The 111,627-nt window shown below is 73.3% G+C and carries 107 protein-coding genes, 3 pseudogenes and 1 riboswitch (1 of these 111 cut by a window edge); of the genes and pseudogenes, 61 read left to right on the top strand and 49 right to left on the bottom strand.

Going from position 1 to position 111,627, the window contains the following annotated elements; genetic code table 11:
* The 7 genes from AC07FY_RS27695 to AC07FY_RS27665 all read left to right on the top strand — a co-directional run.
* Positions 1-307: the 3' portion of a small basic family protein gene (locus tag AC07FY_RS27695; RefSeq protein ID WP_007262894.1), read on the top strand. 26 nt of this gene lie to the left of the window's left edge; only the last 307 of its 333 coding nucleotides appear in the window; the start codon falls outside the window, past its left edge; its stop codon occupies positions 305-307.
* Between the two features lie 5 nt (positions 308-312).
* Positions 313-1,131 (top strand): DUF881 domain-containing protein, encoded by an 819-nt coding sequence (locus AC07FY_RS27690; RefSeq protein WP_479011335.1) that lies wholly within the window; start codon positions 313-315, stop codon positions 1,129-1,131.
* An 85-nt stretch (positions 1,132-1,216) separates the two neighbouring features.
* Entirely contained in the window at positions 1,217-2,161 is a 945-nt protein-coding gene (locus tag AC07FY_RS27685) for an FHA domain-containing protein (RefSeq protein ID WP_479011371.1), read from the top strand.
* A gap of 45 nt (positions 2,162-2,206) precedes the next feature.
* Positions 2,207-2,968 (top strand): transcriptional regulator FtsR, encoded by a 762-nt coding sequence (ftsR, locus tag AC07FY_RS27680; RefSeq protein WP_479011332.1) that lies wholly within the window; start codon positions 2,207-2,209, stop codon positions 2,966-2,968.
* Positions 2,969-3,019: 51 nt separating this feature from the next.
* Entirely contained in the window at positions 3,020-3,493 is a 474-nt protein-coding gene (locus AC07FY_RS27675; RefSeq protein ID WP_007262890.1) for a bifunctional nuclease family protein, read from the top strand.
* A gap of 189 nt (positions 3,494-3,682) precedes the next feature.
* Complete coding sequence (locus AC07FY_RS27670; RefSeq protein ID WP_479011328.1) at positions 3,683-4,321, top strand: MerR family transcriptional regulator; 639 nt, start codon at positions 3,683-3,685, stop codon at positions 4,319-4,321.
* 44 nt (positions 4,322-4,365) lie between these two features.
* Positions 4,366-5,844 carry a DNA polymerase IV gene (locus AC07FY_RS27665; protein ID WP_479011325.1) on the top strand — a complete coding sequence of 493 codons (1,479 nt, stop codon included), beginning with the start codon at positions 4,366-4,368 and terminating at the stop codon, positions 5,842-5,844.
* A gap of 9 nt (positions 5,845-5,853) precedes the next feature.
* On the opposite strand, the gene AC07FY_RS27660 is transcribed toward AC07FY_RS27665, so the two are convergent.
* Positions 5,854-6,219, bottom strand: coding sequence for a PRC-barrel domain-containing protein (locus AC07FY_RS27660; RefSeq protein ID WP_479011322.1), 366 nt, complete (start codon positions 6,217-6,219; stop codon positions 5,854-5,856).
* A gap of 113 nt (positions 6,220-6,332) precedes the next feature.
* A riboswitch (glycine riboswitch) is annotated at positions 6,333-6,431 on the top strand.
* A gap of 196 nt (positions 6,432-6,627) precedes the next feature.
* On the opposite strand from AC07FY_RS27660, the gene gcvP reads away from it, so the two are divergent.
* Positions 6,628-9,513 (top strand): aminomethyl-transferring glycine dehydrogenase, encoded by a 2,886-nt coding sequence (gene gcvP / locus AC07FY_RS27655; RefSeq protein ID WP_479011319.1) that lies wholly within the window; start codon positions 6,628-6,630, stop codon positions 9,511-9,513.
* A gap of 81 nt (positions 9,514-9,594) precedes the next feature.
* Here gcvP and AC07FY_RS27650 read toward each other — a convergent pair whose 3' ends face one another.
* Positions 9,595-9,801 carry a DUF5999 family protein gene (locus AC07FY_RS27650; RefSeq protein ID WP_479011316.1) on the bottom strand — a complete coding sequence of 69 codons (207 nt, stop codon included), beginning with the start codon at positions 9,799-9,801 and terminating at the stop codon, positions 9,595-9,597.
* Positions 9,802-10,091: 290 nt separating this feature from the next.
* A complete protein-coding gene (locus tag AC07FY_RS27645; protein WP_479011313.1) occupies positions 10,092-10,712 on the bottom strand; it encodes a hypothetical protein in 621 nt (206 codons plus the stop codon).
* A 495-nt stretch (positions 10,713-11,207) separates the two neighbouring features.
* On the opposite strand from AC07FY_RS27645, the gene AC07FY_RS27640 reads away from it, so the two are divergent.
* Together AC07FY_RS27640 and AC07FY_RS27635 are read left to right on the top strand one after the other, a co-directional pair.
* Positions 11,208-12,728 carry a glutamate-cysteine ligase family protein gene (locus tag AC07FY_RS27640; RefSeq protein ID WP_479011310.1) on the top strand — a complete coding sequence of 507 codons (1,521 nt, stop codon included), beginning with the start codon at positions 11,208-11,210 and terminating at the stop codon, positions 12,726-12,728.
* Positions 12,729-12,845: 117 nt separating this feature from the next.
* The gene (locus AC07FY_RS27635) at positions 12,846-13,661 is read left to right on the top strand and encodes a CPBP family intramembrane glutamic endopeptidase (protein WP_479011307.1); all 816 of its coding nucleotides are present in this window, start codon (positions 12,846-12,848) and stop codon (positions 13,659-13,661) included.
* Between the two features lie 49 nt (positions 13,662-13,710).
* Here the strand turns inward: AC07FY_RS27635 and AC07FY_RS27630 are convergent, their stop codons facing one another.
* The gene (locus AC07FY_RS27630) at positions 13,711-14,532 is read right to left on the bottom strand and encodes a PhzF family phenazine biosynthesis protein (protein ID WP_479011304.1); all 822 of its coding nucleotides are present in this window, start codon (positions 14,530-14,532) and stop codon (positions 13,711-13,713) included.
* 187 nt (positions 14,533-14,719) lie between these two features.
* On the opposite strand from AC07FY_RS27630, the gene AC07FY_RS27625 reads away from it, so the two are divergent.
* On the top strand, positions 14,720-15,328 hold the full coding sequence (locus AC07FY_RS27625) for a PadR family transcriptional regulator (protein ID WP_479011301.1): 609 nt from the start codon (positions 14,720-14,722) through the stop codon (positions 15,326-15,328).
* A gap of 97 nt (positions 15,329-15,425) precedes the next feature.
* On the opposite strand, the gene AC07FY_RS27620 is transcribed toward AC07FY_RS27625, so the two are convergent.
* Positions 15,426-15,854 carry a type II toxin-antitoxin system Rv0910 family toxin gene (locus AC07FY_RS27620; RefSeq protein WP_479011298.1) on the bottom strand — a complete coding sequence of 143 codons (429 nt, stop codon included), beginning with the start codon at positions 15,852-15,854 and terminating at the stop codon, positions 15,426-15,428.
* Positions 15,855-16,025: 171 nt separating this feature from the next.
* Between AC07FY_RS27620 and AC07FY_RS27615 the strand changes: the two genes are divergently transcribed.
* Positions 16,026-17,000, top strand: a complete 975-nt coding sequence (locus AC07FY_RS27615; RefSeq protein ID WP_479011295.1) for an EamA family transporter — start codon at positions 16,026-16,028, stop codon at positions 16,998-17,000.
* Between the two features lie 166 nt (positions 17,001-17,166).
* Entirely contained in the window at positions 17,167-18,219 is a 1,053-nt protein-coding gene (locus AC07FY_RS27610) for a DMT family transporter (protein WP_479011293.1), read from the top strand.
* Here AC07FY_RS27610 and AC07FY_RS27605 read toward each other — a convergent pair.
* Positions 18,201-18,908: a pyridoxamine 5'-phosphate oxidase family protein gene (locus tag AC07FY_RS27605; protein WP_479011290.1), complete on the bottom strand. Its 708-nt coding sequence runs from the start codon at positions 18,906-18,908 to the stop codon at positions 18,201-18,203. The genes AC07FY_RS27610 and AC07FY_RS27605 overlap by 19 nt on opposite strands.
* Before the next feature lie 28 nt (positions 18,909-18,936).
* On the opposite strand from AC07FY_RS27605, the gene AC07FY_RS27600 reads away from it, so the two are divergent.
* Positions 18,937-20,280: an aminotransferase class I/II-fold pyridoxal phosphate-dependent enzyme gene (locus AC07FY_RS27600; RefSeq protein ID WP_479011287.1), complete on the top strand. Its 1,344-nt coding sequence runs from the start codon at positions 18,937-18,939 to the stop codon at positions 20,278-20,280.
* 109 nt (positions 20,281-20,389) lie between these two features.
* On the opposite strand, the gene AC07FY_RS27595 is transcribed toward AC07FY_RS27600, so the two are convergent.
* Entirely contained in the window at positions 20,390-21,385 is a 996-nt protein-coding gene (locus AC07FY_RS27595) for a DMT family transporter (RefSeq protein ID WP_479011284.1), read from the bottom strand.
* Between the two features lie 73 nt (positions 21,386-21,458).
* Here AC07FY_RS27595 and AC07FY_RS27590 point away from each other — a divergent pair, with 73 nt between their 5' ends.
* Positions 21,459-22,364 carry a LysR family transcriptional regulator gene (locus tag AC07FY_RS27590; protein WP_479011281.1) on the top strand — a complete coding sequence of 302 codons (906 nt, stop codon included), beginning with the start codon at positions 21,459-21,461 and terminating at the stop codon, positions 22,362-22,364.
* A 61-nt stretch (positions 22,365-22,425) separates the two neighbouring features.
* Here AC07FY_RS27590 and AC07FY_RS27585 read toward each other — a convergent pair whose 3' ends face one another.
* Positions 22,426-22,899: a pyridoxamine 5'-phosphate oxidase family protein gene (locus AC07FY_RS27585; RefSeq protein WP_479011278.1), complete on the bottom strand. Its 474-nt coding sequence runs from the start codon at positions 22,897-22,899 to the stop codon at positions 22,426-22,428.
* Positions 22,900-22,975: 76 nt separating this feature from the next.
* Here AC07FY_RS27585 and AC07FY_RS27580 point away from each other — a divergent pair, with 76 nt between their 5' ends.
* The 8 genes from AC07FY_RS27580 (at position 22,976) to AC07FY_RS27545 (ending at position 29,628) form a co-directional block, all read left to right on the top strand.
* Positions 22,976-23,590, top strand: coding sequence for a cysteine hydrolase family protein (locus tag AC07FY_RS27580; protein ID WP_479011275.1), 615 nt, complete (start codon positions 22,976-22,978; stop codon positions 23,588-23,590).
* 18 nt (positions 23,591-23,608) lie between these two features.
* Positions 23,609-24,454: a HipA family kinase gene (locus AC07FY_RS27575; protein WP_479011272.1), complete on the top strand. Its 846-nt coding sequence runs from the start codon at positions 23,609-23,611 to the stop codon at positions 24,452-24,454.
* Entirely contained in the window at positions 24,451-24,834 is a 384-nt protein-coding gene (locus tag AC07FY_RS27570) for a DUF3037 domain-containing protein (RefSeq protein WP_479011269.1), read from the top strand. The genes AC07FY_RS27575 and AC07FY_RS27570 overlap by 4 nt, the downstream gene beginning before the upstream one ends.
* Positions 24,835-24,957: 123 nt before the next feature.
* A complete protein-coding gene (gene fabG / locus AC07FY_RS27565; RefSeq protein WP_479011266.1) occupies positions 24,958-25,719 on the top strand; it encodes a 3-oxoacyl-ACP reductase FabG in 762 nt (253 codons plus the stop codon).
* A gap of 28 nt (positions 25,720-25,747) precedes the next feature.
* On the top strand, positions 25,748-26,509 hold the full coding sequence (locus AC07FY_RS27560) for an SDR family oxidoreductase (RefSeq protein WP_479011263.1): 762 nt from the start codon (positions 25,748-25,750) through the stop codon (positions 26,507-26,509).
* A 152-nt stretch (positions 26,510-26,661) separates the two neighbouring features.
* The gene (locus tag AC07FY_RS27555; RefSeq protein ID WP_479011260.1) at positions 26,662-28,245 is read left to right on the top strand and encodes an ABC transporter substrate-binding protein; all 1,584 of its coding nucleotides are present in this window, start codon (positions 26,662-26,664) and stop codon (positions 28,243-28,245) included.
* Between the two features lie 97 nt (positions 28,246-28,342).
* Positions 28,343-29,011, top strand: a complete 669-nt coding sequence (locus AC07FY_RS27550) for a uracil-DNA glycosylase (protein WP_479011368.1) — start codon at positions 28,343-28,345, stop codon at positions 29,009-29,011.
* Between the two features lie 95 nt (positions 29,012-29,106).
* Positions 29,107-29,628, top strand: a complete 522-nt coding sequence (locus AC07FY_RS27545; protein WP_479011257.1) for a hypothetical protein — start codon at positions 29,107-29,109, stop codon at positions 29,626-29,628.
* 27 nt (positions 29,629-29,655) lie between these two features.
* Here the strand turns inward: AC07FY_RS27545 and AC07FY_RS27540 are convergent, their stop codons facing one another.
* Both AC07FY_RS27540 and AC07FY_RS27535 read right to left on the bottom strand, forming a co-directional pair.
* On the bottom strand, positions 29,656-30,234 hold the full coding sequence (locus AC07FY_RS27540; RefSeq protein ID WP_479011255.1) for a hypothetical protein: 579 nt from the start codon (positions 30,232-30,234) through the stop codon (positions 29,656-29,658).
* Positions 30,235-30,306: 72 nt separating this feature from the next.
* Entirely contained in the window at positions 30,307-30,843 is a 537-nt protein-coding gene (locus tag AC07FY_RS27535) for a DinB family protein (protein ID WP_479011252.1), read from the bottom strand.
* A gap of 74 nt (positions 30,844-30,917) precedes the next feature.
* Here AC07FY_RS27535 and AC07FY_RS27530 point away from each other — a divergent pair, with 74 nt between their 5' ends.
* Positions 30,918-31,823 carry a Gfo/Idh/MocA family protein gene (locus tag AC07FY_RS27530; protein ID WP_479011249.1) on the top strand — a complete coding sequence of 302 codons (906 nt, stop codon included), beginning with the start codon at positions 30,918-30,920 and terminating at the stop codon, positions 31,821-31,823.
* On the opposite strand, the gene lnt is transcribed toward AC07FY_RS27530, so the two are convergent.
* The 5 genes from lnt to AC07FY_RS27505 form a co-directional block, all read right to left on the bottom strand.
* Positions 31,747-33,330, bottom strand: a complete 1,584-nt coding sequence (gene lnt, locus AC07FY_RS27525) for an apolipoprotein N-acyltransferase (RefSeq protein ID WP_479011247.1) — start codon at positions 33,328-33,330, stop codon at positions 31,747-31,749. The genes AC07FY_RS27530 and lnt overlap by 77 nt on opposite strands.
* A 53-nt stretch (positions 33,331-33,383) precedes the next feature.
* Entirely contained in the window at positions 33,384-33,851 is a 468-nt protein-coding gene (locus tag AC07FY_RS27520; RefSeq protein WP_479011245.1) for a nuclear transport factor 2 family protein, read from the bottom strand.
* Positions 33,852-33,920: 69 nt separating this feature from the next.
* On the bottom strand, positions 33,921-34,097 hold the full coding sequence (locus AC07FY_RS27515; RefSeq protein WP_361766639.1) for a hypothetical protein: 177 nt from the start codon (positions 34,095-34,097) through the stop codon (positions 33,921-33,923).
* A 114-nt stretch (positions 34,098-34,211) separates the two neighbouring features.
* On the bottom strand, positions 34,212-35,090 hold the full coding sequence (locus AC07FY_RS27510; protein WP_479011241.1) for an undecaprenyl-diphosphate phosphatase: 879 nt from the start codon (positions 35,088-35,090) through the stop codon (positions 34,212-34,214).
* Positions 35,087-35,866, bottom strand: a complete 780-nt coding sequence (locus AC07FY_RS27505) for a TVP38/TMEM64 family protein (protein WP_479011239.1) — start codon at positions 35,864-35,866, stop codon at positions 35,087-35,089. Before AC07FY_RS27505 ends, AC07FY_RS27510 begins: the two co-directional genes overlap by 4 nt.
* Before the next feature lie 48 nt (positions 35,867-35,914).
* Between AC07FY_RS27505 and AC07FY_RS27500 the strand changes: the two genes are divergently transcribed.
* From AC07FY_RS27500 to AC07FY_RS27485, 4 genes are all read left to right on the top strand, one after another.
* Positions 35,915-36,631, top strand: coding sequence for a DNA alkylation repair protein (locus AC07FY_RS27500; protein ID WP_479011236.1), 717 nt, complete (start codon positions 35,915-35,917; stop codon positions 36,629-36,631).
* 290 nt (positions 36,632-36,921) lie between these two features.
* Positions 36,922-38,103, top strand: a complete 1,182-nt coding sequence (gene tuf / locus AC07FY_RS27495) for an elongation factor Tu (RefSeq protein WP_479011233.1) — start codon at positions 36,922-36,924, stop codon at positions 38,101-38,103.
* Positions 38,104-38,200: 97 nt separating this feature from the next.
* Positions 38,201-39,049: a patatin-like phospholipase family protein gene (locus tag AC07FY_RS27490; RefSeq protein WP_479011231.1), complete on the top strand. Its 849-nt coding sequence runs from the start codon at positions 38,201-38,203 to the stop codon at positions 39,047-39,049.
* Positions 39,050-39,116: 67 nt separating this feature from the next.
* Positions 39,117-39,908, top strand: coding sequence for a spermidine synthase (locus AC07FY_RS27485; RefSeq protein ID WP_479011365.1), 792 nt, complete (start codon positions 39,117-39,119; stop codon positions 39,906-39,908).
* A gap of 36 nt (positions 39,909-39,944) precedes the next feature.
* On the opposite strand, the gene AC07FY_RS27480 is transcribed toward AC07FY_RS27485, so the two are convergent.
* The gene (locus tag AC07FY_RS27480; RefSeq protein WP_479011228.1) at positions 39,945-41,285 is read right to left on the bottom strand and encodes an MFS transporter; all 1,341 of its coding nucleotides are present in this window, start codon (positions 41,283-41,285) and stop codon (positions 39,945-39,947) included.
* A 91-nt stretch (positions 41,286-41,376) separates the two neighbouring features.
* Positions 41,377-42,399: a DUF8017 domain-containing protein gene (locus tag AC07FY_RS27475; RefSeq protein ID WP_479011225.1), complete on the bottom strand. Its 1,023-nt coding sequence runs from the start codon at positions 42,397-42,399 to the stop codon at positions 41,377-41,379.
* Between the two features lie 96 nt (positions 42,400-42,495).
* Here AC07FY_RS27475 and AC07FY_RS27470 point away from each other — a divergent pair, with 96 nt between their 5' ends.
* The 3 genes from AC07FY_RS27470 to AC07FY_RS27460 all read left to right on the top strand — a co-directional run bounded on the left by AC07FY_RS27470 (position 42,496) and on the right by AC07FY_RS27460 (position 46,467).
* Positions 42,496-42,948: a DUF4442 domain-containing protein gene (locus tag AC07FY_RS27470; protein WP_479011222.1), complete on the top strand. Its 453-nt coding sequence runs from the start codon at positions 42,496-42,498 to the stop codon at positions 42,946-42,948.
* A gap of 260 nt (positions 42,949-43,208) precedes the next feature.
* Positions 43,209-45,725 (top strand): beta-glucosidase, encoded by a 2,517-nt coding sequence (locus AC07FY_RS27465; RefSeq protein ID WP_479011219.1) that lies wholly within the window; start codon positions 43,209-43,211, stop codon positions 45,723-45,725.
* A gap of 58 nt (positions 45,726-45,783) precedes the next feature.
* Positions 45,784-46,467, top strand: a complete 684-nt coding sequence (locus AC07FY_RS27460; RefSeq protein WP_479011216.1) for a DedA family protein — start codon at positions 45,784-45,786, stop codon at positions 46,465-46,467.
* A gap of 54 nt (positions 46,468-46,521) precedes the next feature.
* On the opposite strand, the gene AC07FY_RS27455 is transcribed toward AC07FY_RS27460, so the two are convergent.
* Positions 46,522-47,073 carry a gamma carbonic anhydrase family protein gene (locus tag AC07FY_RS27455; protein ID WP_479011213.1) on the bottom strand — a complete coding sequence of 184 codons (552 nt, stop codon included), beginning with the start codon at positions 47,071-47,073 and terminating at the stop codon, positions 46,522-46,524.
* 132 nt (positions 47,074-47,205) lie between these two features.
* On the opposite strand from AC07FY_RS27455, the gene AC07FY_RS27450 reads away from it, so the two are divergent.
* Positions 47,206-48,051, top strand: coding sequence for an acyltransferase (locus AC07FY_RS27450; protein WP_479011210.1), 846 nt, complete (start codon positions 47,206-47,208; stop codon positions 48,049-48,051).
* Between the two features lies 1 nt (position 48,052).
* Here AC07FY_RS27450 and AC07FY_RS27445 read toward each other — a convergent pair whose 3' ends face one another.
* Positions 48,053-48,457 carry a CoA-binding protein gene (locus AC07FY_RS27445; protein ID WP_479011207.1) on the bottom strand — a complete coding sequence of 135 codons (405 nt, stop codon included), beginning with the start codon at positions 48,455-48,457 and terminating at the stop codon, positions 48,053-48,055.
* A 154-nt stretch (positions 48,458-48,611) separates the two neighbouring features.
* Between AC07FY_RS27445 and AC07FY_RS27440 the strand changes: the two genes are divergently transcribed.
* The 3 genes from AC07FY_RS27440 to AC07FY_RS27430 all read left to right on the top strand — a co-directional run bounded on the left by AC07FY_RS27440 (position 48,612) and on the right by AC07FY_RS27430 (position 53,497).
* The gene (locus tag AC07FY_RS27440) at positions 48,612-49,238 is read left to right on the top strand and encodes a YigZ family protein (protein WP_479011204.1); all 627 of its coding nucleotides are present in this window, start codon (positions 48,612-48,614) and stop codon (positions 49,236-49,238) included.
* 84 nt (positions 49,239-49,322) lie between these two features.
* A complete protein-coding gene (locus AC07FY_RS27435; RefSeq protein WP_479011201.1) occupies positions 49,323-50,489 on the top strand; it encodes an exonuclease SbcCD subunit D in 1,167 nt (388 codons plus the stop codon).
* Positions 50,486-53,497 carry an AAA family ATPase gene (locus AC07FY_RS27430; protein ID WP_479011198.1) on the top strand — a complete coding sequence of 1,004 codons (3,012 nt, stop codon included), beginning with the start codon at positions 50,486-50,488 and terminating at the stop codon, positions 53,495-53,497. The genes AC07FY_RS27435 and AC07FY_RS27430 overlap by 4 nt, the downstream gene beginning before the upstream one ends.
* Here the strand turns inward: AC07FY_RS27430 and AC07FY_RS27425 are convergent.
* Positions 53,487-53,933, bottom strand: a complete 447-nt coding sequence (locus tag AC07FY_RS27425) for an Lrp/AsnC family transcriptional regulator (protein WP_479011195.1) — start codon at positions 53,931-53,933, stop codon at positions 53,487-53,489. The genes AC07FY_RS27430 and AC07FY_RS27425 overlap by 11 nt on opposite strands.
* Before the next feature lie 94 nt (positions 53,934-54,027).
* Between AC07FY_RS27425 and AC07FY_RS27420 the strand changes: the two genes are divergently transcribed.
* Positions 54,028-54,540 (top strand): rhodanese-like domain-containing protein, encoded by a 513-nt coding sequence (locus AC07FY_RS27420; protein WP_479011192.1) that lies wholly within the window; start codon positions 54,028-54,030, stop codon positions 54,538-54,540.
* Between the two features lie 80 nt (positions 54,541-54,620).
* On the opposite strand, the gene AC07FY_RS27415 is transcribed toward AC07FY_RS27420, so the two are convergent.
* The 3 genes from AC07FY_RS27415 to AC07FY_RS27405 form a co-directional block, all read right to left on the bottom strand.
* Complete coding sequence (locus tag AC07FY_RS27415) at positions 54,621-56,324, bottom strand: DUF885 domain-containing protein (protein ID WP_479011189.1); 1,704 nt, start codon at positions 56,322-56,324, stop codon at positions 54,621-54,623.
* 256 nt (positions 56,325-56,580) lie between these two features.
* On the bottom strand, positions 56,581-58,011 hold the full coding sequence (locus AC07FY_RS27410; protein WP_479011186.1) for a GNAT family N-acetyltransferase: 1,431 nt from the start codon (positions 58,009-58,011) through the stop codon (positions 56,581-56,583).
* Between the two features lie 302 nt (positions 58,012-58,313).
* Positions 58,314-59,168 (bottom strand): alpha/beta fold hydrolase, encoded by an 855-nt coding sequence (locus tag AC07FY_RS27405; protein ID WP_479011183.1) that lies wholly within the window; start codon positions 59,166-59,168, stop codon positions 58,314-58,316.
* A gap of 295 nt (positions 59,169-59,463) precedes the next feature.
* On the opposite strand from AC07FY_RS27405, the gene AC07FY_RS27400 reads away from it, so the two are divergent.
* Positions 59,464-60,252, top strand: a complete 789-nt coding sequence (locus AC07FY_RS27400; protein WP_479011181.1) for a GntR family transcriptional regulator — start codon at positions 59,464-59,466, stop codon at positions 60,250-60,252.
* Positions 60,253-60,367: 115 nt separating this feature from the next.
* Here the strand turns inward: AC07FY_RS27400 and AC07FY_RS27395 are convergent, their stop codons facing one another.
* From AC07FY_RS27395 to AC07FY_RS27385, 3 genes are all read right to left on the bottom strand, one after another.
* Positions 60,368-61,525, bottom strand: a complete 1,158-nt coding sequence (locus AC07FY_RS27395) for an ROK family transcriptional regulator (RefSeq protein ID WP_479011178.1) — start codon at positions 61,523-61,525, stop codon at positions 60,368-60,370.
* Between the two features lie 101 nt (positions 61,526-61,626).
* Positions 61,627-62,277, bottom strand: coding sequence for a response regulator (locus tag AC07FY_RS27390; RefSeq protein WP_479011175.1), 651 nt, complete (start codon positions 62,275-62,277; stop codon positions 61,627-61,629).
* A gap of 4 nt (positions 62,278-62,281) precedes the next feature.
* Positions 62,282-63,460 carry a sensor histidine kinase gene (locus AC07FY_RS27385; protein WP_479011172.1) on the bottom strand — a complete coding sequence of 393 codons (1,179 nt, stop codon included), beginning with the start codon at positions 63,458-63,460 and terminating at the stop codon, positions 62,282-62,284.
* A gap of 108 nt (positions 63,461-63,568) precedes the next feature.
* Between AC07FY_RS27385 and AC07FY_RS27380 the strand changes: the two genes are divergently transcribed.
* Genes AC07FY_RS27380 through AC07FY_RS27370 form a run of 3 tightly spaced genes read left to right on the top strand, consistent with a single transcriptional unit; the run spans position 63,569 to position 65,743 of the window.
* The gene (locus tag AC07FY_RS27380) at positions 63,569-64,480 is read left to right on the top strand and encodes an ATP-binding cassette domain-containing protein (protein ID WP_479011169.1); all 912 of its coding nucleotides are present in this window, start codon (positions 63,569-63,571) and stop codon (positions 64,478-64,480) included.
* 35 nt (positions 64,481-64,515) lie between these two features.
* Positions 64,516-65,265: an ABC transporter permease gene (locus AC07FY_RS27375; protein ID WP_479011167.1), complete on the top strand. Its 750-nt coding sequence runs from the start codon at positions 64,516-64,518 to the stop codon at positions 65,263-65,265.
* Positions 65,266-65,305: 40 nt separating this feature from the next.
* Positions 65,306-65,743, top strand: a complete 438-nt coding sequence (locus AC07FY_RS27370) for a hypothetical protein (RefSeq protein ID WP_479011164.1) — start codon at positions 65,306-65,308, stop codon at positions 65,741-65,743.
* Here AC07FY_RS27370 and mug read toward each other — a convergent pair.
* The 9 genes and pseudogenes from mug to bioB form a co-directional block, all read right to left on the bottom strand.
* Positions 65,740-66,294 (bottom strand): G/U mismatch-specific DNA glycosylase, encoded by a 555-nt coding sequence (mug, locus tag AC07FY_RS27365; RefSeq protein WP_479011362.1) that lies wholly within the window; start codon positions 66,292-66,294, stop codon positions 65,740-65,742. The two genes, AC07FY_RS27370 and mug, sit on opposite strands and share 4 nt — an antisense overlap.
* Complete coding sequence (purB, locus tag AC07FY_RS27360; protein WP_479011161.1) at positions 66,291-67,724, bottom strand: adenylosuccinate lyase; 1,434 nt, start codon at positions 67,722-67,724, stop codon at positions 66,291-66,293. Before purB ends, mug begins: the two co-directional genes overlap by 4 nt.
* A gap of 71 nt (positions 67,725-67,795) precedes the next feature.
* Positions 67,796-68,587, bottom strand: coding sequence for an SGNH/GDSL hydrolase family protein (locus AC07FY_RS27355; protein WP_479011158.1), 792 nt, complete (start codon positions 68,585-68,587; stop codon positions 67,796-67,798).
* A 58-nt stretch (positions 68,588-68,645) separates the two neighbouring features.
* Positions 68,646-69,671 (bottom strand): hemolysin family protein, encoded by a 1,026-nt coding sequence (locus AC07FY_RS27350; protein ID WP_479011155.1) that lies wholly within the window; start codon positions 69,669-69,671, stop codon positions 68,646-68,648.
* Entirely contained in the window at positions 69,668-71,026 is a 1,359-nt protein-coding gene (locus tag AC07FY_RS27345; protein ID WP_479011153.1) for a hemolysin family protein, read from the bottom strand. The genes AC07FY_RS27350 and AC07FY_RS27345 overlap by 4 nt, the downstream gene beginning before the upstream one ends.
* A gap of 470 nt (positions 71,027-71,496) precedes the next feature.
* Positions 71,497-72,150: a class I SAM-dependent methyltransferase gene (locus AC07FY_RS27340; protein ID WP_479011150.1), complete on the bottom strand. Its 654-nt coding sequence runs from the start codon at positions 72,148-72,150 to the stop codon at positions 71,497-71,499.
* Between the two features lie 286 nt (positions 72,151-72,436).
* A pseudogene (gene bioD, locus AC07FY_RS27335) lies at positions 72,437-73,141 on the bottom strand (dethiobiotin synthase); the annotation flags it as partial.
* A 1-nt stretch (position 73,142) separates the two neighbouring features.
* The gene (locus AC07FY_RS27330) at positions 73,143-74,465 is read right to left on the bottom strand and encodes an adenosylmethionine--8-amino-7-oxononanoate transaminase (protein WP_479011147.1); all 1,323 of its coding nucleotides are present in this window, start codon (positions 74,463-74,465) and stop codon (positions 73,143-73,145) included.
* On the bottom strand, positions 74,458-75,711 hold the full coding sequence (gene bioB, locus AC07FY_RS27325) for a biotin synthase BioB (protein ID WP_479011145.1): 1,254 nt from the start codon (positions 75,709-75,711) through the stop codon (positions 74,458-74,460). Before bioB ends, AC07FY_RS27330 begins: the two co-directional genes overlap by 8 nt.
* A 157-nt stretch (positions 75,712-75,868) precedes the next feature.
* Here bioB and AC07FY_RS27320 point away from each other — a divergent pair, with 157 nt between their 5' ends.
* Positions 75,869-77,041, top strand: coding sequence for an 8-amino-7-oxononanoate synthase (locus tag AC07FY_RS27320; protein ID WP_479011142.1), 1,173 nt, complete (start codon positions 75,869-75,871; stop codon positions 77,039-77,041).
* A 16-nt stretch (positions 77,042-77,057) separates the two neighbouring features.
* Here the strand turns inward: AC07FY_RS27320 and AC07FY_RS27315 are convergent, their stop codons facing one another.
* Together AC07FY_RS27315 and AC07FY_RS27310 are read right to left on the bottom strand one after the other, a co-directional pair.
* The gene (locus AC07FY_RS27315; RefSeq protein ID WP_479011139.1) at positions 77,058-77,279 is read right to left on the bottom strand and encodes a DUF397 domain-containing protein; all 222 of its coding nucleotides are present in this window, start codon (positions 77,277-77,279) and stop codon (positions 77,058-77,060) included.
* A gap of 13 nt (positions 77,280-77,292) precedes the next feature.
* Positions 77,293-78,177, bottom strand: coding sequence for a helix-turn-helix domain-containing protein (locus AC07FY_RS27310; RefSeq protein WP_479011136.1), 885 nt, complete (start codon positions 78,175-78,177; stop codon positions 77,293-77,295).
* Positions 78,178-78,373: 196 nt separating this feature from the next.
* Between AC07FY_RS27310 and AC07FY_RS27305 the strand changes: the two genes are divergently transcribed.
* From AC07FY_RS27305 to AC07FY_RS27270, 8 genes and pseudogenes are all read left to right on the top strand, one after another.
* Positions 78,374-78,823, top strand: a complete 450-nt coding sequence (locus tag AC07FY_RS27305) for an ATP-binding protein (protein ID WP_479011133.1) — start codon at positions 78,374-78,376, stop codon at positions 78,821-78,823.
* A gap of 330 nt (positions 78,824-79,153) precedes the next feature.
* Entirely contained in the window at positions 79,154-79,456 is a 303-nt protein-coding gene (locus AC07FY_RS27300; RefSeq protein WP_479011130.1) for an urease subunit gamma, read from the top strand.
* A gap of 13 nt (positions 79,457-79,469) precedes the next feature.
* The gene (locus AC07FY_RS27295) at positions 79,470-79,781 is read left to right on the top strand and encodes an urease subunit beta (protein ID WP_479011128.1); all 312 of its coding nucleotides are present in this window, start codon (positions 79,470-79,472) and stop codon (positions 79,779-79,781) included.
* Positions 79,774-81,495 (top strand): urease subunit alpha, encoded by a 1,722-nt coding sequence (locus tag AC07FY_RS27290; protein WP_479011125.1) that lies wholly within the window; start codon positions 79,774-79,776, stop codon positions 81,493-81,495. The genes AC07FY_RS27295 and AC07FY_RS27290 overlap by 8 nt, the downstream gene beginning before the upstream one ends.
* Entirely contained in the window at positions 81,495-82,169 is a 675-nt protein-coding gene (locus tag AC07FY_RS27285; RefSeq protein ID WP_479011123.1) for an urease accessory protein UreF, read from the top strand. The genes AC07FY_RS27290 and AC07FY_RS27285 overlap by 1 nt, the downstream gene beginning before the upstream one ends.
* A gap of 19 nt (positions 82,170-82,188) precedes the next feature.
* Positions 82,189-82,884: an urease accessory protein UreG gene (gene ureG / locus AC07FY_RS27280; protein ID WP_479011120.1), complete on the top strand. Its 696-nt coding sequence runs from the start codon at positions 82,189-82,191 to the stop codon at positions 82,882-82,884.
* Positions 82,881-83,477, top strand: a pseudogene (locus AC07FY_RS27275) (urease accessory protein UreD); the annotation flags it as partial. The gene ureG and the pseudogene AC07FY_RS27275, both read left to right, overlap by 4 nt.
* 295 nt (positions 83,478-83,772) lie before the next feature.
* On the top strand, positions 83,773-85,371 hold the full coding sequence (locus AC07FY_RS27270) for an alpha/beta hydrolase (RefSeq protein WP_479011360.1): 1,599 nt from the start codon (positions 83,773-83,775) through the stop codon (positions 85,369-85,371).
* Positions 85,372-85,399: 28 nt separating this feature from the next.
* Here the strand turns inward: AC07FY_RS27270 and AC07FY_RS27265 are convergent, their stop codons facing one another.
* The 6 genes from AC07FY_RS27265 to AC07FY_RS27240 all read right to left on the bottom strand — a co-directional run bounded on the left by AC07FY_RS27265 (position 85,400) and on the right by AC07FY_RS27240 (position 90,765).
* Entirely contained in the window at positions 85,400-86,110 is a 711-nt protein-coding gene (locus AC07FY_RS27265; protein ID WP_479011118.1) for a lysophospholipid acyltransferase family protein, read from the bottom strand.
* A 180-nt stretch (positions 86,111-86,290) separates the two neighbouring features.
* Positions 86,291-86,449 carry a hypothetical protein gene (locus AC07FY_RS27260; protein WP_479011115.1) on the bottom strand — a complete coding sequence of 53 codons (159 nt, stop codon included), beginning with the start codon at positions 86,447-86,449 and terminating at the stop codon, positions 86,291-86,293.
* A 32-nt stretch (positions 86,450-86,481) separates the two neighbouring features.
* Positions 86,482-87,438, bottom strand: coding sequence for a cytochrome c oxidase assembly protein (locus AC07FY_RS27255; RefSeq protein WP_479011113.1), 957 nt, complete (start codon positions 87,436-87,438; stop codon positions 86,482-86,484).
* A gap of 89 nt (positions 87,439-87,527) precedes the next feature.
* Positions 87,528-88,553, bottom strand: coding sequence for a 6-phosphofructokinase (locus AC07FY_RS27250; RefSeq protein ID WP_479011111.1), 1,026 nt, complete (start codon positions 88,551-88,553; stop codon positions 87,528-87,530).
* Positions 88,554-88,768: 215 nt separating this feature from the next.
* On the bottom strand, positions 88,769-89,497 hold the full coding sequence (locus AC07FY_RS27245) for a type 1 glutamine amidotransferase (RefSeq protein WP_479011109.1): 729 nt from the start codon (positions 89,495-89,497) through the stop codon (positions 88,769-88,771).
* A 29-nt stretch (positions 89,498-89,526) separates the two neighbouring features.
* Entirely contained in the window at positions 89,527-90,765 is a 1,239-nt protein-coding gene (locus tag AC07FY_RS27240; RefSeq protein WP_326592547.1) for a MurT ligase domain-containing protein, read from the bottom strand.
* Between the two features lie 123 nt (positions 90,766-90,888).
* Here AC07FY_RS27240 and def point away from each other — a divergent pair, with 123 nt between their 5' ends.
* Positions 90,889-91,440, top strand: coding sequence for a peptide deformylase (gene def, locus AC07FY_RS27235; protein WP_479011106.1), 552 nt, complete (start codon positions 90,889-90,891; stop codon positions 91,438-91,440).
* A gap of 50 nt (positions 91,441-91,490) precedes the next feature.
* Here def and AC07FY_RS27230 read toward each other — a convergent pair whose 3' ends face one another.
* Positions 91,491-92,135: a TetR/AcrR family transcriptional regulator gene (locus tag AC07FY_RS27230; RefSeq protein ID WP_479011103.1), complete on the bottom strand. Its 645-nt coding sequence runs from the start codon at positions 92,133-92,135 to the stop codon at positions 91,491-91,493.
* Positions 92,136-92,341: 206 nt separating this feature from the next.
* Here AC07FY_RS27230 and AC07FY_RS27225 point away from each other — a divergent pair, with 206 nt between their 5' ends.
* Complete coding sequence (locus AC07FY_RS27225) at positions 92,342-93,571, top strand: acyl-CoA dehydrogenase family protein (protein WP_479011101.1); 1,230 nt, start codon at positions 92,342-92,344, stop codon at positions 93,569-93,571.
* A gap of 13 nt (positions 93,572-93,584) precedes the next feature.
* Here AC07FY_RS27225 and AC07FY_RS27220 read toward each other — a convergent pair whose 3' ends face one another.
* On the bottom strand, positions 93,585-94,301 hold the full coding sequence (locus AC07FY_RS27220; protein WP_479011098.1) for an LppU/SCO3897 family protein: 717 nt from the start codon (positions 94,299-94,301) through the stop codon (positions 93,585-93,587).
* 52 nt (positions 94,302-94,353) lie between these two features.
* Positions 94,354-94,791 carry an SRPBCC family protein gene (locus AC07FY_RS27215; protein ID WP_479011095.1) on the bottom strand — a complete coding sequence of 146 codons (438 nt, stop codon included), beginning with the start codon at positions 94,789-94,791 and terminating at the stop codon, positions 94,354-94,356.
* A gap of 155 nt (positions 94,792-94,946) precedes the next feature.
* On the opposite strand from AC07FY_RS27215, the gene AC07FY_RS27210 reads away from it, so the two are divergent.
* Positions 94,947-95,132 carry a DUF5999 family protein gene (locus tag AC07FY_RS27210; protein WP_479011093.1) on the top strand — a complete coding sequence of 62 codons (186 nt, stop codon included), beginning with the start codon at positions 94,947-94,949 and terminating at the stop codon, positions 95,130-95,132.
* A gap of 158 nt (positions 95,133-95,290) precedes the next feature.
* On the opposite strand, the gene AC07FY_RS27205 is transcribed toward AC07FY_RS27210, so the two are convergent.
* Together AC07FY_RS27205 and AC07FY_RS27200 are read right to left on the bottom strand one after the other, a co-directional pair.
* Positions 95,291-97,399 (bottom strand): ATP-binding protein, encoded by a 2,109-nt coding sequence (locus AC07FY_RS27205; protein WP_479011090.1) that lies wholly within the window; start codon positions 97,397-97,399, stop codon positions 95,291-95,293.
* Between the two features lie 63 nt (positions 97,400-97,462).
* Entirely contained in the window at positions 97,463-98,416 is a 954-nt protein-coding gene (locus tag AC07FY_RS27200) for a fibronectin type III domain-containing protein (RefSeq protein ID WP_479011088.1), read from the bottom strand.
* A gap of 183 nt (positions 98,417-98,599) precedes the next feature.
* On the opposite strand from AC07FY_RS27200, the gene AC07FY_RS27195 reads away from it, so the two are divergent.
* The 7 genes and pseudogenes from AC07FY_RS27195 to AC07FY_RS27165 all read left to right on the top strand — a co-directional run.
* Positions 98,600-100,198, top strand: coding sequence for an ABC transporter substrate-binding protein (locus AC07FY_RS27195; protein WP_479011358.1), 1,599 nt, complete (start codon positions 98,600-98,602; stop codon positions 100,196-100,198).
* Between the two features lie 46 nt (positions 100,199-100,244).
* Entirely contained in the window at positions 100,245-101,210 is a 966-nt protein-coding gene (locus AC07FY_RS27190) for an ABC transporter permease (protein WP_479011355.1), read from the top strand.
* Entirely contained in the window at positions 101,203-102,069 is an 867-nt protein-coding gene (locus AC07FY_RS27185) for an ABC transporter permease (RefSeq protein WP_479011085.1), read from the top strand. Before AC07FY_RS27190 ends, AC07FY_RS27185 begins: the two co-directional genes overlap by 8 nt.
* Positions 102,070-102,116: 47 nt before the next feature.
* Complete coding sequence (locus AC07FY_RS27180) at positions 102,117-103,007, top strand: ABC transporter ATP-binding protein (RefSeq protein WP_479011352.1); 891 nt, start codon at positions 102,117-102,119, stop codon at positions 103,005-103,007.
* Complete coding sequence (locus AC07FY_RS27175) at positions 103,000-103,659, top strand: ABC transporter ATP-binding protein (RefSeq protein WP_479011082.1); 660 nt, start codon at positions 103,000-103,002, stop codon at positions 103,657-103,659. The genes AC07FY_RS27180 and AC07FY_RS27175 overlap by 8 nt, the downstream gene beginning before the upstream one ends.
* 97 nt (positions 103,660-103,756) lie before the next feature.
* Positions 103,757-103,951 carry a hypothetical protein gene (locus AC07FY_RS27170; protein WP_479011080.1) on the top strand — a complete coding sequence of 65 codons (195 nt, stop codon included), beginning with the start codon at positions 103,757-103,759 and terminating at the stop codon, positions 103,949-103,951.
* A 130-nt stretch (positions 103,952-104,081) separates the two neighbouring features.
* Positions 104,082-105,075: pseudogene (locus tag AC07FY_RS27165) on the top strand (hypothetical protein); the annotation flags it as partial.
* Between the two features lie 50 nt (positions 105,076-105,125).
* On the opposite strand, the gene AC07FY_RS27160 reads toward AC07FY_RS27165, so the two are convergent.
* On the bottom strand, positions 105,126-108,944 hold the full coding sequence (locus tag AC07FY_RS27160; RefSeq protein ID WP_479011349.1) for an nSTAND1 domain-containing NTPase: 3,819 nt from the start codon (positions 108,942-108,944) through the stop codon (positions 105,126-105,128).
* Between the two features lie 360 nt (positions 108,945-109,304).
* Here AC07FY_RS27160 and AC07FY_RS27155 point away from each other — a divergent pair, with 360 nt between their 5' ends.
* Both AC07FY_RS27155 and AC07FY_RS27150 read left to right on the top strand, forming a co-directional pair.
* Positions 109,305-110,372 (top strand): right-handed parallel beta-helix repeat-containing protein, encoded by a 1,068-nt coding sequence (locus tag AC07FY_RS27155; RefSeq protein WP_479011078.1) that lies wholly within the window; start codon positions 109,305-109,307, stop codon positions 110,370-110,372.
* A gap of 35 nt (positions 110,373-110,407) precedes the next feature.
* Positions 110,408-111,517, top strand: coding sequence for a methyltransferase (locus AC07FY_RS27150; protein ID WP_479011076.1), 1,110 nt, complete (start codon positions 110,408-110,410; stop codon positions 111,515-111,517).
* Positions 111,518-111,627 lie beyond the last annotated feature (110 nt).

Below are 111,627 nucleotides of genomic sequence, written 5' to 3'. Positions count from 1 at the left end.
CGGAGTGGTGGTCGGGCTTCTGGTCCGGCCCGAAGTACCGGCCGTGGTGGAGCCTTATCTGCCGATCGCCGTGGTGGCGGCGCTGGACGCGGTGTTCGGGGGTCTGCGGGCGATGCTGGACGGCATCTTCGTGGACAAGGTCTTCGTGGTGTCGTTCCTCTCGAACGTGGTCGTGGCGGCGCTGATCGTCTTCCTCGGCGACAAGCTGGGTGTCGGCTCGCAGCTGTCCACGGGCGTGGTCGTGGTCCTCGGCATCCGCATCTTCTCCAACGCCGCGGCCATCCGCCGGCACGTGTTCCGGGCGTGAGGCCGATGAGTACGCATGGCACTCCGCCCGAGGAGCCGAACGGTCCGCAGCAGCCTCTGCAGCAGGGGACGGAAGCCGGGGCGGAAGCCGCGGAGGAGGCGCCCGAGCAGACGGGCCGGCAGCGGCTCGCGGCCGGGCTGTGGCCGCCGCGGGTGAGCCGGGCCCAATTGATCGTCGCCCTGCTGCTGTTCGTCCTGGGGCTCGGGCTGGCCATCCAGGTGCGCTCGACCAGCGACTCCAGTGCCCTGCGCGGGGCCCGCCAGGAGGACCTCGTACGGATCCTCGACGAGCTGGACGGGCGGACCAAGCGCCTGGAGGAGGAGAAGCAGCGGCTGGAGGACCAGCGCAAGGAACTGGAGAGCAGTTCCAACCAGGCGGAAGAGGCGCGCAAGCAGACCGTGGAGAAGGAGCGCCAACTCGGCATCCTGGCCGGTACGGTGGCAGCCCAGGGGCCCGGTATCACACTGAGGATCACCGATCCCAAGGGCCAGGTGCGGTCCGATCAGTTGCTGGACACGCTTCAGGAACTGCGGGCGGCCGGGGCCGAGGCGATCCAGATCAACGGGGTGCGTGTGGTGGCGGGCTCGTACTTCTCGGACGAGAACGGCGGCGTCGGCATCGACGGAACGAAGATCACACAACCGTACGAGTTCAAGGTGATCGGCAAGCCGCAGGATCTGGAGCCCGCGCTCAACATCCCCGGCGGTGTCGTCCAGACGTTGGAGAAGGAACAGGCCACGGTCCTCGTCACACGGCCGACGAAGATCATTGTGGATGCCTTGCGGGCTGTGAAGCAGCCTGACTACGCTCGGTCGTCATCGTGAGGACGCGGAGCGGGGAGTGGACCGGCTCACGCGGGCGGACGCCTGCGGGGGGTCGACGCACCGAAGTCGCGGTGCGTGGTGGAAACTGTCTGGTGGTTACGGACGTTGTGAGAATGTCCGGGTCGGCAGGTGTGTGCATGCGGAGTTCGTCCTGCCCCACGGGCGGGTCTGTTTCGGTCAAGGGGAATCGCCCGTGAAGTTGTTTGAGAAGTTGTTCGGCAAGAAGAACCGCGAGGAAAGCGGGCCGGCACGCCACCGTGCCGGTCAGGGTGATGCGGAAGGGCAGGGCGACCGGCCGCTCTTCCGTGACGAGGTCGCGGGCGGGGGTGACATTCCGGGCGGGCACGGCGCGTCGTCTGTTGACCCCGCTGGTACCGGACGCATAGGTTTCGGTGAACCATCAACCTCAAGTACGGGTGGAGGGTTTGCGCCCGACCCGTATGCCACCAACGCCTCCGCGGGGCAGCCGCGGCGCGAGGAGCCGTCCATGTCGGCCGAGCAGGTTTGCAGCAGGTGCGGACACCGCAGCGATGCGGCCAGCCGGTTCTGCTCCAACTGCGGCGCGCCGCTGCGGGCGGGTCTGACGCCGGAGCGCGCCTCGGAGACCACCTCCACCATCTCGATCTCGGGCCTGGAGGCCTACGAGGCCGAGGTGTCGGGACAACAGCACGTGTCGTCCTCGCTGTCCCCCGAGGCCCAGGCCGCGGTGGAAGCGCTGCCGCCCGGCTCCGCCCTGCTGATCGTGCGGCGCGGTCCCAACTCCGGCAGCCGCTTCCTGCTGGACGGCGAGCTGACCACGGCGGGCCGGCACCCGCAAAGCGACATCTTCCTGGACGACGTCACCGTGTCCCGGCGCCATGTCGAGTTCCGCAGGAGCCAGGACGGCGGTTTCACCGTCTCCGATGTCGGCAGCCTCAACGGCACGTATGTCAACCGGGAGCCGATCGACTCCGTCGCGCTGAACAACGGCGACGAAGTGCAGATCGGCAAGTACCGGCTGGTCTTCTACGCGAGCCTGCGGAGCGTCTGACCCCCTCCCCGGACCGCGTCCGGGGAGACCAAGAGGGAAGGTCCCATGCTGCGCACCCCGACGGGCGGCGCCGGAAACGGCGCCGCCGGCTCGGCCGGGCGGCTGGTGAGCATCGGCACGGTGCTCACCACGCTGCGTGACGAGTTCCCCGATGTCACCATCTCGAAGATCCGGTTCCTGGAGGCTGAGGGGCTCGTCGAGCCCAGACGCACCCCCTCCGGTTACCGCAAGTTCAGCACCGAGGACGTGGAGCGGCTCGCCCGCGTCCTGCGGTTGCAGCGCGACCACTATCTGCCGCTGAAGGTCATCCGCGAGCAGCTCGACGCGCTGGCCCGCGGTGAGCGGATCCGCATTCCGGCGCCCACGGCGCACGGGGAGTCCGTCGATCCGGCGGGATCTGCGGCCCTCTGCGCAGACGCCGGTCCGCAGGGGCCCACGGTGGCCCGGGTGGGCCGCGCGGAGCTGATCGCGGCCGCCGGGGTGGACGAGGTCCGGCTGGTCGAGTGGGAGTCCTACGGCCTGCTGGCGGAGGCGCCGGGAGGCGGCTTCGACGCCGAGGCGGTCACGGTCGCCCGGCTGGTGGCCGACCTGGGGCGGTTCGGGCTGGAGCCCCGGCACCTGCGGGCCGTGAAGGCCGCCGCGGACCGGGAGGCCGGTCTCGTGGAGCAGGTCGTGGCACCCTTGCGGCGGCACCGCAACCCTCAGACCCGGGCCCATGCGGAGACCACCACGAAGGAGCTCGCGGGGCTGTGCGTACGGCTCCACGAGGCCCTGGTACAGACCGCGCTCGGGGTCCGGCTGCCCTGAGGGAGGGGCCCCGACTACCCAAACCTGCCGGGCAGGTCCTAGGGTTGCTGTGTGAACGAGCTCGACGTTGTGGGTGTCCGGGTGGAAATGCCCTCCAACCAACCGATCGTGCTCCTGCGTGAAGTGGGAGGCGACCGGTACCTCCCCATCTGGATCGGTCCTGGGGAGGCTACCGCCATTGCCTTCGCGCAGCAGGGGATGGCCCCTGCCCGCCCGCTGACGCACGACCTGTTCAAGGACGTGCTGGAGGCGGTCGGCGAGGAGCTCACCGAGGTCCGGATCACGGATCTGCGGGAGGGCGTCTTCTACGCGGAGCTCGTCTTCGCCAGCGGGGTGGAGGTGAGCGCGCGGCCCTCCGATGCCATAGCGCTGGCCCTGCGCACGGGGACGCCGATCTACGGCAGTGACGGCGTGCTCGACGACGCCGGGATCGCGATTCCGGACGAGCAGGAGGACGAGGTGGAGAAGTTCCGCGAGTTCCTGGACCAGATCTCGCCCGAGGATTTCGGTACCGGCCCCCAGTGACGCGGCGCCCGCGTCCGCCGTGTCATCCACCGGGGACTGTCAGCCCATTCGAGTAGCCTTTCCCCGCAAAGGGATACGGGAAACCACTCTCAGGGTGATTATCACTCGGCGTGCCGAGTGTGGCGATCGTTGACGCACCCCGGGTGACTGCCTACCTTCGAGGTGGGCAGGCAAGGACGGAGGGTCGGCGTGAGGATCACGGGCGACGGTACGACCGGGGGCATCCCCGTACGGAGTGACGGTGGACCGTACCCCCTGCACGGCAACGCGGCCGGTTCCGCGCGCCGTCAGCCGGAGTCGACGCCGGTCGGACCGGTCGGCGGTGACCCGGCGCCCGAACAGGTCGGCTACCGCGGGCCGACGGCGTGCGCCGCGGCCGGCATCACCTACCGGCAGCTCGACTACTGGGCGCGGACGGGCCTGGTGGAGCCGAGCGTGCGCCCGGCCTACGGCTCGGGGACCCAGCGGCTGTACAGCTTCCGCGACGTCGTCGTCCTGAAGATCGTCAAGCGCTTCCTGGACACCGGGGTGGCCCTGCAGAACATCCGCACGGCCGTACAGCACCTGCGTGACCGGGGCTTCTGCGACCTCGAGCGGATGACGCTGATGAGTGACGGCGCCACCGTGTACGAGTGCACTTCGCCGGACCAGGTCGTGAGCCTGCTCCAGGGCGGGCAGGGCGTCTTCGGCATCGCCGTGGGGGTGGTGTGGCGCGACGTGGAGAACGCGCTGTCCCAGCTGCACGGGGAGCGGGTGGACACCGGGGAGACGCTCGTCCGGCACAACCCGACGGACGAGCTGGCCGCGCGGCGCAACCGGGCCGGGTGAACCGGGCCGCGGGATTGTCAGTCCCGTAGGGCAGCATCGGGCACGTGAGAGCCGCCCCGACCATCCTGCACCTGGACATGGACGCCTTCTACGCGTCCGTGGAGCAGGCGTCGAAGCCCAGCCTGCGCGGCAAGGCCGTCATCGTCGGCGGGCTCGGGCCGCGCGGGGTCGTCGCCACCGCTTCGTACGAGGCGCGGCGGTTCGGGGTGCATTCGGCGATGCCGATGGCCCAGGCGCGCCGGCTCTGCCCGAACGGCGCCTACCTGATCCCGCGTTTCACGCTCTACCGGCAGGTCAGCGATGTGGTGATGGCGTTGCTGCGGGAGCTGTCGCCGCTGGTCGAGCCGCTCTCGCTGGACGAGGCCTTCGTGGACCTGGAGGCGGGCGGCACCGCCTTCGACGCGCTCGCCGCCCGGGCCACCGGAGAGCGGCTGCGGGCGGACATCAGGGCCGCGACGGGGCTGAGCGGATCGGTCGGGCTGGCCGGCTCGAAGATGCTGGCCAAGGTGGCCTCGGAGGAGGCCAAGCCGGCGGGGCTGCTGCTGATCGAGCCGGGCACCGAGCGCGAGCTCCTCGCTCCGATGCCGGTGCGGACCCTGCCCGGGGTCGGGCCGGCCACCGGTGAACACCTGCGCCGGGCCGGCATCACCACGGTGGGGGACCTGGCGGAGGCCGGCGAGGACGAGCTGGTGCGGATGCTCGGGCGTTCCCACGGGGTGGGGCTGTACCGGATGGCCCAGGGGATCGACGACCGGCCGGTGGTGGCGGAGCGCGACGCCAAGTCGGTGTCGGTGGAGGACACCTTCGACATCGACCTGCATGACCGGGTGCGGATCAGGACCGAGGTGCAGCGGCTCGCGGACCGGTGCGTGCAGCGGCTGCGCGGATCCGGGCACTCCGGGCGCACGATCGTCCTGAAGGTGCGCCGCTACGACTTCTCGACGCTGACCCGGTCCGAGACGCTGCGCGGGCCCACGGACGACCCCGCGGTCGTGCGCGAGGCCGCGGCGCGGCTGCTGGAGGGCGTGGACACCACGGGCGGCGTCCGGCTGCTCGGCGTGGGCGTGACCGGGCTTGCCGACTACACGCAGGAGGACCTGTTCGCCCAGTCGCTGGCGGTCGGGCCGCAGGGCGAGTCGGGGGAGGCCGGCGGGGCCGGTGGGACCGGTGCGATCGACGGGGCCGGTGGGTCGGGCGCGGCAGCTGGGGCCGGAGGGTCGGGCGGGGCCGCTGCCGGGGGCCTGGAGGGCTCGGCGGGCGGGGCGGGCGCGGAGCCGCCCCCCGGCCCCGAGGCCGCTCCCGAGCGGCGCTGGGCGGCCGGGAGCGACGTGCGGCACGCGGTGCACGGGCCCGGGTGGGTGCAGGGCAGCGGAGTCGGGCGGGTGACCGTTCGGTTCGAGCGGCCCGGCTCGGAGCCGGGTCGGGTACGGACCTTCCGGGTGGACGACCCCGAGCTGGAGCCGTCCGATCCGCTTCCGCTGGTGGGGGAGGAGCCGCAGTCCGGGCCCCGCGCGCCGTCCTGACCGGACGCCTCAGCCCTCGTCGCCGGCCAGGTGCCCGAAATCGTGCCGGAAGTCACTCGGCAGCGTCACGTCCAGGCCGTAGTGGTGGTAGAGCTGCAGCTCCTGTTCGGGGGAGAGGTGGCGGCCGACCCCGAAGTCGGGGGCGTCCTTGATCAGGGAACGGTCGAAGGGCACCCGAAGGGTGTCACCGACCAGCTCGCTCGGCTCCAGGGGGACGAACGCGTCCCGGCTGAACAGGCCGGTCCGTACGGCCGCCCACTCGGGTACGCCCGTGGCGTCGTCGAGGTAGACCTCGTCGACGGTGCCGATCTTGGTGCCGTTGCGGTCGAACGCCTTGCGGCCGATCAGGCTGCGCGGATCGATGTCGGTCTGCACGGTCCCTCCACATCGTCGCAACTCCTCCGTAAGCACTACAGAAGTGCATAACGGGACGGGAGGCCACTCGGGGAGTGCCCCGGATCCTCGCTGGTAGGCTGGGTGGTGGCTGTCGACCCTGTGCGGGAGAGTCCTCCGAATGAACGAGACGGAGGCGCCGAAGGAGCAAATCCTCCCCGGAATCTCTCAGGCATACGTACCGCACGGACGAGGCCACTCTGGAAAGCAGGGGCGGGTACCGGGCGCGCAGTGCCGGTCCCTCTCCTCACCGACGGTGAAAACCGGACCCCTCGGGCGACCTCCGCGGATCCGGTGAAGCTCTCAGGTTGAGATGACAGAGGGGGAGGCCGTCCGGGTGCCCGCGCCGTGGTGCCCCTCGCAGGTCATACGACCAGGAGGCCTCCGTACATGACCGCCAACCGCATTCCGCTCTCCCAGCTGGAGCGAGGCATCCCCTTCGAGCAGCGCCACATCGGCCCGGATGCCGAGGCGCAGGCGAAGATGCTCGCCCATGTGGGCTACGGCTCCCTGGACGAACTGACCGCAGCCGCGGTACCGGATGTCATCAAGACCGCCGAAGCGCTCGACCTGCCCGAGGCGCGCACCGAGGCCGAGGTGCTCGCCGAGCTGCGCGCACTCGCCGACCGCAACCAGGTCCTGACCTCGATGATCGGCCTCGGCTACTACGGGACCTTCACGCCGCCGGTGATCCTGCGGAACGTGATGGAGAACCCGGCCTGGTACACCGCCTACACGCCGTATCAGCCCGAGATCTCGCAGGGCCGCCTCGAAGCGCTGCTGAACTTCCAGACGGTCGTCGCCGACCTGACCGGCCTGCCGACCTCCGGAGCCTCGCTGCTCGACGAGGGCACCGCGGCGGCCGAGGCCATGTCGCTCGCGCGCCGCGTGGGCAAGGTCAAGGACGGCGTCTTCCTGATCGACGCCGACGCGCTGCCGCAGACCATCGCCGTGATCGAGACCCGCGCCGAGCCCACGGGCGTCGAGGTCGTCGTCGCGGACCTGTCGGACGGAATCCCGGCCGAGATCGCCGAGCGCGGCGTCTTCGGCGTGCTGCTCCAGTACCCCGGCGCCTCCGGTGCCGTGCGCGAGATCAAGCCGCTGATCGACCAGGCGCACGAGCTCGGCGCCATCGTCACCGTCTCGGCGGACCTGCTCGCGCTGACCCTGCTGACCTCCCCGGGCGAGCTGGGCGCCGACATCGCCGTCGGCACCACCCAGCGCTTCGGCGTCCCGATGGGCTTCGGCGGACCGCACGCGGGCTACATGGCCGTCCAGGCCAAGCACGCGCGCTCGCTGCCGGGCCGCCTCGTCGGCGTCTCCGTCGACGCGGACGGGAACAAGGCCTACCGCCTGGCGCTGCAGACGCGCGAGCAGCACATCCGCCGCGAGAAGGCGACCAGCAACATCTGCACCGCCCAGGTGCTCCTGGCCGTCATGGCCGCCATGTACGCCGTCTACCACGGTCCGGACGGGCTGCGCACGATCGCCCGCCGCACCCACCGCTACGCCGCGCTGCTCGCCGCGGGCCTGCGGGCCGGCGGGGTCGAGATCGTGCACGGCGCGTACTTCGACACGATCACGGCCCGGATCCCGGGCCGCGCCGCCGAGGTCGTCGCCGCCGCCCGCGAGGGCGGGGTCAACCTCTACTCGGCCGACGCCGACCACGTCTCCGTCGCCTGCGACGAGACCACCCTGCGCGCCGACATCGAGGCCGTCTGGGCCGCCTTCGGGGTCACGGCCGACATCGAGGCGCTCGACGCGGCCACGGCCGACACCCTGCCCGAGGGCCTGCTGCGCTCGGACGCCTACCTGACCCACCCCGTCTTCCACCAGCACCGCTCCGAGACCGCGATGCTGCGCTACCTGCGCAAGCTGTCGGACAAGGACTACGCGCTGGACCGCGGCATGATCCCGCTGGGCTCCTGCACCATGAAGCTCAACGCGACCACCGAGATGGAGCCGGTCACCTGGCCCGAGTTCGGCCAGCTGCACCCCTTCGCCCCGGCGGAGCAGGCGGAGGGCTACCTCACGCTCATCAACGAGCTGGAGGAACGTCTCTGCGAGGTCACCGGCTACGACAAGGTCTCCATCCAGCCCAACGCCGGCTCCCAGGGTGAACTGGCCGGGCTGCTCGCCGTACGCGCCTACCACCGCGCGAACGGCGACGAGCAGCGCACCGTCTGCCTGATCCCCTCCTCCGCGCACGGCACGAACGCGGCCAGTGCCGTGATGGCGGGCATGAAGGTCGTCGTCGTCAAGACCGCCGACGACGGTGAGGTGGACGCGGACGACCTGCGCGCCAAGATCGAGCAGTACCGCGACGAGCTCGCCGTGCTGATGATCACCTACCCCTCCACGCACGGTGTGTTCGAGGAGCACGTCGCCGACATCTGCGCCCAGGTGCACGAGGCCGGCGGCCAGGTCTACGTGGACGGCGCCAACCTCAACGCCCTGGTGGGCCTGGCGAAGCCGGGTCACTTCGGTGGCGACGTCTCGCACCTGAACCTGCACAAGACCTTCTGCATCCCGCACGGCGGCGGCGGCCCCGGCGTCGGTCCGGTCGGTGTCCGGGCGCACCTCGCCCCCTACCTCCCCAACCACCCGCTGCAGCCGACGGCCGGCCCGGAGACGGGCGTCGGCCCGATCTCGGCCGCCCCGTGGGGCTCGGCCGGCATCCTGCCGATCTCCTGGTCGTACGTGCGCCTCATGGGCGGCGAGGGCCTCAAGCGCGCCACGCAGGTGGCGGTGCTCGGCGCCAACTACATCGCCAAGCGCCTGGAGCCGCACTACCCGGTGCTGTACACCGGCCCGGGCAACCTGGTCGCGCACGAGTGCATCATCGACCTGCGTCCGCTGTCGAAGACGACGGGCGTGAGCGTGGACGACATCGCCAAGCGCCTGATCGACTACGGCTTCCACGCGCCGACGATGTCCTTCCCCGTGGCCGGCACGCTGATGATCGAGCCGACCGAGTCCGAGGACCTCGCCGAGATCGACCGCTTCTGCGACGCGATGATCGCCATCCGCGGCGAGATCGACCGGGTCGCGGCCGGCGAATGGCCGGCGGACGACAACCCGCTGGCCAACTCCCCGCACACGGCGGCGGCGCTGGGCGGCGAGTGGAACCACCCGTACACCCGCGACGAGGCCGTCTTCCCCGGCGGAGTGACGGCCGCGGAGAAGTACTGGCCGCCGGTGCGCCGCATCGACGGCGCGTTCGGCGACCGGAACCTGGTGTGCTCCTGCCCGCCGCTGGACGAGTACGACAACTGACATGAGTGAGGGGCCGGTCCGGGAGAACTCCCGGATCGGCCCCTTCGTCGTTGCCGCCGCCGGTCCGCCGCGTTCGGCCCGCTAGGCGGCCCTCATCACCTGGGCCGCCGCGAGCGGGCGGTGCGGGGCGATGATCTGGCCGTCCGGCAGCAGCTCACCGGTGTCCTCGAAGAGCAGGACGCCGTTGCACAGCAGGCTCCAGCCCTGTTCCGGGTGGTTGGCCACCGGGAGCGCGGCCTCCCGGTCGGCGGATTCGGCTGTCGGGCAGGCTGGCTGGTGCTGGCACATGGATGCGTTCTTTCGCTGCGGTGTGGTCTGCGTGCTACGGCTCGATGCGTCGTTCATGGCCGTCCCCCTGGGTCATCCCCGCACCTGCGGGGAGCTTGTCCTCAGTCTTCCCCCACGACAGCCGCTTCGCAGGTATTTCGCGCCAGCTGTCCTCACAGATTGATGACGCATCACTCGTGCGGGCGGTTCACGCCAACTCCCCCGTCCTTTCGGATGGTTCGCCGGTGGTCCGAGCGGGCTAGGCCGAATGGGCCACTCGGGCCACCGGATCGCTCACGCCGCCCGGCCCCTCACGCCGCCGGCGCCGCCAACGTGGGCGGGACGGGCGCCGCCGCGGGGGTCAGCCGGTGGGTCAGGACGGGCAGCAGCTCGGAGACCGGGTGGGGCCGGTACGCGGCGATGCCGGGCGGGGCCGGAGCGAGGGGGATCAGCAGGTCCTCGCCCGCCGGCAGGCCCGCGGAGGCGTCCGCGCCCACCGCCCCGTGCAGCCACAGCGTCAGCATGTACAGCTCGGGAACGGACAGCAGCCGCGGCTGGTACGCCGTCCCGAGCGACTCCGCCTGACGCAGGGCGCGTTCGGTGGCCGCCACATAGGGGCCCTCGAAGAAGTGGGAGAAGGCCCAGCCGTCCGGTGTGAGCCGGGTGTCCGCGGCCGCGACGTAGCGGTCGCCGCCGCGGATCAGGAAGCGCCAGCCGATGAGGCGGGTGCGGGGCGGCCTGCCGCAGGACGTCCGGTCCGCGATGTTCAACCGGTCCAGCACGTGTACCGGAAGGGGGAGTTCGGCCGTCACCGGCCCCTGGAGGGCACGCAGGGCGGGAGTGTGTGCCTCGTGGACGGCGGTGGGGGAGCCCAGGGCCGCGAGGACGCTGCGCAGGGCGGGCGCGGGAGCCGGAGGGACATGCAGCGGCATGGTGGGTCGCCTCTCACTTGGGAGACCGGTGGAACGGGGGCAGGTGCGGACGGCGCTGTCGCATTCTGGGGCCAGAGGGGGGCTGAGGGGCAATGGCCGCGCGCCAACTCTCTGCCTCGTTTGCGGAGTTTATACGACATGTGTTCACGCGGTGTTTCGGCTAGCTGTCCTGCCTATTGCAGGCAAGGCGCTTACCGGTCCCGCTGGCATGGGATTCATGCCGGGTCGGCGCGAACGTGCCTCCCTGACCTCGGAGGTTACCGGAAAGGGGCTCGGCTGGAAAGCGCCGGTTAACGTGAACGGGCAAAGTCGACGCGGAATTTGCGCAAACCCGCTTGCCAGGTGAATGTGCCAAAACGCCCGTCGGCCAAACCGGCGCGCGCTCCTCGCCGCACACGCCCCCGCCGCATTATGGATCACGCTGCCGGGGCATCATCGACCGTACATGCGCGCTGGGTGCCACCGGGCCAGGCGCACTCGAGGAGGGAAGCTTCGATGGGGGAGAAGGTCGTGGCAGGCGGGTTCGACCTGTCCGATCGGCAGCGGTATCGAAGGAAGCTTCACGAGTGCTTGGAGGGGTTGGAGCGACTTCTGGCGGAGAAGAGGTTCGATCGTCCCAGGAACATGATGGGACTGGAGATAGAGCTGAATCTGGCGGGCGCCGACGGTTTGCCGCGCATGGTCAATGCCCAGGTGCTGGAGCGGATTGCCAGCTCCGATTTCCAGACCGAACTCGGAATGTTCAACCTGGAGGTGAACGTCCTTCCGCACCGCCTCGGCGGCCGGGTATTCGACCAGCTCGCGGAGGAACTCAGCACGGGCCTCGGCTACGCGCACCGGCAGGCCGCGGAGATGGACGCCGGGGTGGTGATGATCGGTATTCTGCCGACGATCACACGCGAGGACCTCGTCACCGCCAACCTCTCCGCGGTCGACCGGTACTCCCTGCTCAACGAGCAGATACTGATGATGCGCGGCGAGGACTTCGCCCTGGACATCGACGGGGTCGAGCGGGTGGTCTGGCACACCGGGTCGATCGTGCCGGAAGCCGCCTGCACCTCCGTGCAGCTGCATCTTCAGGTGACCCCGGGGCGGTTCGCGGACGTGTGGAACGCCGCCCAGGCGGTGGTCGCCGCGCAGATCGCCGTGGGCGCCAACTCGCCGTTCCTGTTCGGGCGCGAGCTGTGGCGGGAGTCCCGGCCGCCGCTGTTCACGCAGGCCACCGACACCCGGCCGCCCGAGCTCCAGGCGCAGGGGGTGCGGCCGCGCACCTGGTTCGGGCAGCGCTGGGTGGATTCGGCGTACGAGCTCTTCGCGGAGAACGTGCGCTACTTCCCGGCCCTGCTGCCGATCTGCGATGAGGAGGAGCCGCTGCGGGTGCTGGCCGAGGGCGGGGTGCCCGGGCTGCAGGAGCTGGTCCTGCACAACGGCACCGTCTACCGCTGGAACCGGCCCGTCTACGGCGTCGCCGACGGGGTGCCGCACCTGCGCGTGGAGAACCGGGTGTTGCCGGCCGGGCCCACCGTCGCCGACGTCGTCGCCAACGCCGCCTTCTACTACGGGCTCGTGCGCACCCTCGCCGACGAGCCGCGCCCGGTGTGGACCCGGCTGCCCTTCGCCGAGGCGGAGGCCAACTTCGACGCGGCGTGCCGGTACGGCATCGACGCCCGGTTGCGCTGGCCGCGCCGAGGCCGGGCCGGGGGACTGGCCAGCGTGTCCGCGGTCCGGCTGGTGCTGGACGAACTGCTGCCGATGGCGGCGGCCGGCCTGGACGCGTGGGGGATCGAGCCCGCGGACCGCGACCGCTACCTCGGGATCATCGAGGAGCGCTGCCGGCGCCGGGTGAACGGGGCGACCTGGCAGGTGGACACCTACCACCGGGCGCTCGCCTCCGGCCTGGACCGCGGGGCGGCACTGGCGGCGACGACGCGGCGCTACACCGAGCTGATGCACAAGGGCGACCCCGTGCACACCTGGCCGGTGGGCCCCGGGCGGGAGGCGCCCGCCGGAGGCTGACCCGCCCGGCTCCCGTCGGCGCCTGATCGTGCGTCCCGTGCGTCCCGTGCGGCCCGCACGGGGGTCCCCGGCCGCCCGCCGCTCCCCGAGGGGGCACTATGGGGTGGTCGTATCGGGATGGCGGGACGGGAGCAGGGCGTGCGCGCGGAGCCGGTGGTCCCAGAGCTGGGCGCGGACGGGACGCGGCGTGTCCTGCGGACCGAGACCCTGCTGGTCCTGGCGCTGTCGCTGGGTGCGAGCGGGGTCTCGGCGCTCATCAGCTTCACCGGCTCACTCACCAAGCCCGGTGGGCTCAAGGACCAGGCCGCCACGCTGAACGGTTCGTACGCACCCGGCCGGCCCTGGTTGGACCTGGCCTGGCAACTCTTCGGGATCGCCAGCGCACTGGTCCCGGTCCTGCTGGTCGCGCACCTGCTGACCCGGGAGGGCGCGCCCGGGTTGCGGGTGCTGGGCTTCGACCGCACCCGGCCGGTGTCGGACCTCGCACGGGGCGCCCTCGTCGCGGCCGGGATCGGGAGCGCCGGGCTGGTCTTCTACCTGGGGGCACGGGCCGCCGGGTTCAACCTCACGGTGGTGCCGGAGGCCCTGCCCGACGTGTGGTGGAAGTTCCCCGTGCTGATCCTCTCCGCGGTGCAGAACTCCGTGGTGGAGGAGGTCATCGTGCTCGCCTACCTGCTGCGGCGACTGGATCAGATCGGCTGGTCTCCCCTGGCCGCGCTGCTGGCCAGCTCACTGCTGCGCGGCTCCTACCACCTCTACCAGGGCATCGGCGGCTTCGTCGGCAACGTGGTGATGGGTGTGGTCTTCGTCCTGGCCTACCGCCGCTGGGGCCGGGTGGGCCCCCTCGTCGTCGCGCACGCGCTGCTCGATCTGGTCGCCTTCGGCGGGTACGCGCTGCTCGCCGGCAAGGTGGACTGGCTCCCGACGCCGTAGGCGCCGTGCCGGGCCCGCTCGGCGGGCGGGCACCCGGCCGTCCGCCCGGTCAGGGTGCGGTGAGGAGCTCCCCGTCCATGACGGTCACCGCGTGACCGGTCAGCAGGGTCCGCTCGCCCGCCAGAGTCACCCGTACCAGCCCCCGGCGCGCGCCGCCCTGGAGGCCGGTCAGCTCGGTGCGGCCCAGGCGCCGGGCCCAGAACGGGGCGAGGGCGGTGTGTGCGCTGCCGGTGACCGGGTCCTCGTCGATCCCGAAGGCCGGGAAGAAGCCGCGGGAGACGAAGTCGTACCCGCCGGCGGGGTCCTCGGCCTGGGCGGTGACGATCACCCCGCGCTTGGCGAAGGCCCGCAGGGCGGCGTGGTCCGGTGCCAGTTCGCGGACCGTCCGCTCGTCGGCGAGCTCGATCAGCAGGTCCCCGATGTGGGCGGCGGTGTCGTGCACGGAAAGGATCGGGGCGCCGCCGAGGGCGTGCTGCACGGCGGGCGGGGCCGGGGCCGGGGTGAGCGAGGACGTCGGGAAGTCCAAGGTGACCGCCCCGTCGGGGCCCGTCTCGGCCGTCAGGATGCCGCAGCGGGTGGTGAAGCGGACCAACCCGTCGGCGAGTCCGTTCGCGGCGAGGACGTGCGCCGTGGCGAGGGTGGCGTGCCCGCACATGTCCACTTCGGCGGCCGGGGTGAACCAGCGCAGGGCCCAGTCGGCGTCCGAGCCGGGCGGCAGGGGGTGGGCGAAAGCGGTCTCGGAGAGGTTCACCTCGGCGGCGACCTGCTGCAGCCAGGTGTCCGGCGGGAACGCGGTGTCGAGGAGCAGGACGCCCGCGGGGTTGCCGTGGAAGGGGCGGTCGGTGAAGGCGTCGACGATTCGGATGCGCATGCACCGACGGTAGGGCGGCTCTTCGGACGCCGCCACGGCGGGTGGGGCGTGTCAGGACGGCTCGGCAGCTGTTCATTGAAGAAGTTTCCGATATATCGTTGACGCATCGCGATGGCTCAACGATAGTGGAAGCATCGGATGACCGATACGACGTGAAAGCGACGGACAAGACGAAAGGAGCGCAGTCATGCGTTCACACGGACAGCACGGACACGAGCACGGCCGGGGCCACGGCCACTGCGGACCCGATCGTCGGGAGGAGTTCATGGGGCGGCGCGCCGCCTTCGGGCCGTTCGGCCCCCCCTTCGGCGGCGGACCCTTCGGCGGGCGCGGCGGACGGGGAGGGCCGCGTGGCCGGGCCCGGCGCGGTGACGTGCGCGCCTCGATCCTGGCGCTGCTCGCCGACCGGCCGATGCACGGCTACGAGATGATCCAGGAGATCGGCGAGCGCAGCGGCGGGGGCTGGAAGCCCAGCCCGGGCTCGGTCTACCCGACCCTGCAGCTCCTCGAGGACGAAGGGCTCATCACCAGCGAGAGCGAGGGCGGCAAGAAGCTGTTCACGCTCACCGAAGCCGGCCGCGCGGAGGCCGAGTCGGGCCCCGACGCCCCCTGGGCCGATGCCGGCCGCGGCCCCGATTTCGAGGCGATGCACGAGATCCGGGCGGCCGGCGTCGGCCTGTGGGAGGCGTTCGGCCAGGTCTTCAAGACCGGCACGCCCGAGCAGCGGGACAAGGCCCTCGCCGTCGTCAACGACGCGCGCAGGAAGCTCTACCTGATCCTGGCCGACGAGCACTGACCGGACCGGTGCGACGGCGCGCCCCGCGGATGGCCGCGGGGCGCGCCGTCGCGTGCGGGGGCGTACGAGGGGGTCGTCGGCCGGGTCGCGGGGCGGGTCAGGTCACCAGGCCGGCGAGCTTGCGCAGCGATTCGTTCAGGGCGGCGGTGGCCGAGTCCTTGAGCTTGCCCGCCATCAGGGAGACGGCCGCGCCGGTGAACTCGCCGTCGATGCGGACGGTGGTGGCGGCGCCGTCCGGGACGAGCGTGTAGCGGGTGAGGACGGCGACGCCCATCGGGCCCTTGCCGGTGATGGCGAGGACGCGCTCCTCCTCCAGCTCCGACACCGTCCACAGCACCTCGGCCGGAAAGCCCATCATCTTCATGTTCTCGGTGAAGGTGGCGCCGACGGCGAGGGTGTCCGGGCCGCCCTTCGGGAAGTCGGTGTGGGTCATGCTCCACCGGTCGTACGCGTCCCAGTCGGTCAGCTGGGACCAGAGCTTAGCGGCGGGCGCCTCGATGCGTGATTCCGCGGTGACTTCGGCCATGCGACCACCCCTTCTCGTCGGGTACGTGCGGCGGAACGTAACCCCGGGGGACGGAACATTCAATACTGACGGCATGTCAGAAAACCGAAGGGCCGCGAGCCCGGCTCCGGCTCCGTCTCAACAGGTGTCACACCTGTGACGCTCCTGACCGGCGCCTGCCATGATGGCCCGATGCAAGCGTCAGGGAAAAACGCCGGACTGGGCCTCGCCCTCGTCTCGGCGCTCGCGTTCGGTGGTTCCGGAGTGGCGGCGAAGCCGCTGATCGAGGCGGGTCTGGACCCCCTCCACATGGTCTGGCTCAGGGTGGCCGGGGCGGCGCTCGTGCTGTCCCCGCTGGCCTGGCGCCACCGCGACCTCCTGTGGCGCCGGCCCGCGCTGCTCGCGGGCTTCGGGCTGGTCGCCGTCGCGGGCGTGCAGGCCTTCTACTTCGCCTCGCTGTCCCGGATCCCCGTCGGCGTGGCCCTGCTGCTGGAGTACCTCGGCCCCGCCCTGCTGCTCGGCTACATCCGCTTCGTGCAGCGCAAGCCCGTGACGCGGGGCGCCGCCGCCGGCGCGGCCGTCGCCGTCGTGGGGCTGGCCTGTGTCGTCGAGATCTGGGCCGGGCTGAGCCTGGACCCGCTCGGCGTGCTCTTCGGCCTCGCCGCCGCCTGCTGCCAGGCCTGCTACTTCGTCTTCGCCGACCAGGGCGCCGACGCCGAGGACGCCCCCGATCCGTTCGGGGTGATCGCCTACGGCATGCTCGTCGGCACCCTGGTGATGACGGTGATCGCCCGGCCCTGGGAGATGGCCTGGAGCGTCCTGGGCGGGGAGGCCGCCGTGGGCGACACCATGGTTCCCGCGCCGGTGCTGCTCGGCTGGGTGGTGCTGGTCGCGACCGTCTTCGCCTACCTGACCGGGGTGGTCTCCGTGCGCAGGCTCTCGCCGCAGGTCGCGGGCGTGGTGGCCTTCCTGGAGGCGGTCGTCGCCACCGTGCTGGCCTGGATCCTGCTCGGCGAGCACCTGTCCACCTGGCAGATCGTCGGCGGCGGGCTGGTGCTGGGCGGTGCGTTCATCGCGCAGTCCTCCCGGCCCGCCCCGGCCACGGCCCCGGCGGCCGCCGCGGCGGCCGGTCCGGCCGCGGTGGACCGCGAGACGACCAGGGCCTAGGGTGGCGTCCATGCCTTCGACCGTGCTTCCCCCTCCCGCCCGCTCCTAGCGCGGGCGGCACCTCCTCGAACGAGTACCCCTGCCCGGGGAGTTCCCGGGCGGATGAGCGCTGCCCGCGAAGCGATGACCCGCACCTTTCATCCTTCACGCACGCGCGGAGAACCACGTGTCGAACCAGCTGCCCGCCACCGGGCGCAATCTTCTCTACCTCGTCGTCGCCGGAGCCGCCTGGGGCACCGCCGGGGCGGCCGCCTCCCTCCTCTTCCTCGCCAGTGACCTCGGTCCGCTCGCCCTGTCGTTCTGGCGGTGCGCGGGCGGGCTCGTGGTGCTGCTCGGGGTGCTCGCCCTGCGCCGGGCGCGCCCGCAGGCCCGTCCGGGGGCGGGGCGGGAGAGGCCCCCGGCCGGCTCGCTGATCGTGACCGGGCTGCTGTTCACCCTGTTCCAGGCCGCCTACTTCGCCGCCGTGCGCGAGACCGGGCTCGCGGTCGGCACCGTCGTCACACTCGGCGCCGGGCCCGTGCTGATCGCGCTCGGGGCCCGGTATTGGATGGGCGAGCGGCTCGGCCGGGGCGGCGCGGCCGCCGTCGCCGGCGCGCTGGCCGGGCTCGCCGTCCTGGTGCTGGGCAGCGGCGGCGGGGAGGTCCGCCCGCTCGGTGTCGGCTGGGCGCTGCTGTCGGCCTCCGGCTACGCGGCGATGACCCTGCGGGCCCGCTGGCTCGGGCGGCGCGGGGCGGGCGGGGACCCGCTGGTGACCACCGCGTGGTCGGTCGCGGTGGGCACCGTGTGCCTGCTGCCGCTCGCCGCGGCGGAGGGGCTGCTGCCCCACACCGCCGAGCCGGGGCGGGTGCTCTGGCTGCTCGTGTACGTCGCCACCGTGCCGACGGCCCTGGCGTATGCGCTCTACTTCACCGGAGCGGCCGCGGTACGGGCCGCCACGGTGTCCGTGATCATGCTGATCGAGCCGGTCGGCGCGGCGGCGATCGCCGTGACCCTGCTCGGGGAGCGGCTGACCGGGGCCGTGGTGCTGGGCGCCGTCCTGCTGCTGGCGGCCGTGGGCGCCCTGATCGCGGCGGAACGGCGCCGGCCGGCGGACGGGACGCCGGCCGGGGCCGTACGGGGCGGGGCGGCCGGTACCGGGATCGTCGGCGGGTCGGCGGACGGGCCGGTGGTCACGCCCGTCGTGCTTCCCGACGCCTCGGGTCAGAGCGCCGCGAGGTAGTCCGGAGTGGCGATCCCGGGGGCCAGACCGGCCGCCGGGATCGGCGCCCCGTAGCCCGGGGCGACCGGGACCACGCCCGCCCAGAAGGGCAGTCCCAGGTCTTCGGCGTCGTCGTTCGGCCCGCCGGTACGGATCTTCGCGGACACCTCGGTCAGGTCCAGGCGGATCACCGCGGTGGCGGCGAGTTCCTTGGCGTTGGCCGGCCGGGAGTCGGCGGAGCGGCCCGGGACCACCTGGTCGACCAGCGCGTCCAGGGCGGTCCGGCACTCCTCCTCGTCCGTCACCTGGTAGGCCGTGCCGTGCACCACCACCGAGCGGTAGTTCAGCGAATGGTGGAAGGCCGACCGGGCCAGGACCAGACCGTCGACGTGCGTCACGGTCACGCAGACCGGCAGGCCGGGGTCGGCCTTGCCGGCCGCCAGCAGCGGGCGCGAGCCCGTGGAGCCGTGGAGGTAGAGGGCCTCGCCCACCCGGCCGAAGAGGGTCGGCAGCACCACGGGGGCGCCGTCGCGGACGAAGCCGAGGTGGCAGACGTACGCCTGGTCGAGTATCGAGTGCACCGTCTCGCGGTCGTAGCGCGCGCGGTCGCGGGAGCGGCTGGGAACCGTGCGGTCCGTGGGCGCGTAGGCGGCGGGCGGGGTGGTCGGCCCGGACGACGCGGGCGATTCCGTGGCGGGCGTGGCGGTCATGATGCGGACTCCGTTGTACTAGTGCATAATGTCGTTTGTGCTAGAAGAGTATCGGATCACCGGGCGCCGCGCATCGGATATCGCGGCCAGTGTCGAAGCGGCCGTGGGAGCGGGCTCCCTCGCGCCGGGGGCGTTGCTGCCGCCGATGCGGGAGCTGGCGGCCGAGCTGGGGGTGAACCCCAACACCGTCGCGGCCGCGTACCGGACGCTGCGCGAGCGCGGGGTCATCGAGACCGACGGGCGGCGCGGCAGCCGGGTGCGGTCCCGTCCCTCCAGCACTCCGCGGGACGCCCTGCGGATGGCGGTGCCGGCGGGCGTACGGGACCTCACGACCGGCAACCCGGACGTGGCCCTGCTGCCGTCGCTGGACGGGGCGCTGGCGGCGGCCGCCCGGCGGTACGCGCAGGCGCCGCCGCTCTACGGCCAGGACCCGCTGGACCCGGTACTGGCGCGGCTGGCCCGGACCGACCTCGACGCGGACGGGGTGCCGGCCGGGCCGGTCGCGCTGACCTCGGGGGCCCTGGACGGGATCGAGCGGGTGCTGGCCGCGCACCTGCGTCCCGGGGACCCGGTCGCGGTCGAGGACCCCGGTTGGGGGAGTGTGCTGGACCTGGTCCCGGCGCTCGGGCTGCGGGTGCTGCCGGTGGCGGTGGACGACGAGGGGCCGCGGCCCGAGTCGGTGGCCCGGGCCCTGGACGCCGGGGCCCGGGCGCTGGTGGTGACGGCGCGGGCGCAGAACCCCACCGGGGCGGCGGTGAGCGCGGAGCGCGCCGGGGAGCTGCGGGCCCTGCTGGCGGCCCACCCCGGGGTGCTGGTGATCGACGACGACCACGGACACGCGATCGTGGACCTGCCGCTGCACCCGCTGGGCGGGGTCACCCGGCACTGGGTGCTGGTGCGGTCGACGGCGAAGGCGTATGGGCCGGACCTGCGGCTCGCGGTGCTGACGGGGGACGCGGTGACGCTGGACCGGGTCCGGGGCAGGCAGCGGCTGGGCCCCGGGTGGGTGAGCCGGCTGCTGCAGTACGCGGTGGTGGAACTGTGGGCCTCGGGCGCGGTGGACCGGGCGGCGGTCGCCCGGTCGTACGGGGAGCGGAGGGACGCGCTGGTCGCGGCGCTGCACGAGCGGGGCGTACGGGCGCACGGGCGGACGGGGATGAACGTGTGGGTGCCGGTCGCCGACGAGACCGGGGTGGTGACGGGGCTGCTGGCCGCCGGGTGGGCGGTGGCTCCCGGGGCGCGGTTCCGCGTCGAGTCGCCGGCGGGCGTGCGGCTGACGATCTCGCAGGTGGCCCTCGCCGAGGTGCCGGCACTGGCGGACGCCGTGGCCGCGGCCGTCCGGCCGGGGGCGGCGGGGGTCCGGTACGTCTGACCGCCGGCGCCGGGCGGGTGGCGTCGGCGGGGTGGCGGGGAAGCCGGCCCGGCTGGGGGCGGGTCCGGCCGGGGCGGGCCGGCCAGGGCGGTCAGGCCCGTCAGGCCCGTCAGGCCGGTTCGCGCCGGGTGGGCCGGGTCTGGGTGAGGGCGGCGCCCGCCAGGACGACCGCGGCGCCCACCGGGGTGTTCCAGTGGAGCTGCTCGCCGAGGACCAGGACGCCCGCGGTGGTCGCGATGACCGGGATGAAGTAGGTGACCATCTGGGCGGTGGTCGGGCCGATCTCCGACACCAGGCCGTACTGCATCTGCAGCGCCATGCCCGTGCCGAGGGCGCCCAGGGCGATCACCGACAGCGTCGGCCACAGCGGGAACGAGGCCGGGGCGGCGGTGAACAGGGCACTGATCCAGGCGAGTTGCACCGTGGAGAGGATCAGCTGGGCACCGGTCAGGGCGACCGGTGAGCCCGGGGTCCCGGCCAGCGTGCGGCGGACGTAGATCCAGCCGACGGGGTAGCAGAGCGAGGCCAGCAGGGCGAAGGCGGTGCCCTTGGCGTCGACCCCGGAGAAGCCCTGCCAGGCGCCGAGGACGGTCAGCACGCCGAGGAAGCCGAGGCCGAGGCCGGTCACGCGGCGGCGCGTCGGGCGGTCCTCGGACAGCGCGACCAGGGACAGGGCCATCCCCCACAGCGGGGAGGTGGCGTTGCAGATGCCCGCCAGGCTGGAGGGGATGCTCAGCTCCGCGTAGGCGAAGAGGGAGAACGGGGCGGTGTTGAGCAGCAGCGCCGCCACGCCGAGGTGGCCCCAGGTGCGCACGCCCCGGGGCAGCGGCTCCCGGCGGACCAGCAGCACGCCGAGGAGGGCGAGCGCACCGAACGCGACCCGGCCCAGGGCCACCTGGAAGGGCGCGTACCCCTCGGTGCCCACCTTGATCAGCAGGAAGCTGAAGCCCCACACGACCGACAGGATCGCGAAGCGGACGCGCCAGTCCGGCAGGAGGCGTCGGCGGGGGGTCGGGCCGCACGTGCCGGCCGTGCCCGCGACGACCGGCGGCGAGGCGGGGGAAGGGGCGGAGGGGGTGGTGCGAGGGGCCGAGGGTGCGCTCATGCCGCTACTGTGCTCGCCTCAACTTCGTAGGACAAGCGAGAGTTTCTCGGCAGGACGGCGTAGCATCGCTTACATGTTGAACCTGGAGCGCCTGCGCACCCTCGACGCCCTCGCCCGCCACGGATCGGTCAGCGGCGCGGCCGACGGGCTCCACGTCACCACCTCCGCCGTCTCCCAGCAGATGGCCAAGCTCGAACGCGAGGTGGGCCAACCCCTGCTGGCCAGGAACGGGCGCGGCATCCGGCTCACCGATGCCGGGCGGCTGCTCGCCGACCACGCCGCGCGGATCATCTCCCAGGTGGAGCTCGCCCAGGCCGACGTGGAGGCCCAGCGGGGGAGTGCGGTCGGCGAACTGCGCATCGGCGCCTTCCCGACCGCCATGCGCGGCCTGCTGCCACCTGCCGTGGCCGCCCTGCGCGAGGCGCATCCGGAGCTGCGGGTGCTGGTCCGCGAACAGGAGCCGGAGGAGAGCATGGCCGCCGTCGTGCGCGGGGACCTCGACCTGGCGCTGGCCATCGACTGGTACAACAAGCGCATGCCGGTGCCGGCCGAGCTCACCCGCACGCACCTGCTCGACGACTCCGTCGACATCGCGGTCCCGGCGGGACACCGGCTGGCCGGCCGGGCGGAGATCTCGCTCGCCGAGTTCGCCGACGACGACTGGATCTCCTGGAACGAGGGGCAGTTCTGCCACGAGTGGCTGGTCTTCACCCTCCGCGGCACGGGAACCGAGCCGCGCATCACCCACATCGCGGAGGAGCACCACACGCAGCTGGCCTTCGTGGAGGCCGGGCTGGGGGTGTGTGTGGCGCCGAGGCTGGGCCGCGGCCCGGTGCCGGAGGGGGTGCGGCTGCTGCCGGTCTGCGACTCGGTGCGCCGGCACGTGTACGCGGTCTGGCGCGCGGACGCCGACCGCCGCCCCTCCGTCCGCGCGGCGGTCGAGGCCCTGGAGCGGTCGGCCGCCCGGCTGCAACGCTGAGCCGTGCAACGCTGAGCCGTGCCGTGCCGTGCCGTGCCGGTCAGGCTCGGCAGGGCGCGGGTCAGAGCTTGCGGAAGTCCCAGGAGACGACCGACTCCGGGGTCAGGCGGATCCACGCGTGGCGTCCGTCGTGCGGCATCACCTCCAGGCCGAAGTTCTTGACGGGGAAGATGCGTTCGGGCTCCACCAGTTCCGGGCACGGCTCGCCGGTGCGCGGGGCCTCGCCCACGAAGACGGCGCTGCCGGACAGCTCGACGCCGCGCAGTTCGTCGTACGCCTCCCCGCAGTCCACCACCACCGAGATCCGCGGGTCCGCGCGCAGGTCGGACCAGCGCCGGCTGCGAACGATCGAGTACAGCCACAGGGAGCTGCCGTCCCAGGCGAACCACAGGGCCCCCACGTGCGGCCGGCCGTCCGGGGAGACCGTGGCCACACGGCAGGTGCGCTGCTCGCGCAGGAAGGCGTCCACCTCCTCGTCGGTCATCATGATCCGGCGGCCCCGCCGCTGTGTCCCTCCCGGGCGTGTGTCGTCCATCCGTCCCGCACCCCTTCACATCTGACTGTGTGTCAGGAATCATGCGGGCTCGTCGTCCGATACGCCAGGGGGAGCCATGCCGGATCTCGATGCCGCCACCACCGCGCTGCTCACCGTCGAGTGCCAGAACGGCGTCGTGGGCGAGGAGAGCGCCCTGCCCGAGCTCGCGAAGGAGGCCCGGGACTCCGGGATGCTGGGGCGGGTGGCCGCGCTGGCCGACGCCGCTCGCGGGGCCGGCGTCCAGGTGGTGCACGCCGTCGCGGAACGGCGGCCGGACGGGCGCGGCGCCAACACCAACGCCCGGCTGTTCCGCGCCGCCGGGAAACTGCCCGTGCGCCAGATCTCCGGGACCGCGGCGGTACGGCTCGCCGCCCCGCTCACCGTGGCCGAGCAGGACCTCGTGGTCCGCCGTCTGCACGGGCTCTCCCCGATGGCCGGAACCGACCTGGACGCCCTGCTGCGCAATCTGGGCGTACGCACCCTGGTGGTCACCGGGGTCTCCTCCAACATCGCGATCCCGAACACCGTCTTCGACGCGGTGAACCTCGGCTACCGGGTCGTGGTCCCGGCCGACGCCATCGCCGGGGTGCCCGCCACCTGCACGGCCGAGGTGATCCGCAACTCCCTCGCGCTGGTCGCGACCATCACCACCGCCGAAGCCCTCCTCGCGCAGTGGGCTCCCGCGTCCTGACCCCCGTAACCTGGGCGGATGCTGTCCGAAGTGATCGCGACCCGTTACGTCACGCCCCTGCGTGAGGGCGGCTCGCTCCCGGGGATCGTCGAGGCCGACGACCTCGGGACCTACGTCATGAAGTTCACCGGAGCCGGCCAGGGCCGCAAGACCCTGGTCGCCGAGGTCATCTGCGGCCGTCTGGCCCAGCGGCTGGGCCTGCGGGTCCCGCGGCTGGTGCAGATGCAGCTCGATCCCATCATCGGGCTGGGCGAGCCCGACCAGGAGGTGCAGGAGCTGCTCAAGGCCAGCGGCGGGCTGAACCTCGGCATGGACTACCTGCCCGGGTCGATCGGCTTCGACCCGCTCGCCTACCAGGTGGACCCGCTCGAGGCGGGACGCGTGGTCTGGTTCGACGCCCTGATCAACAACGTCGACCGGTCCTGGCGCAACCCCAACATGCTGGTCTGGCACGGGGACCTGTGGCTCATCGACCACGGCGCCACCATGATCTGGCACCACAACTGGCCCACCGCCGGGGCGGCCGCCGCCAAACCGTACAACGCCTCCGACCACGTGCTGGCCCCCGTGGGCCCGGACATCGGGGCGGCCGCGGCGGCCCTCGCGCCGCTGGTGACCGAGCAGCTGCTCACCGAGGTCGCGGCCGACGTGCCCGACGAGTGGCTGGTGGACGAGCCGGGCTTCGACTCCACCGACGCGCTGCGCCGCGCCTACGTGGAGGTGCTGCTGCCGCGCGCGGCCACGATCCACGAGAGGATCTCGATGCAGGCCGAGGTGAGGGCCCCGCAGAAGCCGCCGGGCTGGCTCACCGACCACCTGCCGGAATGGCCCCACAAGACCAAGAAGAAGAGCGACGGCAAGTGACCGAGCGGGACGTGTTCGAGTACGCACTGGTGCGTGTGGTGCCCCGGATGGAACGCGGCGAGTGCTTCAACGCCGGCGTGATCGTCTACTGCCGGGCGCACGGGTACGTCGCCGCGCGCACCCACCTCGACGAGGCGAAGCTCCTCGCGCTGGACCCGCGGGCGGACGTGGCCGGGGTGCGGGCCGCCCTGCGCGGGGTCGAAGGGGTGTGCAGCGGCGGCGAGGCGGCGGGGCAGGCGGCGGGTGACGACGCCGGACGTCGTTTCCGCTGGCTGATCGCGCCGCGGAGCACGGTCGTGCAGCCGGGGCCGGTGCACACCGGTCTGACGGCCGACCCCCGCGCGGAGGTGGAGCGGCTGCTGGACCTGCTGGTGCGCTGACGGCCCCGCCGGGCGGGCGGGCGTTGACACCGGGTGCCAGGGCTCCTAGCGTCTCCTCAGCTGAAGCTACTAAGCGGTTGCTCACCTCTGGGTGGCCGCTTCTCAAGGGCGAGGAGATCCAGCATGTCCACCACCGAGCAGCGCGTCGCGATCGTGACCGGAGCGGCCCGGGGCATCGGCGCCGCCACCGCCGTGCGCCTGGCCGCCGAGGGCCGGGCCGTCGCCGTACTCGACCTCGACGAGGCGGCCTGCAAGGACACCGTGGAGGCGATCACCGCGGCCGGCGGCCGGGCCCTCGCGGTCGGCTGCGACGTCTCCGACGGGGCGCAGGTGGAGGCCGCCGTCGCGCGCGTCGCGAGCGAGCTCGGCGCCCCCACCATCCTGGTCAACAACGCCGGCGTGCTGCGCGACAACCTGCTCTTCAAGATGAGCGAGACCGACTGGGACACGGTCATGAACGTGCACCTGCGCGGCGCCTTCCTGATGTCGAAGGCCTGTCAGAAGTACATGGTGGAGGTTTCCTTCGGCCGCATCGTGAACCTCTCCAGCAGCTCGGCGCTCGGCAACCGCGGCCAGGCCAACTACTCCGCCGCCAAGGCCGGTCTGCAGGGCTTCACCAAGACCCTGGCCATCGAGCTCGGCAAGTTCGGCGTCACCGCCAACGCCGTCGCCCCCGGCTTCATCGTCACCGAGATGACCGCCCAGACGGCCGCCCGTGTCGGCATGGGCTTCGAGGACTTCCAGGCCGCCGCCGCCACCCAGATCCCCGTGCAGCGCGTCGGCCGGCCCGAGGACATCGCCAACGCCATCGCCTTCTTCACCGGCGAGGCCGCCGGCTTCGTCTCCGGCCAGGTCATGTACGTGGCCGGCGGCCCGCTCAGCTGACGAGTCCACGAGAGGCAGGGCGTACGACATGACGTACAGCGGCAACGACAGCGGCAAGGTCGCACTGATCACCGGAGCGAGCCGGGGCATCGGCTACGGCGTCGCCGAGGCGCTGGTCGCCCGCGGCGATCGGCTGTGCATCACCGGGCGCAACGAGGAGGCGCTCAAGGAGGCCGTCGAGCGGCTGGGCGCCGACCGGGTGATCGGCGTGGCGGGCAAGGCGCACGACGAGGCCCACCAGGCCCTCGCCGTCGAGCGCACCATGGAGGCCTTCGGCCGCGTCGACTTCCTGGTCAACAACGCCGGCACCAATCCGGTCTTCGGCCCCATCGCGGATCTGGACCTCGGGGTCGCGCGCAAGGTCTTCGAGACGAACGTGATCTCGGCGCTCGGCTTCGCCCAGCGGACCTGGCACGCCTGGCAGAAGGAGAACGGCGGGGCGATCGTGAACATCGCCTCGATCGCCGGGCTCTCCGCCTCGCCGTTCATCGGCGCCTACGGGATGAGCAAGGCCGCCATGGTCAACCTCACCCTCCAGCTCGCCCACGAGATGGCGCCGGGGGTCCGGGTCAACGCGATCGCCCCCGCGGTGGTCAAGACCAAGTTCGCCCAGGCGCTCTACGAGGGCCGGGAGCAGGAGGCCGCGGCCGCCTACCCGCTCGGCCGGCTCGGGGTGCCGGAGGACATCGGCGGCGCGACCGCATTCCTCACATCTGCACAAGCGGAATGGATCACTGGACAAACTCTGGTCGTTGACGGAGGTATGTTCCTCAATGCCGGAGTCCACTGACCGATAATCGGACGCATTGCCTTCCGAAAGGGAGGTAAATGCATACCTAATGTGCACGGAACCGGTCAAGTGCCCCACGAAACCTGCCCATTGGATTCGTGGGGCACTGCGGTAGGGTCTGCCGCACCCCTGGCTGATCGAGGAGCGTGCACGTGTTCAACCGGACCAGATGCCTGCAGATCACTGCGGCCCTTGCGTCCATATCCCTGCTCGCCGGTTGCGGCCTGCTTTCGGACGACAGTGCCGCCGACACGAAGCCGATCGTCGTCGGCACCACGAGCGCGCCCAGCACCCTCGACCCCGCAGCGGCATGGGACGGCTCCTGGGAGCTGTACCGGAACGTCTACCAGACCCTGCTGGCCTTCCCCACGGGCTCCACCAAGCCCCAGCCGGACGCGGCCCAGAACTGCGAGTTCACGGACGCGCAGAACGAGTCCTACCGGTGCACCCTGCGCAAGAACCTCAAGTTCTCCAACGGTGAGCCGCTCGACGCCAAGGCCGTCAAGCACTCCCTGGACCGGATCCGCACCATCGGCTCCAAGGTCGGCCCCAAGGACCTCTTCGGCTCCCTCGACAAGATCGAGACCCCGGACGCGCTGACCGTCGTCTTCCACCTGAAGACCCCCGACGCCACCTTCCCCTTCGTCCTCGGCTCCCCCGCGGCCTCGCTGGTCGCCCCCAAGGAGTACCCGGCCGACAAGGTGCGCGAGGACGGCAAGGTCACCGGGTCCGGCCCGTACGTGCTCGACTCCTACAAGGAGGGCAGCGAGGCCGTCCTCGGCCGCAACGGGAGCTACTCGGGCTTCGCCAACCGCCGCAACAGCGCCGTGACCATCCGCTACTACACGGATTCGGCGAAGATGGTCTCCTCCCTCAAGTCCAAGGAGATCGACGCGATCTACCGCGGCCTCGCGGCTTCGGAGATCACGGCGCTGCAGGGCCCCGAGGGGAGCGCACAGGGCGTCCAGGTCGTCGGGAACGTCGGCGCCGAGATCCGCTACCTGGTCTTCAACCCCAAGGACTCGGCGGTCGCCAAGCTCCCGGTCCGCCAGGCCATCGCCCAGGTCATCGACCGCGGGACGCTCGTCTCCAAGGTCTACCAGGGCACCGCCGAGCCGCTGTACTCGATGGTCCCCAAGGGCGTCGTCGGCCACAAGACGCCGTTCTACGACAAGTACGGGCACGCGGACGTCGAAGAGGCCAGGAAGATCCTCAAGGCCGGCGGGATCAATCAGCCGGTCGAGCTGACCTTCTGGTACACCACCGACCGGTACGGCTCCTCCACCGCCGAGGAGTTCACCGAGATCAAGCGCCAGCTCGACGAGAGCGGCCTCTTCAAGATCACCCTGCGCAGCCAGCCCTGGAAGGCGTTCCAGGAGGGCTACAAGGGCCAGGAGTACCCCGTCTTCGGCCGAGGCTGGTTCCCCGACTTCCCGGACCCGGACAACTTCATCGCGCCGTTCATCGGCCAGGAGAACGCGGTCGGCACCCCGTACGTGCCGAACGAGATCCTGACCGACCTGCTGCCCAAGACCCGCCGCGAGGGCGACCGGTCGGCCGGCGTCCACGAGTTCGAGCGGGCCCAGCAGATCTTCGCCGAGGACGTCCGGCTGCTGCCCCTGTGGCAGGGCAAGCTCTACGTCGCCGCGCGGGACGACATCGCGGGCGCCGAGCGGGCGCTCGACCCGCAGACCGCCATGCAGATGTGGGAGTTCTACCGCAAGACCAGCTGGTAGCGGCGGCGGGACGGGCGGCCGAGGCGTTGTCAGTGGCCCCGGGTAGGTTCTGGAGCAGTCGCACGAACTTGTACCGGAGGTTGTCGCCGTGACCCAGATGCTGCCCGAGTCCTGGCTCCCCGTCCTCGGCGGGGAGCTGGACCAGCCCTACTTCAGGGAACTCACCGAGTTCGTCGAGAAGGAGCGGGCGAACGGGCCGGTCTACCCGCCCCGCGAGGAAGTCTTCGCGGCCCTGGAGGCCACCCCCTTCGAGCAGGTGAAGGTGATGGTCCTCGGCCAGGACCCGTACCACGGCGCCGGCCAGGGCCACGGCCTGTGCTTCTCCGTGCGGCCGGGGGTGAGGATCCCGCCTTCGCTGCGCAACATCTACAAGGAGATGAAGGAGGAGCTCGGCCTGCCCGTCCCGGACAACGGGTACCTGATGCCGTGGGCCCGCCAGGGCGTCCTGCTGCTCAACGCCGTGCTCACCGTCCGGGAGGCCGAGCCCAACTCGCACAAGGGCAAGGGCTGGGAGAAGTTCACCGACGCGGTGATCCGCGCGGTGTCCGACCGGCCCGATCCGGTCGTGTTCGTGCTCTGGGGCGCCTACGCCCAGAAGAAGATCCCGCTCATCGACCAGGAGCGGCACGTGATCGTCAAGGGCGCCCACCCCTCGCCGCTCTCGGCGAAGAAGTTCTTCGGCTCCCGCCCCTTCACCCAGATCAACGAGGCCGTGGCCGCGCAGGGCCATGAGCCGATCGACTGGCGGATCCCGGACCTGGGCTGACGGCACACCGCGCCTCGGCGCCATTGCCGGTGCCTGCGGCTAGCTTCGTGAGGACCGGATCCGAACAGGTCCGGCGGAACGATCCGGAGGCCGCGGTGAGGGAGCAGCAGGAGGCGTCGGAGGACGCCGTCATGACCAGGATCGGCCAGGCGGTCATCCTGCTGCACGCCGGGGACCGCGAGGAGGCCCGCAACCGGCTCGGGGCGATCTGGTCGGAGATCGGCGAGGAGGGCGACCGCCTCCACCGGTGCACGCTCGCCCACTACATGGCCGACGCCCAGGACGACCCCGCCGACGAGCTGGCCTGGGACCTGCGGGCCCTGACCGCCGCCGAGGCGCTGCGGGAGGAGTCGTCGGCGTCGTCGGCGCCCGGTGAGGAGCATCCCGCGATGCGGGTGTTCTACCCGTCCCTGCACCTCAACCTGGCCACCGACTACATGAAGCTCCGACGGCCGGAAGCGGCCCGGGTCCACCTGGCGCGGGCCCGCGCCGCCACCGGTGCGCTGGCCGACGACGGGTACGGCAACGGCGTACGGGCCGCCATCGCCCGGCTGGAGCGGCGGCTGGCCGCGGAGCCGGGCGGCGGGCCCCGGCCGTTCCCCGAACAGTCGCCCTGAGGCCGGTCGAGCTCGGGTCAGCCCCGCTCACTCCCCCTGGACGCCCGCGCAGATGCGGGCCTCGGGGCTGTCCGGCTGCCACCGCCCGTGCCGGCGGCCCATCGCGCACACGTCGGCGGGTCGCACCGGCAGCTCCTTCATCAGCTCCCGCTCCTTGCCGGCTTTCCCGTCCTTGCCGCCCTGTGCGTCCTTCCCGGCATCGGACCGCTGCCGGTGGGGCCGTCCGCCGTCCGCACCGCCCGAGGGCGCCTCGGCGGCCCTGCGCGGCTCGGGGATGTCCGGGACCGGCTGCGGAGCCCGCAGGGCGCCGCCGGAGGCGCCCTGAGCGGCACCCTCCGCGGACCGGCGGGCAGGGGAGGAGGAGGCCGGGGACCGGGCCGGCTGCTCCGGGGCGGCCTGAAGGGCCTCCAGCGCGGGCGCCCGGACCACCACGGGGGCGGCCCCCGGACCGCCGCGCGGTTCGTGGTGCGGGGGCAGCCCGGCCGCAGGCGCCCCCGCCGGCCGGCCGGCCGCGGGGCCGGGGCTCACATGCACGCAACCGGAGACGGCCGAGACGGCACAGGCGACTCCGAGCAGCAGCTTCGTCGTGGTTCGGGTGGGATGCACCCGCGCAACTCTGCTCCGTGACGACCGCGTTGTGAAAACCCGGAGCCCATATTGACCCCGCACGGGTGACGGCTAGTCACCCGTCGCGCCGTCGATCTGCTCGCGCAGCAGGTCCGCGTGGCCGTTGTGCCGGGCGTACTCCTCGATCATGTGGGTGTAGATCCACCGCAGGCTGAACACCTCGCCGCGGTGATGGCTCTCGGCCCGGGACAGCAGGTCCAGCGAACGGCCCGCGGTGGCCTGGCGCGCCAGCTCGACCTCGGTCTGCCACACCCGCTCGGCCTCGGCCCACGTCGCCTCGTCGCCGAAGTGGAAGTCCCCGTCCTCGTCCTCGCCGGTGGAGTACAGCTCCGGCAGGTCCTCGCCGAGCAGGATCTCGCGGAACCAGTACCGCTCCACCTCGGCCATGTGCCGTACGAGGCCCAGCAGGCTCAGCTCGGAGGGCGCGAGCGGCGTACGGCGCAGCTGCTCGTCGGCGAGCCCCTCGCACTTCCAGAGGAGTGTGGCGCGGTGGTAGTCGAGCCAGCCGTCCAGCATGGCGCGCTCATCGGCGGTGGTGGCGGGTTCGTAGCGGTGTGATCCGGTGCTCATGGTCGTCATGACGGCCATCCTCAGCGAACGAGCCCCCCGCCACCAGGGATTAAGCTGCGAGCGTCCCCCACGAACGAACCAGGAGGCTCCCGGTGAAGGTCGGCTGCATCGGACTCGGCGACATCGCCCGCAAGGCGTACCTGCCCGTCCTCACCACCCGCCCGGAAGTCGAGCTGCACCTGCAGACCCGGACCCCGGCCACGCTGGAGCGGGTCGGCGCGATCCACCACGTCCCGGCGGACCGGCTGCACGCGGATCTCGACTCGCTGCTCGCCGAGGGCCTCGACGCGGCGTTCGTCCACGCCCCGACCGTCCACCATCCCGAGATCGTGACGCGGCTGCTGGAAGCGGGCGTGCCGACGTACGTGGACAAGCCGCTGGCCTACGCGTTGGAGGACTCCGCGCGGCTGGTGGAACGCGCGGAGGAGCGCGGGGTCAGCCTCGCCGTCGGCTTCAACCGCCGCTTCGCGCCGGGTTACGCGCAGTGCGCGGACCACCCGCGGGAGTTGATCGTCATGCAGAAGAACCGCGTCGGGCTCCCCGAGGACCCGCGCACGCTGGTGCTGGACGACTTCATCCACGTCGTCGACACCCTGCGCTTCCTGCTGCCGGGCGAAGCCGACCACATCGACGTCCGAGCCGTCGTGCGCGAAGGGCTCATGCACCAGGTGGTGCTCCAGATGTCGGGGAGCGGCTTCACCGCGCTCGGCATCATGAACCGGCTGTCGGGCTCGGCGGAGGAGGTTCTGGAGGTCTCCGGCCAGGACACCAAGCGGCAGGTCGTCAACCTCGCCGAGGTCATCGACCACAAGGGCCAGCCCACCGTGCGGCGGCGCGGGGACTGGACCCCGGTCGCCCGCCAGCGCGGCATCGAGCAGGTCGTGGACGCCTTCCTGGAAGCCGTGGCGACCGGCCGGACGCTCAGCGCGCGCGACGCGCTCCTGACCCACGAACTGTGCGAGCGGGTGGTGCGCTCGGCCCTGGCCCAGGCTTCCTGAGCGAGCGCGGGAGCGCCACGGCGCCGTAGACCGCCAGCGCGGCCAGGGCCGCGGCCACCGGCCAGTCCCCGAACCGGACGTAGGGGGTCGTGCCGCGGGCGAGCGGGACCTCGTAGACGTGCGCGGTGCTCGCCGAGGTGGGCAGCGCGGGGCCGATCCGCTCCCCGGCGGGACCGTGCACCGCGCTGACGCCCGTCAGGGTGGCGTGCACCATCGGGCGGCCCGACTCGGCCGCCCGCAGCGCCGCCAGCGACGCGTGCTGGGCCGGGGCCCAGCCGTCCTGGAAGCTGGAGGTCGCCGACTGGGCCACCAGGAGGGCCGCCCCCCGGCGGACCAGGTGCCGGCTCATGTCGGGGAAGGCCGACTCGAAGCACACCAGCGGTCCGACGCGGACCGCGGCGCCGTGCGGCCGGGCGGGCAGGTCCATCACCATCGGAGCGGCGCCCGGCACGCGGTCCTCGCCGGCCGCCTTGCCGACCGAGGTCGCCCAGCCCAGCAGCGCCCGGGCCGGTACGTACTCGCCGAACGGGACCAGCCGCATCTTGTCGTACCGGTCCCCGATGGGGCCCTGCGGTCCCACGAGCACCGCGCTCTTGCGGATCCCCGGGCTGTCCGCGCCCCGCGCGTCCACGTTGACGAGCAGCGGGGCACCGACCCGAGCCGACAGCGAGGCCAGCCGCCCGGCCAGGTCAGGGCGGGCCGTGAGGTCCCCGCCGACGCTGCTCTCGCCCCACACCACCAGGTCGACCGGCTGCCCGGCCAGGCCCTCGGTGAGCCGCTCGCCGGTGGCGAACCGCTGCTTCGCGCTGTCGGGGCCGTCGGGTACCAGGCCGGGTTGCACGACGGCCACCCGGAGCCGCCCCACCGGCTCGGGCCCCGGTACCCAGAGCCACACCAGCCCCGTCAGCACCGCGCATCCCGTCACCCCGGCGAGCGCCGGGGCCCGGGCCGCCGGGAGCGCGATCAGCAGAGTCAGCGCGCAGTTCACCGCCACCACCAGCAGGCTCACCAGCCACACCCCGCCCACCGAGGCCAGCCGCAGCGCGGGCGGCACCTGCCACTGGCTGGCTCCCAGCAGACCCCAGGGGCCGCCGAGGCCCTGCCAGGACCGGACCAACTCGGACAGCAGCCACCCCGCCGGCACCAGGACCAGCGCGGCCGCCGCCCGGCCCGCCGGCGGGCTCCCGCCCAGCAACGCGCGCACCAGCAGCGCCCAGGGGATCCAGAGCAGCCCGAGCAGTGCGGCCAGCGGCAGCAGGAACACGTGCAGGCTCGGCAGCAGCCAGTGGTGGACGGCGACGATGAACGCCGCCCCGCCGAGCCAGCCCTCCAGCGCGGCCCGCCGCCCGGTGGGAGCCGACCTCAGCAGCAGCATCCAGGGCACGAGGGCCGCGTAGGCGAACCACCACAGCGCGGGCGCGGGAAAGGCGAGGGCGGGCAGCGCCCCGGCGCCCACGGCGGCCGGCGCACGCCACCGCGGGTACACCCCGGATCGGGTCGGGACCATGGCGCGCCTCCGCTTCCAGTGTGGCAGTGCCGGACGACCGCACCCGGCGGGGCTCAGGCGGAGAGGTGCCGCCACTTCTCGTGCACGGTGACGCGGGTCAGCCGCCAGCCGTCCTGCGTGCGCGCCAGCGCGAAGGTGTAGCGGCCCGCGGCGACGAAGTTGGGGGCGGTGGCCGTCCCGTCGGAACCGTCCCCCGCCAGCCGCATCGGATTGAGGAAGTCCGCCCGCACCTCGGCCCGGTCGCCGGGGGAGCCGTCCAGGACCTCCAGCCGTACCAACCGGTTGACGATCAGGTGCTGGCGCACGGGGAAGAGCTCCATGGTCTGCGCGAGCCAGTCGGCGACCTCACCGGCGGCACCTTCGATCCCACCCGAGGAGCGGTAGTCGGCCCGCCCGGACGGGGTGAACAGGGCGCGGTAGGCCGCCCAGTCACCGTCGTCGACGGCCACCGCGTACCCGGAGACCACCTCGTCGATCGCCAGCCGGTCCATGACCGTGGCGAGGTCCACACGCTGCGTCATCGGGCAAGTGTGGGGCTGCCGGGGCGGGACGCCAAGGGGCGTGCGCCGACGGGATCTTGCGGCGGCCCCTCAGTGACCGGAATACACCTCCCGCTGCCGGACCACGACCAGGAACGCGTCGCTGTCCAGGTCCATCACCACCTCGGCCGGTACGCCCTCGCGCATCCGCTGGGCCGCGTACTCCTCGGCCGGCCAGCTTCCCCGCGGACTTCCGGCCGGAAAACGCTCCAGAACCACCCGACGCATGGGACACCCCCTGCTTCTCACCTTCACGCTCTCTCCTGCCACAACGACGCAGAGGCCGCCCGGGAACGTTCCCTGGCGGCCCCCGGTTCATGCGGAGTGGTGAGCGCAGTCCCCCTACTGGCCGGACTCGCCGGCGTGCGGGCTGAGCACGTCGGTGCCCACCAGCACGAACAGCGCGATGCCCAGCAGGATCCGGTAGATCACGAACGGCATGAAACTCTTGGTGGAAATGAACTTCATGAACCATGCGATGACGGCGTAGCCGACGAAGAACGCGATCACCGTCGCGAAGATCGTCGGACCCCAGGAGATGTGGCCCGGGTTCTCCGCCACGTCCTTCAACTCGAACGCGCCCGAAGCCAGTACGGCCGGGATCGCGAGGAGGAAGGAGTAACGGGCCGCCGCCTCACGGGTGAAGCCCAGCAGCAGACCGCCGGAGATCGTCGCGCCGGAGCGGGACACGCCGGGGATCAGCGCCATCGCCTGGCAGAGGCCGAAGATCAGGCCGTCCTTGACGCCCAGTTCGCGGAGCGTCTTGCGCTCCCGGATGGCGCGGTGCCGGCCGCCCTCCTCGTCGCGGGCCGCCAGCCGGTCGGCGATGCCGAGCACGATGCCCATCACGATGAGCGTGGTGGCGATCAGCCGCAGGTCGCGGAACGGGCCCTCGATCTGCTCCTTGAAGGCGAGGCCGAGGACGCCGATCGGAAGGGAGCCGACGATGACCAGCCAGCCCATCTTCGCGTCCTGCTCGGACCGCAGCGCCTTGGTGTACAGCGAGCGGAACCAAGTGGAGATGATCCGCGCGATGTCCTTGCGGAAGTAGATCAGTACGGCGGCTTCGGTGCCGATCTGCGTGATGGCGGTGAAGGCCGCTCCCGGATCGTGCCAGCCGGCGAACGCCGCGGTCAGCCGCAGGTGTGCGCTGGAGGAGATCGGGAGGAACTCCGTAAGCCCCTGGACGAGACCGAGGATTAGGGATTCGAACCAGCTCATGTCGGGGTGCGCTCGTCCTTGTGATCGTCGGGCAGTTCGGGTCCGATGCTAGGGCCCGTGCGGGGCGCCGGTGACCACAGGGGGGTGCTGGGGCGCCGCTGCCCGCGCCGCGGCGGGAATCCGGCCGGCGCCAGGCGGTGCCGCTTGCGCCAGGCGACCACCCCGGCGCCCACCACGGACACCGCGATGAAGCCGAACGAGACGAGGAAGGCGGGCGAACCGGGCGAGGCGGCACTGGCCCCCGCGATCACGTACGCCGTGGTGTTCGGGACGACGCCTAGCGCCGTCGCGGACAGGAACGGCAGCCACCCGCAGCGGGACACCGCCGCGCAGTAGTTGGCCACCACGAACGGCACCCCGGGGAAGAGCCGGACCGCGAGCATCGAGCGGAACCCGTGCCGGCTGAGCTGGCCGTCGGCAGCCCGGAGCCAGCGGCCCCGCAGGTACGGTCGCAGCGCCTCCTGGCCCATCAGCCGGCCCAGGCCGAAGGCGATCCCGGCGCCCAGCACGGTGCCGCCGACCGCCGCGAGCACGCCGGACTGGGTGCCGAAGACGGCTCCCGCGGCCAGGTTGAGCAGGGGACGCGGCACAAAGGCCGCCGCGCACACCCCGTACCCGGCGGCGAACAGCGCCACGGCCGCGCCCACCGGAAGACCGGGCGGCCAGCCCTCCGACAGCACGCGCTGCGGCTCGTACAGCAGCACGCCGACGCCCGCCGCGACCAGGAGCACGACGAGCAGCGACAGCCGGGTCCACGGCGCGAGGAGGAGGGGCACCCCGGGAGACTAACCGAGGACGCGGCAGCGCGCCGTAATCTGGGCCTCATGCGCTCCCCCGACCGGCGACCTCCGCAGGCACCGCACAGCGCCCTCGCCGACACCCTCCTTGAGCGGCTGACCGGGACGTACCCGCAGGCCGGCGACCCGCCGCGGGCCCGGGCGATGGCCGCCTACATGAAGGACGCCGCCCCCTTCCTCGGCATCCCCGCCCCGCTGCGCCGCCGGCTGTCGGGGGCGGTGACCGAGGACACACCCCGTCCGTCGGAAGCCGACTGCGCGGCGCTCGCCCTGCGCTGCTGGGAGATCCCGGAGCGCGAGTACCACTACTTCGCGGTGGACTACCTGCGCCGGTACGTCCCGCGCTGCTCGTCCGGCATCCTGCCGGTGGTCCGGCACCTGCTCACCACCACCGCGTGGTGGGACACGGTCGACCCGCTGGCCGCGCACGCCGTCGGCCCGCTCGTGGCCGCCGACCCCGCGCTCGCGGCGGTGATGGACGAGTGGAGCGGCGACGAGGACCGCTGGCTGGTCCGCGCCGCGCTGCTCCATCAGTTCCGGTACGCGTCGGCCACCGACACCGGCCGCCTCTTCGGCTACTGCCGCGCCCGGGCGGGTCACCCGGACTTCTTCGTCCGCAAGGCCGTCGGCTGGTGCCTGCGGGAGTACGCGAAGACGGACCCCGGGGCGGTGCGGGCGTTCGTCGCGGCCGAACGGCCCTCGCTGTCACCGCTGTCCGCGCGCGAGGCCCTCAAGAACCTGTGAGGGCGGGGGCGTTCGACCGCCCGTACCCGGCGCGGTAATTCGTTCGACGGGCCGGGAGCCGTCCGGCAGGATCAGGGGCATGTCCCGGCACGCCTTCCCCGTCGCTCCGTCCGCAGTCGCGGACGCGCCGAAGGCTGCCGTCCTCGCAGGGGCCTTCGAGACCCTGCCCTCCGCCGCATTCGACGGCGCACGAAGCTGACCCTTCCCGGATCGTCCGGCGGACCCCGCAGGGGGAGGGTCGGCCCGACCGAGGGGTCCCGTCAACGGTTTCGAACCTACGGGAAGACACCATGGCCAAGACGGCCTTCGTGCGGACCAAGCCGCACCTCAACATCGGCACCATGGGTCACGTCGACCACGGCAAGACCACCCTGACCGCCGCCATCACCAAGGTGCTCGCCGAGCGCGGTGGCGCCTCCTTCGTGCCCTTCGACCGCATCGACCGGGCCCCCGAGGAGGCCCGCCGCGGCATCACCATCAACCTCACCCACGTCGAGTACGAGACGGACACCCGCCACTACGCCCACGTGGACATGCCCGGCCACGCCGACTACGTCAAGAACATGGTCACCGGCGCGGCGCAGCTCGACGGGGCGATCCTCGTCGTGTCCGCGCTGGACGGGGTCATGCCCCAGACCGCCGAGCACGTGCTCCTCGCCCGGCAGGTCGGCGTCGACCACATCGTGGTCGCGCTCAACAAGGCCGACGCCGGGGACCCCGAGCTGACCGACCTGGTCGAGCTGGAGGTCCGCGAACTGCTCCGCGCGCACGGCTACGGCGGCGACACCGCGCCGGTCGTACGGGTCTCCGGGCTGCGGGCCCTGGAGGGGGACCCGCGGTGGACGGGGGCGATCCAGGCGCTGCTGGACGCGGTGGACACCTACGTGCCGACGCCCGAGCGGTACACGGACGCGCCGTTCCTGCTGCCGGTGGAGAACGTGCTCACCATCACCGGCCGCGGCACCGTCGTCACCGGCGCCGTCGAGCGCGGCACCGTCCGCCTCGGCGACCGCGTCGGCCTGCTGGGCGGGGAAGGAGCCTGCGGCCCCGTCGTGGTGACGGGGCTGGAGACCTTCGGCAAGCCGATGGAGTCCGCGCAGGCCGGCGACAACGTCGCGCTGCTGCTGCGCGGGGTCCGCCGCGACCAGGTGCGCCGCGGCGACGTGGTGGCCGCGCCCGGCAGCGTGACGCCCAGGCGGCGCTTCACCGCGCGGGTCTACGTGCTCTCCGCGCGCGAGGGCGGCCGTACCACCCCGGTCGCCACCGGCTACCGGCCGCAGTTCTACATCCGCACCGCCGACGTGGTGGGGGACGTGGACCTGGGCGTGGCCGGCGTGGCCGGGCCGGGGGAGACGGTCACCATGACCGTGGAACTAGGGCGGGACGTCCCGCTGGAGTCCGGGCTGGGGTTCGCGATCCGCGAGGGCGGGCGGACCGTCGGCTCGGGCACGGTGACCGCCGTGCTCGGCTGATCCGCGGCCCCGGGGAAGTCCGACCCCGCCGTGGTGGCGGCGGTCCGCCTGCGCGAGACTGCCGTCACCACAGGCAGGCGCGGAGGGGCGGGCGGACATGGGCGGCGGAACGGCACTGGTGCTCGGCGGCGGGGGACTGACCGGCGTGGGCTGGGAGAGCGGCATCCTCTACGGCCTCGCCCGTGCGGGGGTGGACCTGGCGAGCGCCGACCTCGTCGTCGGCACCTCGGCGGGGTCGGTGGTCGGCGCCCAGCTCCGCTCCGGGCTGCTCACCCCCCAGGAGCTGTACGAACGCCAGCTCGGCGACGCCTCCGGGGAGAGCGCCGCCAAGATGGGGGCGGGCGTCATCGCCCGGTACGCACTGGCGATGGCCCGCTCCCGCACGGACGCGACCGCGTACCGCCGGCGGGTGGCAGCCATGGCCCTGGCCGCGGACACGGGCCCCGAGGAGGACCGCCGCGCGGTGCTGGCGGCCCGGCTGGTCTCGCACGAGTGGCCCGACCGGAGGCTCGTCGTCACCGCGGTGGACGCGCTCACCGGTGAGCTCGAGGCCTTCGACCGGGAGAGCGGGATCGGGCTGGTCGACGCGGTCGCGGCGAGCTGCGCCGTACCCGGGGTGTGGCCGCCCGCGACGGTCGGCGGACGCCGCTACATCGACGGCGGGATCCGCTCCGCCACCAACGCCGACCTCGCCGCCGGCCACGCCCGGGTGGTGATCATCGCGCCGATCGCGCTCGGCTCCGGGCTGGTCCCCTCACCCGCGGCGCAGGCCGCGAAGCTCAGGGCGCAGGGCGCCGAGGTGCTGCTGATCACCCCGTCCCCGACGGCCCGCAAGGAGTTCGGGCGCAACGTCCTGGACCCCGCGCGGCGGGCACCGGCCGCGCGGGCCGGGCTGGCGCAGGCCGCCGCGCACGCGGCCGAGGCGGCCGCCGTCTGGTCGGCCTGACAATGGATCGGTGAGCGACGAGCAGATCCCGGTGATCCGGGACGTGGACCAGGGCACCGCCAAGCTGATGCCGGACGTGGACCGGGAGCGGGCCTGGCTGCTGACCGTCGACGGGGCGCCGCAGTCGTACGTGGACCTCGACGATCCGGAGCACCTGGAATTCGAGTACGTGCGCCGCCTCGCGCACGTCCTGGACTGCGTGGCGGAGCCGGGGCTCGGGCTGGACCTCCTGCACCTGGGCGGAGGCGCCCTGACCCTGCCCCGCTACGCGGCGGCGACGAGGGCGGGGTCCCGGCAGACGGTGGTGGAGTTCGACGCAGGCCTGGTGGGACTGGTCGCCGAACACCTGCCCCTGGCGGCGGGGTCGGGAGTCACCGTGCACGCCGCCGACGCCCGGGCCTGGCTGGCGGCGGCGCCCGCCGCGAGCGCGGACGTGGTCGTGGCCGACGTGTTCGGCGGTTCCCGGGTGCCGGCCCAGCTGACGTCGGTGGAGTACGCGCGACAGGCGGCGCGGGTGCTGAGGCCCGGCGGCCTGTACGCGGCGAACCTGGCCGACGGGGCGCCCTTCGACTTCCTGCGGGCGCAGCTGGCCAACTTCGGCGCGGCGTTCGGGCAGCTCGCGCTGATCGCGGAGCCGGCGGTGCTGCGGGGGCGGCGGTTCGGCAACGCGGTGCTCCTGGCGTCCGACGCCCCGCTGGAGGTGGCCGCGCTCGCCCGGCGGTGCGCGGCGGACCCGTTCCCGGCGCGGGTGGAGTACGGCGCCGCCCTGGCGCGGTTCATGCGGGGGGCGCGGCCCGTGCCCGACGCGCAGGCCGCTCCGTCCCCGGCTCCGCCGAAGGGTGCGTTCAGCCTCGGGTGAGCGTCCAGCGCCGGGCGGGCACGGCGGCCCCGGACCTCACGGGAGGGGGACCGCCGGCGGGGCCGCGGTGGTGGCGGCCGGGGCGGAGCCCCCGGGGGACGGCAGCACGGCCGTGTGCTTGCGCTCCCGGCGCGTCAGCCGACGGACGTCCGGGATGAGCAGGACCAGGGCGGTGGCCACGACCACCAGGGCCGCGCAGCCCCACAGGGCGTTGGTGCGGCCGAAGGCGGACTCGGCCGGTCCGGCGAGGGCGGTGGCCAGCGGGAGCATCGACACCGAGCCGAACCAATCGTAGGCGGAGACCCGGGAGAACTTCTCCTCCGGGATCTCCTGGTGCATCGCCGTCATCCAGTTCACGCCGAAGACCTCGATGGCCAGACCGCTGACCAGCATCACCAGGCACAGACCCCACACGGGGAGCGGCACGGCCAGGCCGGCCGACGGCAGGGCCAGCGGGAACACGCACAGGGTTCCCACCAGCAGCAGCCGGCGCGGCTTCCACGCCACCATCAGGACGGCGCCCGCGATGGTGCCCGCGCCGAAGAACGCCAGGGCCAGTCCCCAGGGCGCCGGCCCGCCCAGCCGGTCCCGGGCGACGAGCGGACCGTAGACGGCCTCCGCGGCGCCGACGACGGCGACCACCACGGAGAACTGGAGCACGATGCCCCACAGCCACGGGCGGGTCCGGAACTCCACCCAGCCCTCGCGGAGGTCGGCCAGCAGGCCGCCGCCGGGGCCCCGGTCGGGGACGTGGCTGACGTCGAGGAAGGCCCGCAGGGCGCCAGCGACGGCGAAGGCGGCGGCGTCGACGGCCAGGACCCAGCCGGGTCCGATCGCGGCGATCATCGCCCCGCCGAGGGCCGCGCCCCCGATGCCCGCGCCGTTCATCGCCATGCGGAAGAGTGCGAAGGCGCGGTTGGCGTGCTCGCCCGAGACGGTGGACAGCAGCATGCCCTCGGCCGCCGGGTTGAAGAAGGCCGTACCGGTGCCGCACAGCGCGGTCAGCAGCATCATCTGCCACAGCTGGGGGTCACCGGTGAGGACGAGCAGGGCGAACGCGGCCTGGGACAGGCAGTTGAGCGCGTTGGCCGCGACCATCACGCGGTGGCGCGGCAGCCGGTCGGCGAGCGCGCCGCCGATGAGCAGGAACAGGACGAGGGGCAGGGTGCGGGCGGCCGCGACCAGGCCGACGTCGGAGCCGGATCCGCCGGCCTCCAGCACCGCGAAGGCGGCCGCGATGAGTGCTCCGTGGCTGCCGAGGTTCGTCACGACCGCGGCACCCGTCAGCAGCGTGTAGTTGCGGCCGGCCCAGGCGGGCCGACGGCTGTGCGCGGGCGTGCGGGGCGGGCTGGACGGGGCGGCGGGGGGAGAACTCACCCAGGGACTATCCCCGCCCCGGGCCGAGAATCCAAACGGATTGCCGGCCCGGGGAGAGCGGGGAGGGGGATCGGCGGGAGAAGGGGGCCGGTCAGCCGGTCGACAGACGGACGGTGCTGAGGATCTTCTCCATCGTTTCCTTGCTGACCTCGTCCGGGACTCCGGCGGCGCTGTAGAGGATCCAGCTCGCGAAGTCACCCTTGGCGTTCTTGAAGGCGAAGGCGATGGACTTGCCGTCGGAGTCGCACTTGCTGTCCTTCGCGAGGCCGCTCACCGTCGCGGTCGCCATGTGCCCCTTGAGGCCGGAGGCGCTGGTGTACTCCTTGGCCTCGGAGATCTTGGTGACCTCGATGGGGTGCGGCTGACCGTAGGCCCCGTACGCCCAGCTGCCGGCCGCGTTGCGGGAGAGCTCGGCGGTGTCCTTGGCGCCCTGGCCGCCCTTGGTGCCGGTGCCGGCCAGGGACGTGGTCTCCTCACGGCCGTCCTTGTTGGAGTCGACCTTGCACCAGTCCTCCTTGAGGTAGGCCGGCGCGGACATCGTGACGAACGGCGACCCGTCCTTCTTCGCCTCGTCCTCGAAGCCGATGGCCGTGCCCGAGCTCAGCACGTTCCACTCCGGCGGGACCTCGAAGGCGGTGCCGTGCTTGGGGTTGACCACCACCTTCCACCCCGGGACGGTCGGCTTCGCGTCACCCTCGGCCCGCGGGTTCGGGCTGCTGCCCGCCGGGGCGGGCGCGACCGGAGCCGAGGCGGAGGCGGAGGGCTTGTCGTCGGCCTCGTCGGTCTTCTTGTCGTCCCGCGTCAGGACGAAGGCGCCGGTCGCGGCGGCCGCCACGACCACCGCGGCCGCGGCGACGATGGCCACGGTCTTCGTCTGGAACGGGCTCCCGCCGCCGCCCGGCTGCCGCTGGGGCGCCTGGGGCGGCTGGGGCTGCCCCCACTGCTGGCCGGGAACGGTCGGGGGCTGCTGGTACCCGGGCTGCTGCTGCGGGTAGCCGTACCCGGGCTGCTGCTGGTACGGGTTCGGCTGCCCCGACGGCTGCTGGTAGGGGTTCTGGTGCGCGTCCTGGGGGTTCTGCTCGCCCCCGGGCGGCTGCTGCTGTCCTGGCCACATGGCCGGTAACGATAGTGGGAGGGGGAGCGGCGAGCCACGCCCGCCCCCGTGCCGGCTCTGGTCAAGCCCTACTACTCGTGGGTAACATCGCGTGCCATGAGCGCAGATCAGATGAACGTGGGCGAACTGCTCGCCGCGACCGTGCCGATGGCCCGGACCCTGAACCTCCAGTTCCTGGAGACCACCCCCGAGCGTGCGGTCGTCCGCCTCCCGGATCAGCCCGACTTCCACAACCACGTCGGCGGCCCGCACGCGGGGGCCATGTTCACCCTCGCCGAGTCCGCGAGCGGCGCGATCGTCCTGGCCGCCTTCGGCGACCAGCTCTCGCGCGCGGTACCCCTCGCGGTCAAGGCCGAGATCGGATACAAGAAGCTCGCCAAGGGCGTCGTGACCGCCACCGCCACCCTGGGCCGCCCGGCGGCGGAGGTCGTGGCCGAACTCGACGCGGGCGGCCGCCCCGAATTCCCGGTCACCGTCGCCATCCAGCGCGAGGACGAGGCCGTGACCGGGGAAATGACCGTCGTGTGGACGCTGCGCCCCCACGCCTGAGCCTCCCCGGCCCTCGGGGCCGGTGGCGGGCGCCGTGCGGACGGTGCGCATCGATCCCGGCGCCCGCCCGGCCGGCCGGCGGAACCGGGCCGGAGGCCGGCGGCGCGCCGCCGCAGGGCTGAAACCGGCCGGAGCGGTGGCGCGTCCCGCCCGGGGCCGCGGACGGCGCGGCGCACAGTGGGTCGCGGGAGCGGTCGGCGCGGGCCGCTCCCCCTGCCCCCGGCTTCCTTCCGGGGGCGCCCCAGCCACCGGGAGCGCCCATGAGCGAGGCCGTGTCCAGACGTTCCGCGATGCGGCTGCTCGCCCTGGTGGGTCTGGGCGCCGGCGGCTGCGTCGCCACCGTGCCGCCGGGCGTCCACCCGCGGACCGGCCCCCCGCCGGGACCGCCCGGCGAGGCCGCCGCACCCGCGAGCGCCGCCCGGATCGACTCGCTCCTGGAGCGGCTCACCCTCGAGGAGAAGACCGCCCTGCTGCACGGCGCCCGGGACCCGGCCCCCCTCGGCCAGGCCGGCTACCTCCCCGGCGTCCCGCGCCTCGGCATCCCGGCGCTGCGCCTGGCCGACGGGCCCGCCGGCGTACGGGTCGCCCGTACCGCCACCGCGCTGCCCGCGCCGGTCCTGCTCGCCTCCGCCTTCGACCCCGCGCTGGCCCGCGAGTACGGCCGCGTCCTGGGCCGCGAGGGCCGCGCACTGGGCCAGGACGTCCTCCTCGCGCCCACCGCCAACCTCATCCGCACCCCCTACGGCGGCCGCAACTTCGAGGCGTTCGCCGAGGACCCGCGGCTCACCGCCGACCTCGTCGCCGAAGTGGTCAGCGGGATCCAGGACGAAGGGCTGATCGCCGCGGTCAAGCACTTCGCACTCGGCAACCAGGAGCACGGCCGGGACACCGTCGACGTCGTCGCCGCCGAGCGGACCCTGCACGAGACCGAGCTACGGGGCTTCGAGGGAGCCGTCGCCGCCGGCGCGGGCGCGGTGACGGGCGCGTACAACAAGGTCAACGGCGTCCACGCCTGCGAGAGCAGACCCCTGCTCGACGACGTGCTGCGCGGCGCCTGGGGGTTCGAGGGCTGGGCCCTGTCCGACCGGGGCGCCACCCACGGCACCGTCGCCGCCATCGGCGCCGGACTCGACATGGAGATGTCCGGCGGCGCCCACTTCGGCGACCCGCTGCGCGAAGCCGTGCGCGCCGGCTCCGTCCCCGAAGGCGCCGTCGACCTCGCCGTGCGCCGGGTCCTGCGCACCATGGACCGTTTCGGGCTGCTGGCCGCCCCGCCCGCCGCCCGCCCCGCGCGCGAGGCGGCCGCCGGGGCGCGCACCGCCCGCAAGGTGGCCGCCGCCGGCGCGGTGCTGCTGCGCAACGAGCGCGCCACCCTGCCGCTGACCGGCGCCGCCGCCCGCTCGATCGCCGTGATCGGGCCGACCGGCCGGGTGCCCTTCGTCGGCGGGGGCGGCAGGGCCCACGTGGTCCCCGAGGGGGCGCCCTCGCCGCTCGCCGCCATCCGCCGGCGCGCCGGGAGCGGCTCGGCCGTGCGCCACGCCCTCGGCGAGGACCTCTACGGCCGGGCCCTGCCCCCGGCCCTGCTGACGCCCTCCACCGCGCTGGACGACCGGGCCGTGGACGCCGGGCACGACTGGCGGTACGAGGGCGGGTTCCGGCTCGCGGCGGACGACGAGTGGACCCTCCTCCTCCACTACACCGGACAGCGGCCCGACGTGCGCCTCGACGGGCAGGAGCTCTTCCCCCTCCGGCACGGTCCCGCCGAGGTCTTCGCGGGGGCCCTGCTCGGCTCCGCGCCCGACGGGATGACCGTGCGGCGGCGCACGCTGGCCCTCGGAGCGGGCGTCCACCGGCTCGCCGTGACCGCCCGGGGCGGGGCGAGGGGCCAGCGGTTCCGGCTGCGGCACACCACCAAGGCCACCCGCGCCGCGGACCTCGCCGAGGCGGTGAAGGCAGCGAAGGCGGCCCGCAGCGTCGTGCTGTTCGCCTACGAGGACGCCACCGGGGGCAGCGACCGGACCACGCTGGCGCTGCCCGGCGGGCAGGCCGCGCTGATCGAGGCGGTCGCCGCCGCGAACCCGCGCACCACGGTCGTGCTCAACACCTCGTCGAGCACGACCATGCCGTGGCTGGCGCGGACCGGAGCGGTGCTCCAGATGTACTACCCCGGTCAGGAGGGCGCGGGCGCCACCGCCGACATCCTCTTCGGGGACGTCGACCCGGGCGGCCGGCTCACCCAGACCTTCCCGGCCGACGAGCGGGCCACGCCCGTGGCCGGGGACCCGCTGCGCTACCCGGGCGTGGGCGGCCGGCAGGAGTACGCCGAGGGCGTGCACGTCGGCCACCGGTGGTACGACGCCCAGCGGGTGGCCCCGCTGTTCCCCTTCGGCCACGGCCTGTCCTACACCACCTGGCGCTACGAGAGGCTGACGGTCCGGCCGGGCGCCGTGAAGGGGGAGCCGGACGGGCTGCGCGTGGAGTTCACCGTCCGCAACACCGGTCGCCGCAAGGGCACGGAGGTGGCGCAGGTGTACGTGGGCCCGTCCCCCGAGCTCGCACTGGACCAGCCGGTGCGCACCCTGGCCGGCTACCGGCGGGTGACCCTTGCGCCGGGGGAGTCGCAGCGGGTCGTCATCGACGTGGACGCCCGGACCCTGTCGTCGTGGGACCCCGCGCGCCGGGCCTGGGTGCTGGGTTCCGGCCGCCGCGAGGTGTTCGCCGGTCGTTCGTCGCGTGACCTGCCTCTGAGGTCAAGGGCGGTGGCGGGGAGCCGATAGGCTGCCCGTCCGGCGTGTCACAGGGGGCGCGCCGGGGACGATTCTGGAGGACGTACCGGTGCACATCCAGGAATGGCTGGAGACGATTCCGGCGGTCAGCATCTATCTCCTCGTGGGCCTGGTCATCGGGCTGGAGAGCCTCGGCATCCCGCTGCCGGGCGAGATCATCCTGGTCAGCTCGGCCCTCCTCGCCTCACAGCACGGGGAGATCGACCCCGTGGTGCTGGCGCTCTGCGCGATCACCGGGGCCATCGTGGGCGACTCGATCGGCTACGCGATCGGGCGCAGGGGAGGCAAGCCCCTGCTGGAGAAGCTCGGCCGGCGCTTCCCCAAGCACTTCGGGCCGGACCAGGTGGCGCTGGCGGAACGCTCCTTCGAGCGGTGGGGCATGTGGGCCGTCTTCTTCGGGCGGTTCGTGGCCCTGCTGCGGATCTTCGCCGGACCGCTCGCGGGCGTGCTGCACATGCCGTACTGGAGGTTCCTGACGGCGAACATCCTCGGCGGCATCCTCTGGGCCGGCGGCACCACGGCCGTCATCTACTCGGTCGGCGTCGTCGCCGAACCGTGGCTGAAGCGGTTCTCCTGGCTGGCGCTGGGCCTGGCCGTGGTGTTCGGCGTCGCGGTGACGCTGGTGGTGCGCAGCCGGATGAAGAAGGCGGCCGCCGGGGCGCCGGCCGCCGGCGCCGCGGACGCCGCGCAGATCCCCGAACAGCCGGCGGCCCGGGTGACCGTCGGCGAATGACGCCGACGGAGCGGGCCGCCGGACCGGCCGGCCGGCATGATCCGGAGGAACCCCCTAGACCTCGGGGGTGACCGAGGCCCGGTGCTGCCTGGCCAGTTCCCCGTACATCTGCGCGTTGAGGCTGATGTGCTCGCGCTCCTCGTCCGTCAGCGCGCGCCGCACCTTGGCCGGGACGCCCGCGACCAGCGAGCCGGGCGGCACCACCATGCCCTGCGGGACCAGCGCCTGCGCGGCCACCAGCGAGCCGGCGCCGATCACCGCTCCGTTCAGGACGGTGGCGCCCATGCCGATCAGGCAGTCGTCCTCGACGGTACAGCCGTGCACCACGGCGTTGTGGCCGATGGAGACGCGCTGCCCGATGGACACCGGAAAGCCCGGATCCACGTGGATCGTGCAGTTGTCCTGCACGTTGCTGTCCGCGCCGAGCGTGATCGGGCCGCAGTCGGCGCGCAGCACCGCCGAATACCAGACGCTCGCGCCGGCGGCCAGGGTGACCTCACCGACGACGACGGAGGTGGGGGCGGCGAAGGCGGTCGGGTCGACGGACGGCTGCCGGCCGCCCACGGCCGCGATGAGTGCCTGGCCCTGCGTCGCGTGCTGCGTCATGATCTCTTCCTCTGTTCTGCGGATACCGCGCCAACGGCACGGTAGGGCACGCGTCCCGTCCGCCCCGCGATGGGGTGAAGATCACAGGATCGGTGCCCGGAGGACCGGGTCCCGGCGGACTACCGTGGCCGGGTGCCGAAGAACCAGAACACGTTCTCCTCTCTGACGGCCCTGCGCCGCCGGCTGGCGAGCCGCGCGGTCCACGCCGGCTGGCGCTGGATGCAGCGGGCCGGCGCGGTCACCGCGCAGGCGCCGGGGGGACTGCGGTTCGGCGCGATCGGGCCGGCCACCCGGCTCGCCTTCCCCCAGGGCACCGTCTTCGGGGAGCCGTGGATCCGGCTCGGCGACCACTGCATCATCGGTGAGCGGGTCACCCTCACCGCCGGGATGATGCCGGACCTCGACCTCGGCACGGAGCCGATGCTCGTCCTCGGCAACGGGGTGGTGATCGGCCGAGACAGCCACGTGATCGCCGACGCCCCGATTCGCATCGGCGACGACACCTTCTGCGGCCCCGGGGTGTACATCACCTCCACCAACCACAGTTACGACGATCCGCACGAGCCCGTCGGACGGCAGTGGCCGCGCAGCGCGCCGGTGGTGATCGGCCCGGGCTGCTGGCTGGGCACGGGAGCGGTGATCCTCCCGGGCGCGCGGCTGGGCCGCAACGTCGTGGTGGCCGCGGGGGCCGTCGTGCGCGGTGAGGTCCCGGACCACGCCGTCGTGGCCGGCGCCCCGGCCCGCGTGGTCCGGCGCTGGGAGCCGGAGACCGGCTGGCAGCCGCCCCTGCGCACGCCCGCGCCGGTGCCCATCCCCGACGGCACGACCCCGGAGCAACTGCGCGACCTGGCGGAGCTGACGCGGGCCGAGCTGGCGGAGATCGAGCAGGCGGGGGCGGAGCAGGTGGCAGCCGAGCAGGCGCGGGCCGGGAGCGACACGGTCGCTCCCGGCCCGCGTACCGCCGTGCGGGAGACCTGACTCACAACGAGGGGATCTCGATCGCCGGGCAGCGGTCCATGACCATGCTCAGTCCGGCCTCGCGGGTGCGCGCGAAGGCGGCCTCGTCGATCACGCCCAGCTGGAACCAGACGGCCTGCGCGCCCACGGCCACCGCCTGGTCGGCCACCGCACCCGCCAGCTCGCTGTTGACGAAGACGTCCACCACGTCGACCTTGAAGGGGATCTCCTCCAGCGAGGCGTACCCCGGCTCCCCGTGCACCGTCTCCGCCTTGGGGTGCACGGGCACCACGCGCTTGCCGAACCGCTGCAGGACGCGCGCCACTCCGTAGGCCGCCCGGTCCCGGTTGTTCGACAGGCCCACCACCGCCCAGGTGTCGCCCAGTTCCGTGAGGATCGTGCGGATGGTCGCCGGATCGCCGTACACGTGTGCCGCCTCTGCTGGTCAGGCCCTGCTCTTCGGGCCGTACTGTCGGTGCTGTGCCTCGTGGTCAACCGGGGAGGCGCCGGTCCGATTCCCCGCCCCCCGCCCGCCGGGCCGGCCCCCCGGAGGCGGCTCCGCCTCGCCTTAGGGTGGAGCGGTGAAGGCAGACCAGTACGTGACGGTGTCCCGCGAGGGCGTGCACGAGTCCGAGATCAACCGCTCCCGCTTCCTGTGCTCGCTCGCGCCCGCCGCGACCGAGCAGGAGGCGCAGGACTTCGTCGCGCGCGTCCGCAAGGAGCACCCCGCCGCCACGCACAACTGCTTCGCCTACGTGATCGGCGCAGACGCCGCCGTCCAGAAGGCCAGCGACGACGGCGAGCCGGGCGGCACCGCCGGGGTGCCCATGCTGCAGATGCTCATGCGCCGGGACGTCCGCTACGCGGTCGCCGTCGTCACCCGCTACTACGGCGGCGTGAAACTCGGTGCCGGCGGCCTCATCCGGGCCTACGGAGGAGTCGTCGGCGAAGCCCTCGACGCGCTCGGCACCGTCACCCGGCGCCGCTACCGGCTGGCCACCGTCACCGTCGACCACCAGCGCGCCGGCAAGACCCAGAACGACCTGCGCGCCACCGGCCGGACCGTGGTGGACCTGCGCTACGGGGCCGCGGTCGAGATCGAGGTCGCCCTCCCCGAGGCGGATCTGCCCGCTTTCGAGTCCTGGCTCGCCGACAGCACGGCGGGCAGCGCCACCCTCACGCTCGGCGGAGAGACGTACGCGCCCTGAGGGGCGGGCCGGACGGGTTAGCGTAGAGGGGTTCACGAGCGGGAGACCACCAGGGGGAGACGGTATGTGCGGCGAGGCCGACGCGTGAAGTTCCTGCACACCTCCGACTGGCACCTCGGCCGGTCCTTCCACCGCGTCAGCCTGCTCGGCGCCCAGGCCGCCTTCGTCGACCACCTCGTCGAGACCGTCCGCACGCACGCGGTCGACGCCGTCCTCGTCGCCGGGGACGTCTACGACCGGGCCGTGCCCCCGCTGCCCGCCGTCGAGCTGTACGACCGGACGCTGCACCGGCTCGCCGAGCTCGGGGTGCCCACCGTGATGATCTCCGGGAACCACGACTCCGCCCGCCGCCTCGGAGTCGGGGCCCGGCTGATCGACCGGGCCGGGATCCACCTGCGGACCGATCCGGCCGGCTGCGCCGACCCGGTCGTACTGGCCGACGTGCACGGCGAGGTGGCGCTCTACGGCCTGCCCTACCTCGAACCCGCGCTGGTCAAGGACCAGTTCGGCGCCGAGAAGGTGAGCCACGAAGCCGTGCTGGGCGCGGCCATGGACCGGATCCGGGCCGACCTCGCCGCCCGCGCGCCCGGCACCCGCTCCATCGTCCTCGCCCACGCCTTCGTCACCGGCGGGCAGGCCAGCGACAGCGAGCGGGACATCTCCGTCGGCGGGGTCGAGGCCGTGCCCGCCTCCGTCTTCGACGGGGTCGACTACGCCGCCCTCGGCCACCTCCACGGCTGCCAGACGATCACCGAACGGGTGCGCTACTCCGGTTCCCCGCTCGCCTACTCCTTCTCCGAGGCCGACCACCGCAAGACGATGTGGCTGGTCGAACTGGGCGCCGAGGGCGAGATCGCCGCAGCGGAGCGGATCGACACCCCCGTACCGCGCCCCCTCGCCCGGCTGCGCGGCCCGCTGGAAGACCTGCTGGAGGACCCGGCGCACGCCCGGCACGAGGAGTCCTGGGTCGAAGCCGTCCTCACCGACCCGGTCCGCCCCGACGACCCCATGGCCCGGCTCGCCGCCCGTTTCCCGCACGCCCTCAGCCTGGCCTTCGACCCGGAGGGCCGCGAGGAGCAGTCCGCCACCTCCTACGCCCAGCGGCTCAAGGGCCGCAGCGACCAGGAGATCGCCGAGGACTTCGTCGCCCACGTGCGCGGCGGCCACCCGGACGAGGCCGAACGGGCCGTCCTGCAAGGCGCCTTCGACGAGGTGCGCGCCGACGACAGCCGCCAGGAGACCCACCGATGAGGCTCCACCGGCTCAGGATCACGGCCTTCGGCCCCTTCGCCGAACCCCAGGAGGTCGACTTCGACGCGCTCTCCGGCGCCGGGATCTTCCTGCTGCACGGCCCCACCGGCGCCGGCAAGACCTCCGTCTTGGACGCCGTCTGCTACGCCCTCTACGGTTCCGTCCCCGGCGCCCGCCAGGCCCCCGGCACCAGTCTGCGCAGCGACCACGCGGCCCCCGGCAACCCGACCGAGGTCACCCTCGAACTCACGGTGGGCGGCCACCGCCTGGAGATCACCCGGCGGCCCGAGCAGGACCGCCCCAAGAAGCGCGGCACCGGCACCACCAAGGACAAGGCGCAGAGCCTGCTGCGCGAGCACACCGCCGGGGAGTGGCAGCCGCTCAGCCGCTCCCACCAGGAGATCGGCGAGGAGATCGAGCAGCTGCTCGGCATGAGCCGCGAGCAGTTCTGCCAGGTGGTCCTCCTGCCGCAGGGCGAGTTCGCACGCTTCCTGCGCGCCGACGAAGGGGCGCGCGGCCGGCTCCTCGGCCGGCTCTTCGACACCCGCCGGTTCGCGGCCGTCGAGACCCTGCTCGGCGACCGCCGCCGCGCCGCCGAGGCCCGGGTGCGCGCCGGCGACGAGAAGGTCCTGCACACCGCGCAGCGGCTCGCCCAGGCCGCCGGGAACTGTGCGGACCTCACGGCCTGGCCGCTGCCCCGGCACCAGCCCGGCGACCCCGGTCTCGCCGAAGCCGTCCGGATCTGGGCGGCCGTCGCCCGCTGCTCCGCGCGCGAGCGGCTGACCGTGGCCGAGTACGCGCTCGCCGCCGTCGAAGGCCGGCACGCCGCCGCCCGGCGCGCAGCCGAGGAGGCGCGCGAGCTGGACCGGCTCCAGCGGCGGCACGCGGAGACCGCCCGCCGGGCCGCCGTGCTCGCCGAGGCGGCCCCCGAGCGGGAACGCGTGCGCGCACTGCTGGACCGGGCCCGCCGCGGCGCCCTGGTGGCCCCCGCCCTGGAACTGCGCGGTGCCGCCTCCGCCGGCCACCTCGCCGCCGCACACGCCGAGGCGGCCGCCCGCGCCGCGCTCCCCGCGTCGCTGAAGGAGGCCGGCGCCGAGCAACTGGCCACCGAGGAGCAGCGGCTGCGTGAGGAGCTGGGCGCCCTCGGCGCCGCCCACCGCGCCGAGCAGCGCAGTGCCGAGATCGGCCGCGAGCGCGCCGACCTGGAGCGGGAGGCCAGGGCCGCCGAGGAGCAGCACCGGGAGTCCGCCGACTGGCTGGAGCGCTGGGAGGAGACCCGGGCCGCCCTGCGGGCCCGCGTGGACGCCGCCCAGCAGTCCGCGACCCTGGCCGAGCAGCTCGCGGGCCGGCTGGAACCCGCCCGGCTCCAGCTGAACGCCGCGCGGCGGCGCGACGAGCTGGCCGCCGCCGCGCAGCGCGCCGCGGACGAACTGCTGCTGGTGCGCGGGGAGTCGGCCGCCGCCCGGGAGCGCTGGCTGGAGCTCAAGGAGGCCCGGCTCCGCGGCATCGCCGCCGAGCTCGCCGAGGCGCTGGTGGCGGGCGAGGCATGCGCCGTCTGCGGATCCCCGGAGCATCCCGCTCCGGCCCGCCCGGCCCCGGGCCACGTCGACCGGGCCGCCGAGGACTCCGCCCACGCCCGCTTCGAGCAGGCCGAGCAGGCCAAGGCCGCCGTCGAGCGCCGGCTGGCCGCCGACGAGCAGGCCCGCGCCGAGGCGGCGACCGCCGCCGGCGACGCCACCACCGCCGAACTCCTCGCCCTGACCGCGGACCTGAGCTCACGGCACGCCGCCGCGCACGCCGCGGCCGCCGGCCTGCACGCGGCCCGCGAACGCCTCGCCCGCGCCGAGCGGGAGCACGCGGTGCGCAGCGCCGACCGGCTCGACGCCGAACGCCGGGCCGCCGCCCGGGCCTCCCACCGCGAGCAGCTCGACCGGGAGCAGGCCGCGCTGGAGGCGCAGCTCGCCCTGGTGCGGGCCGACGCGCCGACCGTCGCGGCCCGCGTCCGGATCCTGGAGGACCGGGTGCGCATGGTCTCGGGCGCGGCATCCGCGCTGCGCCGGGCCGAGACCACCGCCGCCCGGCTGAAGGAGGCCGACGACCAGCTCGCCGACGCCGCCTTCAAGGCCGGCTTCGACACCGTCGAGGAGGCCGCCGACGCAGTGCTGCCCGAATACGAACGCACCGCGCTCCAGCGCCGGATGGACGCCTGGCAGGCGGAGGAAGCCATGCTGGCGGACCGCCTCGGCGAAACCGACACGGCCGCGGCGGCAGCCCTGCCCCCGGCCGCACCGGAGCAGGCCGAGGCGTACGCCGCCCAGGCCGCGGCGAAGCTTCGTACCGCCGGGTCCGCCTTCGACGCCGCCCGGGTCCGCTGCGCGGAGCTGGACCGGCTGTCCCGCCAGGCCGAACAGGAACTGCGCGCCCTGGGTCCGCTGCGCGAGGCCTACGAACGGGTGGCCCGGCTGGCCGGGCTCACCGCCGGCACCTCCGCCGACAACGAGCGCAGGATGCGGCTGGAGGCGTACGTCCTGGCCGCCCGCCTGGAGCAGGTCGCCGCCGCCGCGACGGTACGGCTGCTGCGCATGTCCGGCGGCCGCTACACCCTGGTCCACTCCGACGCGCGGACGGGCGGACGGGGCCGCTCCGGTCTCGGACTGCACGTGGTCGACGCCTGGACCGGCAGCGAACGCGACACCGCGACCCTCTCGGGCGGTGAGACCTTCTTCGCCTCCCTGGCCCTCGCGCTGGGCCTGGCCGACGTGGTCACCGACGAGACGGGCGGCATGCGCCTGGACACCCTCTTCATCGACGAGGGGTTCGGCAGCCTCGACGACCAGGCGCTGGACGAGGTGCTCGACGTGCTGGACTCGCTGCGCGAACGGGACCGCAGCGTCGGCATCGTCAGCCACGTGGCCGATCTGCGCACCCGGGTGCAGGCCCAGCTGGAGATCGTCAAGCAGCGCGGCGGCTCGGTGGTGCGCCACCGCACCCCGGCGCTCAGGGACTGAGCGGCCTGCGGGGGAGCGGCGAGGAGTACACGATGCTGGTGGTCACCGCGCCCAGGCCGGAGATCCGGCCGGTGACCTCCTCCAGGTGCCCCATCGAGCGGGCGGCGACCTTGAGCACGAAGCAGTCGTCACCGGTGACGTGATGGGCCTCCAGGATCTCCGGGGTCGCGTCGAGGAAGTCGTGGAACGGCTTGTAGTTGCCGTGCGGATACCGCAGCCGCACCAGGGCGAGGATCGCCTTGCCGAGCTTCTCCGGGTCCACCACGGCGGTGTAGCCGGTGATCACGCCCGACTCCTCGAGGCGGCGGACCCGCTCGGTGACGGCGCTCGCGGACATCGACACGGAGCGGGCGAGCTCGGTGAAGCTCGCCCGGCCGTCCCGCTGGAGGGCTTCGAGGATCCGCCAGTCGGTGGCGTCGGGGGAATGATCGGTCATATCGCAGAAGTAGCAGGGTATTCCCCGGCGGCGCAAGGAGAAGGCCGGGGAAACTCACTTCCACGGGCCTTCGACGGATCGTAGATTTCCAGCCATGACGACGACACGGAACACCCCGACCGCGACCGCCGCCAACCCTGTCCTGCGGGTGGCCCCCGCCTCCCCGGCCGCGGCCGCCGCCTACTTCGCGGCGAGCCTCGCCTTCCACGCCGATGTGTCGGACGTCGCCGCCGCGTTCAAGGCCCACCGTGAGCAGGGCGCCGAGCTCGGGTTCCAGCTGGTCGACTCCCGTTCCACGCCCTCCTGGGACCAGGCGCACGTCCCCGGCGCCGTCCACCTGCCCACCGCCCTCATCCCCGACCAGGCCGAGCTGCTCCTCGACAGGAACGTCCCCGTGGTCACCTACTGCTGGGGCCCGGGCTGCAACGGGGGCGCCCGCTCCGCACTGGCGCTCGCCGAACTCGGCTTCCGGGTCAAGGAGATGCTGGGCGGCATCGAGTACTGGATCCGGGAGGGCTTCGAGGTCGAGACCTGGCAGGGCGGTCAGCGGCGCGCCGAGGCCGACCCGCTGACCGCCCCCACCGACTCGGACGACTGCGGCTGCTGAACCGTCCCCGATGCGGAAGCGGGCCGCACTCCCCGGAGGAGTACGGCCCGCTGGTGCCGGGCGGGTGCGGCCCGGGGCGGTCAGAGCCTGGAGAGCTCGTCCACCAGGTCGTCCAGCCCCAGCGAACCCTGCGACAGGGCCGCCATGTGCCAGGCCTTCAGGTCGAAGGAATCACCGTGCGCCGCCCGGGCGTTGTCCCGGCCCAGCAGCCAGGCGCGCTCGCCGAGCTTGTACCCGATCGCCTGCCCCGGCATCGACAGGTAGCGGGTCAACTCGCTCTCGACGAAGTCCGCCGGCCGACCGCTGTGCAGGCCGAAGAACTCCTGCGCGAGGTCCGGGGTCCACCTCTCGCCCGGGCGGAACGGCGAGTCGGCCGGGATCTCCAGGCCGAGGTGCATGCCGATGTCCACGATCACCCGCGCCGCGCGCATCATCTGGCAGTCCAGGTACCCCAGGCGCTGCTCGGCGTCCTTGAGGTAGCCCAGTTCGTCCATCAGGCGCTCCGCGTACAGCGCCCAGCCCTCGGCGTTGGCGCTGACGATGCCGACGGTCGCCTGGTAGCGCGAAAGCTGGTCCGCCACGTGCGTCCACTGCGCGAGCTGCAGGTGGTGGCCCGGCACGCCCTCGTGGTACCAGGTGGAGACCAGGTCGTACACGGGGAACCGGGTCTGGCCCATGGTGGGCAGCCAGGTGCGGCCGGGACGGGAGAAGTCCTCCGACGGGGAGGTGTAGTACGGCGCCGCGGCGCCCCCCGGCGGGGCGATCCGCGACTCCACCCTCCGCACCCGCTCGGCGAGTTCGAAGTGGGTGCCGTCCAGGTTCTCGATCGCCTCGTCCATGAGCCCCTGGAGCCAGGCACGCACCTCGTCCACGCCTTCGATGTGCGTGCCGTGCTCGTCGAGGTGGCGCAGCGCGTCCCAGGGACCGGCGCCGGGCAGGATCTTGGCCGCCTCGGTCTTCATCTCGGCGAGCAGCCGGTGGTACTCCGACCAGCCGTAGGCGTACGCCTCGTCCAGGTCCAGGTCGGTACCGTTGAAGTACCGGGACCAGCGCGCGTACCGCTCGCGGCCGACGGTGTCCGGCTTGTCCTCGACGGCCGGTGCGTACACCGACGCCATCCAGTCGCGCAGGTCGGCCACGGAGGCGGTCGCGGCGGCCGCCGCCCCGTCCAGCTCGGTGCGCAGGGCGTCGGGGCCGGCGGAGGCGAACTCCTCGAAGAAGGCGGGCTCGTTGCCGTCCTGGCCGGCCCAGGAGGTGAGCTGGCCGATCATGGTCGCGGTGGCGCGCGGGCCGCCGTACAGCCCGCGCCGCAGGCCCAGCTCCAGGCTCTCGCGGTAGCCGGCGAGCGCGGCCGGTACGGCGCGCAGCCGCTCGGCGATGGCCGCCCAGTCCGCGTCGGTGTCGGCCGGGGTCAGGGTGAAGACCTCGCGGACGGCGTGCACGGGGCTGTGGATGTTGCTGACCGCGCACAGGTCCTCGTCGGCCTCGTGGACGGCGAGTTCGGCGGTGAGGCGCTCGCGCAGCAGACGGGCGCAACGGCGCTCGGCGTCGCTGTCCGCGCCGGGGAGCCGCTCGGCCGCGTCCAGGCGGGCGAGGGTGGTGCGCGAGAGCTCGGCGACGGCCGCGCGGCCGGCCGGCGAGAAGTCCGGGAGCCTGCCCGAGCTCGCGGCGACACCGAGGTAGGTACCGGTGATCGGGTCGAGGGCGATCAGGTCGTCGACGTACGCGTCGGCCACCTGGCGGGGCAGCCTGGTGTCGCTGCCGTGGTGGAGGGTCTCTGACATGGGGACATCTTCGTATGCGCGACCGCGTCGCGTCATCACCGTTTGACGCCAGCCTGCTGACGGGAACGGCGGATCAGCGCGCCGGCGGGGCGGTGCGGGTGGGCTGGTCCGCGCTGGTCTGCGCTGGTCCGCGTGCCTGGTTCGCGTCACCCGGTGCGGGCGACGCGGACCAGGGCCGGTCGGCGTGAGGCGTCTGCTCAGGTGCAGGTGCAGGTGCAGGTGCAGGTGCCAGGAGTCGAACGTCAGGCGTGTGGCGTCAGTGCCAGGGGTGCGGGTTCTGCTGTGTACGCGGGAGTTCGGACCGGACGGCGTACGAGGACCGGGAGTCCGCCGGGGCGGCGTCCAGTCGGGCGGTGATCACCAGCGTGCCCTCCTCGATCTGGTAGTCGAGGGGCAGGCCGAGCCCGCGCATGGCGGCGACCATGCCCGTGTTGGAGGCCCGGGTCACGGCGTACACGCTGTCGCAACCGGCCTCGACGGCCAGGGCGATGAGCCGGCGCAGCAGCTCGGAGCCGATGCCGCGGCGCTGCCATTCGTCCTCGATCAGCAGTGCGACCTCGGTCTCGTCCCCGTCCCACAACAGGTGGCCGAGGGCGACGAGCTTGCCGGAGGCGGTGGTCGCGGCGAGGGTGCGGCCGAAGCGGGGGCTCAGCAGGTGGCCGAGGTAGGCGTCGGCGTCGGCGACGGGGCCGTGGTAGCGCAGGCCGAGCGTGCGCTCGGAGCAGCGGTCGTGCATCGCGCGTGCGGCACCCTGGTCGGCGGCGTCGGCGCGGCGCACGGTGATCTCGTTGCCCTCGGGCAGGGTCAGGACGTCCTGGCTGCGGGGCACGCGGGGGCCGAGGCGGGCGTCGAGCTCGACCAGGGCGCGGGCGCGGGCGAACTCGGTCGGGGTGAACGGCAGGTAGGGCCGCTCCACCGTGATCGCGCCGCCCGAGGGGTCGCGCAGCCGCATGACCGTCGCCTCCAGGACCCCTTCGACCGGGGCGTCGGCGGCGGAGTTGGGGCGGCCGGACAGGGTGGTCGGGGGGATGGAGTGGATGGTGCAGCGGCCCAGCAGTTGGCGCAGCGCGAGCGGCAGCTCGGCGGCGTCGAGGGCGGTCCGGGTGGCCAGGCCCAGGACGCGGGCCGGGGTGTCGACCAGGTCGTGGGTGTCGGCGCGCTCGATCCACGTGCTGTGGCCGCCGGCCCGGGCGACCGCCCGGGTGAGGTCGCCGGAGGGCAGCAGTTGCGGGGCGCGCAGCAGGAACTCGTCCACGGTGCCGCCCTCGGGCAGCGGGTGCGTCTGGAGGGTGAGGATGTCGACGCCGCTGCGGGCGAGGGCGGTGCACACCGCGGCCAGCGAGCCGGGCTCGTCGCGGACGGTGGTGCGCATCCGCCACAGGGCGGAGGTGGCTGCGGCAGCGCCGGGGGCGGAGTCCCGGGACACGGTCGGATCGCCGGGGGCTGTGGCGTCCGGCGGCGGCGCATGGCTGTGGCGCCTGGCCCACCAGGTGTGGAAGGCAGCCGTGACCAGCAGCGCGACGGCCGAGGCGACCAGCAGCACCGGTCCGCGCGGGCCGTGCACGACGAGATTGGCGATGGCGTCGGCGACCGCGACGGCGCAGAAGAGCGCGGCGAGCTCGACGAGATCGCGGCGCCAGTGGTGGCGGTGGGGACGCTGGGCTGAGGTAACACGACGGTCCGTCATACCGACCACTGTGGCGCAGGGGTGTTGCGTGATCACGAACGGTCTGTGACCGACTGGTTAAGTGTCCATCTGGCTGATTTCATCCGGTTTTCCGGGCCGCGGCGGGGGCTGTGGAGGCGGGCGGGTGGGGCAGTGGGTGGGGAGCGTGGGTCGTGCGGGCAGGTGGGCGGGTGGATGGGTTGGGTGGATGGGTTGAGGTGGCGGCGGGCGTGGTCCGGCGGTCGCCGGCCACGTGGCCGGGCCGCGGCGTCCTGGCGGACAGGGCCGCGCGGCCCGGCCGGGTTGCCCACGCCGACGGCGACTCAGGCGGGTGTGCGTGCCGCCGCGCTGCGGGCCGTGTCCAGGACGACCCGGGCGACCAGTGCGGGATCGTCGCTCATCGGCACGTGGCCGCAGCCCGGCAGCCGTACCAGCCGGGCACCGGGAAGGGTGTGCTTGGCGCGCACCCCCTGGCGGCGCAGGAGCAGCCGGTCGCGGGTGCCCCAGGCGATGGTGACCGGCAGGCCGGGCACGTCCTCGGTGAACCGTACGGAACCCCCTGCGGCCAGCGTCTTCTCGAAGCCGGTGGCGTGGCGCAGGGCCAGCGTCTCGGCGACCACGGCGTCCGGTGAACGGCGCGCCGGGCGGGCGTAGATGGTGCCGGTGAGGGCGGCCCGGCCCGCCGGGGCCTGCGAGAGCCGGTCCAGCAGGGGGCGGGGGAGCACCTTGGCTCCGGCGCGCATCGCGAGGAGGGTGGCGAACGCGTACCGGCGCTCCCCTTCGGTCCAGAAGCCGGCGGGGGAGAGGGCCGTGACCGAGCGGGCCAGACCGATCCGGCCCATTTCGAGCGCCAGCAGGCCGCCGAGGGAGTTGCCCGCGACGTGCGGGCGCTCGACGCCGAGCGCCGTGCACAGCGCTCCGAGGGCGGGGGCGACAGTGTCCAGGTCGTACGGGGTCCCCTCGGGCAGCGGCTGCGAAACACCGAAGCCGGGCAGGTCGACGGCGATCACGTCGTGTTCGGCGGCCAGGATGTCGGCAACCGGGTGCCAGGCCTGGAGGTGGTGGCCGATGCCGTGCAGGAGGAGGAGCGGCTCGCCCGTCCCCTTGCGTTCGTAGGCGACGGTCACGGTGCGGGGGCCGAGCGGCGAATCGATGGTGAACGAGACCGTGGCGGTCATGCTGCTCCTCGTCGGTGGACGCGTACGAGACAGACTGTCAGTAGTACCCACCGCCATGATTACCGCCCAGTAGCCCTTGACTACAAGCCTTCGGCGCTGCCCGTGTGCACGAGAACATCCCGTGAACGGCGTGGTGCCGAGGCTCGGTCTGCCCGGCGAAGGGCCGAGCATTGGTCTTGACCAAGGGGGTGCGCCGTCCTATCGTCGCTGGATAGTGCAGGAACCTTTAATAAACAAGGGCGCGGAACTGCCGCTGGAACACAACGTGAGTGCGGCGATGGCAGGAGGATTCAGGGTGGGGACCACGCAGCTCGAAACGGTGCCGGAGCCGAAGTACTGGCACCTCAAGACCGTCCTCAGCGAAGCGCTCGACCAGGACTTCGCCGTCGGCGAGGTGCTGCCCAACGAACGTGAGCTGGCCGCCCGTTTCGGAGTCGCGCGCGCGACCCTGCGTCAGGCGCTGGAGCAGCTCGAGCTCGAAGGCCGTCTGCAGCGGCGCCGTGGTGTCGGTACCACGGTGGCCCCGCCGCGCGTCGGTGTCGCCGTGGGCAATGCGCGGCACGGCTGGCCCGGCGAGGAGGTCGACGGCTGGGAGCCGGTCGACGCGGCCGAGGGGCTGCCGTCGGCCGCCGTCCTCAAGCTGCTCGGTGCGGGCGGTGCGGGCGGTGCGGGCGGTGCCCTCGATGCCGACCAGCCCGTCCACACGGTCCGCCGGACGCGCGTCACCCACGGCCAGGTCGTCGCCGCCGAGCTGCTCTACGTCCCGGCCGCCTCCGTACCGGGACTCCCCGCCATCGAGGCCCCGAGCGGACCCGCCCGTGCCCGCGCCGTCCTGCGTGAACTGCAGCGGCTGGCGCTGGACGGCCAGGACCGCTCGGTGGAGCTCGGCTCCGCCCGGGCCGACGACGCCAAGGAGCTCGACCGTCTGCCGGGCGCCCCGGTCCTGCTGGTCACCACGCGCTACTTCACCGCGGCGGGCACAGCCGCGGTCTCGGTGGCCACCTACCGCGCCGACACCTGCCGCCTGACCTTCGGGGACTCGGGCGACGTCGAGATCACCCACGAACCGCGCGTCGCGTCCTGAAGCCCCGCCGTCGTCACCGGCCCGGCCCCGAAAGAAAGGGGCCGGTCCGGTCACGTGCGTCCGGACAGTCTTCCGGGCGCCCGCCGCGGACCGGCTCCGACCGCCCGGCGGGGCGTCAGCGGCGGCGGGTCGTGACCGTCTTCTCCACCGCGAACAGCTCTTCCTCGACGTGGTCCAGAGCGAACCGCAGCGCACCCGTGGCCACCGCGGCCTCGCCCAGCATGGACAGCGCCACCCGCGGTGGACGCAGGCAGTAGCGCTGAAGCTCCTGGCGCAAGGGGTCCAGCACCCCGTCCAGGCCGGCCGCCCAGCCGCCGACGACGACGAGCTCCGGATCCATCGCCAGGACCAGCGCCGCCACGTCGTGGACCAGTCGCTGGATGAACCGCTGTACGGCGGCGACCGCATGCTCGTCGCCCCGCCGGGCCATCGCGAAGACCTCGGCGACCGCGGGCTCGTCCAGCGGGTGCAGCGGCTCGCCGGTGGTGGAGAGCAGCTTCTCGGGGGTGACCTCCCGGCCCAGCAGGTGCAGGGCGCCGATCTCACCCGCCGCTCCGCCGAAGCCGCGGTGCAGTCGGCCGCCGATGAGCGAACCGGCGCCGGGGCTGAGACCCGCCATCACGAACACCATGTCGTCGGTGTCCCGCGCGGCGCCCTTCCAGTGTTCGGCGACCGCCGCCGCATTGGCGTCGTTCTCCACCTGCACCGGGCAACGGAAGGAGCGCCGGAGCCGGTCACCGAGCGGCAGGCCGGTCCAGCCGGGCAGCGCCGTGCCGAGCCGGACGGTGCCGTCCGCCTCCACGATCCCCGGACTGCCCACGCCGACCGCCCGCAGCGAGTCACGCGGCACTCCCGCCCGGCGCAGCAGATCCGCGACTGCCGCCCGGACCCGGTCCAGCCGTTCGTCGGCCGAGGCCCCCTCGGCGACATCCTTGGTGCCGGCGCCGATGACGCGCCCGTCCAACCCGGACAGCAGGACCGCGACCCGGTGGGAGCCGATCTCGATGCCCAGCAGGTGGCCGGCCTCAGCCCGGAACCGGAACCTCCGTGCGGGGCGCCCCTGCCGTCGCGCGCCTTCCTCCGCATCGGCCTCAACGACGAGCCCGGTCCCGATCAGCCCTTCGACGACTCCCTCGACGGTCGGCCGGGAAAGCCCGGTGACCCGGGTGAGGTCGGTGAGGGTCGGCGACTGCGCCGCGCGCAGTGCCCGAAGCACCACGGCGGAGTTGATCCGCCGGAGCAGGGAGGGGTCCCCGCCGGTCAGCTGCCCCAACGTGTGTCCTCCCAGCAAGCGAGCCTGTCAGCCGGATCGTACTGCGCACCCCTCACAGCCGCGAGAAGCGGCCCCCATCAGCGCGAACGTGGTACCTCCTCTCAGGCCGGGGCGACGAAGCCCGACTCGTACGCCGCGATCACCGCCTGGGTCCGGTCCCGTGCGCCCAGCTTGGCCAGGATCGCGCTCACATGGGACTTCACCGTCTCCGCACCGATGATCAACTCGCCCGCGATCTCCACATTGGTCAGGCCCCGCGCCATGAGCCGCAACACCGACTCTTCCCGCTCGGTCAGCGCCGCCCGCTCCAGCACGGCCCTGGCCTGCCGGTTGCCGTACTCCGCGGCGAGCGCCCGCACGGCGGCCGGGAAGAGCAGCGTCTCGCCCTCCGCCACCAGCCGAACGGCGTGCACGATCTCCGAAGGCCGCGCCCGCTTGAGCAGGAACCCGTCCGCGCCGGCCCGCAGCGCCTGGTAGACGTACTCGTCGTTCTCGAAGGTCGTCACGACGAGGATCTTCGGCGGCGAGTCCACCGTCCGCAGGACCACCCGGGTCGCCTCGATCCCGTCCAGCAGCGGCATCCGCACATCCATGGCCACCACATCGGGCCGCAGTTGCCGGACGAGTGGCACGACCGACGCGCCGTCGGCCGCCTCACCCACCACCTCGATGTCGGGCTGGGCTTCCAGCACGGCGCGCAGACCCGCGCGCACCAGGGGTTCGTCGTCGACGAGCAGTACGGTAACCGGCATCCGGTCAGCGTATTCGCTCCAGCGGAAGCCGGGCGCGCACTCTCCAGTTGCCCTCGTGCGGACCGGTCTCGGCCTCCCCTCCCAGCAGTGCGGCACGCTCCCGCATCCCGCGCAGACCGCCGCCCCTCCCCGTCACCAGCACCGGACCGTCCGGCAGCGGGTTGAGCACCTCCAGATCCAGCCGCCCGACCGCCGCCTCGATCCGCACCCGGACCGGTACCGGACCGCAGTGCCGCAGCACATTGGTCAGTGCCTCCTGAAGGATCCGGTACCCCTCACGGGTGACAGGCCCCGGCAACTGCTCCAGCGGACCGAACAGTTCGGCGTCCACCGCGGAGCCGGAGGCGCGCGCCGACTCCAGCAACCGGTCGGCGTCGGCCAGGGTCGGCCGTTGCGAGGGCGGTTGCGCGGACTCCCGGAGCACCAGCAGCACCCGCTCCAGGTCCTCCATCGCGGCCCGGCCGGTCTCCTCGATCGCGCACAGGGCCCGCTCGGTGAATTCCGGATCCCCGGCAGCACGGGCGGCCCCCGCCTGGACGACCGCCACCGTCAGCGCGTGGCCGATCGAGTCGTGCAACTCGCGTGCGATCCGCGCCCGCTCCAGCAGCTGTTCGGTACGCGCCTCGAGCGCGCTGAGCCGCTCGGCGGCCGAAGGCCCCAGGAGGCGGGCGGCGATGGCGGTGACAGCATCACCCAGCAGGACCACCACGACCAGCAGCAGGGCCACCGGCACCGGCACGAGCAGGACGGCCGCCCAGCGGGGTGGAACGAACGGCAGGATCACATCGTCCCCGCCCAGCGGCCGCCCTGCCCCGATGAGGGCGAGCTCCAACGTCATCATCGGCAGCCACACGGTGGCCAGGATCGCCCCGCCCGCCAGCAGGAGACGTATCTCCAGCCACGCGACCGTCCGCCAGCGGTCCCCCCACCGGGCCGACGGCGCCGTGCTGATGGAGCCGTCGTGACCGCCGCGCTCGTGCGGGGTCAGCAGGAACTGCGCCTGCAGCCCTTCGGCCACCCGGACCCACGGGATGAGCCCGAAGGGCGCGACGATCAGGGCAGGCATCCACGGCCACGCCGGCTCTATGAACATCCATATGGACACGATGAGGATGGGCACGAGCAGGTGCAGCCAGCGGGTGTACGTGATCCCGCGGAGGGGAGCACGGAGCAGTCGGTACATGTCCTCATCGTGGCAGCCGGCCCTCGGGTGGCGGCTCCCCCGTGCGGGGGAGACGATCCCCCCGTGCGGGGGAGGGCAGGGGGTGGGGGCGGCGGCGAATCTTGAGGCATGAACACGATCGAGATCCGAGAACTCACCAAGGAGTTCGGCGCGCACCGTGCGGTCGACCGCCTCACCTTCGATGTCCTGCCGGGACGGGTCACGGGATTCCTCGGCCCCAACGGCGCCGGCAAGTCCACCACGATGCGCCTGTTGCTGGGCCTCGACCGCGCCACATCCGGCACGGCCACGATCGGCGGCCGGAGTTACCCGGACTTGCCCGACCCGCTGCACCGGGTCGGGGCGCTGCTGGACGCGCAAGCCGCGCACGGCGGTCGCACCGCGCGGGACCACCTGCGCTTCCTCGCCGCCGCGGGCGGGGTGCCGCTGCGCCGGGTGGAGGCGGTTCTGGAGCAGGCCGGCATAGCCGCCGTCGCCAAGCGGCGGATCAAGTCCTTCTCACTCGGCATGCGCCAGCGCCTCGGCATAGCTGCCGCACTGCTGGGCGATCCCGGGGTGCTGCTGCTGGACGAGCCGACCAACGGCCTCGACCCCGAGGGCATCATCTGGATCCGCGAGCTGCTGCGCAGTTTCGCCGCCGAGGGGCGAACCGTCCTGGTCTCGAGCCACCTGATGTCGGAGACTTCGGCGCTCGCCGACCATCTGATCGTCCTCGGCAACGGCAAGCTGCTCGCGGACACCTCGATGCCCGAGTTCATCGACGCCCGCAGCACCCGGAGGGTGCGCCTGCGCACCTCCGACCCCGTCCGCCTGCGGGCCGTCCTGGCCCGGGACGGCTTCGAGTTGGTGGCCGCCGACGACGGGCGGTGGACCGTCGAAGGACTGCGCGCCGAACAGCTTGGCGGCCTCGCCGCCCGTGAGGGCATCCCGATGCTGGAACTCGCCGACGAGCGCGCCTCACTGGAGCAGGCCTACCTCCACCTCACAGCCGACCACGCCCGGTTCACCGCAACCCGCTGACCCTTCCCCTCTCACCCCTCCCAGGAGGCATCACCATGCGCGCCGCTCTGCCCACCGCCCCCGTCCTGCACTCGGAATGGATCAAGATACGGTCCCTGCGCGGCTCCTTGGGGGCACTGATAGCCGTCTTCCTGGCCACCGCGGGCATCCAGGTGATCACTGCCGCGGCGATAGGCAGGGCGGAAGCCGGCAGCATGGGGGAGGACCCGCTCTACGCGGCCTACTACGGGCTGCTGTTCGGCCAGATCGCCGCCATGGCCTTCGGCGCCGGCGCCCTGTCCAGCGAGTTCCACAACGGCGCTCTGCGCACCTCGCTGTCCGTGGTGCCGAACCGCACGCGGTTCTACCTGTCGAAGATGGCGATGGTGGGCGGATTGGCCCTGCTCGTCGGTCAGATCACCGGCTTGGTCACCTTCCTGGCCGGCCAGGCGTTCATGGGGCCGTACGCCCTCGGGCTCGGAGACCCGGGCACCTACCGTGCGATCGTCGGCAGCGGGCTCTACCTGGCGCTGATGGCCCTGTTCTCGGCCGGACTGACCGCCGTGCTGCGGAGCGGAACGGCCGTGCTGAGCATGCTCATACCCTTCGTCCTGCTGGTGTCGTTCATCGTCGGTGAGGCCTCGGGCGGCGTGGCCCGCTTCCTCCCGGACCGCGCCGGGCAGATGGTGATGCACTCATCGGGGCAGGAGGGCCTCGGCCCCTGGACGGGCCTCGGGGTCATGGCGCTGTGGGCGGGAGCCGCGGTGTTCGGCGGCTGGCTGGCGGTTCGGCGCAGGGACGCGTGACTCAGGGCCAGTTGTCAGTGGCGGTCGCAATACTGACGGTATGACCACGGCAGAGCATCTCGACACGATCGACCGGCTCCTGGTGCGGGACTTCCCCACCGAGCCGGTCTGGTCCGGCGGGCAGAGCAGCGGCCCGGGTTACCACCTCGTCCCGGTCGGGCGGACCGCGGACTTCTGGGAGGACGGCGGTGCGGGCAGGGCCGAGGCGGCGGACCAGATCAGCGCCGAGTACGGGGCACTCACCCAGGCCCTCACCGACCGGTGGGGCGACCCGCAGGTGTTCAGCCTGCGATCCCTGCGGGACCGGGGGTTCGACGGCGAGGAGATAGCGGAGCCGTGGGACGAGGTGGGCAACAGCACCGACCACGTGCACCTGTGGCGGGCGGGGGAGCGCTGGCTGGTGGCTTACGTGGCCCAGTGGGACGAGGGCGACCCCTACCTGCTGATGGCAGGGGTCACCGTGATCGACCCGCCCTAGGCTCCGGGGAGCTCGGGGGCTTCGGCGGCGGCGCGGAGGCGGGCGTACTCCTGGGCCATCGACTCTGCCGTCCAGTGGGCGTTGAGGCCGCTGGGGTTGGGGAGCGCCCAGATGCGGGTGGAACCGATGGTCCGCTCCTGGGGGCCGATCTGAGCCTTCCGCTCGCCGAAGGCGGTGCGGTAGGCGGTGACGCCGACCACGGCGAGCCACTGGGGGCGCAGCAGCTCCACCTTGGCCGTCAGGATGCGGCCGCCCTCGCGGAACTCGTCGGCGGTCAGTTCGTCGGCGCGGGCCGTTGCCCTGGCCACGACGTTGGTGATGCCCAGGCGGTAAGTCAGCAGTTCTTCCTGCTCCGAAGGGTGCAGGCGGCGAGGGGTGAAACCCGACAGGTGCAGGACGGGCCAGAAGCGGTTGCCCGGGCGGGCGAAGTGGTGGCCCGTCGCGGCGGAGAGGAGACCGGGGTTGATGCCACAGAAGAGCACGCGCAGACCGCCCGCGACCACGTCCGGGATGACGCGGTCACGGGCGGCGTTCAGCTCGTCGGGGGTCAGAGGATCGACCCCGGCGCGTATCCGGCGGCCTCCGGGTGCTGCTTGGCGATGGCCTCGATGCGGGATACCACCGCCGCCACCTGGTCGCCCGCCGCGCCGGTGAAGGACAGCTTGTCGGCCATCAAGGCGTCGAGCTGGGCGCGGTCCAGCGGCATGCGGTCGTCGGCGGCCAGCTTGTCCAGCAGCTCGTTGCGCTCGGCGCCCTGCTCACGCATGGCGAGCGCGGAGGCGACCGCGTGCTCCTTGATGACCTCGTGGGCGGCCTCGCGGCCGACACCCGCCCGCACCGCGCCCATCAGGACCTTGGTGGTCGCGAGGAACGGCAGGTAGCGGTCCAGCTCGCGGGCGACGACCGCCGGGAAGGCACCGAACTCGTCCAGGACCGTCAGGAAGGTCTCCAGCAGACCGTCGAAGGCGAAGAACGCGTCCGGCAGGGCCACGCGGCGGACCACGGAGCAGGAGACGTCGCCCTCGTTCCACTGGTCGCCGGCCAGTTCGCCGGTCATCGAGGCGTAGCCGCGCAGGATGACCATCAGGCCGTTCACACGCTCGCAGGAGCGGGTGTTCATCTTGTGCGGCATCGCGGAGGAGCCGACCTGACCCGGCTTGAAGCCCTCCGTGACCAGCTCGTGGCCGGCCATCAGGCGGATCGTCTTGGCGATCGACGACGGGGCGGCGGCCAGCTGCACCAGGGCCGTGACGACGTCGTAGTCGAGGGAGCGCGGGTAGACCTGGCCGACCGAGGTGAAGGCCTGGGCGAAGCCGAGGTGGGTGGCGATGCGCTGCTCCAGGCCGGCGAGCTTGGCAGCGTCGCCGCCGAGCAGGTCGAGCATGTCCTGGGCGGTGCCCACCGGGCCCTTGATCCCGCGCAGCGGGTAGCGCTCCAGGAGGTTCTCCAGGCGGTCGTAGGCGACCAGCAGCTCATCGGCGGCCGTCGCGAAGCGCTTGCCCAGGGTGGTCGCCTGCGCGGCGACGTTGTGCGAGCGGCCCGCCATGACGAGTTCCGCGTGCTCGCCGGCCAGCTTGCCCAGGCGGGCCAGCACGGCGACCGTGCGGTCGCGGGCCAGCTCCAGCGACAGCCGGATCTGGAGCTGCTCGACGTTCTCGGTGAGGTCGCGGGAGGTCATGCCCTTGTGGACGTGCTCGTGACCGGCGAGGGCGTTGAACTCCTCGATGCGGGCCTTCACGTCGTGCCGGGTGACCTTCTCGCGCTCGGCGATGGAGGCGAGGTCGACGGTCTCCAGGACGCGCTCGTAGTCGGCGAGGGCCGCGTCGGGGACCTCGATGCCGAGGTCCTTCTGGGCGCGCAGCACGGCGAGCCACAGCCGCCGCTCCAGCGTCACCTTGTACTCGGGGGACCACAGGACGGCGAGCTCCGCGGAGGCGTAGCGGCCGGCCAGGACATTGGGGATGCGGGGCTTGGCAGTCACGTAGAGGGATTCTACTTGGGCCGCCGCTGTGTGTTTACGCAGGTAGGGACCCCGCCTCGGATTGTGGCTTGCTACGAGGGGGGATCCGGCGCGGCGGGCTCGTACGGGAGGAGTTCCGGGCGCTTGGCGGGGCGGCCGTCCCCCGACGAGCGGCCCGTGAGGCGGCGACCGACCCAGGGCAGGAGGTGCTGCCGGGCGAAGCTCAGGTCCTGGGAGCGGCGTACCACCCAGCCCGGCGGCATCGTCGCGGGCAGTTCCGTCCGCCAGTCGTGTTCCTCCGGCAGGCCGAGGGCCTGCCAGACGGCCTCGGCCACCCGGCGGTGGCCCTCGGCCGTCAGGTGGAGCCGGTCCACGTCCCACATGCGGGGGTCGCCGAGGGCGCCAGCACCGTACAGGTCGACCACCAGGGCGCCGTGCCGTGCCGCGAGCTCCTCAATGATGGCGAAGAGCTCCTGCATGCGCGGCCGGAACCGCTCCATGACCGGGCCGTTGCGCCCCGGGGAGCGCATCAGGACCAGGTGCTTGCAGGAGGGGGCGAGCAGTTCCACGGCCGCCTCCAGGTGGCCCCGGACCCGCCCCATGTCCACCTTGGGGCGCAGGGCGTCGTTCAGGCCGCCGACCAGCGTGACGACGTCGGCGCCCATCGCCGCCGCGACCGGGGCCTGCTCCTCGGCGATCTGCCCGATCAGCTTCCCGCGGACGGCGAGGTTCGCATAGCGGAAACCCGGCTCGCGGGCCGCGAGACGGGCGGCCAGCAGGTCGGCCCAGCCCCGGTAGGAGCCGTCGGGCAGCAGGTCGGACATGCCCTCGGTGAAGGAGTCGCCGATCGCGACAAAACTGGTGTAAGACGCATTCATCTCCATGGCGGGAGTGATGCTACCGCGCGGTACCCCGGCCCCGCGGGGCCGGGGACCGCGGCCGTCAGGCGGAGGCCGGCCTGCCGAACAGCTCGCGCAGCACGTCCTCCATGGTCACCAGGCCCGTCATGGTGCCGCCCGGCCCCAGGACGGCAGCCAGGTGGGTACGGCTGCGCCGCATGGCGGTCAGCACGTCGTCCAGCGGGGTCTCCGCGCGGATCTGGGCGATCGGCCGCAGCGCCTGCACCGGGAAGGGCTCCTCGCGTGCGTCCGGCTCCGCGTCCAGGGCGTCCTTGACGTGCAGGTAGCCCAGGATCCGCTGCTGGGCGTCGATCACCGGGAAGCGGGAGTAGCCGGTCTGCGCCGACATCCGCTCCAGGCCCGCTGGGGTGATGCCCTGCCGGGCCGAATCCACCCGGTGCGCCGGCAGCACCACGTCGGTGACCGGCCGCCGGCCCAGTTCCAGGGCGTCGTGCAGGCGCTCGCTCGCACGGTCGTCCAGGAGGCCCGCATTGCTGGAGTCCTTGACCATCCGCGCCAGCTCGTCGTCCGTGAAGGTCGCCGAGACCTCGTCCTTCACCTCCACCCGCAGCAGTCGCAGCAGGGCGTTGGCGAAGGCGTTGATCGCGAAGATCACCGGCCGCAGCCCCCTGGTGAGGGCCACCAGCGGCGGCCCCAGCAGCAGCGCCGTGCGCACCGGTTCGGCCAGCGCCACGTTCTTCGGCACCATCTCGCCGAACAGCATGTGCAGGTACGTGGCGAGCGTCAGCGCCACGGCGAAGGAGACCGCGTGGGCCAGGGCGGACGGCACACCGACCGCGTCGAACAGCGGCGTGAGCAGGTGGGCGATGGCCGGCTCCGCGACCACGCCCAGCACCAGGGTGCACAGGGTGATGCCGAGCTGGGCCGCCGCCATCATGGCCGACACGTGCTCCAGGCCCCACACCACCGCGCGGGCGCGGCGGTCGCCCTGCTCGGCGTACGGATCGATCTGGCTGCGCCGGACCGAGATCAGCGCGAACTCCGCGCCGACGAAGAAGGCGTTGACGACCAGGGTCGCCAAGCCGATCAGCAGCTGGATCGCGGTCATCGGCCCTTCTCCCCGTCCTTCGAAGCGTTCGTGTCGGGTTCGCCCGGGGGTGCGGTCGGCACGTGCAGCAGCACGCGCGCGGCTCGGCGTCCGCCGGCGTCCACCACGTCCAGGTGCCAGCCGTCCAGCTCGAGGCTGTCGCCGACGGACGGGATCCGGCCCAGTTCGGTCGCTATCAGCCCGGCCAGGGTCTCGTACGGACCCTCCGGAACGCGCAGGCCGATGCGCTGGAGCTGGTCGGTGCGGACCGCGCCGTCGGCGGAGTAGACGCGGCGGCCCTCCGCGTCCGTGCCGGCCGGGGCCAGATCCGCCGTCTCGTGCGGGTCGTGCTCGTCGCGGACCTCGCCGACGACCTCCTCGACGATGTCCTCCAGCGTCGCCACACCGGCCGTGCCGCCGTACTCGTCGATGACCACGGCCATCGTCTGCTTGCCGGACAACCGGTCCAGCAGCCGGTCCACGGTCAGCGACTCCGGCACCAGGAGGGGCGCGCGCAGCAGCTGCGACACCGGGCGCCGGTGGCGTTCCTCGGAGGGCAGGGCCAGCACGTCCTTGATGTGGACGGTGCCGACGACCGTGTCCAGGCTGCCCCGGTAGACGGGGAAGCGGGACAGGCCGGTGGCCAGCGTCGCGTTCGCCACGTCCTCGGCCGTCGCCTGCACCTCCAGGGCGGTGACCTGCACGCGCGGGGTCATCACGTTCTCCGCGGTCAGGTCGGCGAGGTTCAAGGTCCGCACGAAGAGTTCCGCGGTGTCCTTCTCCAGAGCGCCCGCCCGGGCGGAGTGGCGCGCCAGGGCGACCAACTCCTGCGGCGTGCGGGCGGAGGCCAGCTCCTCGGCCGGCTCCAGCCCGAGGCGGCGCACCATGTGGTTCGCGGTGGTGTTGAGGTGGCTGATCAGGGGCCGGAAGGCCCGGCTGAACACCCGCTGCAGCGTCGCCACGCGCTTGGCGATCGCCAGCGGGGAGGAGATCGCCCAGTTCTTGGGGACCAGCTCGCCGACGACCATCAGGACGACGGTCGACACGACCGTGCTGAGGACAAGGGCGGTGGAGGAGGCGGCGCCGCCCGACAGCCCCATGGCCTCGAACGGGCCTTGGAGCAGGGTGGCGATCGACGGCTTGGAGATCATGCCGATGACCAGGCCGGTCACGGTGATGCCGAGCTGGGCGCCGGAGAGCTGGAACGTCAGCGTCCGGACAGCGGCCAGCGCGCTGTCTGCTCCGCGCTCACCTCGCTCGGCGGCGTCTTCGAGTTCACCGCGCTCGACGGTCGTCAGGGAGAACTCGGCCGCGACGAAGACCCCGCAGGCAAGGCAGAGCAGCAGTGCCACGACGAGCAGCAGCACTTCGGTCATCGCTCGATCACCTCCGTTCCATGATCGGCCAGGAGGCGGGGTGCCGCGCGATGTCGTGCACGGGGGAAGCGGAAGTCTCGGGGACTGGGAGGCTCGCCCATGGGCGGACGCTCACACCTTTCACTCGGGTCTCACTCGTAAGGATCTTCGCCCTATGGTAAAGGACAGGCAAAGAGGTCGGGCCGTTCTTTGGCGGAGCCGTCCGGGTAGTGGGATCCGCACACGGGCGATCTTCACATCGCTCCTGCCCTGGCGGCCGATTTCGACGCCTCACCGGACTTCTGGAAGTCCGCCGCCGAGGGGACGAGTATCGGCGACGATCTCATGGGGGTCGAGCTGCTCCGCGCACGCGACCCGCGCGCGCCGCTGCTCGCCCCGCGCGGGGCGCGATGGTGCTCGATCGCAACCGGTCCGCCCACCGGGCATGGGGCCCGGCCTGGCACCGGCCCGAGGAGCAGTGACCCGCTGGGTCAAGCCACTCGGCGGGCCGAACCGATGACGCAGTAGGACGTGGGGAGCGCCGGGCCGCGCTCGGGCACGCGGAAGCTGCGCTGCGAGACGATCCGGAAGCCCGCCGCCTCCACCGCGGCGAGCGGGTCGCGGGAGGTGTGGCAGCCGCCGAAGAGGAACGGCCAGACGGTGCGGTCGAGGGCGCGCTGGACGGAGGCCATGCCCGGGCCGGGCGCCAGGCCGTGCTCGAAGAAGCGGAGCTCGGCGTCGGGGCGGAGCACGCGGTGCAGTTCGGCGAGGGAGCGGGGCAGGTCCCGTACGGAGCACAGCACCAGCGAGGCGACGGCGGCGTCGAACGCCTCGCTCTTGACCGGGAGGGCCTCGGCGGCGGCGGGCACGACGTCCACCGGGACCTCGACGCGCAGGGCCGCCTGGGTGGCGAGGCGGCGCAGGGTGCGGTCCGGCTCGACCGCGACCACCTCGGAGACGGCGCGGGGGTAGTGCGGGAAGTTCAGGCCGTTCCCGGCGCCGATCTCGATCACACGGCCGGTCACTCCGTGCAGGAGCTCGCGGCGGAGGGCGGCGATGCCGGCGCGGCTCTCCGCGGAGGTGCTGGCGCGGGCGTAGAAGCGGGCGAAGAGCGGGTGGTGGACCGGGTCGTGGCGCGGCGGCATGGCGGACCTCCGGGGGTGGTGTGCGGCGCGGGTGGCCGCGCCTTTCAGCCTGCCCTTGTCGGCGGGGCCTCATCCCTGGGGGACAGCGGGGCTCCGCCCCGGGCCCCGCGCCTCAAGCGCCGGCGGGGCTGGAGATGGCCTCGGCGGGGCTGGAGGTGGCGTCGGCGGAACGGGAGGTGGTGCCGGCGGGGCTAGAGGTGGTTCCCGCGGCACTGGAGGAAGTGGCTGCGGTGCTGGGGGTGGTGCCGGGGGTGGAAGTGGCGTTGGCGGGGGGAGGGGTCCACCTCTGCAGGAAGCCGGTGGGGGTCCAGGTGCCCGAAAGGGGTGGGGCCAGCCAGGTCGGGGATTCGGTGCGGAAGCGGGAGACGGGGAGGGCGGCCGCGCCTTGGGGGACGGCGCCCAGGAGGGGGGCGTCCGCCGACTTCGGGAGGTCCGCGAGGTTGCAGCGCGAGGCCAGGTCCGGCGACGCGGGCCAGCTGCCCACGACCACGCCCAGCGCCGTCAGGCCACGCGCCCGCAGTGCCTCCGCCGTCAGGGCGGTGGAGTTCAGGGTGCCCAGGCCCGCCGCGACCACCACCAGGACCGGGGCGCCCAGCAGCACGGCGGCGTCGGCCAGCGTGTGGCCCGCCTCGTCGAAGCGGACCAGCAGCCCGCCCGCGCCCTCCACCAGGACCAGGTCGTGGTCGAGCGACAGCCGGCGGGCCGCCTCGGCGATGTCCGACGGGGCGAGCGTCGGGAGCCCGGCACGGCGGGCCGCCGTGTCCGGGGCCAGCGGCTCCGGGTAGCGGGCCAGCTCCACCGCGGTGACCGCGGGTCCGGCCAGCCGGACCGCCTCGGCCGCGTCACCCGGTTCGTCCGGGCCGACACCCGTCTGGGCGGGCTTGAGCACCGCCACCGAGCGGCCCGCGGCCACCGCGGCGGCCGCCACCGCCGAGGTGACCACGGTCTTGCCGATCTCCGTGCCCGTACCGGACACGAACAGAATGGACATCTCAGCCTTCCCTCGCCACCGCGCACACCGCTCGGCAGATCCGGGCGACATCGGTGTCGCCCGTGACGAACGGCGGCATCGTGTAGATCAGGTCGCGGAACGGGCGCAGCCAGACGCCCTCCCGGACCGCGGCCGCGGTGGCGGCCGCCATGTCGACCTCGTGGTCCAGCTGGACCACGCCGATCGCCCCCAGGACCCGTACGTCCCGGACGCCCGGCAGGTCCGACGCGGCCGCCAGGCCCTCGCGCAGCCCCGCCTCGATCCGCTTGACCTCGCTCGCCCAGTCCTGGCCGAGCAGCAGCTCGATCGAGGCGAGCGCGACGGCCGTCGCCAGCGGGTTGCCCATGAAGGTCGGGCCGTGTGCGAGCACCGGGACCTGGCCCCGGGAGATCCCGTCCGCCACCCGCTCCGTGCACAGCGTCGCCGCGAGTGTGAGGTAACCGCCCGTCAGGGACTTGCCCAGACACATCACGTCCGGTGTGATCCCCGCGTGGTCCGCGGCGAACAGGGCGCCGGTGCGGCCGAAGCCCGTGGCGATCTCGTCCAGGACGAGCAGCACGCCGTACTCGTCGCACAGCGCGCGCAGGACCCGCAGGTGGTCGGGGTGGTGGAAGCGCATGCCGCCCGCGCCCTGCACCACCGGCTCCACGATCACCGCGGCCAGTTCGTCCGCGTGGGCGGCGATCAGGGAACGCAGGTGGTCGGCGTACGCCGGGTCCACGGGGGTGTCGAAGTCCCCGGGCGGCGCATCCGCGAAGACCTGGCGCGGCAGGTGGCCCTGCCACAGGTCGTGCATGCCGCCGTCGGGGTCGCAGACGGCCATCGGCTGCCAGGTGTCCCCGTGGTAGCCGCCGCGCCACGTCAGGAGCCGGGTCTTGCCCGTGCGGCCCAGCGAACGCCAGTACTGCAGGCACATCTTGACCGCGACCTCGACCGACACCGAGCCGGAGTCGCAGAGGAAGACGTGCTCCAGCCCCCGGGGGGTGATCTCGACGAGCTTGGCGGCGAGCCGGACGGCGGGCTCATGGGTGAGCCCGCCGAACATCACGTGCGACATCCGACCCAGCTGGGTGGTCGCCGCCTCGTTCAGCACCGGGTGGTTGTAGCCGTGGATGGCCGACCACCAGGAGGACATGCCGTCGACCAGCTCCTCGCGGCCGTGTCCCTGCGACGGGTCGGCGAGCCGCAGCCGCACTCCGGAGGCGGAGGCGACGACCAGCGGCTCCTGCCGCCCGGGCATGGGGCCGTACGGGTGCCAGACGTGCTGCCGGTCCAGGGCGAGCAGTTCCGGCCCGGACAACGGCAGATCGAGCGGATCAGGCATTGGGGGCGAGGTCCGTTCCCGCGCCGCGACGGCGGACCGCCACAAGGTCCGGGCGGACCCCGCCGGCATCCGCCTGAGCCGGGGCGGGCGCCGCTTCCGCGTGTCCGGAGCAGCCGCCGCAGGCCGAGCCGCAGCCCGCACCGGAGTCCGTCCCGCCATCGGCGGAACCCGCCGGCCCGCAGAGGGAGGCGCCGCCGCCGTGCGAGCCGCAGCCGCCGCCGGCGGCCGCCTGCGCCACATCGGCCCGGTGCGCCGGGAGGGTGCTCGTACCGGCGCCCTCCACCCCGAACCCGGCGTCCGCGATCATGTCGAGGTCCGCCTGGCCGGCCTGACCCTCGCTGGTCAGGTAGTCACCCAGGAAGATCGAGTTCACCAGGTGCAGGGCCAGCGGCTGCATGGAGCGCAGGTGCACCTCGCGCCCGCCCGCGAGCCGTACCTCGACGTCCGGGCAGACGAAGCGCACCATCGCGAGGATCCGCAGGGCGCGCTGGGGGGTGAGGTTCCACTCCTTGGCCAGCGGGGTGCCCTCGAAGGGGATCAGGAAGTTGACCGGAACGGAGTCCGGGTCCAGTTCGCGCAGTGAGTAGACGACGTCGACGAGGTCCTCGTCGCTCTCGCCCATGCCCGCGATCAGACCCGAGCAGGCCGACAGGCCGGCGGCGTGCGCCTTCTGCACCGTGTCGACCCGGTCCGCGTAGGTGTGGGTCTTGGTGATCTGACCGTACGTCGCCTCGGAGGTGTTGAGGTTGTGGTTGTAGGCGTCCGCACCCGCGTCCCGCAGCCGCTCGGCCTGGCCGTCGGAGAGCAGGCCCAGGCAGGCGCACACCTCGACGCCCTCGTTCTGCTCCTTGATCGCGGCGATCGTCTTGCCGACCCGCTCCACGTCCCGGTCCGTCGGACCGCGGCCGCTCGCCACCAGGCAGACGCGCTTGGCGCCGCCCGCGACACCGGCCGCCGCGGCCTGCGAGGCCTCCTCCGGCTTCAGCCAGGTGTACTTGAGGATCTCGGCCTTGGAGCCGAGGCGCTGCGAGCAGTAGGAGCAGTCCTCCGGGCAGAGGCCCGACTTCAGGTTGACCAGGTAGTTGAGCTTGACCCGGCGGCCGAACCACTGGCGGCGCACCTTGCCGGCCGCGGCCACCACGTCGAGCAGTTCGTCGTCGGAAGTCGCCAGTACGGCGAGCGCCTCTTCGCGGGTCGGCAGCTCGCGCCGCAGCCCCTTGTCCACCAGGGTGTTCAGCAGGTCCATGAGGCCGATCCTGGACCACACCACCACTCCCGGCCAAGGAGAGATCGCACAACATGGCCGGATGGGAGTGTGTGTATCGCCACACCTGGCACTCAGGTCACGGCCGCTAGGGTCGGGTCAGGTCTGTGGACTGCCGACAAAACGCGAGGATCCGCCGATGCCCCAGCACACCCCCGGTCCGGTGGACGTCTTCGCCTGGATCGATGCCGCCGAACGTGCCCGGGAGGAGGCGGGGCTCGTCCGTACGCTGCGGCCGCGGCCGGCCCGCTCCCCGCTGCTGGACCTCGCGAGCAACGACTACCTCGGGCTGTCGCGGCATCCGGAGACCGTCCGCGGCGCACGGGAGGCGGCCGAGCTGTGGGGCGGCGGGGCCACCGGTTCGCGTCTGGTGACGGGCACGACCGAACTGCACGCGGAGCTCGAGCGGGAGCTGGCCGCCTTCTGCGGGTTCGAGGCCGCGCTGGTCCTGTCCTCCGGTTACGCGGCCAACCTCGCCGCCGTCACGGCGTTGAGCGACCGGGGCACGCTGGTGGTGTCCGACGCGGGCAACCACGCCTCGATCGTCGACGGCTGCCGACTCTCGCGCGCCGAGACCGCCGTGATCGCGCACGCCGACCCCGACGCCGCGCGCAAGACCCTGGCCGGGCACGGGGGCCGGGCGCTGCTGGTCACCGACTCGGTGTTCTCCGTCGACGGGGACGCGGCCCCGCTCGCCGGCTACGCGGCGGCCTGCCGTGACGAGGGCGCCGCCCTGCTCGTGGACGACGCGCACGGCCTGGGCGTGCTGGGGGAGGGCGGCCGCGGCGCGCTGCACGCCGCCGAACTCGCGGGCCACCCGGGGGTGGTGGCCACGCTCACCCTGTCGAAGTCGCTGGGCAGTCAGGGCGGGGCCGTGCTGGGTCCGGCGAAGGTCATCCGGCACCTGGTCAACACCGCGCGCACCTTCATCTTCGACACCGGGCTGGCCCCGGCCGCCGCGGGTGCGGCGCTGGCGAGCCTGCGCCTGCTCCGCCGGGAACCGGAGCGTGCCGCGCGCGCCCGCGAGGTGGCCGGCCGGCTGTACGGGCGGCTCACCGCGTCCGGCCTGACCGCGGCCCGGCCGGACGCGGCCGTGGTGTCGGTGCGGGCCCCTTCGGCCCCGGCGGCACTGCGCTGGGCCGCCGACTGCCGTGAGGCGGGACTGTCCGTGGGGTGCTTCCGGCCGCCGTCGGTGCCGGACGGCATCTCCAGGCTGCGGCTGACCGCCCGGGCCGATCTCACGGGGGACGAGATCGATCAAGCCGTCGCGACGATCCTGCTGACCGCACCGGCCGGAGCCACGGACCGCTAGTGCTGTGACCGGGACGTCAGGCGGGCCCGTTCGTTCGTACGCTCGCGAGGAAGCCGGTCCAGGCCGGCCCGGTGAAGAGCACGGCCGGGCCGTCCGTCCGCTTGGAGTCGCGTACGGCCAGCAGGCCGCCGCCGAGGACGGCCGCTTCCACGCAGTTGTTCATTCCGGTGCTGCGGCTGCTGCGCCGCCACCGCGCGCTGATCAGAAGCCCGCTGCTGGATAAGGGGGTTGCGGACACGGGGAGTGCCTCCTTACGCGTCGTCAGCGAGTGCGCTGATCAGATCCGACGAGTCCTGGGGCGGGAGGGCGTGCGCCTGGATGGTGCGGAACGCGGCGCTGTACGCCTCAAGGTCTTCCTTCCGCTCCAGATAGAGGCTACTCGTCAAATGGTCGAGTACGACCACATCCAGATCGGCGATGTTCGGAAATGAGAAAATCACGAACGGTCCGGTGAGGCCGAGATGGCCCCCCACGCTGAACGGCAGCACCTGCAGACGGACGTGCGGCAGCCGTCCCACCTCCACCAGGTGCCTCAACTGCCCCGCCAGCACACCGGGCCCCCCGATCTGGCGGCGCAGCACCGCCTCGTCCAGTACGGCACTCAACTCCAGCGGCGGATCGGCCCGCAGCACCTTCTGGCGCGCCAGCCGGACCTCCACCAGCGCGTCCACCTTCGGCTCCGGCAGCCCGCCGAGGGCGGCCCGGGTGACCGCCCGGGCGTACCCGGCGGTCTGCAGCAGCCCGGGGACCACCGACAGCTCCACCGTGCGCGCCGACCGCGCACCCGCCTCCAGGCTGATGAAGTCGCGGTACTCCTGGGGCAGCAGCCCGCGGTAGTCGTGCCACCACTGGCGGCCCCGACCGGCGTCACCTTCCGGGTTGGGGCCGGCCGCGGAGGCCGACAGCGCCTCCAGCAGCGCCCGCTGTTCGGGGCTCACGATCTCCCCGTAGACGTCGAGCAGCAGGCGGATGTCCTCCGGCTTGACCCCGCTGCGCCCCGTCTCGATGCGGCTGATCTTCGACTGGTGCCATCCCGCGAGCCGGGCCGCCTCACCACTGGTGAGACCCGACCTGTCGCGCAGGGCACGCAGTTCCTCGCCGAGCTTGCGCCGGCGCACCGCGGGACCATGCTGCACACCCGCCTCCTTCCACCGGCACGGCTCGCACCAGTCTGCCGTCCAAATACGCTCTTCCGTAGCAGAGTTCACCGCATCGAGCGACAGATATATGCAGATCTTGGGGGAACGGCAACAACGGCGGGACGCGGGGTGGCAGTCTGGCGTCCAGCACAGATCCGGGGTTCCTCGGCCCCGGTGGGAAAGGGACCGCGCCATGGCAGATCACCAGGAAGCATCCGTCACTCTGCCGAGCGATCCCGTCTCGGTCGCCGCGGCCCGCCGCTACGTCGCGCAGGTCCTGGGCGCTTGGGGACTGCCCGCCGACGCCACCACCGCGGACAGCGTCCGGCTGATCGTCTCGGAGCTCGCCACCAACGCGGTGCAGCACACCCTCGGCCAGTCACCCACCTTCACGGTCGACATCCGGCTGGAGCGCGAGGAGTGCCTGCGCATCGGAGTGACCGACAGCCACCCCCGCTGGCCCAAGCGGCTTCCGGCCGCCGTGCAGCAGGACAACGGCCGGGGCATGGTCATCATCCGCTGGCTCACCGCGGAAGCGGGCGGCCGGCTCTCGGTCAGCCCCACCGAGGACGGCGGCAAGACGGTCTGGATCGCGCTGCCCTGGACGGCCGGCGCGCCGGCGACGACCGCCACCGGCTGCTGACCGCCGTGGCACCGGCTGCCGAACGCCGTGCCGGCGGCCGTATACGGACGGCCGGTCCGAGGCCGCGCAAGGTTCCCTGAGGCGAACCGGGTGTCTCCCCGAAACCTGGGTTAACGCGCTGGAAAAGCGCGGCGCCTAGCGTGGCTCCACGTTCCCGCGCCAAGGACCCTCCATGATCCGGTAAAGCGGCGGTGATCGGGACGGAAAGTCTTGGCCCTGCGTTGGACAAGACGTGCTTGGCTTGGATATCCGCAGGTCAACGGAGTGTTGGCGGCCGATAGGGTCACCGCGGCGCGACGTTGATCTTGTCCCGGAAGCTTGGTGATACCCGTGCAACTGACTCCGCACGAGCAGGAGAGACTGCTCGTCCACGTGGCCGCCGACGTGGCCGCGAAGCGCCGGGCCCGCGGGGTGCTCCTCAATCACCCGGAAGCGATCGCGCTGATCACCTCGCACCTCCTCGAAGGGGCACGCGACGGGCGGACCGTGGCCGAGCTGATGGCCTCCGGCCGTACCGTACTGGGCCGCGCGGAGGTCATGGAGGGGGTCCCCGAGATGATCCACGACGTCCAGGTCGAGGCCACCTTCCCGGACGGCACCAAACTCGTCACCGTCCACGACCCGATCGTCTGAGGGGGCACCAGCCGTGATCCCCGGGGAAATCGTCCACGGGGACGGTCCGGTGCGCCTCAACGAGGGCCGCCCCGTCACCCGTCTCACCGTGCTCAACGCCGCCGACCGGCCCGTCCAGGTCGGCTCCCACTACCACTTCGCCGAGGCCAACCCCGGTCTCGACTTCGACCGCGCCGCCGCACGCGGGCTCCGGCTCGACATCCCCGCCGGCACCGCCGTCCGCTTCGAGCCGGGCATCCCGGTCGCGGTGGAACTCGTACCGCTGGCCGGACTGCGCACCGTACCCGGACTGCGCGGGGAGACCGGAGGGCCGCTCGATGGCTGAGATCTCCCGCGAGGTGTACGCCGACCTCTTCGGGCCAACGGCCGGTGACCGGATCCGGCTGGCCGACACCGACCTCTTCGTCGAGATCGAGGAGGACCTCAGCGGCGGTCCCGGCCGGGCCGGCGACGAGGCCGTCTTCGGCGGCGGCAAGGTCATCCGCGAGTCCATGGGGCAGGCCCGCACCACCCGGGCCGAGGGCGCGCCCGACACCGTGATCACCGGCGTCGTCATCCTCGACCACTGGGGCATCGTCAAGGCCGACCTCGGCATCCGCGACGGCCGCATCAGCGGCATCGGCAAGGCCGGCAACCCCGACACCATGGACGGGGTCCACCCCGCGCTCGTCATCGGTCCCGAAACCGAGATCGTCTCCGGCAACGGGAAGATCGTCACCGCCGGGGCCGTCGACGCCCATGTGCACTTCATCTCCCCGACCGTGATCGAGACGGCCCTCGCCTCCGGCATCACCACGCTCGTCGGCGGCGGCACCGGCCCGGCCGAGGGCAGCAAGGCCACCACCGTCACCCCCGGGCCGTGGCACCTGGCCCGGATGTTCGCGGCCCTGGAGGCGTACCCCGTCAACATCGGCCTGCTCGGCAAGGGCAACACCATGTCCACCGAGGCCATGCACTCCCAGCTGCGCGGCGGGGCGCTCGGCTTCAAGATCCACGAGGACTGGGGGGCGACCCCCGCCGTGATCGACGCCTGCCTGGGCGTCTGCGAGGAGACCGGGGCCCAGGTCGCCATCCACACGGACACGCTCAACGAGGCCGGATTCGTCGCCGACACCCTCGCGGCCATCGCCGGGCGGACCATCCACTCGTACCACACCGAAGGTGCGGGCGGCGGGCACGCCCCCGACATCATCACCGTGGTCTGCGAACCCAACGTGCTGCCCAGCTCCACCAACCCGACCCGGCCGCTCACCGTCAACACCGTCGAGGAGCACCTCGACATGCTGATGGTCTGCCACCACCTCAACCCGGCCGTCCCCGAGGACCTCGCCTTCGCCGAATCCCGGATCAGGCCCTCGACCATCGCCGCCGAGGACGTCCTGCACGACCTCGGGGCCATCTCCATCATCTCCTCCGACTCCCAGGCCATGGGCCGGGTCGGCGAGGTCGTCCTGCGCACCTGGCAGACCGCCCACGTGATGAAGAAGCGCCGCGGGTTCCTCCCCGGCGACGGGCCCGCCGACAACCAGCGCGCCCGCCGCTACGTCGCCAAGTACACGATCAACCCCGCCGTCGCCCAGGGACTGGCCCGCGAGATCGGCTCGGTCGAGACCGGCAAACTCGCCGACCTCGTCCTGTGGAACCCCGCCTTCTTCGGGGTCAAGCCCGAACTGGTCATCAAGGGCGGCCAGATCGCCTACGCGCAGATGGGCGACGCCAACGCCTCCATCCCCACCCCGCAGCCCGTGCTTCCCCGGCCGATGTTCGGCGGCCGGGGGCGGGCACCCGCCCTGAACTCGCTGAACTTCACCGCCCAGGCCGCCCTGGACGACGGACTGCCCGACCGGCTCGGACTCGGCAAGACGTTCACGGCCATCGAGAGCACCCGCAAGGTCGGCAAGGCGGACATGCGCAACAACGACGCCGTGCCCAGGGTCGAGGTCGACGCCGACACCTTCACCGTCACCATCGACGGGGAGGCCGTGGAGCCGGCGCCCGCCGCGCAGCTGCCCATGGCGCAGCGATACTTCCTGTTCTGATGAGCCGCGCCGCGCTGCTGATCCTCGCCGACGGGCGCTTCCCCGCCGGAGGCCACGCCCACTCCGGCGGGGCGGAGGCCGCCTGCAAGGCGGGCCGGATTCACGACGCCGCCACCCTGGAGGAGTTCTGCCGGGGCCGCCTGCACACCGCCGGGCTGACGGCCGCCGCCCTCGCGGCGGCGGCCGCGCTCGGCCTCGACGCGGCGGAGCTCGACGCCGCCGCCGACGCCCGCACCCCTTCACCCGCCCTGCGCACCGCCGCCCGCCGCCTGGGCCGCCAGCTCCTGCGGGCCGCCCGGGCCACCTGGCCCGACGCCGAACTCGACGCGCTGGCGGCCGCGTTCCCGCGCGGCGCCCACCAGCCCGTCGTACTCGGCCGCACCGCCCGGGCGGCCCGGCTGGGGCCGCTCGATGCCGCGCACGTGGCGGCGTACGAGAGCATCGGCGGGCCCGCGACCGCGACCGTACGGCTGCTGGGCCTGGACCCCTTCGAGGCGAGCGGGGTCCTGGCCCGGCTGGCTCCCGCGCTCGACGCCGTCGCGGATCGGGCCGCCGAGGCGGCGCACCGCGCCCGCACCCACGGCGTCCAGGACCTCCCCGCGGCCTCCTCGCCCCTGCTGGAGATCACGGCGGAGGTCCATGCCGACTGGCCGGTCCGCCTCTTCGCTTCCTGACCATCCCAAGGAGACCCCCATGCACCTCGACCACGCGGTGGCCTACCCCGCTCGCCACACGCACGGCGCCGCGCCGCTCCGCGCCGACGGGACCCGGCGCGCCCTGCGCATCGGGCTCGGCGGACCCGTCGGCTCCGGCAAGACCGCCACCGTCGCCGCCCTGTGCCGCGCCCTGCGCGCCGAACTGTCCATGGCCGTCGTCACGAACGACATCTACACCCGCGAGGACGCCGAGTTCCTGCTCCGCGAAGCCGTCCTGCCGCCCGAGCGGATCGCCGCCGTGGAGACCGGGGCCTGTCCGCACACGGCCATCCGCGACGACATCTCCGCCAACCTGGAGGCCGTCGAGGAACTGGAGGAGACCTTCCGGCAGAGCGGCCCGCTCGACCTGATCCTCGTCGAGTCCGGCGGGGACAACCTCACCGCCACCTTCTCCCGGGGGCTCGTGGACGCGCAGATCTTCGTCATCGACGTGGCCGGCGGAGACGACATCCCGCGCAAGGGCGGTCCCGGCGTCACCACCGCCGACCTCCTCGTCGTCAACAAGACCGACCTCGCCCCGTACGTCGGCTCCGACCTCGACCGGATGGCCCGTGACGCCGCCGAGCAGCGCGGTGAACTGCCCGTGGCCTTCCAGTCCCTGCGCGGCCCGCAGGGGGTGGCGCCGGTGGCCGCCTGGGTGCGCGAGCGGATCGCCGCCTGGGCCGCACGGTGACCGGCGCGGCCGCGCTCGCCCCCGCCGCCCTGCGCGCCACCGCCCGCATCCACGCCGTCGCCGACGGACGGGGCGGAACCGCCCTGCCCGTCCTGGCCGGGGAAGGGCCGCTCGCACTGCGCCGCACCCGGGCGACCTCCGGGGAGGCAGGAGTCATGCTGGTGGGCGCCATGAGCGCGCCGCTCGGCGGCGACCACCTCACCCTGGAGGCCACCGCGGGTCCCGGTGCGCGCCTGGCCCTCGCCTCGGCGGCGGCCACCCTGGCCCTGCCCGGCCGGGACGGCGAGCCCGCGCGCTACGACGTCCGCCTGACCGTGGACGACGGGGCCGCGGTGCGCTGGCTTCCCGAGCCCCTGGTCTCCGTCCGCGGCAGCGACCTGCGGGCCCGCACCCTGGTCCGGCTGGCCCCCGCGGCCCGGTTGCTGCTGCGGGAGGAACAGGTGCTCGGCCGGCACGGCGAGGCCCCCGGTCTGCTGCGCAGCCGGCTCACCGCGACGCTCGGGGGCCGCCCGCTGCTGGACCAGGAGCTGACCTGCGGTCCCGGCGCACCGGGCGGCTGGGACGGTCCCGCGGGGCTGGCGGGCCACCGGGCCGGTGTGACCGCGGCGAACTCGCCCAGCAGCCCTGCCGAGGGCGGCGCCTGCGCGAAGACCGGGTCGACGACGAGGAGTTGACCGAGGGGCCCACCGCCACCGCTCAGCGGTACTCCCCTCTCCGGTTATCGGGTTGGCAAAGAACCGGTGCCCGCTCTGTCGCCGGGTCGCGGTCAGGCGCAAGGATCCCCTTGCACCTCGACCGATTCGACGCAGGGGGAACGACCACGTGATACGCAACGCGGCGCTGGGGAGCGCCGCCACACTGATCACCGGCACGCTGGCGGCGGGCCTGATGCTCGCACCGCCGGCCGCCGCGGCCCCGGCCGGCCGCGACAACGGGGCCGCGCAGGCGGCGGGCGTCCGGATCGCCGCCGCCCGCGCCGCCCGCACCGGCATCGACTGGAAGGACTGCCCGGCCGACTGGGGCCTGGACAAGCCCATCCAGTGCGGCTGGGTGAAGGTTCCGCTCGACTACAGCAAGCCGTTCGGCAAGACGATCGACATCGCCGTCGACCGCATCGGCAACACGGGCACCAAGGAGGAGCGCCAGGGCGCCCTCGTCTACAACCCCGGCGGGCCCGGCGGCTCCGGCATGCGCTTCCCGCGCCGGGTCACCACCAAGAGCCCGCTGTGGGTCAACGCCTCCAAGGCGTACGACTTCGTGGGCTTCGACCCCCGCGGCGTCGGCCACTCCGCGCCCATCTCCTGCGTCGACCCGCAGGAGTTCGTCAAGGCGCCCAAGGCCGACCCGGTCCCCTCCAGCGAGGCCGACAAGCGCGCCCAGCGCAAGCTCGCCGCCGAGTACGCGGACGGCTGCAAGGAGCGCAGCGGCGAGATGCTGCCGCACATGACCACGCCGAACACCGCGCGCGACCTCGACGTGATCCGCGCCGCCCTCGGCGAGCGGAAGCTGAACTTCCTCGGCGTCTCCTACGGCACCTACCTCGGCGGGGTCTACGCGACCCTGTTCCCGACCCACGTGCGCCGCATGATCGTCGACAGCGTGGTGGACCCGGACACGGACAACATCTGGTACCAGGCCAACCTCGGCCAGAACGTGGCCTTCCAGACGCGCTGGAACGACTGGCAGGACTGGGTCGCCAAGAACGACGCGGTCTTCCACCTCGGCGACACCCGCGCCGCGGTCGAGGCCAGGTACCAGCAACTGCGCGCCAAGGCCAAGGCCCAGCCGATCGGCGGGCTCGTCGGCCCGGCGGAGCTCATCGGCTTCTTCCAGGGCGCCCCGTACTACGACTCCTCCTGGGTGCCCGTCGCCCAGACCTGGGCCGCGTACGAGGCGGGGGACGAGCAGGCGCTCGTGGACGCCATCGCCCCGGACATGTCGGACACCGCGGGCAACGCGGCGTCGGAGAACGGCAACGCCGTCTACACCGCCGTGGAGTGCGCCGACGCCAAGTGGCCCACGAGCTGGTCCACATGGGACCGCGACAACACCCGGCTGCACGAGAAGTACCCGTTCCTGACCTGGTCGAACGCGTGGATGAACCTGCCCTGCGCGACCTGGAGGTCCAAGCAGAGCACGCCGATCGAGGTCGGTGCGAACCGCGGTCTGCCGCCGGTGCTGATCGTGCAGTCCGAGCGGGACGCGGCCACGCCCTACAAGGGTGCGGTCGAGCTGCACCGGCGCCTCGCCGGCTCGCGGCTGATCACCGAGCAGAACGCCGGCTCGCACGGCGTGACCAGCCTGGCGAACCCGTGCATCAACACGCGGGTCGACGCCTACCTGCTGACCGGCGCGGTCGACGCCAAGGACGTGACGTGCGCCCCGCACGCCACTCCGGTCCCGCCGGCGCCGGCTGCCGCACGGTCGCTCGACCACGGTGCGGACGCCGCCTGGCCGGCGCGTGAGGAGCTGCCGGCCGTCCGCTAGCCCGGATCGTCGCCGTACGGGAGGAGGCTCAGCGCGTTCGGCGCCGGGCCTTCTTCCGTTGCTCTTCCTCCTCCGCCTTGACGTCGCCCGCGTACCGGTCGACGTACTCCTGGCCGGACAGTTCCAGGATGGCGTACATGATCTCGTCGGTCACGGCGCGCAGGACGGTCCGCTCGCCCTCCAGCCCGGCGTAGCGGGAGAAGTCCATCGGCTCGCCGAAGCGGATCGTCACCCGCCGGATCTTCGGGAGCTTCTGCCCGGGAGGCTGGATCTCGAAGGTGCCGACCATCGCGCACGGCACGACCGGCACCCCGGCACCCAGTGCCATCGCGGCCACGCCCACCTTGCCCTTGTACAGGCGCCCGTCGTGCGAGCGGGTGCCCTCCGGGTAGATGCCCAGCAGCTCGTCCTTGGCCAGTACCCCCAGCCCCTCCCGCAGCGCCGCCTGGCCGGCCTCCTTGCCGGAGCGGTCCACGGGGATCTGCCCGGCGCTGCGGAAGAAGGCGGCGGTGAGGCGTCCCTTGACGCCGGGGCCCGTGAAGTACTCGGCCTTCGCGAGGAAGGTGATCCGACGCTTGAGGATGGCGGGCATCAGGAAGTGGTCCGAGAACGACAGGTGGTTGCCCGCGATGATCGCGGCTCCTTCGGCCGGGATGTTCTCCAGACCCTCGATCCGCGGCCTGAACAGCAGCCGCAGCAGCGGACCGAGCAGGACGTGCTTGAGCAAGTGGTAGAACACCAGGCCCCTTCCGATCCTTGCGGCGGCGCAGCACGGGCCGCCGGACATGGCGAAAGGAAGCCAGTCTAGGTGCGCTCCCACGCACCGTCACGACCTGGCACGCACAGTCGGGCCCGCGCAGGGCCCGCACCGGGGCCGGGACGGGGATCTGGGCCGGGCCGTGGGGGCCCCGGAAGGGCCTCAGGCGCTGCCCGAGGCGGCCATCCCGGCGGTCAGGAGTCCGAGGATCACCCAGCCGAACCACAGCCAGCCGTTGCTGCCGAGGGCCACGGAATAGGTGGCCACGGCCACCAGGGCGGCGAAGGTCATGACTGCCATCGCCTTAACGGATCCGGTCATGCTCCATGGTGGCGCGCGAAGGCGGTAATCCGCTACCGGCCACGCGCCTGGAGCGAGGCCAGATACGAGTTGTACGCCTCCAGCTCCTGGTCGCCGTCCCGGTCCGCCGCCCGGTCGGAGCGCTTCGCGGCCCGCTGCTCGGAGTGGTACCACTGGTAGACCAGTGCGATCAGCACCAGCACCGAGGGGATCTCGCTGAAGGCCCACGCGATGCCGCCGCCCCACTGCTGGTCCAGCAGCGCGTCGACGCGCAGGGAGGCCGGCGGATCCGCGTACGTCTTGATCATCGGCTCGCCGGCCATCATCAGGGCGATCCCGAAGAAGGCGTGGAACGGCATCCCCGCGAAGAGCTCCAGCATGCGCATCACGTAGCCGGGGCGGTGCGGCCCGGGATCGATGCCCATGATCGGCCAGAAGAAGATCAGGCCGACCGCGAGGAAGTGCACCATCATCGCGATGTGCCCCGGCCTAGACTCCATCAGGAAGTCGAAGAGCGGGGTGAAGTACAGCCCGTAGAGGCTGGCGATGAACACGGGGATGGTGAAGGCCGGGTGGGTGACGATCCGCATGTAGCGGCTGTGCAGCAGCATCAGCAGCAGCTCGCGCGGACCCTTGCTGCCGCGCGGCGCGGGCGGCAGCGCCCGCAGGGCCAGCGTCACCGGAGCGCCCAGCAGCACCAGGATGGGGGTGATCATGCTGATCACCATGTGCTGGACCATGTGGACGCTAAACATGACCATGCCGTAGTCGTTCAGCTTGGTGCACATCACCAGCACCACGGTCAGCACGCCGACGGTGAAGGCGGCGGTCCGGCCCGGCGACCAGGCGTCCCCGCGCCGGCGCAGCCGCAGCACGCCCCAGCCGTACAGCGCGAGCGCCAGCAGGGACCCGAAGAGGAAGAAGGCGTCGAAGGAGAACTCCAGCCCCCGCCCGAGGGTGAAGGGCGGCAGGTCCATCTGCATGTCCATGCCGTGCCCGCTGTGGTCCATCTCTTCACTCCCTTGACTGTGGCGCCCCACCACAGTAGTGCCGCCCCCGTGCGCGGGTGCGCGCGGGGGCGGCCTTAACGGGCATACGGTCACAGAACCGTCTGGGCCTCGTCGTAGCGCTCGGCCGGGACCGTCTTGAGGGTGGAGGTCGCCTCCGCGAGCGGGACCATCTCGATGTCCGTGCCGCGCAGCGCCGTCAGCATGCCGAACTCTCCCCGGTGGGCGGCCTCCACCGCGTGCCAGCCGAACCGGGTCGCCAGGACGCGGTCGTAGGCGGTGGGCGTCCCGCCGCGCTGGACGTGGCCCAGGATCACCGGCCGGGCCTCCTTGCCCAGGCGGTGCTCCAGCTCCACCGCGAGTCGGTTGCCGATGCCGGCGAACCGCTCGTGGCCGTACATGTCGACGCCGCCCTCCTCCAGGTCCATCGACCCGGGCCGCGGCTTGGCGCCCTCGGCGACGACGACGATCGCGAACCGCTTGCCCGCCGAGAACCGCTCGCCGACGATCGCCGTCAGCTCCTCGATGTCGAAGGGGCGTTCCGGTACGACGATCGCGTGCGCACCGGCCGCCATCCCCGAGTGCAGGGCGATCCAGCCGGTGTGCCGGCCCATGACCTCGACGACCATCACCCGCTGGTGGGACTCGGCGGTGGTCTTCAGCCGGTCCAGCGCCTCGGTGGCGACCCCGACGGCGGTGTCGAAGCCGAAGGTGACGTCGGTGGAGGCGATGTCGTTGTCGATGGTCTTGGGCACGCCGACGATCGGCAGACCCGCCTGCGAGAGCAGGTTCGCGGCCTTCAGCGTGCCCTCGCCGCCGATGGGGATGATCGCGTCGAGGCCGAGGTCCGCGACGTGTCCGCGGGCGCGCTCCACACCGTCGCGCAGGTGCGCGGGCTGGACCCGGGAGGAGCCGAGGATGGTGCCGCCGCGGGCGAGGATGCCTGCCACGGCGTCGAGGTCGAGCTTGCGGTAGTCCGCCTCCAGCAGGCCCTTCCAGCCGTCGAGGAAGCCGATCACCTCATCGCCGTGGTCCACCACGGCGCGGTGCACGACGGAGCGGATGACGGCGTTCAGGCCGGGGCAGTCGCCACCGGAAGTGAGCACACCAATGCGCATGGCAGGACATGACCTTTGCAACGTGGGCCGACGACCGGACCACGTCGTCCGGTTGGAACTACGGCCACCCTACAAGCGGTGGAGCGGTGGACTGAACCATCCTCCACATGCTGGTCGCACACCTCGTACGAACCGACGTCGGCCCGGTTCCCCCTAGGGAGAACCGGGCCGAACACATGATGGCGGGGCCGCCCCGATGAGCGGCCGACAGGGCGCTACGCGGGCTGCGTCGCCGTGGCGATGCGTTCCGCGCGCAGCGCCTCGTACCACCGGTCGTCTATGGCCGGCAGCGCGTTCACGTCGAGGGCCAGCTTCAGCAGCAGGTCCGCGATCTGCGGGTTGCGGGCCATCACGGGACCGTGCATGTAGGTGCCGAACACCGTCTCGTTGTAGGCGCCTTCGGTGCCGTCCCCGGTGCCGTTGCCGCGCCCCATCGTCACACGGGCGAACGGCCGCGCCGTCGGCCCGAGGTGGGTGACGCCCTGGTGGTTCTCGAAGCCGGTGAGCTGGGGCAGGCCGAGCCGCGGGTCGATGTCGGCGAGGACGTCGCCGACGCACCGCTCGCCCTCACCGCGGAGCGTGACCACGTCCAGCAGGCCGAGGCCCTCCTGGCGCTGCCCCTGGTCGTTGACGAACTCCTTGCCGAGGATCTGGTACCCGGCGCAGACGGAGAAGACGATCGCCCCGTTCGAGACGGCCCGCTCCAGACCGCCGTCGCGCAGCAGGCGCTCGGCGGCCAGCCGCTGCGGCCGGTCCTCGCCGCCGCCGATCAGGTAGATGTCACCCGAGGTCGGGATCGGCTGGTCGCTGCGCACGTCCACGCGCTGCACGTCGAGGCCGCGCTGGCGTGCGCGGCGCTCCACCACGAGGGCGTTGCCCTGGTCTCCGTACGTGCTGAGCAGGTCGGGGTAGACCCACACCAGACGCAGGCTGTTGTCGCTCATGCTCTTGTCCTCTGCGGTTCTGAGGGGCTCTAGTTGCCGACGCGGCGGCGCACGTCCTGGAAGGCGGTGTAGTTGGCGATCAGCTCGATCTGCCCGGGCGGCGCCAGCTGCACGGCCTCGTCGAGGGTCTCGCACACCCGGAAGTCCAGGCCCGCGACCTCGAGGCGGACCGCGAGGTCCAGCTTGCGGTCGCCGATCACGAAGATCGGGTGGCCGGCCAGGCGCGGGTAGTCCACGTCCCACAGCCAGGAGGTGTCGGTGCCGTCGGCGCCGCGCGCGTTCACCGAGAGGATCACGGGGGTGGGCGGCGGATCGATCAGCGAGAAGGTCTCGAGCCAGCCCGCCGGGTTCTTCGCGAGCAGCAGCCGCAGCTCGCGGCCCTGGAAGTTCACCACGTCGTAGCGCCCGGCCACGGCCTGCACCTGGTACATCCGCTCCAGCGCGACCTGCGGCGGGACGCCGAAGACGGCGGCGACGGCGGCCGAGGTGGCGGCGTTGGCCTTGTTGGCGCGGCCCGGGAGCTGGAGGTGGATGGGCCAGGCCGAACCGTGCGGGTCCAGGACGTGGTCCCCGGAGAGCACCCAGGTCGGCGTGGGGCGGCGGAAGCCGCACTCGCCGCAGAACCAGTCGTCGCCCGGGCGCTGCATGACGCCGCCGCAGGAGGGGCACGACCAGGCGTCGTCCTTCCACTCCTGGCCGGCCGCGACCCACACCACGTTCTGGGAGGAGGAGGCGGACCAGACGATCAGCGGGTCGTCGCAGTTCGCGACGATGACGGCCTTGGAGCCGGACAGGCCCTCGCGCCACTTCTCCGCGAGCATGCGGGTCTCGGCTGCGCGGTCCAGCTGGTCGCGGGAGAGGTTCAGCAGGGCGATCACCTTGGGGGTGACGTCCCGGGCGACCCCGGCCAGGTACTTCTCGTCCACCTCGATGACGCCGTACTTGGCGTCCGAGCCGCCGGCCAGGGCGGAGGTGATGCCGGCCGGCATGTTCGCGCCGAGGGCGTTGGAGACGACCGGGCCGCTGGCCCGCAGCGCCTCGGCGATCAGACGGGTCGTGGTGGTCTTGCCGTTCGTCGCGGAGACCAGGACGACGTCGAGATGCTGCGCCAGCGCGCCCAGGAGATCGGGGTCGAGCCTGAGTGCGACCTTGCCGCCGATCACCGATCCGCTTCCGCGTCCCGCGGCCCGCGACACCGCCGCCGCGGCCTTGCCCGCCGTCACGGCCAGCTTGGCCCGCGGCGAAAGCGGCTCCGTGTTGCCTGCCATCGTCCCTTGTCCTCCTTGCGTCGGTCGGCCCCAGCCTATCCAGTAGCGGCCGGGGCCTTGACCGCGGCGCCCCCGCACCACGGCAGATCTCCTCATATAGTCGCCCGTCGTACGCTTACCGCCATGCGACAGCGCCCCATCCCCGGCACCACCGGCATCGTCCGCACCATGAGCCTCCTGGGCGATCCGGTGCTCCGTTCCGCTTGCGCGGAGGTCACCGAGTTCGGGCCCGGCCTCGACCGGCTCGTCGAGGACATGTTCGCGACGATGTACGCGGCGCGGGGCGTCGGCCTCGCCGCGAACCAGATCGGGGTCGCCCAACGGGTCTTCGTCTACGACTGCCCCGACGACGAGGACGTCCGCCATGTCGGACACGTCGTCAACCCGCGGCTGACGGCCGCCGACGGGGGCGAGTTCCTCGGCCCGGAGGGCTGCCTGTCGCTGCCGGGCCTGGAGGCGGGGACCGCGCGGTTCGACCGTGCCGTCGTCGAGGGGGTCACCTCGGACGGGGCTGCGGTGCGGATCGAGGGGAGCGGGTTCTTCGCACGGTGCCTGCAGCACGAGTGCGACCACCTCGACGGCGTGGTGTACGCGGACCGGGTGACCGGGCTGCGGGCCCGTCGCCTGCGGCGGGCCGTGGCGAAGGCCCCGTGGGGCGCCGGGGCGCCGCGCTAGCGCGGTCCGCGGCGCCGTCGGGCTCCGCGGCGCCGTCGGGCTCCGGTGCGTCAGAAGCCGGGGCCGTCCGCGCGGTTCCCGGCGGTGGCGAGGCGGCCCCAGAGGAGGTCGGTGAGCCCGGCCACCAGGTCCGCCCGCTCGCAGGGGCGTTCGCCGAGCCACCAGTCGCCCGCCGCGTGCATCATGCCGACGATGCCGTGGCCCCAGACGCGGGCGAGGCGCTCGCCGCCCGGGCCGAGGTCCACCCGCTCGCCGATCACCTGCGCCAGCTCCTCGCCGAGGCGGCGCAGCAGCGGGGCCGAGTGCAGGCCCACGTCGAAGCCGCGCTCGGAGCTCTGGGAGTCCTCGGCCGGGTGCATCAGGAAGCGGTAGACCTGCGGGCGCGCCTCGATGGCGGCGAGGTAGGTGTCGAGGGTGGCCTCCACCCGGCGGCGGCGCTCCGCCGGGGCGTCGAGCGCCGCCCGCAGGGAGTCGAGCAGCGCGTCCGTGTGCCGCACGGCGAGGGCCTGGTAGAGGCCCGCCTTGTCGCCGAAGTGCCGGTAGAGGATCGGCTTGGTGATGCCCGCTTCGGCCGCGATGGCGTTCATGGAGGCCTTGGGGCCGTCCCTGAGCACCACCCGGTCGGCGGCTTCGAGCAGCTCCCGGCGCCGGCGCTCGCCGGCTCCCGGCTCGCCTGCCTGCTGCGTGGTCTCCATGATGTGTTCGTCTCCCCGCCCTTGCGATGTGCCTGACGCCCACGCAACGTAACACCCCGGGCACCCGCCCGTTCGAATCGGCGACGGTCCCGGCCGGCACGGACCGTCAGTGCTTGACACTGCTTACCGGCCGGTAACAGACTGTGTCCACGCGTGGGTTACCGCTAGTAACACACCAGGTACGAGTACAGACAGGTGGAGGGGACATGGCGGAGTTCACCATGGAGCTCAACGACGACCAGAAGCAGGTGCGGGACTGGATCCACGGCTTCGCCGCCGATGTGATCCGCCCCGCGGCCGCGGAATGGGACGAGCGCGAAGAGACTCCCTGGCCCGTCATCCAGGAAGCCGCCAAGGTCGGCATCTACTCGCTGGACTTCTACGCCCAGCAGTTCTTCGACCCCACGGGCCTCGGCATCCCGATGGCCATGGAGGAGCTCTTCTGGGGTGACGCGGGCATCGCCCTGTCCATCGTGGGCACGGGCCTGGCGGCCATCGGCGTCGTCGCCAACGGCACCGAGGAGCAGATCGGCACCTGGATCCCGCAGATGTACGGCACGCCCGACGACGTCAAGGTCGCCGCCTTCTGCTCCTCCGAGCCGGACGCCGGCTCCGACGTCGGCTCCATGCGCACCCGGGCCGTCTACGACCAGGCCAAGGACGAGTGGGTGCTGAACGGCACCAAGACCTGGGCGACGAACGGCGGCATCGCCAACGTCCACATCGTCGTCGCCGTCGTCGACCCGGAGCTGGGCACGAAGGGGCACGCCTCCTTCATCGTGCCGCCGAGCACGCCGGGCCTGTCCCAGGGCCAGAAGTTCAAGAAGCACGGCATCCGCGCCTCGCACACCGCCGAGGTGGTGCTGGAGGACGTCCGGATCCCCGGCTCCTGCCTGCTGGGCGGCAAGGAGAAGCTCGACGAGCGCCTCGCCCGCGCCCGCGAGCGGGCCCGCAGCGGCGGGGGCGAGCGCGTGAAGAACGCGGCCATGGCCACCTTCGAGGCATCCCGCCCGGCGGTCGGCGCCATGGCCGTCGGAACGGCGCGCGCCGCCTACGAGGTCGCCCTGGAGTACGCGAAGACGCGCACCCAGTTCGGCCGGCCGATCATCGACAACCAGGGCGTGGCCTTCCAGCTCGCCGACATGCGCACGCAGATCGACGCGGCCCGGCTGCTGGTGTGGCGGGCCTCCTGGATGGCGGTCGCGGGCCGGCCGTTCACCTCGGCGGAGGGCTCCATGTCGAAGCTCTTCGCGAGCGAGGTCGCCCAGAAGGTGACCGCCCAGGCGGTCCAGATCCTCGGCGGCAACGGCTTCACCCGCGAGTACCCGGTGGAGCGGATGCACCGCGACAGCGCCATTTACACCATCTTCGAGGGGACCAGCGAGATCCAGCGGCTGGTGATCGCCCGCACCATCTCGGACATGCCGATCCGCTGATCGCGCGGACCGCTCAGCGCACCGGCAGCGGCCGCAGGCAGGAGGAGGCCGGGCCGTCCGGGCGCTCCCGGAGGTGGGTGATGTACTCGCCGTCCGCGCAGCGCGCGCCCGGGTGGTCCAGGTGCCCGGTGACCTCGTACTGGGCGAAGCCCGCCGCGCAGTCCGTGACGATCAGGGCCTGGTGCTTCCAGTCGCCCTCGTTGCGCACGCACTGGCCCACCTGCAGGACCGTCTCGTCCTCGTCCCCGTCGAACGCGGAGACGAGGATGAGGGTCGGGAGGGCGAGGACCACGAGGAGCAGCGGTATCCAGACGGCCAGCGCGGGCGGCCGCAGCCACAGCGACCTGCCCGGGTTCAGCGGGGCCATGACCCCACCCGCCGGGGGGCCGAGCCTGCACAGCCTTCCCCACGGCGCCAGGTTCGCCAGCAGGGTGATCGGCGTGATGACCAGGGACAGCGGGCTCCACCAGCCCTGCCACAGCGTCCTGGCCGACATCTCCCGGACGGTGGCCACCCCGCAGTCGCGGCAGAACGGCCCCTTGCGGCTGCGGAACCGCATCAGCACGACCAGGCCCTGGTGGCCGTACACCGTCGTGTCCGCGACCGGCAGCGACCCGCAGACGCGGCAGCCGTAGGCCCCCTGCTCCGGCGTGAGGCCGTAGGGGCCCTGCGGGGCGTGCCCCGGGTACGGGCCCGCCGGCTGGTGCGGGTACGGCGGCGGGGTGGCCACGGGGATCCCCCTCGGTTCGGCGTGGTGATCACCGGTCGGTGACGGAGGAACCCTAACGGCGCAACAGGCCGCGCACGACACGCGCGAAGAGCAGCCGGCCGGCCAGCGCCAACGCGGGATCCAGTGCGCGGGGAAGGCCGCGCACGCGCAGCTCCTCGCGCCACCGGACCTCGCTGCCACCGCCCGGCAGGCCGCGGACCTCGATCTCCGCCCAGCCCGTCACCGTGCGGCCGCGTTTCACCAACCGGACGAACCCGTCCCCGCCCTCCGCGGGGGGTTGCCACTCCACGACCTCCATCGGGTCGTCGCACGTGATCCCGGCCACGGCCGTCCGCGCCGTGAAGACCGTTCCGGCCCCTGTCGGGGGCGCCGTCTCCAGGATCGTCCGGGTGAGCGGGACGCGGTCGCCGTGGCGTTCCCAGTCCGTCAGCCGGGACCAGGCGGCCGACGGATCGAGGGAGGTGCGGTGAACGATCCGGATAGCGGGCATGAGCGCATGGTAATCGGGCATACACACCGTGAACTGGACCTCGAATATGGGTTCCGCCCGGGGGTGGCGATCGGCAATACTCACCGCCACTGTGGATCGCGGATTCGACCGGGTGACCACCGGCCCTCCCGCCCCACTCTGCGAGGAGGTGCGCCATGTGCTCCCACCAGCCCCCCTGCCCGCCCGCCGACAGCGCCGACCACGACGCCGCCCGCACGGTGGCCTCCCACCCCGAACAGGGCTGGAGCCTGCTGTGCAACGGGGTCATGGTCTTCGACGACACCGGTGAACTGCTCCCCGACGGCCAGACGGTGGGACCCCGCCGCCCGGCCCTGGTCTGAGCCAGGAGGCAGCATGCGCCAGCAGCTGATCCGCAAGCCCGTCCCCAAGCCCGCTCCCCGAGACCTGGACCTGCGCACACCGTCGGGCAGAGCCCTCCCGTACTGACGGGAGCACCGACCGCGCCAGGCCATCCGCCCGGCCGTCCACCGGCACTCGATCAGCCGGTGGGCGCCGCCGCCGCGCCGCCCCGGAACGCCGCCTCGTAGGCGGCGTCCCCGATCGACGCCCTCGCCTGCCGCTCACCCTGGTCCCGAAGGGCTGTGAGCGAGGGGGAGCCTCCCATCTGCGGCCGGCCGACCGTGCGCCACCAGGCGTGCCCGGTGCCCAGCAACCGCGCCGCCAGCTCGCCGTCACCCAGCCCCGCCACCGCCGCGGCCAGCAGGTCGAGCCCGAGCGCGATGCCGAAGCGGTCGCCGAGCAACCGCTTGCCCGACAGCATGGCCCGCACGTGCCGGGCCGCCTCCCCGTGGTCGCCCAGGCCCTGCGCGGCCATCGCGAGGATGTAGTCGGCGTACGCCCGCAGCCACCGCTCGCCCAGCTCCGTGCAGGCATCCCGCAGCGACAGCGCTTCCCGCGCCGCCTCGTCGAAGCGCCCGAGGTCGCAGAGGGCATAACCCGTCGCCAGTTTGCACAGCAGCCAGCCGGCGCCGCTGGTCCGCCCGCCGTGCCCGGCCCGCGCCCTCGGACCGGCCAGCGACAGGGCCCGTACGGGGTCGCCCGGCATCAGCAGCGACACCGCGTGCAGATAGGCCGCGCGCAGCTCCCGTTCCGGGTCCGCGAGACGGGCCGCGCCCTTCGCGCACTCCGCCCCGATCCGCTGGGCGGTCTCCAGGTCGCCCTGGAGCAGGGCGGTCAGCCCGAGGGCCCACAGGGCCTGGTTGTAGGCGGCGCCGGCGGGCAGGGTGGACGCCAGGGCCCGCTCCAGGAAGGCCCGCCCCTCGTGCACGTGCCCGCACGCGAACCAGTGGAACCACAGCGCCCCCGCCATCTCCAGCGCCGCCACCGGGTCGGAGCCGAGCAGGTGCTCCAGCGCCGTGCGCAGCTGCGCGTGCTCGGCGGTCATCCTGCGGCACCAGTCCACCTGGCCCCGGCCCAGCCAGCCGCGGTCGGCGGCCTGGGAGAGCGCCGCGTACCAGTGGGCGTGCCGGTCGGCGGTGATCCGCGCCTCGCCGAGCTCGCGGAGCCAGTCGCGGCCGTACTCGCGGATGGTGTCCAGCATGCGGTACCGGGCCCCGGCGCCCCGCTCCTCGCTGCGCCGGACCACCGACTTGGCGACCAGGCCCGCCAGGGTCCGCTCCACCCGGGCGGCGGGCAGCGGGCCGCCGGCGCAGACGGCGCGGGCCGCGGCGATGTCGAAGTCGCCCGTGAAGACCGAGAGGCGGGCCCACAGCAGCCGCTCCAGCGGCTCGCACAGCTCGTGGCTCCAGCCGATCGCCGTCCTCATCGTCCGGTGCCTGGGGGCGAGGGCGGCCCGTCCGCCGGCGAGCACGTCGAAGCGCCGGCCGATCCGCTCGGCCATCTGCTCCAGCGTCCACAGCCGCATCCGGGCGCCGGCCAGTTCCAGGGCGAGCGGGATTCCGTCGAGGCGGCGGCACAGCTCGGCGGCGAGCGCGTTCCGGCCGGGATCCGCGAAGGCGGCCGCCGCCTCCGCGGTCGCGGCGAGGGAGCGGGCGCGAAAGAGGGCGAGGGCGTCGCTGTCGGGCCCCGCGCAGGGCAGCGGCCGGATCTCGAGGACCTCCTCGCCGGGGGAGCCGAGCGGTTCCCGGGAGGTCGCCAGGACCGTCAGCCCCGGGGCGGACTGCAGGAGTTCGGCCACCAGGCGGCGGCAGGTGGGCACCAGGTGCTCGCAGCTGTCGAGGACGAGGAGGAGCTCCTTGTCGGCCATCCACGCGCACAGCTCCTCGTCGAGAGGCTGCGGCGAACGGTCGGCGAGACCGAGGGCGTGGGCGACGGTCGCGGTGAGCAGTGCGGGGTCGCGCAGCGGTGACAGCTCCACCCACCAGACGCCGTCGCGCCGGCGGCCCGCCCGGGCGGCCGCGGCGGCGGCCCGCAGGGCGAGCCGGGACTTGCCCACGCCACCCACACCGGTGAGGGAGATCAGCCTTCCCTCGCTCAGCAGGCGGTCCAGGAGCCCCAGTTCGGACACCCGGCCGACGAAGCTCGCCGATTCCGGCGGCAGGTTTCCCGGCACGGCGACCGAGTCTGGCTCAGGGCCGCCGCCCGTGGAACCCGCCTGGCTGTTGTTGACCGAGTACTCACCGAACACGGATGTATTGTGCGTGATCTTCTTTCACGGCAGTGCCGTTCGGCCAGGATCGCTGTCCGGTTCTCACGCGAGGGTGACGGTCCGCTCCGCCGAGAAGGCACCCCAGTTCCCGTCCGGGAGCCGGGCGCGCAGCTTCACGGTCCACACCGTACCGGCCGGCTCGGTCACCGTGATCCGGTGTTCCGCCCGTCCGCTGGGCACGGCGCCCTTGCCGAACTGCAGGACGGTGGTGGGACGTCCGTTGACGTACAGCTCGTACTCGTCGGTCTCCCGGCCGGTGTCCGGCGGGGTCCAGCCGAGGGTGACCGTCCCGGGCGAGGCGCTCGCGGTGAAGGCGTCGGGTGCGGTGCCCGGTCCGCCGCCCGAGGCGGGCGGGGTGGTCACGTCCACCGCGGGGGAGTCGGGGGAGGAGTTGTCCGCACCGTCCCGCGCCCGCACCGTGAAGGTGTACACCGTGTCGGGTTGGAGGCCGCCCAGTGCGGTGCCGCTCTCACCGGGCCCCGCGGTGTGGATCCGGACCCCGCCCTGGTAGACGTCGTACGCCGTCACGCCCGTGTCGTCCGTGGCGGCCGACCAGGACACCCAGGCGGCGCGGGGTCCGGTGGCCCGGGCGGTGGCCGCCGCCGGGGCGGTCGGGGCCCGGAGGTCCTCGGCCCGGGCCGCCGGTGTGGTCGCGCGGACCTCCGGGCCCGGCCCCGAGAGGTTCCCGGCCGCGTCCCTGGCGCGGACCGTGAAGGCGTAGCCGGTCTGCGGGGCGAGGCCGGTCACGTCCACCATGGTCTTGCCGGCGGGGAGTTCGCGGACCATGCGGCCGCCCTCGAAGACCTGGTAGGCGCGCACCCCGTCGCCCTCCGCGGCCGCCTCCCACATCACGTGCACGGTGCTGGAGCTGGAGGCCCGGGCCGTGAGCCCGGCGGGCGCGGGCGGCGGCTCGGTGTCGGACGCGGTGCAGCCGGCGCACACGGTCAGGCCGCCGAGCGAGAGGCCGAGCACGAGCAGGTGGGTGGTGCGTCGCACGGGAATGCCTTCCTCCGCTTCCGCGTAAAGGTCTAGACATATATGGCATGCGCGGCGCCGACCGGGCAAGACCCCTGCGCCCGCGGCCGCCCACCCGACCCGGTTCGTCGGCCTCGGCTACCGTCTGGCACTATTGCGAGCGCTTTGCAATTACGATGAATGGCGAACAGGGATGTGCACCGCATGACGGCCCGGACGGTACGGGGAATGGCCACGGCGACGCTGGCCGCCGCACTCATCACGGGCCTCGCGGCCTGCGCGAACCCCGCCGGGGGCGCCGCCGGAACGGGAGGCGCCGACTCCGCCGTCGTCGGCATCGCGACGGAGCCGGAGAGCCTGAGCCCGCTGCTCGGCTACGGCAAGGACGGCAACTCCAAGATCTTCGACGGGCTCCTCGCGCATGACGCCGACATGCGCCTGAAGCCGGCGCTCGCCGAAGCCCTGCCCGAGATCTCCGCGGACGGGCTCACCTACACCTACCGGCTGCGTCGGGGCGTGCAGTTCAGCGACGGGGCGCCCTTCTCCGCCAAGGACGTCGTCTTCACCTACCGCACCATCCTCGACCCGAAGACGAACAACGCCTGCAAGACCGAACTGGACGCCATCGCGGGCGTCGAGGCGCGAGGCGAGGACACGGTGGTCTTCTCGCTGAAGTACCCCTACGCGCCGTTCGCCGAGCGCACCGTGCTGCCGATCGCCCCCGAGCACATCGCGGGCGCCCAGGACGTCAACAGCGGCGACTTCACCACCCACCCCGTCGGCACCGGGCCGTACGTGCTGACGGCCTGGTCCAAGGGCGAGAAGCTCGGCTTCAAGGCCAACCCCCGCTACTGGGGCGGTGAACCGGCGGTCAAGAAGTTCACCATGGCCGTCATCAAGGACGACGACGTCCGCGCCACCCGGCTGCGCTCCGGCGAGCTGGACGGGGCGGTCCTGCCGCCGAACCTCGCCCAGGGCTTCGCCGGGGACAAGACGCGCACGACGTACGCGGCCAAGACCTTCGACTACCGCACCGTGACCCTGCCGACGCACCACAAGGTCACCGGCGACCCCGCCGTCCGCCGGGCGCTGGACATCGCCGTCGACCGCGAGGCCATGGTCGGCCGGCTCCTGGACGGCGCGGGCAAGGCCGCCTACGGCCCCGTCCCGGTCGGCAGCCCCTGGTTCACCGCCGGGACCGAGCGCGCCCACGACCTCGACCGGGCGAAGCAGCTCCTCGACGACGCCGGCTGGCGGGCCGGCGCGGACGGGATCCGCGTCAAGGACGGGGTCCGCGCCGCCTTCCCGCTCTGGTACACCTCCGGCGACAAGATCCGCCAGGACCACGCCCTGGCCTTCGCCTCCGACGCCAGGAAGGCCGGCGTCGAGATCACGACCCGGGCCGGCACCTGGGAGGTGATCGAGCCGCGGATGAAGACCGAGGCCGTCCTCGCCGGCGGCGGCTCGCCGGCCGACCCCGACTTCGACCAGTACCAGCTGCTGACCTCCTCGCTCGGCGGCGACGGCTTCAACAACATGGCGCGCTATGACAACCCGGCCGTGGACGCCGCCCTCCTCGACGGGCGCCGCAGCGGCGACCCCGCCGCGCGCAAGGCCGCGTACGACACCGTCCAGCGCGAGCTCGTGAAGGACCCGGGCTACGTCTTCCTCACCCACATCGACCACCTGTACGTCGTCAACGCGAAGTGGGAGGGGCTGACCACGCAGGTCGAACCCCACGACCACGGCCTCGGCTCCGGCCCCTGGTGGAACGTCGAGAGCTGGAAGCCGAAGCAGAAGTGAGCCGCACCCCGTGACCCCCCGCTCCGCCCGCCTCCCCTGGGGGCCGATGGCGCGCATGGCCGGACGGCGGACCCTGTCCGCCGTCCCCGTCCTGCTCGTCGTCACCTTCGGGGTCTTCGCCATCGCCGCGATGTCCCCCTTCGACCCCGTGAAGGCCTACGCCGGCACCGCCGGCCTCACCGCCTCGCAGGAGCAGCTCGACCAGCTGGGAGCCAATCTCGGCGTCGACCAGCCGCTCGCCGCCCGCTGGTGGGACTGGCTCACCTCCGCCCTCACCGGCGACCTCGGGACCTCCACCGTGATGCGCCAGCCCGTCGCCGACGTCATCGCCGAACGGGTCGGCTGGTCGGCGCTGCTCGCCGGCTGCGCCTTCGCCGTCGCGGTCCTGGCCGGCACGGCGCTCGGGGTGCTCGCCGCCCGCCGCCAGGGCGGCCCGCTGGACCGTTGCGCCTCTTCGCTCGCCTACACCCTGGAAGCAGCCCCCGCCTTCTGGCTCGGGCTGCTGGCCATCTGGTTCTTCTCCGTACGGCTCGGGGTGCTGCCCTCGGGCGGCCTGACGGACGCGGGCAGCGACACGGTCACCCCCGGCCAGGTCGCCACCCACCTGGTGCTCCCCGCGCTGGTGCTGGGGGTCTCCCAGCTCCCCTGGTTCTTCCTCTACGTCCGCCAGGGCGTGGCCGACGCGCTGGCGGAGGACCCCGTACGCGGCGCCCGCGCCCGGGGGCTCGCACCGCGGACCGTCCTGATCGGGCACGGACTGCGCTCGGGCATGCTGCCGATGCTGACGCTGGTCGGCTCCCGGGTACCGGAACTGATCACCGGCGCGCTGCTGGTGGAGACCGTCTTCAGCTGGCCGGGCGTCGCGGCGGCCACCGTCCGGGCCGCCACCTCGGTGGACTTCCCGCTGCTGGCCGCGTTGACGGTGCTGGCCACGGCCGCCGTACTGGCGGGGAACCTGCTGTCCGACCTGCTGTACGGGCTGGCGGACCCGAGGGTGGGCTTCGATGGCTGAGGCGATCCGGCACCCGCGGGGGCGGGCCCGGCGCTCGACGCGCACCCTGCGCGTCCGCGCCTCGGCGGTGACCGCGGCCGTGATCGTGCTGGCCGTGCTGCTCGTCCCGGTGCTCGTCCCACTGGACCAGCAGGCGGTCGACTTGTCGGCAAAACTCCTGCCGCCGTCCTGGGCCCATCCCTTCGGCACCGACGACGTCGGGCGGGACCTGCTGCTGCGCTGCGTGTACGGCCTGCGGGTCTCCCTGCTGGTCGGCCTGGTCGCGGCGCTCGTGGCCACCGTCATCGGCACGGCCGTCGGCGCGGCCGCGGGGTCGCTCGGCGGCTGGGTGGACCGCGTCGCCATGCGGGCCGTGGACACGCTGTCCGCCATCCCGCACCTGCTGCTGGGGATCTTCATCGTCGCGATGTTCCGCCCGGGGGTCTGGCCCGTTGTGGTCTCCGTCGCCGTGACCCACTGGCTGTCCACCGCACGCATCGTCCGGGCGGAGGTGCTCTCGCTGCGCGGCCGCCCCTTCGTGGACGCCGCCGTGTCGGGCGGCGCCTCGCGGTGGCGGGTCGCCGTACGCCACCTGGTGCCGGGCGTCCTGCCGCAGGCGGGCCTCGCCGCGGTGCTCATGGTCCCGCACGCGATGTGGCACGAGTCGGCCCTGTCCTTCCTGGGCCTGGGCCTGCCGTCCCACCAGGCCAGCCTCGGCAACCTGGTGCAGACGGCGCGCGGCTCGCTGCTCGCCGGCGACTGGTGGCCCACGGCCTTCCCCGGCCTCCTCCTCATCATCCCGACGCTGGCGATCGCCGGGCTCGCGGGCGCCTGGCGCGACCGCCTGAACCCCCGGCGCCGCTCGGAGCTGACCCTGTGACCCCACCGCCCGTGCTCCGCGTCGAGCACCTCTCCGTCCGGTTCGCGATGCCCGGCGGCCGCTTCGTCGAAGCCGTCACCGACGCGAGTTTCGACCTCCGCCCCGGCCAGTGCCTCGCCCTCGTCGGCGAGAGCGGCTGCGGCAAGTCCGTGCTGGCCTCCGCGCTGCTCGGGCTGCTCCCCGGCAACGCCGAGACCTCCGGGTCCGCGCGGCTCGCCGGCGGTCCGGACGTGCTCGCCGCGGACGAGCGGACCCTGGCCCGGGCGGTACGGGGCCGCCGCATCGGCCTGGTCCCGCAGAGCCCCGCCGCACACCTCACCCCCGTCCGCACGATCCGGGCCCAGCTGGAGGAGACCGTCCGGGAACTGGCCCCGGTCCCGAAGGCGGCGCTGCGCGGGGCCGCGGAGACGGCCGCGGCACGGGCCGCCTTCCCCGCGAGCCACCTCGACCACCACCCCCACCAGCTCTCCGGCGGACTCGCCCAGCGGGCGGCCACCGCCCTCGCCCTGGTCGGCGACGCACCCCTGCTCCTGGCGGACGAACCGACCACCGGACTGGACCGGGAGCTCGTCCACCGCACCGTCGACGAACTGCGCTCCCACACCCGCGGCACCGGCCGGGCCCTGCTGCTGATCACACACGACCTCGCGGCAGCCGAGCGCATCGCCGACACCGTCGCCGTCATGTACGCCGGACGGATCGTGGAACTCGCCCCGGCCACACCCTTCTTCGGCGCACCCGGACCCCGTCACCCCTACGCCCGCGGCCTGCTCGACGCCCTCCCCGAACGCGCCTTCACACCGATCCCCGGCACCCCGCCCGAGCTCGGCGCGCTGCCGCCGGGCTGCGCCTTCGCCGCCCGCTGCCCCTCCGCCGACCGGGACTGCCGCGCACGGCTCCCCCTGCTCACCGAAGGGGTGGCCTGCCACCATGCTTGAACTCGACGCCGTCACCGCGGGCTACGACCGCCGCGCCCCCGTCGTCCGCGGAGCTCACCTGACCCTGCGCCCCGGCGAATCCCTCGGCCTGCTGGGCCCGAGCGGCTGCGGCAAGTCGACCCTCGCCCGGGTCGCCGCCCTGCTGCACCGCCCCGACCGGGGGACGGTGTCCCTCGACGGCCGCCCGGTGACGGGCTTCCGCCACCGGGCCCCGCGCTCCCTGCGGATCGCCGTGGGTGTCGTCTTCCAGCAGCCCCGGCTCTCCGCGGACCCCCGGCTGCGGCTCGCCGACCTCATCGCCGAGCCCCTCCGGGCCACCGGACGCCGTGGGGAAGTGCTCGAACGCGTCGCCGAGTTGACGCGGCGTGTCGGTCTCGGTCCCGATCTGCTGGCGCGCCGCCCCCACGAGGTCAGTGACGGCCAGCTGCAACGCGCCTGCCTGGCCCGGGCCCTGGTGCTCCGGCCGCGCTGGCTGGTCTGCGACGAGATGACCGCGATGCTGGACGCCTCCACCACGGCCGCCCTGGTCGGAGTGGTCGAGGAGTACCGCGCCGAGACCGGGGCGGGCCTCCTCGCCGTGGGCCACGACCCGGTCCTGCTGGAGCGCTGGTGCGACCGCACCACCCACTGGAGCGAGATCGTCAAGGACTGACCGCCCGTCACGGACGGTCAACACCCGTACGGCCGACACGTCTTTCGCCCGACCGCACCCCTCCCTGCGCCACCATGCGGCGAGTAAGGAGGTTTCGATGGTGATTTCGCTCTCCGTGGTCGTCCTGCTCCTCATCCTCGCCTGGATCTTCCTGCGCGGCGGCGGCCTGAAGTTCTCGCACGCCGTCGTCTGCGTGCTGCTCGGCTTCTACCTCGCGAGCAGCAGCATGGCGGCGACCATCCACGACGGTCTGACGGCCACCGCGAACCTGGTCTCCGGCCTGAAGCCCTGAGCCACTGTTGCGCGTTCGTGAATCATCCGGCTCCCGCATGGACTCCTCGGGCACCGCGATCTAGCGTCCGGCCGCGGCGCGACATCAGACGCAACGTCAGCAGTGCCGAGGAGACGTGGAGGCAGCCCGGATGTTCCGAAGAGCCCTGAACTGCGCCGTGGCGCCGGTCGTCGCCGTGTTCACGGTGATGTACGGGGTCACGCCCGCCCAGGCCGAGGAGATACCCAAGACCCCCGGCCACCGCCTGGTCAGCCAGTACGACGGGGCCGCCGCGGTCCCCGCTCCGCTGCCCGGCCAAGCTCCGCCCCAGCACCCCTTCCTGGCCCCGGGCGGCCGCAGCGGCACGCACTCCGATGCCGCCGGCAGCGCCACCTCCCCGTGGTCCGGGCCACTTGGCGACGCCCCCCGGGTGACCAGCCGGAAGATCGCCGCACTCGGCGGTGAGTGCGCCACCGCCACCTTCGACTCCGGCGGCCGGTCTCCGACCACGCGCTCTACAGCTTCCGCGCCGCCGCCGACGGCACCCCCGAAATCCTGTGGCGCCAGACCTACGACCGCGGTACCGGCGCCAAGCCCGGCTCCGTGAACCAGGGTTCGGGCACCACCCTCGACCTCTTCGGCGACGGCTACGTCGCCATCACCGACAACGCCGACGACCGGATGAACGTCCTGGTCTACCGGCGCGGCGCGGACGTCCCGGCCGACCGGCGGCTCGTGTGCAAGGTGCCGGTGTTCGGCTCCGGCGCCTCCACCACCGACAACTCCCTGATCACCTGGGGCAACAGCATCGTCGTCGAGAACAACTACGGCTACGAGAACGTCACCACCCTGCTGCTCGGCAAGTCCGTCGTCGGCGGCGCGGCCCGCATCGACGTGCGCGCCGACGGCAGCGGCTGCGACACGGTCTGGCGGAGCCCCGTCCGCGCACCTTCCGTCGTCCCCAAGCTCTCACCGCCAACGGCCTCCTCTACTTCTACGAGAAGGAGCCCCACTCCTGGGGCATCGACGCCTGGTACCTCACCGCGGTGGACTTCCGCACCGGTGAACGGCGCTGGCGGCAGCTCACCGGCACCGGCCCGCTCTACGACAACAACTGGGCGCCGATCACCCTCGGGCCCGACGGGCGACGGCGGTTCCTGAAGGCCCGCCCCGCGTCCGGGCCGCGCGGGGCGGATCAGCGGCCGGGTCCGCATCCCCGGCCGGGGGAGAGCCGGCAGATCTCCGCCAGCCGGGCCCCGGGGTCCACGCTCCACAGCCGTACGGTGCCGTCGGTGCTGCTGCTCGCCACCGTGCGGCGGTCGGGGGAGAAGGCCACCCCCCACACCGCGCTGGTGTGCCCGGACAGCGCGGCCACCGGACGCCGGCCGGCCACGTCCCACAGCCGCACCGTGCGGTCGTTGCCGCTGCTCGCCAGGGTCAGCCCGTCGGGCGAGAAGGCGATGCCCCGCGCCGAGCCGGTGTGGCCGGACAGCGCCGCCTCGAAACGGCGCCGGCGGGCGTCCCACAACCGGACCGTCCCGTCGTTGCCGCTGCTGGCCAGGGTCCGGCCGTCCGGGCTGAAGGCCACCCCCCGCACCGCCCCGGTGTGGCCGGTGAGCGCGGCCAGCTGCCGGTGCCCGGCCACGTCCCACACCCGTACCGTCAGATCGTCGCCGGCGCTCGCCAGGGTGCGCCCGTCGGGGCTGAACGCCACGTCGTTGGCGAAGTCCGTGTGCCCGGACAGCACGGCGAGTGCGCTGCGCGCCGCCACGTCCCACAGCCGCACCGTGCCGTCCGAACCGGCCGAGGCGAGGGTGCGCCCGTCGGGGGAGAAGGCGACGGAGAAGAGGGTGCCTCCCTGGCCGGTGAGGGTGCCGGCGGGCCCGCGCGCGGCGAGGTCCCACAGCCGGATCGTGCCGTCGGAGCCGGCCGAGGCCAGGGTCCGCCCGTCGGGCGCGAACGCCACCGAGAACACGGTCTCGGTGTGCCCGGTGAACACGGCCACCACCCGCTGCCCCGGCACGTCCCACAGCCGCACCGCGTGATCCGCCTCGGCGGTGGCCAGCAGTCCTCCGTCGGGGCTGTACGCGGCGTGCCACACCTCGCTGAACGGCCGCGACGTCAGCACCTGTCCGCGCAGGTCCCACAGCACCACCGACTGGTCGAAGCCGGCCGTGGCCAGCAGCGTCCCGGCCGGGTCCACGGCCGCGCCGAGCACGTAGTCGGTGTGCCCGGCCAAGGTCGCCGTCAGCCGTCCGGCGCGCACGTCCCACAGCCGGGTCGTGCCGTCGCCGCCCGCGCTGACCACCGTCGTCCCGTCGGGCGTGTACGCCACTCCGTTGACGTCGTCGCTGTGCCCCGACAGCATCGCGGTCGTCCGGCGCCCCGCCACGTCCCACAGCCGCACGGTCCGGTCGACGCCCCCCGTGGCGACGCTCTGCCCGTCCGGCGCGAACGCCGCCCCCAGCACCTCGTCCGTGTGCCCGTCGAGGACGGCCGGCGGGCGGACCCCCGCCGGATCCCACAGGCGCACGGTCCGGTCGGCCCCGGCCGAGACGAGCGTGCGGCCGTCCGGTGCGAAGGCCAGCGCGTTGACCCGCCCCGTGTGGCCTTCCAAGGAGGTCACCGACCGGTACTCACCCGAGGTCTCCCACAGCCGGACGGTGCCCTCGGGAGAGGCGACGGCCAGGGTCCGCCCGTCCGGGGCGAAGGCCACCGCCCGGGCGCCGGTGGTCTGCGGCCCCAGGACCGCCGCCGTCCGCCGGCCGGCCACGTCCCACAGCCGGGCGGGACCGTCCGTGGAAGTGGCCGCGAGGATGCGGCCGTCGGGGCTGAAACCGACCGCCCGCACCCGCCCGGGCAGCGTGAACGAAGCCGTCGTGCGGTGGTCCGCCACCCGCCGCAAGGTGACCGTGCCGTCCGAACTGGCCGTCGCCAGCTCGCCGCCCACCGGGGCGAAGGCCACCGCGTTCACCGGACCGCCGTGCCCGCCGAGCCGGGCGACGAACGGCTGCGCCTGGGTGCTCAGCAGCGCCCCGCGGGCCTCGGTGGTCGGCGAGGTCCGGTAGGCCTCCGCGGCGAGCCGCATCGACCGCTCGGGCTGGCCCGCCGCCAGCGAGGCGGACTGCAGGGCGAGCGCCCGCGAGCGGGCGACGCGCTCCTGGCCGAGCGCGCCCGCCCGCTGCTCGTACGCCAGCCCGCCTGCGCCCACGGCCAGCACCAGCAGCACCACGAGCGTGGCCAGCAGCCGCTGCCGCAACCGCACCTGCCGCCTGGCCTGCCGCTCGCGGGCCTCCTGCGCGGCCTGCCCGGCCCGCAGGAAGTCCTCCTCGAGCGGGCCGAGCCGGCTCCTGCCGTCGAGGTCCTCCGCCCAGGCCCGGGCGTTCTCCAGCCGTGCCCCGCGGTAGAGGGCGGAGGGATCGCGGTCCTCGCGGTCCCATTCCGCGGCGGCGTGCGCCAACTGCTGGTGGACCAGCAGGCCGGCCCGGTCGGCGTGGATCCAGCCGCGCAGCCGCGGCCACGCGTGCAGCAGGGCCTCGTGGGTGATCTCGACGGTGTCGAGGTCCACCGTGAGCAGCCGGGCCCGGACGAAGGTGTCGAGCGCCGCCGCGGCCCGGAGCGGATCGGACGACCGCTCCAGCAGCTCCGTACGGTCCATCCGGCGGCGGGTCGCCCCCGCGCCGTCGGCGACGTGGACCAGCCGGACCAGGATCCGGCGGACGGCGCGCTGCTCGGCCGGGTACAGCCGGGCGAAGACGGTCTCGGCGGTCCGCGCGATCGCCCCCTGGATGCCGCCGGTCCGCTCGTACCCGGCGACCGTCAGGGTCGACCCGGTGCGCTGCTGCCAGGTGGCCATCAGGGCGTGGGAGACCAGCGGCAGCACGCCGGAGGGCGTGTGGCCGGGGGTGTCCTCGCGCAGGCCGGCGTCGCGCAGCAGCAGGGGCACCAGGCCCGGCTCGAGGGCGACGCCGGCGAGCTCCGCCGGACGCGTGATGGACTCCCGCAGCTCCGCCAGGGACATCGGCGGCAGGACGAAGAGCCCGGAGGCGAAGGCCGAGGCCAGGTCCGGCAGGTCCAGGCAGCTGCCGGTGAAGTCCGCCCGTACGCCGAGCACCACGACGGCCGGAGCGGGCCCGTCCGCGCCGCCGGGCCGGGCCGTGGACAGCGCCGTCAGCGTCCGGGCGAAGGCGTGCCGCTCCTCCTCGTCGGTGCAGAGGGTGAACAGCTCCTCGAACTGGTCGACGATCAGCACGGGTCGGACGGGTGGGGGCTCCCGGTCCCCGTCCGGCACCCGGTCCCCGTCCGGCACCCGGTCCGTCTCCGGTACCCGGTCCGTCTCCGCGCCGTGGTCCCGTTCCCCGCCGTGGCCCCGCTCCCGCTCCGGATCCTTTCGCCCCCCGGGGCCCGGGCCGGGGTGGGCGTCCGACAGCCGGCGTACGGCTTCCAGGAGCGCCGCCGGACGCTCGCGCAACTCCCGGGCCGACAGGCCGAGATCGCGCCCGAGCACCTTCGCGGTGCACACCAGCAGCTCGTCGAGGGGATGCGCCGTGGGAGTGAAGCGCACCACCGGCCAGGTGTCCGCGCCCGGCATCGGAAAGCCGCCCGCCCGCCGGAGCGCCGGCACCAGGCCCGCGTTCAGCAGCGAGGACTTGCCCGCGCCGGAGGGTGCGACCAGCAGCAGCGGGCCGTTGCCGATCCGCTCGAAGACCCGCTCGACCAGCTCGCCCGTGGCCCGTTCCCGGCCGAAGTACCACTGCGCGTCCTGTGCGGCGAAGGCCGGCAGACCGCGGTACGGGGACGGGTCCGCCTGCTGTCCGGCCTCGCCCGGCCCGAGAGCGGCCGGCGTGGCCTCCCGCACCCCGCGCAGCAGTTCGCCGTCGGCCCGGAGCACCTCGTCGCAGCGCCGGGCGACGTCCACGGTCGCGCGCTTGGCCCCCGTCTCGATCTTGCTCAGGTAGCCCTTGCTGTAGTGCGTGCGCCGGGCCAGGTCCGCCAGGGACATGCCGCGTTGCATCCGCAGACGTCTCAGCCGGGCGGGAAACGGCAGGCTGCCGGCGTCGTCGGACACGTGGCTCTGACCGGCCTGCGGCCGGTCGTCCGAATCCCCCAAGACTTCCCCCATGGCCGTGCGCGCCCAGGCACCGGAGCGGTGGGTTTCCAGGCTACAACCGGTGTCGGACAGGCGGCCGGCCCTTCGGTTTCGTATGACGAGAACAGGAATGACCGGCCCTCCGCGGCCCTCCGCTGCGGCCGCCAAGGCGACGCGCGGGCAGCCACCCGTCCGGACCTGGAAATGGGCCCGTTTGCCAGCGGTGGGTATCCATCCGCTCAGCCGGTGTGGCGGGCGGACCTGATCCCCCATAACTTCACCATCGTGACGAATCGACAGCTCATGGTCCTCGCATGCATCTCAGTCGTCATGGCCACAGGCCTCGGCGCGGCGTCGCCTTCGGCCGCCGCGGCCCGACGCACGGTGCATTCGGGAGAATCGATCCAGGAAGCGGTGGACGCCGCACGGCCGGGAGACACCATCGTCGTGCTCCCCGGCACCTACCACGAGAGCGTGCAGATCACGAAGCCCCTCACCCTGCGGGGTTCCGGGCCCACCACCGTGATCATGCCTCCGGTCGCGACGCTGCCCGCGCGCGCCGAGAGCCCCTGCGCACAGACCGGCAACGGCATCTGCGTCATAGGAGCCGCGGAGAAGACCGTCGACCGGGTGACCATCCGGTCGCTGACGTTGAAGGGCTTCAGGAAGAGCGGCATCTGGGCCTCCAGGACCGACCGGATGACCGTCGAGCGGGTGACCGCCGAGAAGAACGGCACCTGGGGCATCGCCCAGGAGCGGTCCACCCGGGGCGTGTTCCGCGCCAACACCGCCCGCGACAACGCCGAGTCCGGCATCTTCGTCGCCAACACCATCGACCGCGAGGGAGGCGCCACCGACACCCTCGGCGCCGTCGTCCGAAACAACACGCTCACCGGGAACCGCATCGGAGTCACCGTCCGGCGCGTGCGCAACCTGTCCGTCGACGGCAACGTCCTGACCGGGAACTGCGGCGGGATCTTCGTCGTCGGCGACGAGGGCGAACCCGGCGCCGGGGACATGACCATCCGGAACAACCGCATCCACCGGAACAACAAGTTCTGCCGCGGCAACAGCCGCCTCCCCGACATCCAGGGCGCCGGCATCGTCCTCACCGGTGCCGAGGAGACGACCATCCGGTCGAACTCGATCCGCGACAACGTGGGCGCCTCCCCGCTGTCCGGCGGAATCCTGCTCTTCAAGAGCTTCGTGGGCGCCACGAACACCGACAACGTGATCAGGGACAACGAGGTGAGGGGCAACAAGCCGGCGGACCTGGCCAACCAGGGGACGGGATCCGGCAACACGTTCCTCGGCAACCGGTGCGAGACCTCGCAGCCCGCGGGGATGTGCTGACCGGTGTTCCCGCTGATCAGGAGAATCGAGGCCGCATGACCACGGTAAGCCCCACTCCGCACCCGACCCCGAGGGCCCCCGCCGCCCCTGCCCCGGCCGTCCACATCACCACGCCCGTCGACGCCGCCGGTCCCCAGCCGGCGATGCGGCTGCGCGAGCTCGTCTTCGGCGCGGCGGTCGCCGCCGCCGTTCGGGCCGCCGCCCGCCTCGGTGTCGCCGACGCCCTCGCGGAGTCGCCCGCCACCGCCGAGGACCTCGCGGCGGCGGTGGGTGCCGCGCCCCGGCCGGTGCACCGGCTGCTGCGTGCCCTCTCCTGCCACGGGATCTTCGCGGAGACCCCGGAGGGCGCCTTCGTCCACACCGAGATGTCCCGCCTGCTGCGCGAGGACGATCCGCACAGCCTTCGGGCCATCTCCCTGTGGTGTACCGAACCCTGGACCTGGCAGGCGTGGCCCCGTCTCGACGACGCGGTGCGGTCCGGCGGCAGCGTGTTCCAGGACCTGTACGGCAAGGGTTTCTTCGACTACCTGCACCAGGACGCGCACGAATCCGCCCAGGTGTTCAACCAGGCGATGACCACCTCCAGCACCCAGTCGGCCCGGGACATCGCGGAACTCCTCGACCTCACGGGAGTCGGCGTGGTCGCGGACATCGGGGGCGGCCAGGGCCACGTACTGGCCGGCCTGCTGGAGAAGCACCCGGCCGTACGGGGCGTCCTGCTCGACCTGCCGGGCGTCGTGGCGAAGGCCGACCGCCGGCTGCGCGACGGCGGACCGCTCGCCGGGCGGACCGACATCATCCCCGGCGACTGCCGCCACTCCATCCCGGTCGCCGCGGACCTCTACCTCATCAAGAACATCCTGGAGTGGGACGACGACAGCACCCGCAGGACCCTGCGCAACGTGATCGAGGCGGCCCGCCCCGGCGCCAGGGTCGTCGTCATCGAGAACCTGGTGGACGACACCCCGTCGATGAAGTTCACCACCGCGATGGATCTGATGCTGCTGCTCAACGTGGGCGGCGCCAAGCACACCGAGGGCAGCCTGCTCGGCCGCATCCGGGAAGCCGGTCTGGAGGTCGGCGAGATCCGCCCGGTCAACGCGTACCTGCACGCCTTCGAGTGCACCGTCCCCGCCCGCGGGTGACGGGGGACCCCCGGACGCCACGGCGCCCCGGGACCGGCACGGAGGGAGGTCCTTGGGGGGGGGGGGTTCGGGGGGGGTCGGGGGGGGGGGTGCCAGGTGACAGTTTGGAG

The sequence above is a fragment of the Streptomyces sp. NPDC045967 genome, from assembly GCF_056430495.1.
Note: the sequence above shows the minus strand (reverse complement) of the source record. Positions and strands in the feature narration are given on the sequence as shown.

What these genes read in the sequence shown, in the direction of transcription:
- AC07FY_RS27690 (WP_479011335.1), top strand. Translation starts at nt 313, where the DNA reads ATGAGTACGCATGGCACTCCGCCCGAGGAGCCGAACGGTCCGCAGCAG.
- ftsR (WP_479011332.1), top strand. Translation starts at nt 2,207, where the DNA reads ATGCTGCGCACCCCGACGGGCGGCGCCGGAAACGGCGCCGCCGGCTCG.
- gcvP (WP_479011319.1), top strand. Translation starts at nt 6,628, where the DNA reads ATGACCGCCAACCGCATTCCGCTCTCCCAGCTGGAGCGAGGCATCCCC.
- AC07FY_RS27650 (WP_479011316.1), bottom strand. Translation starts at nt 9,801, where the DNA reads ATGTGCCAGCACCAGCCAGCCTGCCCGACAGCCGAATCCGCCGACCGG.
- AC07FY_RS27645 (WP_479011313.1), bottom strand. Translation starts at nt 10,712, where the DNA reads ATGCCGCTGCATGTCCCTCCGGCTCCCGCGCCCGCCCTGCGCAGCGTC.
- AC07FY_RS27640 (WP_479011310.1), top strand. Translation starts at nt 11,208, where the DNA reads ATGGGGGAGAAGGTCGTGGCAGGCGGGTTCGACCTGTCCGATCGGCAG.
- AC07FY_RS27635 (WP_479011307.1), top strand. Translation starts at nt 12,846, where the DNA reads ATGGCGGGACGGGAGCAGGGCGTGCGCGCGGAGCCGGTGGTCCCAGAG.
- AC07FY_RS27630 (WP_479011304.1), bottom strand. Translation starts at nt 14,532, where the DNA reads ATGCGCATCCGAATCGTCGACGCCTTCACCGACCGCCCCTTCCACGGC.
- AC07FY_RS27625 (WP_479011301.1), top strand. Translation starts at nt 14,720, where the DNA reads ATGCGTTCACACGGACAGCACGGACACGAGCACGGCCGGGGCCACGGC.
- AC07FY_RS27620 (WP_479011298.1), bottom strand. Translation starts at nt 15,854, where the DNA reads ATGGCCGAAGTCACCGCGGAATCACGCATCGAGGCGCCCGCCGCTAAG.
- AC07FY_RS27615 (WP_479011295.1), top strand. Translation starts at nt 16,026, where the DNA reads ATGCAAGCGTCAGGGAAAAACGCCGGACTGGGCCTCGCCCTCGTCTCG.
- AC07FY_RS27605 (WP_479011290.1), bottom strand. Translation starts at nt 18,908, where the DNA reads ATGACCGCCACGCCCGCCACGGAATCGCCCGCGTCGTCCGGGCCGACC.
- AC07FY_RS27600 (WP_479011287.1), top strand. Translation starts at nt 18,937, where the DNA reads ATGTCGTTTGTGCTAGAAGAGTATCGGATCACCGGGCGCCGCGCATCG.
- AC07FY_RS27595 (WP_479011284.1), bottom strand. Translation starts at nt 21,385, where the DNA reads ATGAGCGCACCCTCGGCCCCTCGCACCACCCCCTCCGCCCCTTCCCCC.
- AC07FY_RS27590 (WP_479011281.1), top strand. Translation starts at nt 21,459, where the DNA reads ATGTTGAACCTGGAGCGCCTGCGCACCCTCGACGCCCTCGCCCGCCAC.
- AC07FY_RS27585 (WP_479011278.1), bottom strand. Translation starts at nt 22,899, where the DNA reads ATGGACGACACACGCCCGGGAGGGACACAGCGGCGGGGCCGCCGGATC.
- AC07FY_RS27580 (WP_479011275.1), top strand. Translation starts at nt 22,976, where the DNA reads ATGCCGGATCTCGATGCCGCCACCACCGCGCTGCTCACCGTCGAGTGC.
- AC07FY_RS27575 (WP_479011272.1), top strand. Translation starts at nt 23,609, where the DNA reads ATGCTGTCCGAAGTGATCGCGACCCGTTACGTCACGCCCCTGCGTGAG.
- fabG (WP_479011266.1), top strand. Translation starts at nt 24,958, where the DNA reads ATGTCCACCACCGAGCAGCGCGTCGCGATCGTGACCGGAGCGGCCCGG.
- AC07FY_RS27560 (WP_479011263.1), top strand. Translation starts at nt 25,748, where the DNA reads ATGACGTACAGCGGCAACGACAGCGGCAAGGTCGCACTGATCACCGGA.
- AC07FY_RS27550 (WP_479011368.1), top strand. Translation starts at nt 28,343, where the DNA reads ATGCTGCCCGAGTCCTGGCTCCCCGTCCTCGGCGGGGAGCTGGACCAG.
- AC07FY_RS27535 (WP_479011252.1), bottom strand. Translation starts at nt 30,843, where the DNA reads ATGGCCGTCATGACGACCATGAGCACCGGATCACACCGCTACGAACCC.
- lnt (WP_479011247.1), bottom strand. Translation starts at nt 33,330, where the DNA reads ATGGTCCCGACCCGATCCGGGGTGTACCCGCGGTGGCGTGCGCCGGCC.
- AC07FY_RS27520 (WP_479011245.1), bottom strand. Translation starts at nt 33,851, where the DNA reads ATGACGCAGCGTGTGGACCTCGCCACGGTCATGGACCGGCTGGCGATC.
- AC07FY_RS27515 (WP_361766639.1), bottom strand. Translation starts at nt 34,097, where the DNA reads ATGCGTCGGGTGGTTCTGGAGCGTTTTCCGGCCGGAAGTCCGCGGGGA.
- AC07FY_RS27510 (WP_479011241.1), bottom strand. Translation starts at nt 35,090, where the DNA reads ATGAGCTGGTTCGAATCCCTAATCCTCGGTCTCGTCCAGGGGCTTACG.
- AC07FY_RS27500 (WP_479011236.1), top strand. Translation starts at nt 35,915, where the DNA reads ATGCGCTCCCCCGACCGGCGACCTCCGCAGGCACCGCACAGCGCCCTC.
- tuf (WP_479011233.1), top strand. Translation starts at nt 36,922, where the DNA reads ATGGCCAAGACGGCCTTCGTGCGGACCAAGCCGCACCTCAACATCGGC.
- AC07FY_RS27490 (WP_479011231.1), top strand. Translation starts at nt 38,201, where the DNA reads ATGGGCGGCGGAACGGCACTGGTGCTCGGCGGCGGGGGACTGACCGGC.
- AC07FY_RS27485 (WP_479011365.1), top strand. Translation starts at nt 39,117, where the DNA reads ATGCCGGACGTGGACCGGGAGCGGGCCTGGCTGCTGACCGTCGACGGG.
- AC07FY_RS27475 (WP_479011225.1), bottom strand. Translation starts at nt 42,399, where the DNA reads ATGTGGCCAGGACAGCAGCAGCCGCCCGGGGGCGAGCAGAACCCCCAG.
- AC07FY_RS27470 (WP_479011222.1), top strand. Translation starts at nt 42,496, where the DNA reads ATGAGCGCAGATCAGATGAACGTGGGCGAACTGCTCGCCGCGACCGTG.
- AC07FY_RS27465 (WP_479011219.1), top strand. Translation starts at nt 43,209, where the DNA reads ATGAGCGAGGCCGTGTCCAGACGTTCCGCGATGCGGCTGCTCGCCCTG.
- AC07FY_RS27455 (WP_479011213.1), bottom strand. Translation starts at nt 47,073, where the DNA reads ATGACGCAGCACGCGACGCAGGGCCAGGCACTCATCGCGGCCGTGGGC.
- AC07FY_RS27430 (WP_479011198.1), top strand. Translation starts at nt 50,486, where the DNA reads ATGAGGCTCCACCGGCTCAGGATCACGGCCTTCGGCCCCTTCGCCGAA.
- AC07FY_RS27425 (WP_479011195.1), bottom strand. Translation starts at nt 53,933, where the DNA reads ATGACCGATCATTCCCCCGACGCCACCGACTGGCGGATCCTCGAAGCC.
- AC07FY_RS27420 (WP_479011192.1), top strand. Translation starts at nt 54,028, where the DNA reads ATGACGACGACACGGAACACCCCGACCGCGACCGCCGCCAACCCTGTC.
- AC07FY_RS27415 (WP_479011189.1), bottom strand. Translation starts at nt 56,324, where the DNA reads ATGTCAGAGACCCTCCACCACGGCAGCGACACCAGGCTGCCCCGCCAG.
- AC07FY_RS27410 (WP_479011186.1), bottom strand. Translation starts at nt 58,011, where the DNA reads ATGACGGACCGTCGTGTTACCTCAGCCCAGCGTCCCCACCGCCACCAC.
- AC07FY_RS27405 (WP_479011183.1), bottom strand. Translation starts at nt 59,168, where the DNA reads ATGACCGCCACGGTCTCGTTCACCATCGATTCGCCGCTCGGCCCCCGC.
- AC07FY_RS27390 (WP_479011175.1), bottom strand. Translation starts at nt 62,277, where the DNA reads ATGCCGGTTACCGTACTGCTCGTCGACGACGAACCCCTGGTGCGCGCG.
- AC07FY_RS27385 (WP_479011172.1), bottom strand. Translation starts at nt 63,460, where the DNA reads ATGTACCGACTGCTCCGTGCTCCCCTCCGCGGGATCACGTACACCCGC.
- AC07FY_RS27380 (WP_479011169.1), top strand. Translation starts at nt 63,569, where the DNA reads ATGAACACGATCGAGATCCGAGAACTCACCAAGGAGTTCGGCGCGCAC.
- AC07FY_RS27375 (WP_479011167.1), top strand. Translation starts at nt 64,516, where the DNA reads ATGCGCGCCGCTCTGCCCACCGCCCCCGTCCTGCACTCGGAATGGATC.
- AC07FY_RS27370 (WP_479011164.1), top strand. Translation starts at nt 65,306, where the DNA reads ATGACCACGGCAGAGCATCTCGACACGATCGACCGGCTCCTGGTGCGG.
- AC07FY_RS27355 (WP_479011158.1), bottom strand. Translation starts at nt 68,587, where the DNA reads ATGGAGATGAATGCGTCTTACACCAGTTTTGTCGCGATCGGCGACTCC.
- AC07FY_RS27350 (WP_479011155.1), bottom strand. Translation starts at nt 69,671, where the DNA reads ATGACCGCGATCCAGCTGCTGATCGGCTTGGCGACCCTGGTCGTCAAC.
- AC07FY_RS27345 (WP_479011153.1), bottom strand. Translation starts at nt 71,026, where the DNA reads ATGACCGAAGTGCTGCTGCTCGTCGTGGCACTGCTGCTCTGCCTTGCC.
- AC07FY_RS27340 (WP_479011150.1), bottom strand. Translation starts at nt 72,150, where the DNA reads ATGCCGCCGCGCCACGACCCGGTCCACCACCCGCTCTTCGCCCGCTTC.
- AC07FY_RS27330 (WP_479011147.1), bottom strand. Translation starts at nt 74,465, where the DNA reads ATGCCTGATCCGCTCGATCTGCCGTTGTCCGGGCCGGAACTGCTCGCC.
- bioB (WP_479011145.1), bottom strand. Translation starts at nt 75,711, where the DNA reads ATGGACCTGCTGAACACCCTGGTGGACAAGGGGCTGCGGCGCGAGCTG.
- AC07FY_RS27320 (WP_479011142.1), top strand. Translation starts at nt 75,869, where the DNA reads ATGCCCCAGCACACCCCCGGTCCGGTGGACGTCTTCGCCTGGATCGAT.
- AC07FY_RS27305 (WP_479011133.1), top strand. Translation starts at nt 78,374, where the DNA reads ATGGCAGATCACCAGGAAGCATCCGTCACTCTGCCGAGCGATCCCGTC.
- AC07FY_RS27290 (WP_479011125.1), top strand. Translation starts at nt 79,774, where the DNA reads ATGGCTGAGATCTCCCGCGAGGTGTACGCCGACCTCTTCGGGCCAACG.
- AC07FY_RS27285 (WP_479011123.1), top strand. Translation starts at nt 81,495, where the DNA reads ATGAGCCGCGCCGCGCTGCTGATCCTCGCCGACGGGCGCTTCCCCGCC.
- ureG (WP_479011120.1), top strand. Translation starts at nt 82,189, where the DNA reads ATGCACCTCGACCACGCGGTGGCCTACCCCGCTCGCCACACGCACGGC.
- AC07FY_RS27270 (WP_479011360.1), top strand. Translation starts at nt 83,773, where the DNA reads ATGCTCGCACCGCCGGCCGCCGCGGCCCCGGCCGGCCGCGACAACGGG.
- AC07FY_RS27260 (WP_479011115.1), bottom strand. Translation starts at nt 86,449, where the DNA reads ATGACCGGATCCGTTAAGGCGATGGCAGTCATGACCTTCGCCGCCCTG.
- AC07FY_RS27255 (WP_479011113.1), bottom strand. Translation starts at nt 87,438, where the DNA reads ATGGACCACAGCGGGCACGGCATGGACATGCAGATGGACCTGCCGCCC.
- AC07FY_RS27250 (WP_479011111.1), bottom strand. Translation starts at nt 88,553, where the DNA reads ATGCGCATTGGTGTGCTCACTTCCGGTGGCGACTGCCCCGGCCTGAAC.
- AC07FY_RS27245 (WP_479011109.1), bottom strand. Translation starts at nt 89,497, where the DNA reads ATGAGCGACAACAGCCTGCGTCTGGTGTGGGTCTACCCCGACCTGCTC.
- AC07FY_RS27240 (WP_326592547.1), bottom strand. Translation starts at nt 90,765, where the DNA reads ATGGCAGGCAACACGGAGCCGCTTTCGCCGCGGGCCAAGCTGGCCGTG.
- def (WP_479011106.1), top strand. Translation starts at nt 90,889, where the DNA reads ATGCGACAGCGCCCCATCCCCGGCACCACCGGCATCGTCCGCACCATG.
- AC07FY_RS27230 (WP_479011103.1), bottom strand. Translation starts at nt 92,135, where the DNA reads ATGGAGACCACGCAGCAGGCAGGCGAGCCGGGAGCCGGCGAGCGCCGG.
- AC07FY_RS27225 (WP_479011101.1), top strand. Translation starts at nt 92,342, where the DNA reads ATGGCGGAGTTCACCATGGAGCTCAACGACGACCAGAAGCAGGTGCGG.
- AC07FY_RS27215 (WP_479011095.1), bottom strand. Translation starts at nt 94,791, where the DNA reads ATGCCCGCTATCCGGATCGTTCACCGCACCTCCCTCGATCCGTCGGCC.
- AC07FY_RS27210 (WP_479011093.1), top strand. Translation starts at nt 94,947, where the DNA reads ATGTGCTCCCACCAGCCCCCCTGCCCGCCCGCCGACAGCGCCGACCAC.
- AC07FY_RS27195 (WP_479011358.1), top strand. Translation starts at nt 98,600, where the DNA reads ATGACGGCCCGGACGGTACGGGGAATGGCCACGGCGACGCTGGCCGCC.
- AC07FY_RS27190 (WP_479011355.1), top strand. Translation starts at nt 100,245, where the DNA reads ATGGCGCGCATGGCCGGACGGCGGACCCTGTCCGCCGTCCCCGTCCTG.
- AC07FY_RS27185 (WP_479011085.1), top strand. Translation starts at nt 101,203, where the DNA reads ATGGCTGAGGCGATCCGGCACCCGCGGGGGCGGGCCCGGCGCTCGACG.
- AC07FY_RS27180 (WP_479011352.1), top strand. Translation starts at nt 102,117, where the DNA reads ATGCCCGGCGGCCGCTTCGTCGAAGCCGTCACCGACGCGAGTTTCGAC.
- AC07FY_RS27175 (WP_479011082.1), top strand. Translation starts at nt 103,000, where the DNA reads ATGCTTGAACTCGACGCCGTCACCGCGGGCTACGACCGCCGCGCCCCC.
- AC07FY_RS27170 (WP_479011080.1), top strand. Translation starts at nt 103,757, where the DNA reads ATGGTGATTTCGCTCTCCGTGGTCGTCCTGCTCCTCATCCTCGCCTGG.
- AC07FY_RS27160 (WP_479011349.1), bottom strand. Translation starts at nt 108,944, where the DNA reads ATGCAACGCGGCATGTCCCTGGCGGACCTGGCCCGGCGCACGCACTAC.
- AC07FY_RS27150 (WP_479011076.1), top strand. Translation starts at nt 110,408, where the DNA reads ATGACCACGGTAAGCCCCACTCCGCACCCGACCCCGAGGGCCCCCGCC.